Below are 114467 nucleotides of genomic sequence, written 5' to 3'. Positions count from 1 at the left end.
TCCGCGTGCTCGCGCTGGACCTTGTAGTGGTGGACCGACGCGCCCGCGCCGACGAAGGCCTCGGTCACGCCGTTCGACAGGGTGGTGCAGGAACCCAGGCCCACGTGATGCTCGACGATCACGGCGCGCGAGTCCGCCTCCGCGACGATCAGGCCACGCGGGTGGAAGGCGGTGGGCTGCGCCTCGGTGCCGACGGAGACGAAGACCAGCTCGATGGTCTCGTCCACCGTGACGCCGCGCGGCACATGCAGGACCGGGCCGTCCGCCAGGAAGGCGGTGTTCAGCGCGACCAGCGGCTGATCGTCGGGGGCGGCGATGCGGCCCAGATGCTCGGCCACCAGATCGGGCTTGCGCGCCAGGGCGTCGGCGAGGTTCAGCAGCTCGACCCCGGCCGGCAGGCCGGCGGTGGAGGACAGCTCCGCCCGGAAACGCCCGTCCACGAAGACGAGACGCGGGCCGGTCGTACCCTCCGCGCGCACGGTCGGCAGCACGTCGAAGCGGACGGCCTCGCCGGCGTCCGTGGCCGGCTGGAAGGCGAGCTTGTCGAGCGCGCGCAGGTTGGTGTAGCGCCAGGACTCGTTCTTGACGGTCGGCAGGCCGAGCGCGGCGAAGCGATCATGGCCCTGGCTGCGCAGGTCGTTCAGCCAGGACAAGGTGGCGCCGGGCAGGCCGTCCTTGACCCGCTGGAGTTGCTCCAGGAAGGGCTTGGCCGCCGCCGGGTCGTAGCCCCGCGGTGCCTTCGTGAGGGTTGTCGTCGCCATGGTCAGGCCGCCTCGTTCACGCCGAACTCGGCGTAGCCGTTCTTCTCCAGCTCCAGCGCCAGCTCCTTGCCGCCGGAGCGCTGGATCTTGCCGAAGGCCAGCACATGGACATGGTCCGGCACGATGTAGTCGAGCAGGCGCTGGTAGTGGGTGATGACCAGCATCGACCGCTCCGGCGAGCGGAGCGCGTTCACACCCTCGGCGACGATCTTCAGCGCATCGATGTCCAGGCCGCTGTCCGTCTCGTCGAGGATGGCGAACTTCGGCTGGAGGACGGCCATCTGGAGCGTTTCGTTGCGCTTCTTCTCGCCGCCCGAGAAGCCGACGTTGACCGCGCGCTTCAGCATCTCGTCGGTCATGTTCAGCGCCTTGGTCTTCTCGCGCACCAGCTTCAGGAACTGCATGGCGTCCAGCTCCGGCTCGCCGCGCTGCTTGCGGATGGCGTTCAGGGCGGACTTCAGGAAGGTGGTGTTGGCGACGCCGGGGATCTCGACCGGGTACTGGAAGGCCAGGAACAGGCCGGCGGCGGCGCGCTCCTCCGGCTCCATCTCCAGCAGGTCCTTGCCGAAGAAGCGCACCGAACCCTCGGTGATCTCATAGCCGTCGCGGCCGGCCAGCACGTAGCTGAGCGTGCTCTTGCCCGAGCCGTTCGGCCCCATGATGGCGTGCACCTCGCCCGGGTTGATCGTCAGGTCGATGCCCTTGAGGATTTCCTTGCCGTCCACCGTGGCGTGCAGGTTCTTGATCTCGATCATCGTTTCTTCTTCCTTCGCGATACGGTGGGCGGTCAGCCGACGCTGCCTTCGAGGCTGATGCCGACGAGCTTCTGGGCTTCCACGGCGAACTCCATGGGCAGCTCCTTAAGCACTTCCTTGCAGAAGCCGTTGACGATCAGCGACACGGCGTCCTCTTCCGACAGGCCGCGCTGGCGGCAGTAGAACAGCTGGTCCTCGCTGATCTTGGCGGTCGTCGCCTCGTGCTCGACGCGGGCGGTGCGGTTGCGGTTCTCGATGTAGGGCACCGTGTGGGCGCCGCACTGGTCGCCGATCAGCAGGCTGTCGCACTGGGTGTGGTTACGCGCACCCTCCGCCTTCGGCAGGATCTTCACCAGCCCGCGGTAGGTCTGCTGCGCCCGCCCGGCGGAAATGCCCTTCGACACGATGGTCGAGCGGGTGTTCTTGCCGATGTGGATCATCTTGGTGCCGGTGTCGGCCTGCTGGAAGTTGTTGGTGATGGCGACCGAATAGAACTCGCCCACCGAATTGTCGCCCTGCAGGATGCAGCTCGGGTACTTCCAGGTGATGGCCGAACCGGTCTCCACCTGCGTCCAGGAGATCTTGGAGTTGCGGCCGCGGCAGGCGCCGCGCTTGGTCACGAAGTTGTAGATGCCGCCGACGCCGTCCTCGTTGCCCGGATACCAGTTCTGGACCGTCGAATACTTGATCTGCGCATCGTCCAGGGCCACCAGCTCGACCACCGCGGCGTGGAGCTGGTTCTCGTCGCGCTTGGGCGCCGTGCAGCCTTCCAGATAGCTGACGTAGCTGCCCTCGTCGGCGATGATCAGCGTCCGCTCGAACTGGCCGGTGTTGGCCTGGTTGATGCGGAAGTAGGTGGACAGCTCCATCGGGCAGCGCACGCCCTTCGGGATGTAGACGAAGCTGCCGTCCGTGAAGACCGCGCAGTTCAGCGTCGCGTAGAAGTTGTCGGTGTAGGGCACGACCGAGCCGAGATACTTCTGGACCAGCTCCGGACACTTGTGCACGGCCTCGGAGATGGAGCAGAAGATGATGCCCATCTCCTCCAGCTTGGCCTTGAAGGTGGTCGCGACCGACACGCTGTCGAACACGGCGTCGACGGCGATGGCCGGGCTCTTGCCCTCGGCCCCTTCGACGCCGGCCAGGATCTCCTGCTCGCGCAGCGGGATGCCCAGCTTTTCATAGGTCTTCAGCAGTTCGGGATCGACCTCGTCCAGCGACTTCGGGCGGTCCTTCATCTTGGGCGCGGCGTAGTAGTGCGCGTCCTGATAGTCGATCGGCGGGTAGGACAGCTTCGCCCAGTGGCGCGGCTCCTCCATCTCCTGCCAGACGCGGAACGCCTTCAGGCGCCATTCGAGAAGCCATTCCGGCTCCTCCTTCTTGGCGGAGATGAAGCGGACGGTGTCCTCGTTCAGGCCCTTGGGCGCGACATCCGATTCGATGTCCGTCGTGAAGCCGTACTTGTACTTCTGCTCCGTGACGGCGCGGACCTGTTCGACGGTTTCGGTCGTGGCGGCCATGCTTGTCTCTCGTTCCCTGAAAGCGTTGTCCGATGAAGGCGCCGAAACGTCAGACGGCGGCGCGCCGTGCCGGGCTGGGGCCGGCTCCAATGCTGTCGAGCGGGCCGGGTGGGCCCTCCGCCCAGGCGGGCGGTCCCATCATGTCGGCCAGCGTCACCTGTTCGAGCGCGCCGCGGATGGCGCTGTTGACCTTCTCCCAGCCGCCGCGCATCGGGCACAGGCGCTGCACGCCGCACTGGCTGTCACCGCCCTCCACGCAGGCGGTCAGCGCGATCGGGCCATCCAGCGCCGTGATGATCTCGGCGATAGAGATTGCATCGGCGGCGCGGCTGAGCGCATAACCACCGGCGGCGCCGCGGTGCGAGGTCGTGAGGCCCGCCGGGGTCAGCGTCTTCATGAGCTTGGCGACCGTGGGGGAGGGCACGCCCGTGCGCTCCGCCAGATGGGAGACGGTGTGAACCGTGCCCACATGGCGCGCCATTTCGCTCATCACGACGATGGCGTAGTCGGTCAGCTTGCTCAGCCGGATCATGACCACCCCGGATACAGGACTAAATTGGTCCTGATTAAGTGGCCATCATAGGACCTTTGTCAAGCGGAACCGGAGCGGCATAACCGGGAAAAACACTCGGGTATAAGGATGGCAGGACTGCGCTTGGCGCACGCTGCGGCGAACTGTCGCGGGCGGCGGGAAACCATGCAGCGCGGTCGGAGAACGAAAAACCGGCCCCGCGGGCAAGGCCGCGGGGCCGGTGCAGTCAGCGTGGAACCCGAAAGGAGCCGAAAGGGGAGCCGTGGGCGAAGCCGGCTCAGCCCGGCTTGCGCGCCTCCTCCCGAGCCGCGTCGCTGGCCGCGCTCACCGCGTCGCCGACCTCTTCCTTCGCGGCTTCGACCGCCGCGCGGGCGGCGCGGGTGCCGCGATCCATGGCGTCGAGGGCCATCTCCTTGGCGCGGTGCGTCGCCTCGTCGGCGTAGTCGCCGACCCAGCGGTCCTCATAGCGGGAGGACGGGATGCTGGCGCCCAGCGCGGCGCCGAGGGCGACGCCCATGATGCCGGCGACCATCGGGTGGTCGTCCACCATCTCCCAGAAACGTCCGGTCGCGCTGTGCAGCCGGTCCGACGCCCGGAAGTGGCTGGCACCGCCATGGTTGCCGCCGGCGTTGCCGATATGGCTTTCCACCCGGCTGCTCACATCCCGGCGCGCGTCGTGCGCCCGGTCGCGGGCTTGATCGGTCAGCCCACGCACGCGGTCTCCGGCCTCGTCTACGGCGTCGCTCGCCCGCTCGTAAACGTGGCTCGCCGCATCGCTGGCGCGCTCGTAGGCGTGGCTGGCGGCCTCGCGCACGCTGCTGCCGGCGCTGTAGAAGGTGTCGCGGGCGTACTGCGCGGCGCTGCCGGCGCGGTCGCGGACGTTGTGCATCGCGCCGCTTCGCGCGATGCGCCGGTCGTAGCCCGAGGCGGTGAGGGCCAGCCAGCCCAGACCGATGCCGATCATGGCGAGCGGGATCGGGTTGCTGCGCATGGTCTCGCCGACCGAGTGGGACCGCTGGTGGGTCTGGTTGCGGATCGGTTCGTAATAGCGGTCCTGGGCGCGTTCGCCGTAGCCGCCGGGGGTGGTGTGCATCCGGTTCATGGTCTGCTCCATCAGGTGACGGGGAGCGAGCCGCGCGGTCTTGCGCTTCAGGACCTGGATCGTGTCGCCGATCCGGGCTTGGCGTTCGCGGATCTCCCGTTGCATCGCGTCGTAGTCGCGGGGCGTTCCGCGCCCCTTTTCATCGCCGTCCTTTGATCCGTCGTTCATCGGCCGCTCATCGCGCAAGCTGGGAGCGAGCCCAGCGCTTGTCGTCCCGAAGCGTCTGGATGGTGCGCTGCGGCTGGAGATTCTCCGGGCTGAGCCGCTTCTTGCCGATCATCGCCAGCACGCCGCCGATGACGAGCACCACGGCCCCGACGATGACGGCGGCCAGCCACGGCTCGACCACCTTCGACAGCGCGAGCACCGCCGCGGCCAGCAGGACCAGAACGCCCGCGAAGGCGATCAGCCCGCCGGCGACCACATAGGCCGCACCGCCCGCCGCCTGCCCGGCCTTCTCGGTCAGTTCGGCCTTGGCCAGTTCGATCTCGGTGCGGGCGAGGTTGGTGGTCTCGCGCGCCAGATCGGCGAACAGGCCGGCGATGGGTCGGTCTTGCCGCGGATCGTAGGAACGGTCCTCCGCAGCGCTCATGGTTTGGTCCCCTGGATCGGCGTGCTGCCGGACGCCGGCTTGGCGTCGGAGGCGGCGCCGGGCACCGAGCCGGCGACCATCTCGGCGGCGTCACGGGTGCGGGCGGCGGAGGTCGCCGCGGTGGCGGTGTTCAACGGGCGCGGGCCCTCCTGGCTGTGGCCGACCCCGCCGCCGGCGGCCGTTATGGCGGTCGCCGAGGTCATGCCGGAGGAGGCCATTCCGGACGACAGGCCGGACCTCGGGCGCGGCGCGGACGCGCTTTCCGAGGCGGCCGAACCGGTTGCCGTGCCACGGGGGTGGCCGGCCAGATCGTGGTCGGTGCGCAGCGCCTCCTGTCCGGCGCGGTCCGCGCCCCGCAGGCCGAAGTCGCGATAGTCGTGATGGTCCTGCCCGGAGCGGCCATGGTCTTGGCGGCCAAAGTCCTGACGGCCTCGGTCATGGCGGCCGTAACCGCCGGTCAGGTGCGACGACGACGCCCCGCGAAATCGCCGCTCTCCGGAGCTTTTGACGAAGCGGGCGAACAGGAAGCCCACGGCGAAGGCCGCGCCGACGAACACCTCCGGCTGGCGCCGCGCGAAGCGCTCCACCTGACCGACCATGTCGTCCATGGTGGAGTTGCGGAGCATGTCGGCCACCCGCTCCACCCGGTCGGCGGCCTGCCCGGCGTAATGGGCGGCGGTGCCGTTGTTTTCCTCGTTCAACTGCTCCGCGGCCTTGTGCAGCGCGTTGGCGACGCTGCCCAACTGGTCGGCGGCGCGGTCCGTCTGCATTTCCAGAAGCGAGCGGATGCGGCCCTGGGCGGCTTCGAGGGTGTCGCGACCGGCATCGGCGGCCTCGCCCGCCATGCGGTTCATGTCGCCCGATGATCCCCGGCTCTGCGGACGATCCTTGCCCAAACCACTGCCAGAACCACTGCCCAAACCACTGCCCAAACCACTGTTTGTCATCGGGTCCGGCGTCTTGCGGTTCGGTTCGCCGGTGCCCAACGTATCGCGGTCTGCCATCTGTCTTCCTCCTCGGGGTCGGCTGCGGATGTGTCCCAGTTCCCAGCCTGCGGCAATTCGCCGCGCTTTGCGGCGTCCGATGTCGGGAATCAAACACACTCATGGGCATCGGAGTTCCGGCGTGTGTATTGCGTTCCTGCGCAGCAACGCGGAGTTGCCAGCGCCGATTCCGGCGGCGCTGTCGGAATTGGACGGCCAGCGAAAGTGTGCTAAACTTCTCCGCGAATTCGCGAAGGTTCCGATGAACCGGAGGAGGCGGCCGTGAACGGCATATTTTCCGCTCTGACCAACGGCCAGAACAGCCTCTTCCAGCTCCAGAAGTCCAAGAAGGACTGGGAGCGGGCGATGGAGGCCATGGATTACAAGGACGCGACGCAGCGCCTTGCCGACAAGGCCGAACAGGCGAAGATGCCGTTCACCATGACTCCGGAGCAGCAGAAGAATTTCACCGCCGTGGTCAACGCGCTGGAGGAGGCCAAGCGCGTCGGCGGACCGAAGGCCGTCGCCGAGCAGAGGCTGGAGGAGGTCGAGCGCAAGATCGAAGAACTGAAGATGATGATGCGCCACAACAAGGGCGACCGCGAAAAGCTGGTGCAGCTGGCGCGGGAGGCGGCGATCCTCGCCAAGCAGGCCGGACGGGCGGCGAAGGAATACGGCGCCGGCGTGGCCGCCGCCGCGGAGATGGGGCTTCCCGGCGGGGCGGGGGCGCCATCCATCGGCGGCATCAGCATCGAGCGGACGATCACCCGCACCTCCATCACCGTCGTTCAGACCGAGATCGCCGTCGATGTGACGATGACCATCCGCGGCGACGGCGCGTCCGCGGAGGGCGCCCCGGCCGAAGGCGCTCCGCCGGACGCGTCCGTGGCTCCGCCGCCGCTGCCTTTGGACAGTGCGGCTGCGGAGGGCACGACGACGGCCGCGGACATGGCTGCCGGCGAGGAGGCGGCGGAAGACGGGGAAGCACGCGCCGCCGAGGCTGTGGCGGCGGAGGCGGCCGGCCTGGCCGGACAAGCCACCGCCCAGGCCGTGCCCCCGGACGACGGGGAGTCGTCGGACGGCAAGACCGCCGGCGCGAAGACGGAGCAGGAAAAGGCGAAGGACCGGGCCGAAGGGAAGGTCGACGGGGATGCCGCCGGGGAGACCGCCGACAAGACCGCCGAAAAGATCGCGGACGGGCAGGGGAGCGACCTCGAACGCTTGATGACGGAGGCGGCGCCCAGCCTGAACGCCGCCCCCACCGCTCCGCAGGGCGACCGGATCCGCAACTACATCCAGCGGATGATGGCCGACAACGACCTGAAGATGTCGCGCTACCGCGAGGCCGACGAGTTCGGGCGCCGGGTGGAGGCTGTTCTTGCCACGGCCAAGTCGATCATCGCCGAAGCAAAGGCCGCCAACGAGCTGGACCAGGCCGAAGAGCGGCGCAAGGCGCGGCGGGAGTCCTTCAAGGATTACGACAAAATCGTCGAGGAATCCCAGGACAACGTCAACGAGCTGCGCCAGGCGGCCTTCGGATCCAGCACGACCCTCAAGGATTTCGTGGAGGCCATGACCGATCCGAACGGAACGGACGGCGGTTCCGCCGACCCGGAGAGCGTCGGCGCGGAGAGCGCAGTCACGCCTTCGGCGGACAGCCTGTCGGCGCTCGGTGGGGCGGAGACGGGGATGCCCGCCCTGTCCGGTTCGGTCAATCTGCTCGCGTAGGAGCATCGGCGGGCAGACGCCTGGGGGAGCCCGTGGGCACCCCCTTCTTACGCGTCGGGTGATCGCCTTCGGAAGTATCGCCAACTGGGTAATCCAGCCCATTTCGCGGTCAAAGCTGTCTTGACGGAGGCGATCGACCGGCGCAGGATCGCGGATGTGAAGGTTGATGCTCGAAAAGCATTGTACGCACAGCGCCGACCGGCGGTAACGTCGGCCGGATAGAAGGCTGGAGTTCAAGCGGCAACATCATATGAGACGCCGATATGGCGCTCTCATCTTATGGATACTGTTGCCCGTCCGGCTGACCGGCGGTGGGGCCATACCCGGGTGGCTCCGCCGCCGATTGTTTTTGGGGCTCTTTTTCGCCCTTTCCTTTTCCCTTCCCTCCCGCCGGTTTCCACACCCACGAGCCCACGGTGCCACGCGCCGGGGGCGCGGACCTCTCACGCTTCTCCCGTCATAGGATAAGCCAAAGGGAAGTATGGGTATTTGAGGCAACCGGTGCCCCCAAACCTAACCTACAAATAGGCAAATTAGTTCGAAATCCGACCTATCGATAGGAGTAGGAACAAAAATTGGCCGCAAATGTGCGCAAAAAGGGGGTATCAAACAGGGGTTTAACGCCACATTAACCAGACTGGACTGACCTTGATCTCACGGAGGCGGCAAGTGCAGGCATGGGGCCAGCAACACCGCCCGCGAATTCAACCACGATGCTTGAAAGGCCCGACGATGACGATGACGGGTACCATATGCGAAGTGGCTGGAACCAATGCCGGAGTGGGGTGCCGGCGGCGGAAGGCGGGCCTTGTGCTGGCGGTTCTTCTGCTGGCCGGGTGCCCCGGCACCACGGTTCCTCCTGAAACGCAGACCGCCGGACCGACCGCCATGGCCGTTCCGGTGCCGAAGACGAAGCCTGCTCCCCCGCGCGTCAAGACCGCGGGAAAGGATCAGGCGACCACGCCAGCGGTGAACGGTCCGGGGACCGGTCCCGCAGCCGCGGTCATCGCCATGGCTGGGACAGAGGTGGCGGGGCTGCCCCCCGTACCGTTCGGCGGCGCCAGCCCGCCCGCCACCCTGTCCCCCGAAACGCTCGTCGGCCTGGACCAGGTCCAGACCCGGCGTCTCCTGGGCACCCCTGCCGCAACGGAAGAGGCGCCACCTGCAAAGGTGTGGCATTACGCTAAGGGCGACTGTTCGCTCAAAGTCTTCTTCTTCATGGACATGACGTCCTCCCAGGACTTCCGTGCCCTTTCCTACGATATGAAGAGCAGCGAAAATGTCCCAGATGTCGATAAACGATGCTTCGCTCAACTCCTTGCCCAAGGCTGGGATGTCCGCCATGACTGAGGCCGCCGTCGCCCGCGTGGCGCTGGTCGACGACGACGACCTGTTCCGCGAATCCCTCAGCCTCAACCTCGCCGACGAGGGGTACGAGGTCATCACCTTCGACCGTGGCGAACCCGCGCTCGACTTCTTCGCCGAGGGCGGTTCGGTGGACATCGTCCTGCTGGACTGGCGCATGCCGAAGATGGACGGCATCGACGTCCTCCGCCAGATGCGCTCCCGCGGCATCGACCTGCCGGTGATCTTCCTCACCGTGCTGTCGGACCAGATTTATGAAGAGGCCGCCCTGGCCGGCGGCGCGCTCGACTTCGTGGAGAAGTCGCGCAGCCTGTCGATCCTGCTGAAGCGCATGCGCCTCATCGTGGACGGCTCCAAGGGCACGCCCGAGGAGGCCGAGGGGCCGAAGGAATCCGTCTATGCGCTGGGCAATCTCGACCTGCGCCTGGACAACAGCCGTGCCCTGTGGAACGGCAAGCGCATCGACCTGACGCTGACCGAGTTCAACATCGTCAAGCTGATGGCGACGCGTCCGGAAGAGGACGTGTCCTACCGCGAGATCTACGACCTCGTGCATGGCAAGGGCTTCCTGGCCGGCTACGGCCCGTCGGGCTACCGCGCCAACGTCCGCGCCTTCATCAAGCGCATCCGCCAGAAGTTCCGCGTGGTGGACGCCGAGTTCGATTGCATCGAGAACTATCCGGGCTTCGGCTACCGCTGGGGCAACGGCACCGGCGGCACCGGCCGCACGCGCGACGACGACGCGGATGTGATGGCCGATGGCGCTGCTGCCGATTGAGGCCCGCGGGCCTGACGGCGCGCGGGACGGGACGGAACTCACCAAGGGAGGCTTCTCCATGGCGGGTTTCCCCGGCGGCCGGCTGCGGTGGCTGTGGCATTCGCTGGCCAGCCGGCTGGCGCTGCTGACCATCGTCTTCCTGGCGGTCCCGGTGCTGATCTACGATCAGTTCCAGCGCGCCGACACCGCGACGCAAACCCTGCTGCTGCAGAGCGCGCAGCGGCAGGGCGAGCTGATCGCCCGCGCGCTGGAGCCGGACCTGTCCCGCGCCAACCGCGCGGCCCTGCCGCAACTCGGCCCCATTCTGCGCCGCTTCGCCGACGGGAACACGCGGCTGAAGCTGCTCGTCCGGCCGCGCGCCCTGGCCGGCAACAACCTGATGGGCAGCGACGGCTTCTATTACGTCGCCGCCGCCCCGTCGGTGCCCACCGACGACCTGGATGCCGAGCGGTACCAACTCCTCGAACAGGGGGTGCTGGACCGGCTGGGCGCCTCCTGCGCCGGGAACGAGCCGCTGGCGCTGCGCCTGCCGCGCTCCTCCGGCGGCTATGAAATCCTGACCTCGGTCACGCCCGTCAACACCGCCTTCGGCTGCTGGGCTCTGGTGACCAGCCACACGGCCGGCGGCTATCTGGAATCCTCCCTGGGCCGCCCCTACTGGAGCACGCCGGTCGTCCAGGCCGCGGCGATGATCTACATCGTCATGGCGGCGCTGGTGATGGCCGTCCTGCTGGGGGTCTGGCGCAACCTGCACCGCTTTGGCGATCTGGCGCGCGACATCGTGTCGGGCGGCATCGGCGAGGGCGGGCAGGGGTCCTTCACCAACCGCAACACCGTTCCGGAGCTGTCCGGGGTGGCCGAGGACTTCGACCGGCTGGTCGATACCCTGCGTGAGAGCGCGCGGTCGCTGCGCCGAGCGGCGGAGGACAACGCCCACGCCTACAAGACGCCCATTGCGGTCATCCGCCAGTCGGTGGAGCCGCTGCGCCGTTCCCTGCCCGCCGAGGACAACCGCAGCCAGCGCGCCCTGACCATGATCGAGAAGTCGGTGGACAAGCTTGACGGTCTGGTCTCCTTCGGGCGGCGCATGGACGAAGCCGCCGCCGACCTGCTGGTCCCGCCGCGCCGCCGGGTGGACCTGTCCGATCTGGTCGAGCGCATGGCCGGCGGCTACACCAGCCTGCTCGCCGAGCGGCAGCTCCACATGCGCTCGCGCATCGAATCCGGGGTGGTTGTGCGGGCCAGCGAGGACATCCTGGAAACCGTCATCGAGAATCTGGTGGAGAACGCCGTCAGCTTCTCGCCGCCGGACGGCACCGTCAGCGTGCGCCTGTCGCGCAACGGCGCCTGGGCGGAGCTGGTGGTCGAGGACGAGGGGCCGGGCGTCGATCCGGCGAACCTGCCGCGCATCTTCGAACGCTACTTCTCCCAGCGCGAGCCGGGACGGGGCATGCCGGAGGATGCGGCGGCTCAGAACCAGGCCGAGGCGACCCATTTCGGCATTGGCCTGTGGATCGTGCGGCGGAACATCGAAGCCTTCGGTGGCAAGGTCCGCGCCGAGAACCGTTCCACCGGCGGCTTTCGCATGACGGTGACCCTGGCGGTGGCCTAACGGGGCGCAAGCCCCGTACGCCCCCCTCCGTACGGGTGTGGCCGGACCGTACGTCCGGTCACACGTACGGAACAGCTTTGTCCTTTATCCTGACCTTGCTCCCGCCCCAATCGGGCGATACCGTGCGCCGCGACCCCCCAAAGGGCAAGGCAGCCCCATGCACGTCATTGTCATCTATGTCCTCGCGGTCTCCGGCCTTCTGGCGCTGGTCAGCCTGCTGCCGCCCTTGGCGGCCCGGCTGCGGGTTCCCTACACGGTGCTGCTGGCCGCCGTGGGCGTGGCCCTGGGGCTGGCGATCCAGACCTTCGCCGGCCAGGGCGGCACCGGCCCCTTCCATGACTTCCTGAACTCCCTGGCCGAGCTGGACATCTCGTCCGAGGTGCTGATCTACATCTTCCTGCCGGTGCTGCTGTTCGAAACGGCGCTGGCGGTGGACGTGCGGCGGCTGTTCGACGACGTGTGGCCAATCCTGCTGATGGCCGTGGTGGCGGTGTTCGTCTGCACCTTCGCCGTCGGCTACGCGCTGACCCTCTTCACCTCGATGGGGCTGGTGGCCTGCCTGCTGCTGGGGGCGATCGTCGCCACCACCGATCCGGCAGCGGTCGTCAGCATCTTCCGCGACCTCGGCGCGCCGCGCCGCCTGACCATGCTGGTCGAGGGCGAAAGCCTGCTGAACGACGCCGCGGCCATCGCGCTGTTCACGCTTCTGCTTGGCATGCTGACCCGCAACGCCCATGGCGGGGCGACGGAAGCGGCGATGGAATTCCTGCGCGACTTCGCCGGCGGCGTGGCGACCGGCTATGTGTGCGGGCGCGTGGTCTGCATGATCGTCGAACCGGTGCGCGACCAGCCGATGGCCGAGATCACGCTGACGGTGGCGCTCGCCTATCTCAGCTACGTTCTGGCGGAGCATTACGTCGGCGCGTCCGGCGTCGTGGCGGTGGTCACGGCGGCGCTGGTCGTCGGGTCGGTCGGGCGGACGCGCATCTCGCCGGCCACCTGGGGGGCGCTGGAGCATGTCTGGAAGCAGCTCGGCTTCTGGGCGAACTCGCTGATCTTCCTGATGACGGCGCTGCTGGTGCCGCGCCTGCTCGGCGGCATCGGCTGGAGCGACGTCGGGCTGGTGCTGGTCGTGGTCGGGGCGGCCACGGTGTCCCGCGCGCTGGTGCTGTTCGGCCTGCTGCCGCTGCTGTCCGGCGCCGGTCTGGCCCAGCGCGTCAGCCACGCCTACAAGGCGGTGATGCTGTGGGGCGGCCTGCGCGGCGCGGTGTCACTGACCCTGGCCCTGGCGGTCACCGAAAACGGGCGCGTTCCCGACCGGGTCCAGGGCTTCGTCGCCGTGCTGGTCACCGGCTTCGTCTTCTACACGCTGTTCATCAACGGCACGACTCTGCGCGCCGTCATCAACCTGCTGGGCCTCAACAAGCTGTCGCCGGTCGAGCACGCCATGCGCAACCGCGCGCTCGCCCTGTCGCTGGCCGGCGTGCGCGAGCGGGTGGAGGATCTGGCCCACCGCTACGAGGTCGACGAGCAGGCCGTGGGCTCCACCGTGTCTCAGTACACCGACCGGCTCGACGCCATCGTCCGGGAGCGGTCGACCGAAGCGCCGCTCAGCAACGAGGACCGCGTGACCATCGGCCTCGTCATCCTGGTGAACCGCGAGGAGGAGCTGTATTACGAGCACTTCCGCGAGGGCATCCTGTCGCGCGGGGTGGCGGAGCTGCTGAACCGCCGCACCGGACGCCTGCTCGACGCCGTGAAGACTCAAGGGCGCGCCGGCTACCGCGCTTTCGAGGAGCCCTTCATCTCCTTCACGCCTTGGATGCGGGTCGCCAGCCTGCTGCACCGCCGGCTGGGCATCCACGCGCCGCTGGCCCGCCGGCTCGCCTTCCGGTTCGAGATTCTGTTGGGCGTGCGCACCGTGCAGCGCGAGCTGCTGGAGTTCATCAACGACAAGATCGGGCAGGTGCTGGGCACCGACGTCGCCTGCGAGCTGGAAGGCATCCTGACGGTGCGCCTCGCCATGGTCGAGCAGGCCCTGGCGGCGCTGAAGCTGCAATATCCCGACTACGCGCTGATCCTGCAGAGCCGCTACGTCAGCCGCGCCGCCCTGCGGCTGGAGGAGGCGGATTACCGGGCGCTCTTCGCCGAATCGATCATCAGCCAGGAAATCCTGAGCGACCTGCAACGCGATCTGGACGACCGCCGCCGCGCGCTCGACGCCCTGCCGAAGCTCGATCTGCGGCTGGATCTGATGGACCTCGTCGGGCGGGTGCCGCTGTTCGAGGGGCTGGAGGGCGACCGTCTGCGCGGCATCGCCACCCTGCTGAAGCCGCGGCTGGTGCTGCCTGGGGAAACCATCGTCCGGCGGGGCGAGCGCGGCGACGCCATGTTCTTCATCGCCTCCGGCGCCGTCGAGGTGCTGGTGCCGGGGCTGGACGAGCCGGTCCAACTCGGCACCGGGGACGTGTTCGGCGAGATGGCCCTGCTGACCCGCCAACGGCGCAACGCCGATGTGCGTGCGATGGGCTATTGCCAACTGCTGGTCCTGGATGTGAGAGACTTCCATCGGCTGGTGAAGAAGGACGCAAGCCTGCGCGCTCATCTCCAGTCGGTGGCCGAGGCGCGGCGCAACCCGCCGCCGAAGCCGGCCGAGGCCGTTCAGGAGGTTGCGATGCCGGTGGCGGACGCGCCTGCGGTCGTCGAGGCCCCCGCCGCCGAAAGCGCGCAGGCACGGGGATAGGAGACGACGAGAGACGATGACCGTGCAAGCGACCACCGCCGCCGCGGGCGGGCGGCCCGATTGGGTAGGCCTGATGCCGGGCGTCTTCGTCCTGCTGTGGAGCACCGGGTTCATCGGCGCCAAATACGGCCTTCCCTACGCGGAACCACTGACTTTCCTGCTGGTCCGGCTTGGGCTGGTGGCGGTGATCCTCGGCGTCGTCGCCCTGGTCACCGGAGCGCCCTGGCCGAAGAGCTGGGCCGAGGCCGGACGGATCGCGCTGGCCGGGCTTCTGGTGCACGGCGTCTATCTGACCGGCGTGTTCTGCGCCATCGCCAAGGGCATGCCGGCGGGGGTGACCGCTCTGATCGTCGGCATCCAGCCGTTGCTGACCGCCGCCCTCTCCGGCCCGCTTCTCGGCGAGCGGGTGAGCGGGCGGCAATGGGTGGGCTTCCTGATGGGGCTGGCCGGAGTCGGGCTGGTGGTGGGCGAGAAGCTCCACTTCGACTCCACCGACGCGCTGGGCATCGGGCTGGCGTTGGCCGCCCTGCTGGGCATCACCTTCGGCACGCTCTACCAGAAGCGCCACGGCACGGCGATGGACCTGCGCAGCGGCGCCGCCATCCAGTACGCCGCGACCGCGGCGGTGCTGGCGGTGCTGGCCCCGCTGTTCGAGACCATGCGCATCGACTGGACCGGAGAATTCGTCTTCGCCCTGCTGTGGCTCAGCTTCGTGCTGTCGGTGGGAGCGATCTTCCTGCTGTTCCTGTTGATCCGGCGCGGCGCGGCGGCGCGCGTGGCGAGCCTGTTCTATCTCGTCCCGCCGGTGACGGCGGTGATCGCCTGGGCGATGTTCGGGGAGCGGCTGGGGCTGCTGGCCCTGTCCGGCATGGCGCTGGCGGTGGCGGGGGTCGCCCTGGTGAACCGCAGCGCCGTCAACCGGAACGCCAAGCGCCCGGCCTGACGCCGTGCGCATTGCCTCGGCGGGGCGCTCCGACTATGCTTTCCCGCACCGGCAAAAGATCCGGCGGTGTCCCCGCCGGTTCAACCACGCTTCGGCAAACCACATCGGAAGTGAGTGTCATGGACGGCCTGGAGCCCATCTCGCTCGATGACAACCAGACCCTGCAGGCCATCGGCATCCTGGCCGATGTCCTGGACGGGGTGGACGGCCCCGGCGGGCTGGACACGGTTCTGGTTTCCAAGGCGCTGCGGCAGGTGATCGCCACCAAGTCCCAGCCGGCCTTCGAATTCGCCACGCGCGCCTTCAACACGCTCGACGCCGACGTGCGCCGTCAGGTGGCGGAGACCGCCGACCAGGCGGCCCACGATTCGGTCGAGCTGCGCGCCCGCGTCGGCGGCTTCCTGGCGACCTCGGCCAAGGCGCCGGGCGCCGGCGGCCCGGCCACGCCGGCGCAGGCCACCAGCTTCCTCAACGCGCTCAATCTGCGCAACCGCCGCCGGTCGCCGCAGTCGGAGTGAACCGGCGGGCTCCTCCGGTCCGATCTTCTGGGTTCAGATCACCTCGGTTCAGATGACCTGGGTGTAGCGGTTCGGCTGGCCCTCGGCGGACCAGCGGGCATGGATCTGCCCTTTGCCGTCGAAGATCAGCGACAGCCAGTTGCGCTGGCGGATGATGCGCTTGCCCGATTCGGGGAAAGCCGGCATTTCAAAGACATAGCCGTTGGGCAGAGTCTCCTTGCGGCCGGCCAGCCATTCCAGGGCGAGAGCCGTTGTTTTGGCGGGCGGCGGGTGGACGACCCCCGACGCGATGAGCTGCCAGATCTCCACACCGCCGCCGCGCAGCACGGCCCGCGCGCCCGCGTGGATTTCGCCCGACACCGAGGTGATCCGGCACCCGGTCCGCCGCGAGAATTCCGCCAGAAGTCCGAGCAGGCGCAGCCACTCCTCGGCGTGGGCCGGACTGCGCCACTGGTCGCGCAGATCGTCCTCGATCCCGACGCGGACGGGCGACAGGCCGACCGCCCGCTCCATCACGCCGGTGTCGAGGTAGAGCAGCGGCACGCTGGACATCAGAATCAGGTGGCGGCAGCCCTTGAAGCGTTCCAGCCACTCCGGCAGGGCATCCCAGACCCGGTCCGACAGAACGCGGCGGGGGGTGCGGTCGCTGCGCATGTCCAGCGCCAGAACACCGACATCGCCGAGCCGGAACCCCTGGCTGAAGGAGTCCATGGGCGCCCCCCAGACGCATTCCGGCTGGGCGCCCTCCATGGCGGCCAGCTGGAACAGCGAGAAATGGCGGCGGGCCGCGGTGTAGACGCCGCGCCAGGCCGGGGACGTCATCTCCTCATCCGGGTGGGAGCCCCAGCCGTCGAAGATGTCGTGGTCGTCCCACATCATCACCGAGGGGATGCGCGCCGTCACCGCCGCGGTTTCCGGCTGGCCCCACACCCGCAGATAAAGGTCGAAGTAGAAGTCCGCCGCCTCTTCCGCCATCGCGGGGGTGAAGGGCTCCTCCAGGCGGGCGTCGTCGGTCCGCTTCTTCCAGGCGGTGAGCAGCGGCGGCTGGCGCCACACCGCGTCGGCGTAGAGCTGGTCGCCACCTTGCAGCAGCAGATGGAAGCGTTCGCTCTCGTGACGGCGGCGCAGGTCACCCCACAGGGCGTTGCGCGGCGCGTTCAGCCCGGCGATCTTTTCCTCGTCCTCCGCGCCGTTGCAGGAGACATAGGCGATCCGTGGCGACGAGGTGCGTCCCGGCACGGTCACCGCCCAGGTGTCTCCCGGCGACGCCCCGTCGGTAAAGCCATAGGCGGCTTCGACATCGCGGGCGCCGCGCGGAATGGCGAAATCGAACCGCCAGACATGCCGGTTGCGCCATTGGGCGAGGTGGCGGGGCGGAACGGGCAGGGTCACGCCGTCCACCCGCAGATCGTAGGGTTCGGCGTCGCCGTCCAACACGAAGAGGGCGGACAGCCACCAGCGGTCGCCTTGCTCTCCCCGGAAATAAAGGACGGGACCCAGAATGATGTTCGGTGCCGGCCTGCCGCGCGCCATGGACGCTGTTCTTCCTCTTCATTCCCGCCGGTCCGGGCACCCATGGCCCAGCCCCCGTTTCCGCGGCTCCTGTTTATGGGAAAAGCCGCCGGTCTGTAAAAGGGGCAAGCGTCGATCCGAAGGGGGAGGCCGCCTGGACATGCGGGAGAGCCCGCCAAGGCGCCCGCCACGGCGAAGGCGACGCCGGGGGTGCGGGCAAAAAAAGCGGGCGGCCGGATCGTCCGGTCGCCCCATGTGACGATGGAACGCGGGAATCAGAGGGTTAGCTCTTGCGGCGTTGCCTCAGCAGTTCGAGCATGCGCGCCGGCACCGGTTCTTCCAGCACGGGATCGTAAAGGCGGTGAAGCTCCTCCACATGGCTTCTGTGGAAGGTCACCACGGCCTTCGCGTCGGCGTCGTCCTCTACGGACTGCTCGAACTCCTGACGCTCCTTATCGTCCAAGGCACCGTCAAGATATGCGTTGATATGGTTCATCGTCACACGCTTCATATCTTTTGATCCCGGAACGCCTCCGGAGGCCATCCCCCCGAGACGGAAACGATCCGCGACGCAGAGTTCAATATAGTGCGGCGGGCACGGCGTCGGGAGTGGTGTCTTACCTCTTCTTATGGGGATGATGCCGATACCGCCAAGTGGTAGGCGACGGGTATCCGATCGTTCCCCGGGGATGTTCGGCCACTCCTGAGCAGCCCTGCTCGTCTTGCTCGCGGGATGTAACAGCCGCTCCGATCGGTTGTTCCGGCGACGGATTGTCCGAATGCGACGGAAGAATCAATCTGTTGTACGGTTGCCATACCCCGCGGCGCATTCCCTGCCGCGTCTCAGGCGGCCATCAGGTTGTTCAGCCGCTCGCGGGCCCGGCACAGGCGGGAGCGGATGGTGCCGATGGACACGTTCAGCTTCTCCGCGGCCTCCTGATAGGGGCGGCCCTCAATGGCGACCAGCTTCACAACCTTGCGCTGGCTGGGGGTGAGGGCGCCGAAGGCGCGGTCGACGTCGCGGAAGACGAGCCGGGCGATCTGGGACGCCTCGACCGACATGGCGCCGTCCCACAGCTCCACCTTGGTGACGTGCTTTTCACGCTGGAGGTTGTTGAAATGCAGATTCTTCAGCATCGTGGTCAGCCAAGCCTGCATGTTGGTGCCGGGCTCGAAACGATGCTGGCGGGACAAGGCGCGGGCAAGACAATCCTGGGTCAGATCCTCGGCGGCGCTGGCGTCGCGCGTCAGCTTGCAGGCATAGCGCTGCAGGTTCGGCATGCAACGGATCAGCTCGGCTTCGAAACAATACGCCATTGTTGCTCTTCCTCCAGCTTCTCTTCATTCGGCGGGGCTGCCGGTCCGTGGTGACGGCGCCCCCGTCCCGAGATTTCAGTTCCCGAGATTCCGGTTCCCGCGGCTTCGGCGGGAAGGGATCCCTTTTTCGACGCGTGGTCCCTTCCGGCGCCGGTCCTGTGGCCGCGCCGGTTCTGCGATTCGTGTCGGTGGTTTAGAATGCGGTGGTGCTGCCTAGCAGTGTCCGGGTGTCGGTCCGGCGCAGCACATCGAGCAGTTCGTCGTCATCAACGGTCTCCCGCTCTCCAGCCTGGGCAACTCCAAAGCGTTGATGCGCTTCGGTGTTGCTCCCGTTCGTGGTGACGTTGATTTCATAACGCGGTGGGAAGAGGCTTGTTCCCCGGCGGCCACAGCCGAAAACATCTTAGGAGGAGAAGTGTTTGGAATCCGGGGGTCATCCGAAGGGATGGCGGAACTGCCCGAAAGGGGATTTCAGGCCGCGGAACCGGGCTTGCGTGGGCGGCATTCCAGGCGGCGCAGGAATTCGCCCATGATGAGGCGGTACAGACCGTCCTTCAGCTTGGCGTCCTCGACGCCGAGGTCGATGCTGGGGTTGTCGTTGATCTCGATGACGAAGACGCCGCGCTCGTTCTGTTTCACGTCCACGCCGTAGAGCCCGTCGCCGATCAGCCCCGCCGCCTTCACCGCGGTCTCGATGACCTCTCGCGGCGCTTCCTCGACGGCCAGCGTGCGGGAGGAGCCCTGTTCGGCGCGGCCGTTGCCGCCGTGCTTGACGATCTGCCAGTGCTTCTTCGCCATCAGATACTGGCAGACATAGATCGGCTGCCGGTTCAGCACGCCGACGCGCCAGTCGAACTCCGTGTACATGAATTCCTGGGCCAGGATCACGTCGGACTGCTCGAACAGGCTTTCGGCCGTCGCGTCCAGCTCGCTGCGGGTCTGCACCTTGAAGACGCCGCGGGAGAAGGAGCCGTCCGGAATCTTGAGCACGATGGGGTAGGGGATCTCCTGGTCCAGCGTCGTCAGACCGCGCTTGTCGAAGATCACCGTCTTCGGCGCCGGGATGCGGTTGGCGCGCAGCAGTTCGGCCAGATAGACCTTGTTGGTGCATTTCAGGATCGAGTTCGGATCGTCGATCACCGGCATGCCTTCCGCCGCCGCCTTCTTGGCGAAGCGGTAGGTGTGGTGGTCGAGATTCGTCGTCTCGCGGATGAACAGCGCGTCGAACTCGGCGAGGCGCGCGTAGTCCTTCTTCTCGATCAGCTCCACCGCGATGCCCAGGCTCTCCCCGGCCTTCACGAATTTCTGGAGCGCGCGCGGGCTGGAGGGCGGAAGCTCCTCCTTCGGGTTTTGCAGGATGGCCAGCGTGTAGCGCGGCGGCGCCTTGGCCGCCGGCTCCCGCCAGGAGGTCCGGGTGTAGGTGTCGAGCGCCGCCTGGAACAGCGGCTCCTGGTCGGGCCGCAGGTCGGCCAGGGACAGCGGCTCCAGGGCGTGGATGGTCCATCCCTCCTTCAGCCGGACCTGGACCTTCAGCAGGGGACAGCGGAACAGGTCGAAGATCGTCCGGGCGATGTCCTGGAACCGCGCGTCGTCGGCGTGGCCGAAGAAGAGGGTGAGGTTGAAGGAGGCTTCCGGCGGGTGGTCCATCCGCTTGATGGTCTTGCGCAGCGCCTCCTCCGCCTCGGCCAGCTGGGCGCGGTAGAAGGTCTTCTGCGACAGGTCCAGGATGGTCCGGACGGAGGGAATCACCCGCTCGCCACGCGCCTCCGCCAGCAACGAGACGTAGTAGCCGGTGCCCAGATAGCGGTAGCTGCGCGACAGGTTCAGCACCCGCGCGCCGCGCGGCGCCTGCTCCGGATGGGCGATGTAGTCGCGGGCACTGACCACCGGCAGGCCGTCCTTCGCCCATTTCACGTCCGCCCGGCGGTCAACGACCAGGAGATGCGCGGGCATCAGTCGGCGGACCCGTCAGAGGACTGGGGGCGGAGGAGAAGGGCGGCCTTCAACTGGGCCTTTCCGTAGCGGGCCATGCGCTCGAAGTCGGCTTTCGGGATCGGCATGTTCATCCGGTCGATGTGAGCGTGGTGACGATCGTACACAAGCGGATCATGAACATAGAGAAAGCGGTCGTCGGCACCGGTCACGACGACCCAATGCGGAAATTTCTCGTGATAGATCCGGTAGGAGCTGATGAGCACGATGGGGATGGCCCCGCCCGCCACCGCGTCGGCCATGTCCTGGGCACTCAGCGTGTTGTGACGGACGGTGGCGCCGCTGCCCTCCAGCTCGTCGAGGAAGTCCTCGTGCACGATGCGCATGACCTCCTTCTTCTCGTCGCTGCGCACGCTGTCCAGGAAGGGGGTGGCGTTGTCCTTGATGTGGATGTCCACCGCGAAGCCGCGCCGCGCCGCAGCCAGTGCCAGCCCGAACGGGCCGCAGCCGCCATGGCCGGAGGTCATGAAGACGGTCGTCGATTCCCGCCACAACCGGATCTCCAGCTTCCGCCCCAGTTCGATCTCTGCGGGCTTCAGCGCCTTCATCGCCATCATCAGGGCCGACGGGCCGCAGGTGAAGTCCAGGGTCTGCTGGTAGTAGGGAACCAGGGGCCCGCCGAGCGGGGCGCTGGGGCCGCTGTGGCCAAGGCGCTTCTCCAGCCGCAACGCCTCCATGTGGTCTTCGTAATAGTCGGTGTAGACGCCGAACTCGCGGTAGCCGGCCTTCTTGTAGAGGTCGATCGCGGCGGCGTTGTCGCGCCGCACCTCCAGCCGCAGGTAGATGCAGTCCCGTGAGCGGGCCGCCTGCTCCGCCGCGGCCAGCAGCCGCTTGGCGACGCCCTGGCCGCGGTGGCCGGGATCGACGGCGAAGGAGTAGAGCCGGGCGAGCGACGTGCCGGAATGGAAGGACACCAGGGCGTAGCCGACGACCGCGCCGCTGTGGACTTCCACAAGTCCAGTGGCCTTGGCTTTCGTGAGCAAATATTGAAAACTACGTCGGGTCAGGCGGTCGGTGGCGAAACACCGCTCCTCGATGGCCAGCAGAGCGGGGATGTCCGCCGGCTGGGCCTGACGGAGCAGGATGGTGGCGTCGCCCGGCAGATCCTGGCGGGTATCCGCAGCAGATACGGTATTGTCGAGCATCGGGAGGTTCAAAGAGGCTGACACGGACGCCATCTTACTCCCTCCAGCGGGGATTCGCAGCGGTTACCGAGCTTCGGTGCGCCGCCGGGATGGTTTCCGTTTTGGCACAGCGCGTGTGGCACAAGGGCAAGTCTTGGCTGTTGCTCTGGACGAACGGCCTAGCCGATTCGACTGGTTGGGCGCAGCGACTTAAACGTTGCTTAACCATGGACCCCGGAAACTGCCGCCGATGGAAGACCGGCTGAATAACCGCCGCTCCAGTTGGCCCTGGAAAGAAGAAAGTCAAGACATGGACGCTCGGTATAAGTCCCGCGAGATCGAACGCCGCAGTCTGGATGTCGACGGGCTGAAGCGCTCGTTTCTGGAGTGGCTGGTTTATTCCGTCGGCAAGGACGCGCGGGCGGCGACCCGGCGCGACTGGTTCCACACCGTGGCGCTCGCCGTGCGCGACCGCCTCGTGGACCGCTGGATGGACACGACGCGGACCTATTACCAGCAGGACGCCAAGCGCGTTTACTACCTCTCGCTGGAATTCCTGATCGGCCGCCTTCTGACCAACAGCCTCGCCAACCTCGGCATCACCGACCAGTGCCGCCAGGCGCTCGACCGCATCGGCCTGAACCTCGACGATGTGGTGGAGGCGGAGCCGGACGCGGCACTCGGCAACGGCGGCCTCGGCCGTCTGGCCGCCTGTTTCCTCGACAGCATGGCGTCGGAAGCGCTGCCCGGCTACGGCTACGGCATCCGCTACGAGTTCGGCCTGTTCGAGCAGCGCTTCGAGCATGGCTGGCAGGTCGAGTATCCGGAGCAGTGGCTGCAGTTCGGCAACCCGTGGGAGTTCCCGCGTCCGGAGGTGCTGTATCCGGTCCAGTTCTACGGCCGTGTCGAGGAGTTCCGGGATTCGGTGGGCGAGCGCGCCTATCGCTGGGTCGATGCCGAGCGCGTGCTGGCCATGGCCTACGACACGCCGGTGGTCGGCTACGGCGGCGACACGATCAACACGCTGCGCCTGTGGTCGGCCCGCGCCACGCGCGACTTCAACTTCGGACACTTCAACGACGGCGCCTACATGAAGGCGGTCGAGCAGAAGGTGCTGACCGAGAATCTGAGCCGCGTCCTCTACCCGAACGACGCGACGGAGGGCGGCAAGGAACTGCGGCTGAAGCAGGAGTACTTCTTCACCTCCGCCTCGCTGCAGGACATCCTGCGCCGCTATCTGCAGCACCATTCCAATTTCGACAGCCTGCCGGACAAGGCGGCGATCCAGCTCAACGACACGCACCCGGCCATCGGCATCGCCGAGCTGATGCGGCTGCTGGTGGACCAGCACGGCGTGACCTGGGACAAGGCGTGGGACATCACCCGCGCGACCTTCTCCTACACCAACCACACGCTGCTGCCGGAGGCGCTGGAGGCGTGGCCGGTGCGCATGATGGAGCGCGTGCTGCCGCGCCACATGCAGATCATCTACGAAATCAACGCCAAGTTCCTCAACCGCTCCAAGGCGCGGGCGGCGGGCGACAACGGGCGGCTGTCCCGCCTGTCGCTGATCGACGAGCGCGGCGACCGCCGGGTGCGCATGGGCAATCTGGCCTTCCTCGGCTCGCACAAGGTCAACGGCGTGTCGGCCCTGCACACCGAGCTGATGAAGCAGACGGTCTTCGCCGACTTCCATGCGGAATTCCCGGAGCGCATCAACAACAAGACCAACGGCATCACCCCGCGCCGCTGGCTGCATCAGGCGAACCAGCCGCTGGCCGCGCTGATCACCAGCCGCATCGGCAACGGCTGGATCAAGGACCTCAGCCAGATCAAGGCGCTGGCGGAGAAGGCCGACGATCTGGTCTTCCGCGAGGAGTTCCGCCGGGCCAAGCGCAAGAACAAGAAGCGGCTGGCCGCCTACATCGCGCGCCAGACCGGGGTGGACGTGCAGGTGGACAGCCTGTTCGACGTGCAGGTCAAGCGCATGCACGAGTACAAGCGCCAGCTCCTGAACATCCTCCAGGCGATCGCGCTGTACAACGAGATGCGCGACAACCCGACCGTCGCCTGGGTGCCGGTGACCAAGATCTTCGCCGGCAAGGCGGCGCCGAGCTACCACATGGCGAAGCTCATCATCAAGCTCATCAACGATGTGGCGAAGGTGGTGAACCATGACCCGTCGGTGCACGACAACCTGAAGATCGTTCTGCTGCCGAACTACAACGTGACGGCGGCGGAGATCATCATGCCGGCGGCCGACCTGTCGGAGCAGATCTCCACCGCGGGCATGGAGGCGTCGGGCACCGGCAACATGAAGCTGGCCCTGAACGGCGCGCTGACCATCGGCACGCTGGACGGCGCCAACGTCGAGATCCGCGAGCATGTGGGCGAGGACAACATCTTCATCTTCGGCCTGACGGCGGAGGAGGTGAACGACCTGCGCGCCAGCGGCGGCTTCAACCCGCGCGAGGTCATCGCGTCCAACCCCAGCCTGAAGCGGGCGCTGGACATGATCTCCACCGGCGTCTTCTCGCCGGACGATCCCAACCGCTACCACCCGATCCTCCAGGCGCTGACCGACGGCGGCGACCATTTCCTGGTGACGGCGGACTTCGCCGACTATTGCCAGGCGCAGCAGGCGGCCATGGACCTCTACCGCGACCAGGAGGAATGGACGCGCAAGGCCATCCTGAACACCGCCAACATGGGCTGGTTCTCCTCCGACCGCACCATCATGGAGTACGCGACGGAGATCTGGGACGTGCATCCCGTGAAGCCGGAGCATGTGACCGAAACCGAGGGCTGACGCGGTCTTGTCCGGAGCCTGACAAAAATTGCGGCGCGAAGGCGCGGGCGCTTTACAAGCCCCGCGCCTTTCGTTTATCTAGCGGGTTATGAATCGCTCGCTCGCCATCACCACCACCACTACCAAAACGACCCGCTCCGGCGGGCCGTCGGACGGTGGCGTGCGTTGATCGAGTAAGACGCTTCACCCACCACGAAGGCCCCGCCGGACACGGACGGGGCCTTGGTGCATCTGGGGCCGCCGTCCACGCTCGATCCGGGCAAGACCAAAGGACGGACCACACCCATGAGCACCTCTTCTCCTTCTCCCCGCCGCGTCGCCATCGTCGGTGCCACGGGCGCCGTCGGCCGCGAGATGGTCGATGTTCTTCACCGCCGTTCGTTCCCGGTCGCGGAACTCGGCCTGTTCGCGTCGGAGCGCAGCGCCGGCCGGACCGTCGAGACCCCGTTCGGCGAGAAGACCCTCGTGGCGTTCGACGTCGAGAAGGTGAAGGGTTACGACATCGTCCTGCTCGCCGTGTCCGGTGATTTCGCCAAGGAGCACGCGCCGGCCATCGCCGCCGGCGGGGCGCTGGTGATCGACAACTCCTCGGCCTTCCGCTACGACGACAACGTCCCGCTGATCGTGCCGGAGATCAACGCCCACGCCATGGGCGACGCCAAGCTGATCGCCAACCCGAACTGCACGACCGCCATCGCCGTCGTCGCGCTCGGGCCTCTGCACAAGGCCTTCGGCCTTCGCCGTGTCATCGTCTCCACCTACCAGGCGACCAGCGGCGCCGGTGCGGAGGGCATGGCCGAGCTTGAGGAGCAGACCCGCAACCAGCTCGACGGCAAGCCGGTCGTCAACAGCGTGTTCCGTCACCCGATCCCCTTCAACCTGATCCCCCAGATCGACGCCTTCCAGGAGAACGGCTACACGAAGGAGGAGATGAAGGTGACCTGGGAGACCCGGAAGATCCTTGAGATCCCGGACCTGCCGGTCAGCTGCACGGCGGTGCGCATCCCGACCTACCGCGCCCATTCGGAGGCGATCACGGTCGAGACGCTGTCGCCGGTCACCCCGGACGCCGCCCGCGCCGTGCTGGCCGACGCGCCGGGCGTGGTGGTCAAGGACGTGCCGGCGGACGGCGTCTACCCGATGCCGATCAACGCCACCGGCCAGTTCGACGTCGAGGTCGGCCGCATCCGCACCAGCCTGATCTTCGGCGACCACGGCCTCGACCTGTTCGTCTGCGGCGACCAGCTCCTGAAGGGGGCCGCGCTCAACGCCGTGCAGATCGCCGAGCTGAGCCTGTAAGGCATCCCGGACCCCTTCATCCCTCCACGCAACGGCTGGGAGGGATGAAGGCTGGAACGGGCCGGTCTTCGCTGCTATCTATACGTCCGAACGAAGAGGGCCGTGGGGCGTTCCGCCTCCCGGCCCTCTTCGCCGTTGTCTGCACCGCTGAGTTACGGGAACGCGCATGTCCGAGCTTCTGGACGCTGTTTCCCGGCGTCGAACCTTCGCGATCATCGCGCACCCCGACGCCGGCAAGACCACCCTCACCGAAAAGCTGCTGCTGTTCGGCGGCGCCATCCAGATGGCCGGCGCCGTGAAGGCCCGCGGCGAGCAGCGCCGCGCCAAGTCGGACTGGATGAAGGTGGAGCGCGAGCGCGGCATCTCCGTGACCGCCTCCGTCATGACCTTCGATTACGAGGGGCGCACCTTCAACCTGCTGGACACGCCGGGCCACGAGGACTTCTCGGAGGACACCTACCGGACGCTGACCGCGGTGGACAGCGCCGTCATGGTGATCGACGGCGCGAAGGGCATCGAAAGCCAGACGCTGAAGCTGTTCGAGGTCTGCCGCCTGCGCGACGTTCCCATCGTGACCTTCTGCAACAAGATGGACCGCGAGGCGCGCGACCCCTTCGACCTCATTTCCGAGATTGAAAGCTCGCTGGCGCTGGAAGTCACCCCGGCGAGCTGGCCCATCGGCATGGGACGCGACTTCCTGGGCTGCTACGACCTGATCCGCGACCGCCTGATCCTGATGGACCGCACCAAGGGCGACGAGATCGACGACGGCATCGAGTGCAACGGCCTCGACGACCCGCGCCTCGACGAGCTGCTGCCGGCCCACGCCGTGGCGAAGCTGCGCGAGGAGGTGGAGATGGCCCGCGGGCTGATGCCGCCCTTCGATCTGGAGGCCTACCGCGCCGGCCATCTGACGCCGATTTATTTCGGCTCGGCGATCAACAACTTCGGCGTGCGCGAGCTTCTCCAGGGACTGGCCGAGAACGCCCCGCCGCCGCGCCCGCAGCCGGCGGAGCAGCGCTCGGTGCAGCCCGACGAGGGCAAGTTCAGCGGCTTCGTGTTCAAGGTCCAGGCCAACATGGACCCCAACCACCGCGACCGCATCGCCTTCGTGCGCATCTGCTCCGGCAAGTTCAAGCGCGGGGCCAAGCTGAAGCATGTCCGGTCGGGCAAGCTGATGGCGGTGAACAACGCCGTGCTGTTCCTGGCCCGCGACCGCGAGCTGGCGGAAGAGGCGTGGCCCGGCGACATCATGGGCATCCCCAACCACGGCAGCCTCCGCATCGGCGACACGCTGACCGAGGGCGAGGACCTGCGCTTCACCGGCGTGCCGAGCTTCGCGCCGGAACTGCTTCAGCGCGTCCGGTTGGAAGACCCGATGCGCGTGAAGCACCTGCGAAAGGCGCTGGAGCATTTCGCGGAGGAGGGCGCTTCCCAGGTGTTCAAGCCGCTGACCGGGGCGGATTGGGTGGTCGGCGTGGTCGGCCAGCTCCAGTTCGAGGTGCTGGCCGCCCGCATCGAGGCGGAGTACGGCCTTGCCGCCCGCTTCGAAGGGGCCGGTGTGGACGCCGCCCGCTGGATCGAGACGGACGACGAGGACCAGCTCAAGAAGTTCCTCGACCTCAACCGCTCGGCGGCGGCGGAGGACCATGACGGGGCGCTGGTCTTCCTGGCCCGCAACGCCTGGCACCTGAACCGCACGCAGGAGGACTTTCCAGCCCTGCGCTTCCTGAAGACCCGCGAGCAAAACCGCAAGGTGCACACCGCGGCCTGACGTACATCCGAAACCATGCGGAACGCGCTGACCATTGGCCGGCATCGCGTTCCGCATGTTGCCCCGCTCCTCTGATTCGAGTAGCGTTCGCTGATGCAGCCTCCGCGGCAGGGTGCCGCAAGGCGTTGTGCTTCAAGGTTTTGCGGCGAGATAAAAGAAACGGCGGCGTTTCCTGACCCGGCTGGGCCGCGGGCGGTGACCGATAAAAGAGGGGCGGCATGTTCGGTGGCGTGGAAGCCTTCTTCGACACCAGCGCGTACTTGCCTCACGGCGTGTGCCTGTTCTGGCGTCCGGAAATCCTGACCCTGCACATCGTGTCGGATGTGCTGACCGGCCTTTCCTATTATTCCATTCCGCTGGCGCTGCTTTACTTCGTCCTGAAGCGCCGGGACGTCGCCTTCACCTGGATCGTCTGGCTGTTCGCCGTCTTCATCCTGGCGTGCGGCACGACGCATTTCTTCAGCCTGTGGACCTTGTGGTACCCCGACTACGCCGTGGAAGGCATCGTCAAGGCGCTGACCGCGCTGGTGTCCGTGCTGACCGCCGTCGCCTTGTGGGTGCAGATGCCCAGGGCGCTCGCCCTGCCCAGCGCCACCCAACTCGCCGACGCCAACGCGGCTTTGCAGCGCGAGATCGAGATCCGGCGTCAGGCCGAGTTGCGCTACGCCAGCTTCTTCAACAATCTGGCGGAAGGGCTGTTCGTCGTCACGGTCACGCCGGATGGAGACTTCGCCTTCGACACGCTCAACCCCGCCCACGCGCGGGCGACGGGGATCGATCCTGAGACCATCCGCGGCCGGCTGGTCCGTGAGGCCGTTCCGACGGAGACCGCCGAGGCGGTGATCGAACGCTACAGCGCCTGCGTCGCCGCGGGCGGCCCGATCGATTACGAGGAAACGCTGGACCTGCCCATCGGACGGCGGACCTGGCACACCGTCCTGGTGCCGGTGCGCGGCGAGGATGGGCGGGTGGTCCAGATCCTCGGCAGCGCCCGCGACATCACCGACCGCAAGAGGCTTCAGGAGGAGCTGGTCCAGACCTCCAAGCTAGCGACCCTGGGCACGCTCGCCGCCGGCATGGCCCATGAGATGAGCCAGCCCCTGAACATCATCCGGATCTGGGCGGAGAACGCCCTGTCCCGCCTGCGCGACGGGGACGCCGACACTGCGCGCCTGGACAAGGTGCTGACCATCATGTCCGAGCAGGCGGAGCGCATGGGCCGCATCATCGACCACATGCGCACCTTCAGCCGCCGCGACGGCGCCACCCAGCGCTTCGACCCCACGGCCTGCGTCCGGTCAGCCGTCGAGCTGGTGTCCAACCAGTTCGCCTTGGAGAACATCGAGGTTGTGAGCGATGTCCCGGCCGTCGACTGCGTGGCGCGCGGGCGCCCGCTGCAATTGGAGCAGGTGCTGGTCAATCTGCTGTCCAACGCCCGCGACGCCATCCTGGAGTGGCGCGCCGACCCCGACGGATCGCCCGCCGCCGGGCGGATCGCCGTGGCCATGGGGTGTGACCTGACCGCCGGGCGGGCCGTCATCACCATCACCGACGACGGCGGCGGCATCGATCCGGATATCCTGCCGCGCATCTTCGACCCCTTCTTCACGACCAAGGAGGTTGGGAAGGGGTCCGGCCTCGGCCTGTCCATCGGCTATGGCATCGTCGATTCCATGGGCGGGCGGATCGATGCGGCGAACGTGACCCACGACGATGGAAGCCGCGGTGTCCGTTTCACCATCACCGTGCCGGTGTCCCATCCCTCCGTTCAGGACGTGGAGCGCGCTCATGCCTGACCCTGTCACCGCTCCGCTGCATGTCCTGGTGGCCGAGGACGAAGCCCTCGCCGCCATGGCGCTGGAGGATTTCTTATCCCGTAAGGGATACCGCGTGACCCTGGCCCAGGACGGTCAGGAGGGGCTGGAGCGTTACAGCGCCGATCCCGCCGACCTCGTCATAACCGATCTGCGCATGCCGCGCATGGACGGTCGCGCTCTGATCCGCGAACTGCGGACCAGGGCCGCCGGGCTGCCGATCCTGGTGATGACCGGCTTCCTGTCGATAGAGGCGGGGGAGGACGACCTGACGTCCGACCGCTGGCAGCCGCTGGTGGTGCTGCGCAAGCCGGTCAGCCCACAGGTCATCCTGGACACGCTCGCCAGCCTCGCCCAGGCGGCGAAGCTGCGGCCCGCATGATCGCCGACCGTTAGAAACGGTCGCGCAGCTCCGGCAGCGGGACGATGCGGACCCCCTTGGCTTCCAGCGTGCGGCGCAGGTTGCCGGCCATGGCGACGGCGCTCGGCTCGTCGCCATGGACGCAGACGGAATGGACGGTGCAGGGGATGCGCGTGCCGGTGACCGACAGGATCACGCCTTCCTCCAGCATGCGCAGGACGTTGGTGGCCGCGACGTCCGGGTCGTGGATCATCGCGCCGGGCTGGCCGCGCGGCACGAGGTTGCCGTTGTCGTCGTAGGCACGGTCGGCGAAGACCTCTTCCGCCGTGGGCAGGCCCAGCGTCCGCCCGGCCCGCGCCATCTCCGAGCCGGCGGTGGCGAGATAGATCAGGTTGGGATCGACGCCCTTGATCGCCCGCCCGATCGCCATCGCCAGCCCTTCGTCCACCGCCGCCATGTTGTTCAGCGCTCCGTGCGCCTTCACATGGGTAACCGAACCGCCGGCGGTGGCGGCGACGCCCATCAGCGCGCCGATCTGATAGGCGACCATCGCCTCCACCTCCGCCGCCGACATCCGCAGGGGGCGGCGGCCGAAGCCCTGGAGGTCGGGGTAGGAGGGGTGGGCGCCGAGGCTTACGCCCTTGGCGACCGCGTTCCGGACGGTCCGCGTCATCACCAGCGGATCACCGGCGTGGAAGCCGCAGGCGATGTTGGCGGAGGCGACGATGCCCAGCATGGACTCGTCGTCGCCGATGTCGTAGGCGCCGAAGCCCTCGCCCAGGTCGGCGTTCAGGTTCACGGTGATGGTCATGGGGCCCTCCCGCACATTTGTTCTTGGTTCAGGATGTCGCCGTTGCCGTTGACGATGTCGACGACCCCGGACACAAGGTTCTCCGCGTAGAGCGCCTCCAGATCGACGCCGCCCGCCGGGCGCACCGGGCGGATGGCGCGGACCCAGGCCGCGATGGTCTGTTCCTGGCGCCGCCGAATGGCCTCCGCCTCCTCCACCGTGACGGCCCGGAAGCTGAGGGCGCCGCCGGGGCTCAGCCGGCCGACGCGGGGCAGGTCGGCGGAGATCACCGTGGCGATCTTGGCATAGCCGCCGGCCGTCTGGTGGTCGTTCAGCAGAAGGATCGGCTGGCCGTTGCCCGGCACCTGGATCGAGCCGGTGACCAGCCCGTCCGACGGAATGTCGGCGGAGCCGGTGTGGGCGAGCGTCGGCCCCTCGAGCCGCAGGCCCATGCGGTCGGCGTCCTTGCCGACGCGGTACGTGGCCGACAGGAAGGTCTCCACCGCCACCGCCGTGAAGCGGTCCTCCTGCGGGCCGAGCACCACCCGCACCGGCCCGCCGCCATAGTCCGGCGGCTCCGTCAGTTCCACGTCGGTGCCCGGCGGGGCGGTGTCGCGGTTGAGCGGCAGACGAGTCCCGTCGCCCAGCGGCTTGCCGCCGAGCGGCCCGATGCCGGCGCGCACGTAGGTGGACAAGCTGCCCAGGAAGGGCTCCAGCGCGAAGCCCCCGGCGACCGTCAGATAGGCGACCGCCGCCCCGGTGACAGCGCCCAGCTTCAGCACGTCGCCGCGGGTCAGCGTGTGGCTGCGGTGCGGCTCCAGCGGCTGGGGCGATGCCCCCTCGCGCTCCACGCTCAGCGCCATCGGGCCGACGACGGCGACGCGCACGCTGTCGGCCTCCACCTTCAGCGCGGGCCCGAGCAGGGCGATCTCCACCCCCGCGGTGCCCGCCGGGTTGCCGACCAGCGCGTTGGCGAGGCGCAGGGCGATGGGGTCGAGCGCGCCGGCCACCGGCATGCCGAGTTCCTGATGGCCGAAGCGGCCGAGATCCTGGATCGTGGCGAACAACCCCGGCCGGACGACGGTGAGGCAGGGCGTGCTCATGGCGCGGCCCTCAGCGTGTCGGCATCGAAGCGCCCCGCGGCGGTCTCGGCCGCCAGGGCGTCGAAGCGGGCGCGGTCCACCGCCTCGAAGCGCACCCGGTCGCCGGCGGACAACAGGACCGGCGAGGGGCGGGCGCCGTCGTAGAGCGGCACCGGGCAGCGCCCGATCAGGTGCCAGCCGCCGGGACTCTCCCAAGGATAGACCGTGGTCAGCCGCCCGGCGGTGGCGACGGAGCCCGCCGGCACGCGGACCCGGGGCTCGCTGCGCCGCGGCTTTTCCAATTTGCCCGGCAGGTCGCCCATGTAGGCGAAGCCCGGCATGAAGCCCAGCATATAGACGAAATACTCGGTCGACCCGTGGAGGTCGATCAGGCGGTCCGCCGACAGGCCGAGCGACGCGGACAGCTCCGCGAGGTCCGGGCCGAACTCCGGGTCGTAGCAGACGGGCAGCCGCCACAGGCTGCCGTCGGCCGGCGCGTCCCCGGCGTGGGCCAGTTCCGCCTCCACGGCGGCCTGGACCTCCCGGCGGCTGGTGGCCGCCGGGTCGTAAACCACCTGGAGAGAGCGGAAGGTCGGCACCGTCTCCACCAGACCCGGCGGGGCGGCGGCCTTCAGCCGGGCGTGCAGGGCCATGACGCGGGCGTTGGTCGGGCGGTCGATGCCCTCCCCGAACTCCACGTTGAAGGCCGTGTCGCCCGCCGTCGTGAAACGGACGTCCATGATGCCGCTCCTCACCCGATCATCAGCGAGGGCAGCCACGTCACCATGCCCGGGAAGATCCAGAGCAGGGCCACCATGACGATCATCATCGCGAAGAAGGGCAGGCTGGCCTTGCCGATGGTGAAGATGCTCTTGCCCGTCATCGATTGCAGAACGAACAGGTTGAAGCCCACCGGCGGGGTGATCTGGGCCATCTCCACCACGATGATGATGTAGATGCCGAACCACAGCAGGTCGATCCCGGCCTTCTGCACCATCGGCAGGATGACCGAGGTGGTGAGCACGACCATCGAGATGCCGTCGAGGAAGCAGCCCATGACGATGAAGAACAGCGTCAGCACGACCAGCAGCGACGCGGTGGAGAGCTGCATGGAGGTGATCCACTCCGCCAGCAGGCGCGGGATGCCGGTGTAGCCCATGGCGACGGTCAGGAAGGCCGCCCCCGCCAGGATGAAGCCGATCATGCAGGAGGTGTGCGCGGCGCCCAGCACGCTGTCGCGGAAGGTCGCCCAACTCATCGTGCCCGTGACCAGCGCCAGCAGCAGCGATCCCAGGACGCCGATGCCCGCCGCCTCGGTCGGCGTGGCGATGCCCGCGTATATGGAGCCGAGCACGCCGGCGATCAGCAGCATGACGGGGATCAGCGACCCGGTGTCCCGGATCTTCTCCGCGAAGCTCTGGCGTGCCTCCCGCGGCGGCACCCGGTTGGGGTTCAGCAGGGACCAGCCGCCGACATAGAGCATGAACAGTCCGGTCAGAACGATGCCCGGGATGACGCCGGCGATGAACAGCCGGGCGATGGACACGTCCGCCGCGACGCCGTACACGATCATGATGATCGAGGGCGGGATCAGCAGGCCCAGCGTGCCGGCGCCGGCCAGCGAGCCGACGATCATCATCGGGTCGTAGCCGCGCCGGGTCAGCTCCGGGATGGTCATCCGCCCGATGGTCGCGGCGGTCGCCGCGGAGGAGCCGGAGACGGCGGCGAAGATCGTGCAGCCGACGATGTTGACGTGCATCAGCCGCCCCGGCAGCCAGCCCGTCCATGGCGCCAGTCCCTTGAACATGTCCGACGAGATGCGCGTTCGGAACAGGATCTCGCCCATCCAGATGAACAGGGGCAGGGCGGTCAGGGTCCAACTCGTGCTGGCGCCCCAGATGTTGGTCGCCATGACCATGCCGACAGGGCGGGTGGTGAACAGCGCCATGGCGACGAAGCCGACGCCGGCCAGCGCCAGGGCCACCCAGATGCCGGTCCCCAGCATCAGGAGCATCGTCACCACGACGACGATGGAAGCGGTCGTCTGGTCCATCGGTCAGCCCTCGCTCTGCATGCCGGCGCTTTGGTAGGACGCCTCGCGCCCCTGTATCACCGCCAGCAGGTCATCAAGGAAGGCGATCACGAGAATCACCAGCCCAACGCCCATGGCGGCCTGCGGAATCCACAGCGGGATGGGCAGGACGCCCTGTCCCAGATCGCCGAAATCGTAGGAATCGTAGGTCATGCGCAGCCAGTACCACGCGAAATAGCCGCTCAGCGCCGTGCCGAAGCCGAGGCAGATCAGCTCCACGACACGGCGGGGGCCGCCGCGCAGCCGGTCGACCAGCACACCGACGCGGATGTGCGCGCCGCGGCGCAGCGCCGGACCGAGCATCAGGAAGAAGGAGGCGGCCATGCAGTAGCCGGCCAGCTCGTCGGCTCCCGGCACCATGCGGTTGGCCAGCCGGGCGAAGACCTGGGATACGATCAGCACGGCGATCAGCACCAGGAACACCGCGCCCAGGATCTCGGCGGCGCGGTAAAGGAAGGTCAATGCGGTGCGCATGGCGCGACCACCTCCGGGTAGGGCGGGCGGGATTTTTTTTGGTGGTGGGCGTATTGCCCCCACCCCGGCCCTCCCCTGCGTTAGCGGGGGAGGGTTAGGGTGGGGGCAAGCGTCGCCGCCGCTTACTTTCGGAAGGCCGAAATGATCGCCTCGCCGTCGGCGCCGGCGGCCTTGGTCCACTCGTCGGTCATCGTCTTGCCGATGGCGGCGAAGCCGTCCTTGATCGCCGGGGTCGGGGTCAGCACCTTCATGCCGTTGCCGGACAGCGTCTGGTTCAGCTCCGCCGTCTTCTTCTCCCACTCGGTCCAGCCGGTGGCCTCGGCCTTGGCGGCGGCCTGCTCGACGGCCTTCTTCGTGGCGTCGTCCAGGCCCTTCCAGACCTCGGTGCTGACGAACACCATGTTGCGCGGCAGCCAGGCTTGCACGTCGTAATAGACGTTCACGAAGTCCCACGCCTTGGTGTCGACGCCGGTGGCGGCGGAGGTCATCATGGCGGTGACGATGCCGGTGCCGAAGGCCTGCGAGACCTCGGCGGCCTCGATCTTGGTCGGCACGGCGCCGGCCAGCTCGGCGATGCGGGTGGTGGCCGGGTTGTAGGCGCGGAACTTCTGCCCCTTCAGGTCGGCGACCGAGCCGATCTCCTGCTTCACGTAGAGGCCCTGCGGCGGCCACGGGATCGAGTAGAGGAGCTTCAGGCGCTGACGCTCCAGCTTTTTCTCCAGATAGGGCTTCGACGCCTCGTAGAGCTTCTTCGAAGCGGCGAAGTCGGTCGCCAGGAAGGGCACGGAATCGAGCCCGTAGAGCGGGTCCTCGTTCGCCCAGGAGCTGATGAGCACCTCGCCGAGCTGGGCCTGGCCCGACTGGACGGCGCGCTTGATCTCCGGATGCTTGACCAGCGAGCCGTTGGAATGGACGGTGATCTGGATCTTGCCGTTGGTCGCCGCCTTCACGTCCTCGGCGAACTGGCGCACCGTGATGGTGTGCAGGTTCGTGTCGGGGTAGGGGGTCGGCATGTCCCAGGTCTCGGCGAAGGCCGCGACCGGGGTGGCGCAAAGGCCGATGCCGAAGGCGGCGGCGGCGAGGCGGGTCCGCAGGGTGATCGCGGTCATGTGATGAAGCTCCCTGTTCTTATCTGAAAAGTTGCGCGACCGAAGGGGACACACCCTCCAGCTCGGCGTTCAGCCGGTCGGTGACCAGCATGTGGCCGGGGCTGTGGGCGATGGCGAAGGGCAGGCGGGCGGCGGCGAGCGCCACCTGGGGGGTGACCCCGCAGGCCCAGAAGACGGGAACCTCGCCGGGGGCGAGCGGAACGGCGTCGCCGAACTCCGGCTGCGACAGGTTGCCAATGCCGAGCGCCGCCGGGTCGCCGATGTGCACCGGCGCGCCGTGGACCGCGGCGTAGCGCCCGGTCACCGCGGCGGCGCGTTCGGCCTGCGCGGGCGTCATCGGGCGCATCGACACCACCATGCGGCCGGCAAAGGGCGGAACCGCGACGCAGTCCCGGTCCGTCACGTACATCGGCACGTTGCAGCCTCGCTCGATGTGGCGAACCGGCAGGCCAGCGGCGAGCAGCGCCTCCTCGAAGGAGAAGGAGCAGCCGATGGCGAAGGCGACCAGATCGTCACGCCAGACCGACAGCAGGTCCTCCGGCTCCTCCGCCAGCAGGCCGTCGCGGTAGACTCGGTAGCGCGGGAAGTCGGTGCGCAGGTCGAGGTCGGCGCCCAGCTCCGCGAAGCGGTGATCGCCGGGTTGCGACACGGCGAGCAGCGGGCAGGGAACCGGGTTGGCGCGGCAGAACCGCTCGAAGGCGGGGGCCACATCGGCGGGAACGATGGCGAGGTTCGCCTGCACATGGCCGGGCGCCAGTCCGGCGGTCGGCCCGCGATGCTCGCCCCGGCGGATCGCCAGCCGGGCCAGCAGGGCGGCGGACGCGGGATCGGGTGGGAACGGGGTGCTTGGGGTCACGGACTGCATGGCGGGCAAAACCTCGGTGACCAAACTGTTGTGCCCTAAGGGTTCACGCATCCGTCCGATCCGTCAAATTTTCATTTTGGATCGTTTGCGATAAACGGCGTTTATCGGTCGGCGCCCCATGCCGCTGCGCCCGCACGATCTCCAAGGCCATGTCCGCGACGATGGGCACCAGCGGGTTGTCGCTGTCCACCGGGTGGCAGATGGTGAAGTCGAGGTCGGGCAGCGGGTCCTCCGCCGGGATCAGCCGCAGCAGCCCTTCCGCCAGTTCGCGCTCTATCACCGCGGGCGGGATGGCGCTGATGCCGATGCCGTCCAGGGTCATCCGCACGATGCTGGCGAGCGAGCTGTTGCCGTAGAAGCGCAGCGGCGGCAGGCCGGGCCGCTTGAACATCTGCTGGATGGCCACCGACGGCTTGGTCTGCCGGGAAAAGGTGATGACGGGGTAGCGCGCCAGATCGGCCAGCCCCAGCCGCCCGGCGGGCAGGTCGAGCGACGGGCTGGCCACCCAGGCCATGGGGTAGCTGCTCAGCGCCTCGTTGCGCATGTCCGGCTCGGCCACCGGCCCCAGCATGAAGGCGATGTCGAGGTCGTGGGCCAGCAGCCCGTTGCGCAGGTGAATGGAGGTGTCGACCTCGATCTCCAGGCTGACCAGCGGGAAGCGGTTGTGCAGCCGTTCGATCAGGCGGCTCAGCCAAGTATGGACGATGGTCTCGGCCACCCCCAGCCGGATCAGCCCGCGCAGGGTCGTCGATTCGGCGACCGCATGCACCAGCTCCGCCTGGAGCGTCAGCATCCGTTCGGCGTGGTCCAGCAGTTCCATGCCCTTCAGCGTCAGGGTCACCCGCCGCGTGCCGCGGTTGAACAGCTGGACGCCCAACTCCTTTTCCAACTGGGCGATGCGGGCGGAAATGGCCGGCTGGGTGGTGTTCAGCCGTCCCGCCGCGGCGCGGAAGCCGCCCAAACGGGCGATCCACACGAACGCTTCCAAATTCTTTAGGTCCAGCATCGCCGAATCGCTCCGCAGCCCATACCCGCTGTTACAGTCTGTTACCAAATGGCTGTAGGATGGACATTAACCTGCAAAGCCTCTCCTGCGATAATGGGCCGCATTGCCTAATGGCGGGATGGTGCGCTCCGGCCGGACCGGGCAGCCCTACCGGGAGTTCGACGTGACGAAACGCATAGTGCTGTTTGCGCTCCTGCTGGCCGCCCTGTTCGGCGGCGGCTATTGGTACACGCACCGGGCGGGCGGGGCCGACGCGCAAACGGCGAAGGCCGCCGCCCCGGCCGGACCGCGCGCCCTCCCGGTGGTCATCCAGACGGTGGAGAAGCGGGCGGTGCCGGAGCGGCTGGGCACCATCGGCTCGGTCCAGCCGGTGGCCGCCATCGCCATCAAGGCGCGCGTCGATTCGGTCGTCGAGACGGTCCATTTCACCGAGGGGCAGGAGGTGAAGGCGGGCGACCTGCTGTTCACCCTCGACTCCCGCGCGCTGGAAGCGCAGCTCCGTCAGGCCCAGGCCAATCTGGAGCGCGACCGCGCCAACCTCGACAAGGCCCGCGGCGACGTGAAGCGCTACGAGCAGCTCGTGCGCTCCAATACGGTGGCCCGCCAGCAGTTTGATGCGGCGGTGGCCGCCGCCGACGCGTTGGAGGCCACGGTGAAGGCCGGGCAGGCGGCGATCGAGGCGGCCAAGGTCTCGCTCAGCTTCACCCGCATCGCCGCCCCCATGGACGGGCGCACCGGTGCGGTGAACGCCAAGCCGGGCACGATGGTCCGTGCGGCGGACGCCACCCCGCTGGTCACGCTGACCCAGCTCCGCCCGATCACCGTTGCCTTCAACGTGCCGGAGCGCCACCTGCCGACCATCCGCGCGGCGATGGAGACGAGCAAGCTGTCCGTCACCGCCGGCATTCCCGGCGCCGCCGTGCCGCCCGCCGAGGGCGTACTGAATTTCGTGGACAGCCAGGTCGACCAGCAGACCGGCACGATCCTGGTGAAGGGCCAGTTCGAAAACGCCGACACCCGGCTGTGGCCCGGCCAGTTCGTCGACGTGGTGCTGACCCTGCGGGTCGAGCCGCAGGCGCTGACGCTGCCGGAGGAGGCGGTGCAGACCGGCCAGCAGGGCCGTTTCGTCTATGTGGTCAAGCCCGACGACACGGTGGAGATCCGCAACGTCACGGTGGCCCGCAGCCAGGAGGGGACCGCCGTCATCGCCGACGGGGTGCAGGCCGGTGAGCGCGTGGTGGTCGACGGCCAGTCCCGCCTCTATCCCGGCGCCAAGGTCGCCGCCGCGAAGAACGGCGGCAAGGATGGCGCCAACGGCAAGGCTCCGCTCACCGGAGGCGCGTCATGACCCTCTCGGAGCTGTGCATCCGCCGTCCGGTGATGACCATCCTGCTGACGGCGGCGCTGGTTCTGGGAGGCCTCGCCGCCTACCGGCAACTGCCCGTCGCGGCGCTGCCGCGGGTGGATTTCCCGGTCATCAACGTCTCCGCCACGCTGCCCGGGGCCAGCCCGGAAACCATGGCGGCCTCGGTCGCCAGCCCGCTGGAGCGCGAGTTCTCGACCATCGCCGGCATCGACACGATCACCTCGACGTCGAGCCTCGGCAACACCTCGATCACCATCCAGTTCGTCCTGGAGCGCGACATCGACGCCGCCGCCCAGGACGTGCAGGCGGCCATCGCCCGCACCCAGCGCCGTCTGCCGGCGGAGATGACCACCGCGCCCAGCTACCGAAAGGTGAACCCGGCCGACCAGCCGGTGCTGATGCTGGCGCTGTCGTCGCCGACGCTGACCCTGTCGTCGCTGAACGACTTCGCCGAGACCGCGGTCCAGCCCAAGGTCGCCACCCTGCCGGGCGTCGCCCAGGTGCAGATCTACGGCGCGCAGAAATACGCCGTGCGCGTCCAGGTCGACCCCAACGCGCTGGCCGTGCGCGGCATCGGCATCGACGAGCTTCAGAAATCGCTGGCCGCCGCCAACGCCAACACCCCGGTCGGCACGCTGTCCGGCGCCAAGCAGCAGCTCGTGCTTGCCGCCAACCCGCAGCTTCCTGACGCCGAAGCCTTCCGCGGCCTGATCGTCGCCTACCGCAACGGCGCCCCGGTCCGTCTGGGCGACGTGGCGACCGTGCTGGACAGCGTCGAGAACGCCCGAACGGCGAGCTGGCACAACGGCACCCGCGCCATCGTCATGGCGGTGCAGCGCCAGCCCGACGCCAACACGGTGGACGTGGTCGACCGGGTGCGCAACCTGCTGCCCACCTTCCGCGCGCAGCTTCCGCCCAGCGCCAAGGTCGAGGTGGTGAACGACCGCTCCACCTCGATCCGCGAGGCGGTGGAGGACGTGCAGTTCACGCTGGGCCTGACCATCGCGCTCGTCGTGCTGGTCATCTTCCTGTTCCTGCGCCGCCTGACGGCGACGATGATTCCGGCGCTGACCGTTCCGATCTCGCTGATCGCGACGGCGGGCGGGATGCATTTGATGGGCTTCTCCATCGACAACATCTCGCTGATGGCGCTGACGCTGGCGGTCGGCCTCGTCGTCGACGACGCCATCGTGATGATGGAGAACATCGTCCGCTACGTCGAAGAGGGGATGCCGCCCTTCGAGGCGGCGCTCAAGGGCTCGCGGGAGATCGGCTTCACCATCATCTCCATCACCGTGTCGCTGGTGGCCGTCTTCATCCCGATCCTGCTGATGGGCGGGGTGGTCGGGCGCGTCTTCCACGAGTTCGCGCTGGTGGTGACCATGGCGATCAGCGCCTCGGCCTTCGTGGCGCTGACGCTGACGCCGATGATGTGCGCCCGCATGCTGACCCACGAACCGCATGGCGCCAAGGAGGGCTGGTTCGGCCGCGTCCTGGAAGGCGGGTTCAGCGCGCTGCACCGCGGCTACGCCGTGACCCTGCGGCTGGCGCTGAGGCACCGCCCGGTGATGGGGCTGGTGATGATCGCGACGGTGGTCGGCTCCGCCCTGCTGTTCCAGGCGATTCCCAAGGGCTTCTTCCCGACCGAGGACATCGGCCAGATCACCGTCTCGACGGAGGCCGCGCCCGACATCTCCTTCCCGGCCATGGCCGAGCGGCAGCAGGAGGTGGCGCGGATCATCAAGGCCCACCCGGCGGTGGCGGACATGACCTCGTCGGTCGCCATCGGCGGCAACTCGGTCAACACCGGCCGCATGTTCGTCGTGCTGAAGCCGCGCGCCGAACGTCCGCCGGCCGGCGAGGTGATCCAGCAGCTCCGCCGCCAGCTCGCCGGCATCCCCGACATGGCGGTCTACATGCAGCCGGTGCAGAATCTCCGCATCGGTGGCCGTTCCTCCAAGAACGAGTTTCAGTACACGATCCAGGGCCTGAACACGGAAGAGCTGTACGCCTGGTCCGCAAGGCTGGAACGGGCGATGCACGACATCCCGATCCTGCAGGACGTGACCAGCGACCTCCAGCTCAACAGCCCCCAGGCCTATGTGCATGTGGATCGCGAAAAGGCGGCGACGCTGGGGATCGGGGTCGATCAGGTGCGCTCCACCCTCTACAGCGCTTTCGGCCAGCGGCAGGTTTCGACGATCTACACGCCGACCAACGACTATCAGGTGCTGATCGAGCTGGCGCCGAAGTACCAGCAGGACGACAACGCGCTGTCGCGAATCTATGTGCGCTCCGGCTCCGGCAAGCTGGTGCCGCTGGACGCCTTCGCCAGCGTGCAGCGCACCGCCGGTCCGCTGACGGTCAATCACCAGGGCCAGTTGCCCGCCGTCACCCTGTCCTTCAACGTGGCGCCCGGCCATTCGCTGGGCGAGGCGGTGAACGCCGTCCGGCAGGCGGAGATGGAGATGGCCCTGCCGCCGGGCATCACCACCGGCTTCGCCGGCACCGCCCAGGTGTTCGAGGACGCGCAGAAGAGCCAGGGGCTGCTGCTGCTCGCCGCGGTGCTGGTGATCTACATCGTGCTCGGCGTGCTGTACGAGAGCTTCATCCACCCGCTGACCATTCTGTCCGGCCTGCCGTCCGCGGCCATCGGGGCGCTGGCGACGCTGATGGTGTTCGGGCAGGAGCTGAGCGTCATCGCGATCATCGGCATCCTGATGCTGATCGGCATCGTGAAGAAGAACGCGATCATGATGATCGACTTCGCCATCGACGCGCAGCGCAACCAGGGCATGACCGCGCGCGAGGCGATCGAGCAGGCCTGCCTGCTGCGCTTCCGCCCGATCATGATGACGACGATGGCGGCGATCATGGGCACCCTGCCCATCGCCGTCGCCCACGGCGCCGCCGCGGAGCTTCGCCAGCCGCTCGGCCTCGCGGTGGTCGGCGGCCTGTGCGTGTCGCAGATCCTGACGCTCTACATCACGCCGGTGCTGTTCCTCTACATGGAGGACGCCGGCAACGCCGTCTCCCGCCTGTGGAAACGCCGGTCCGGCGTCACCCCGGAGGCGCCGCACCCGGTGCCGGGCGCGGAGTGAGGGGCGAAGGCTAGTTCGCGCCGCCGGCCAGCCGCTTCACCAGTTCGCGGCTGTGACCGGGCAGCGCGTCCAGCCGGCGGACGCAGACGACCAGGGACCGCACCGCCCAGGGGTCGGTGAGGGGCACCGTGCGGATCTTCGTGAAGCGGCGGCAGCGCTTTGCTGAGGCCTCCGGGACGATGCCGAGCCCCACCCCCTGCTCGACCATCCGGCAGATCCCGTCGAATCCGCGGACGCGCACGCGCAACTTCAGCGGATGCCCGGCGCGGATGGCGTGCTCGTTGATGTGCTGCTGAAGGGCGTTGCGCGTCGCCAGCCCGACGAAATCCTCCTCCAGAACCTCGCGGAGGGCGACGCTGCGGCGGTTGGCCAGCGGGTGGCCGTGCGGCGTGACCAGCACCATGCGGTCGGTGCGGAAGGGAAAGACCTCCAGCCCCGACAGGTCCGCGTGATCGGACACCACCCCGGCGTCGGCCAGCCCTTCCGCCACCGCCCGCACGATCTCGTGGCTGGGCCTCTCCTCCAGGTCGATGTCGATGTTGGGGTGGGCGGCGAGGAAGGGCGCCAGGGCCTCGGGCAGGAATTCGGCCAGGGCGGCGGTGTTGGACAGCAGCCGGACATGCCCCTTCAGCCCCTTCGCGTAATCGCCCAGCTCCCCCCGCATCCGCTCGACCTGCTGGAGGAGAAGACGGGCGTGGTGGACGAGCGCCTCACCCGCCGGGGTCGGGCTGACGCCGCGCCGTCCGCGCTCCAGCAGCGGCACGCCGAGCGTCTCCTCCATCCCGCGGATGCGCGCGCTCGCCGAGGCGAGGGCCAGGTGTGTCCGCTCCGCCCCGTGGGTGATGCTCTCCGCCTCCGCCACGTTCAGGAACAGCCGCAGGTCGGTCAGGTCGAAGCGCATGGGCGGTTCTCCGGTGGAGCAGCAGCCTTCGTCTGAACCGAAGGCTGGCTGTGTGACATCCACATTGCCGGAAGCCACGGCCTGGCCTCAAGTGGCATCAGATCCCTCTCCCGTCCCGGGAGAGGGGGCCCGCGAAGCGGGCGGGTGAGGGTCGTGCAAGGATCAAGGAATTCATCCTCGGCGGCACCCTCACCCTTCCCACGCTTCGCGCGGGCCTCTTCCCTCTCCCGAGGCGGGAGAGGGGAATTGACGAGAGACTGCCGTGATGACCGACCTCCCTCTCCTCATCGTTGCCGCCATGGCCCTGACCTTCCTGCTGGCTGGATTCGTCAAGGGCATGATCGGCCTGGGCCTGCCGACCGTCGCCATGGGGCTGCTCGGCCTCGTCATGCCGCCCGCCGAGGCGGCGGTGATCCTCATCGTGCCTTCGCTTGTGACGAATCTCTGGCAACTGGCCTTCGGCCCCAGCCTCGGCGCCACCATCGAGCGGTTCTGGCCGATGATGCTGGGGATCACGCTGGGGACCTGGGCCGGGGCGGGTCGGCTGGCCGGCGCCTCCTCGGGGCAGGCTGCGGCGGCGCTGGGCGGGGCGCTGGCGCTCTACGCGGTGGCCGGGCTGGTGAAGCTGCCGTTGCGGGTGCCGCCGACGGCGGAATCCTGGCTGTCGCCGCTGGTCGGCGTGGCGACCGGGGTGGTGACGGCGGCCACCGGAGTCTTCGTCATCCCCGCCGTGCCCTACCTCCAGGCGCTGGAGCTGGAGCGCGACCGGCTGATCCAGGCGCTCGGCCTGTCCTTCACGGTGTCGACCCTGGCGCTGGCCGCCGGTCTGGCGCAGCACGGGCTGTTCGACGGCACCCTGGCCTGGGGATCACTGGCGTCGCTGCTGCCGGCCCTTGCCGGGATGGCGCTCGGCCAGAGCCTCCGCCGGCGGGTGCGGGCGGAGGTGTTCCGGCGCTGCTTTTTCCTCGGTCTGCTGGCGCTCGGACTGTTCCTAATGCTGGAGCATCTGGGCTGAGTTATTCCGCCGCCGTGCCCTGTGTTGCCGTGCCGTGCGCCACGGCGTCCGGGTCCTTGTGGGCGAACCAGCGCTTGAAGCGCCGGGACAGCGCGTCGAGGTAGGTGAGGATCACGGGCACCACCAGAAGGGTGAGCAGGGTGGAGCTGATGAGGCCGCCGATCACCGCGTGGGCCATGGGTGCGCGCTGCTGCGCGCCCTCGCCGATGCCGAGCGCCAGCGGGATCATGCCGAAGATCATCGCCATGGTGGTCATGACGATAGGGCGCAGGCGGATGATGCCGGCCTCCACCACCGCGTCGCGCAGGTCCACCCCGCGGGCGCGGGCCTGGTTGGCGAAGTCGACCAGCAGGATCGCATTCTTGGTCACCAGACCCATCAGCATGATGAAGCCGATGGCGCTGAAGATGTTCAGGGTGGAGCCGGCGACCAGAAGTCCGAGGAACACCCCGACCAGCGACAGCGGCAGCGACATCATGATGGCGATGGGCTGGAGGAAGCTGCCGAACTGCGAGGCCAGGATCAGGTAGATCAGGATCACCGCCAGCAGCAGCGCCTGGGTGGCGTAGGCCGACGTCTCGGCGATGTCCTTGGTCGAACCGCCGAAGACGATGCGGTAGCCGGGCGGCAGCTTGATCTCCGCGATGGCCGCCTGCAGCTCCTTGCCGGCGTCGCCCGCCGGGCGGCCCTGGACGTTGGCCTGAACGTTCACCTCGCGGGACAGGTCACGGCGGTTGATCTGCGAGGCGCCGAGCGTCGTCTCGACCCGGCTGACCTGCGACAGCGGCACCATGCGCGGCGCCCCCTCGGCGTCGTTGGAGCCGGTCAGGTAGATGCGGTCGAGGTCGGCGCGGCCCACCCGGTCGCTTTCCGGCAGACGCACCAGCACGTCGTAGGTCTCGCCGTCCGGCGCCTTCCAGGTGGACACCTTGTCGCCGGCGAAGAGGGGGCGCAGCGTGTTCGCCACCTGCGCCGTTCCGACGCCGAGGTCGCTCGCCAGATCGCGCTCCAGCCGCACCGACAGGGTCGGCTTGGCCGCCTTCAAGCTGACGTCCACGTCGACGAAGCCGCGGATGCCGGCCATGGCGGCGGTCACCTGCTTCCCGATGCGGTCCAGTTCCGCGATGTCGCGGCCCTGGACGGACACCTGGATCTGCTTCTGCACGCCGCCGACGCCGGGAATGCCGATGCCGATCTGGACGCCGGGGATCGCCGACAGCCGCTCGCGCAGCGGCGGGGCCAGCGTGTTGGGCGTGAGCGTGCGCTGGTCGATCGGTTTCAGCCGGACATAGACGCTGCCCCGGTTCTTGCCGACCGACGCGCCCGTGTTCACCGTGGAGTAGGTGTAGGCGACCTCCGGAAACTCGCGGATCGCCGCCTCCACCTGCCGCAGCTTGGCCGCCGTGTAGTCGAGCGACGATCCGACCGGCGTCTCCACATCGACGATGGATTCCCCGAGGTCGGCGGCGGGGACGAACTCGACGCCGATGCGCGGCACCAGGAAGAAGCTGCCGACGAAGATCCCCAGCGCCATCAGCAAAACCAGCCAGCGCCAGCGCAGCGCCCAGCGGAGCGTCCGGCCATAGACCCGCGCCAGCGCGTCGAAGGCGCCCTGGAATCCCGCCGCGAAGCGCCCGAAGACACCGCGCCCGTGCCGCCCGTGGGCCGCCGGATCGTACCACAGGCTGGACAGCATGGGGTCCAGCGTGAAGGACACGAACAGCGAGATCAGCACCGCCGCCGACACGGTGATGCCGAACTGCAGGAAGAAGCGCCCGATGATGCCGCCCATGAAGGCGACGGGCAGGAACACCGCCACGATGGTCAGCGTGGTCGCCAGGACCGCCAGACCGATCTCCTTGGTGCCGTCCAGCGCCGCCTGCCGGTGCCCCTGGCCCTTGCCGAGGTGGCGCATGATGTTCTCGCGCACCACGATGGCGTCGTCGATCAGGATGCCGATGGCCAGCGACAGCGCCATCAGCGTCATCGTGTTCAGGGTGAAACCGAAGGCCGCCAGCACGCCGAAGGTGCCCATCACCGCCACCGGCAGGGTCAGCGCCGTGATCACCGTGCTGCGCCAGGAGCCCAGGAAGACCATGACGATGGCGATGGTCAGCACGCCGCCCTCGACCAGCGTGCGCTGCACGTTGCTCAGCGAGTTGGTGATCCCGCGCGAGGTGTCGCGCACCACCTCCAGGGCGACGTCGGAGGGCAGGGAGCCGTCGCGGCGCAACTCGTCCAGCGCCTTGTAGAGGCCGCGCGCCACCTCCACCGTGTTGGAACCCTGGATCTTCACCACATCGACGGCCAGCGCCGGCTGGCCGTTGAACAGGGCGACGGAGTCCTGCTCCTCCTGGCCGTCCAGCACCTCGGCGACCTGGCGCAGGCGCACCGGCTCGCCGCCGCGGCGCGCGACGATGATGTCGAGAAGCTCCCGCGGGTTGATGACGCGGCCATCGACCTGGACGACGCGCTCCGCCCCGTTGCCGGAGACGGTGCCGGCGGGAATGTCCTGGTTCTCGTCGCGGATCGCCTGGAGAACCTGATCGACGCCGACGCCCAGCGCCTCCAGCCGTTCGGGGCGCAGCCGCACCTGGACCTGCCGCTTGACCCCGCCGGCGATGGTCGCCCGTCCGACGCCGCGCACGTTCTGCAGGCGCTTCAGGACGATCTGGTCGGTCATGGTGGTCAGGTCGCGCAAGCTGCGGATGTCCGACTTCACCGCGAGCGAAAGGATGGGCTGGTCGTCCGGGTTGAAGCGGGTGATCTGCGGGTCCTTCACCTCGTCCCGGAACTTGGGGCGCAGGGCCGACACCTTCTCGCGCACGTCCTGCAACGCCTGGGTCGAGGCGGTCTTCAGGTCGAACTCGGCGATCACCACCGACTGGCTCTCGTAGGAGCGGGAGGTCAGCGTCTTGATGCCGGCGATGGTGTTGACCGCGTCCTCGATGGGGCGGGTGACGTCGGTCTCGACCGATTCCGGGCTGGCTCCGGGGTACTCGGTGGAGACGACGACCAGCGGGAAGTCCACGTCGGGAAACTGGTCGACGCCGAGCCGGTTGTAGGAGAACAGGCCCAGCACCATCAGCGCCACCATCATCATGGTGGCGAAGACGGGGTTGTCGACGCTGATGCGGGTGATCGGCATGGCGCGGCGCGTTCCCTTACGATCCCATGACCTTGACGGCCCGCCCGGCGGTCAGGCCGGGCAGGGGGGCGGTCACCGCCAGATCGCCGTCGGCCAGCCCGCGCACCTGCACGAGATCCCCGCGCGACCAGGCACCCAGCACCTCGACCTTGCGGCGCTCCACCCGGCCCCCGGAGACGACCAGCACGAAGTCGCCGTCCTGGTCGTGGCGGACCGCCGCCGGGGGCAGGGCGAAGGCGCCCTCCACCTCGTCCACGACGGCATCGCCCGCGGCGAACATGCCGCCGCGCAGCGCGCCATCGGCGTTGTCCAGCACGATGTAGACGGGAATGGAGCGGGTCCCGGCACGGGCCATCGGGTTGATGCGGGCGATCCGGCCGATGAAGTCGCGGTCGCCGAAACCTTCAACCCGCAGCCGCACGGTCTGGCCGGGCTTCAGCCGGGCGACGTCGTCGGCGGGCACCGCCGCCTCGACCTCGACGCGGCTGAGATCGACGACGGAGAACATCTTGGCGTTGACCGCCAGAGTCTCGCCGGGGTTGACCGCGCGCTCGGCCAGCGTACCGTCGATCGGGCTCGCCACCACCGCGTCGCGCAGCGCCTTGCGGGCAAGGTCCACCTGGGCCTCCAGCGCCGCGACGGTGGCCTGCTGGAAGCGGAATGTGCTCTGCGCCTGGTCCATGTTGGTTTCCGAGACGATGTCCTTCTGGCGCAGCGCCAGGTTCTTGGCGCGGGTCTTGTCCGCCAGGACGAGCTGCGCCTTGGCGCCCTCCAGATTGCTCAGCTTCTCGTCCAGCTTGGCCTGAAGCTCCACCGTGTCGAAGCGGGCCAGCACCTCGCCCTTCCGGACGGCCTGCCCTTCGCGCAGCGGCACCTCGACCAGCCGGGCGGCGACCTCCGACTTGACCATGGACTGTTCCATCGGCTTCACGGAGCCGCTGAGCCGCACCAGCTCGGTCAGCCGGCGCGGGGCCATCCGGGTCAGCTCGACGGGCGACAGCTCCACCGGCCGTTCCGCCGGGGGCAGGCCGGCCGCGGCGGGGGCCACCGCGTCGTGGCTGCTCGTGGCCTTCCAGGCGACGCCGCCCGCGGCCAGCGCGCCGGCGATCAGCAGGGGCAGCAGCAGGCGGCGCCGCGGCTTGGCGGTGAGACCATCGGAACGGGCGGCGTCGATCATGGGGTGCGGTCCTTGGGTTCGGCCCTCAGCCCGTTGAGGACGAGGTCGAGATAGGCGTCGAGGTAGGATTCGGCGGAGGCCGCGGCGGGGTCCGGTTCGAAGGGACGCAGCGAGTGGTTCCACAGCGAGAGCATGCTGAGCGGGGCGGCGATGACGCGGGCCATCTGCTCCACGTCGACGGGCCGGAACTCCCCGCGCTCGATGCCGCGGTGCAGGATGCGCGCGAAGAAGCGCCGCCCGCGCAGGACGACCTCCTCCATGTAGAAGCGGGCGAGGTCGGGGAAGTTCTGCGCCTCGGCGATGACCAGCTTCGACAGGCCGGCGTTGGGGCTCTGCTCCATCTCCCAGAAGCCGCGGGCAAGGCCGCGCAGGAACTCCTCGCTGCTGCCCGTGAAGCTGTCCAGCAGATCCTCGCCCATCTGGAACTGCGGCAGGATGGACTGCCGGACGACCGCTTTGAACAGCCCTTCCTTGTTCTCGAAATAGAGGTAGGGCAACCCGACGCTGACACCGGCCTTGCGGGCGACATGCTCCAGCTTGGTTGCGGCAAATCCGCGCGAGATGAACAGGTCGCGCGCCGCCTCGATCACCTCGGCGGGGCGGGCCTCCTTGCGCCGGGACCGGCGGGAGGGGGGAAGAGGAGAGCTGTCGGGCATCGCGGTGCGGCTATAAATGAACGTTCATTCAATATGGAATGACCTCTGGAAAGTCAAGCGGTTGCCAGGGCCGCGACGATCGGCCCCGCAAGTTAAGGGCGTGACAGGAATGGGTCTCTCGCCCGCCGTCGCAAAGCCGGCAACAGTGCCGAATGGGGCAGAAAAAGGGCCAATACGGATGAACAGCATTTGGCTGAAAACCATTCCAATGGGCTATGAAAAAGGGAAAGGCCGTAAAATCAGGACATTACACCCGCCTTGTTGCTTGACAGTCGGCACCATTACATCGCAAAGAGAGGGTAACGCTTTCGATCTTTGTGCAACCAGCACGGACCCCTCCTCGTGGCTTATCGCGACTTCACCGCGGCCCGCGCCGCCGGTGCCGCCCTGATTCTCGCCCTCGGCTTGGCGGGTTGCGCCTCGAACGCTCCGGAAACGGCGGAGCTTGTCGTCAAGGCCCCGGAGGTGGCCGAAGTCCCGATTGATCCGAAGGACCCGCTCGGCCGCTGGGTTCCCCACATCCGCGAGGCGTCGGAACGGTTCGACGTGCCGGAGAAGTGGATCAGGGCCGTGATGATGCGGGAGAGCGGCGGGCGTGCGGTGGTGAACGGACGCACCATCACCAGCCATGCCGGCGCCATCGGGCTGATGCAGGTGATGCCCGGCACCTACGACATGATGCGCACGCAGTACGGGCTGGGGTCCGATCCGTCCGATCCGCGCGACAACATCCTGGCCGGCACCGCGTATCTGCGGGAGATGTACGACCTGTTCGGCGCGCCGGGCTTCCTCGCCGCCTACAATTGCGGCCCGGCCTGCTACGCCTCGCACCTCGCGGGCAAGCAGCGGCTGCCGCGCGAAACCCGGATGTACATCGCGGCCTTGACGCCGAACCTGCGCGGCGTTGCGCCGCGCGAGCCGTCGCAGGCGGCGGGCGCCAGCGCGATCGAGGTCGCCATCGTTCCGGCGAGCGCCCCCACGCCGCATTCCGCGGCGGTGGCCGCCAAGCCCCCCACCAAGCCGGCGGTCCCGGAACCGGTCGCCGTCGCCGCGGTGGTCCCGGAACCGGTGGCGCCGGTGCCGCAGACCCCGGCCACCCCGGCACCGGTCGCCGTTGCCGCCCTGGAGCCCCGCCCGGCTCCGCTCGTGGTGGAACCCATGGGTCGCGGCGAGGCCCGCCCGCCGGCGGAATTCGTCGCCGCCACCGACCGGGACGCGCCGGTCGCCGCCCGCTCCGGACGGACGCCGTCGCGGACGGTGGAAACCCTGGTCGCCGAGGCGATGCTGCCGCCCCACGCGGTCGGCAAGGGGGAACGGGTGGTCATCCGCTTCGTGTCCCAGCGCAGCGGCGGCTGCGGCAGCCTGGAGGGCCGGGACCGCGTCTGCGTCGCCCTGGCCGGAGGGGAAGGCGCCGGCCTGTAACGGCCCCGTCCGCTTCCGTTTCACAGCTTCGGCAACAACCAGAGGCGGCGCCCACCGGATGGTCGGGCGCCGTCTTCGGTTTTCCACAATAGCCTCACACCCACGTCCCCGAGCATATAGGTACTCAAACAATAAAGTCCCGGAGGAGCCGCCCCAGTGCCGCCCATCCGGAAAAACGAAGAGTTCGGGGGAACGCTGCGGATGAGGTGCGGAGATGGTATCCGGGACAAGTGAGCGGGCGAAGCGCTCGACGTTCCAAGTCGTCGTGGTGGATTGCCTGATTGCGGGCGTCGTGGTGGCCGCCCTGGCGGTGTTCGGCGGCATGACCGCCATGGAGGCGACGCGCATCGCCGACGGCAACGCCGAGTTGGCGCAGCGGGTGGCCGAGAACCAGCGGATCGCCCTTGAGGCCGAACGGCTCGCCAAGCTGGGCGAGGCGGTGATCGTCAGCGGGGACGAGGCGACGCGCGCCGACGCGCTGTCCGGCCTGGACGCCCACGCCGCGCGGATGTCCGCCAACGCCGCGCCGGACATCGCGCAGACCGTCGCCAAGGCGGTCGCGGCCAGCCGGGAGGCCGCGGCCATCGGCGCCAAGGTCGAGGCGCTGGACAAGAAATTCGGTTTCAACATCAGCCGCGCGGAAAGCCTGTCGGGCGACATTGCCCGCGGCCTGTCCGCGGCGATGCGCGCGACGACGCAACCGGCGGACGAGCAGGCGCTCGCCACGCTCTTCTCGACGATCCGCGACGCCAAGTTCCTGCTGACGCGCCTGCCGTCCCAGCTCTACCCGCCGGCGGTCGGCAACGACCTGCGCCAGTTCCGCGAGCACATGGCCAAGGCCATGGAGTTGCGCCGGCATCTGCCGTCTGCCGACGAGTTCGAGAGCGTCGCCGACGACATCGCGTCCTTCGCCGCGCTCGACGAGGCCTTCGCGCAGCGCACCGAAACACTGCGCCTGACCACGGACGCCCACGCCCACAACCAGGAGGTCCGGACTCTGGTCGATGGGCTGGTGCAGGGGATGAACGCCGCCTCCGACGCGGTGACCGCGCGCAGCCAGGAGGGTGCCGCGGCGCTGACCGCGGTGCTCGACCGGCTGACGCTGATCGCGCTGGGCGCCTTCGTGCTGATCGGGCTGGTCGGCGGCGTGAACATGCTGCTGGGCTACCGCTTCATCATGCAGCCGGTGCGCGACGCCAGCCGGGCGCTCCAGGCGCTGACCCGCGGGGAGGGTGCGGTGCCGTTGCGCCCCTCGCCCCTGCGCGAGATCGCCGACATCCATGGCGCGGTCGAAGCCTTCCGCGAGGCGCTGGAGGCCCGCCAGCGCGCGGAGGAGACCCGCCGCGACCAGGAACGCCGCGCCGAGGAGGAACGCCGCGCCCTGATGGCGACGCTGGCCGATGGGCTGGAGCGCACGGTCCAGGCGGTGGCCGGCTCGCTGTCCGTGGCGGCGGCGGAGGTCACGGGCTCCGCCCGCGCCGTGGCGGGCATGGCGTCGGACACCGCGCAGCGCACCCGCGCCGCCGCGGACGCCGCCGGCACGGCGACCCGCAACGTCGGCGCCGTGGCTTCGGCCAGTGAGCAGCTCTCCGCCTCCATCGACGGGATCGGGCGGCAGATCGCCCAGTCGCGCAGCGTTGCGGAGGACGCCGTCGCCGAATCCCGGCGCGCCGACGACCTGACCAAGGGCCTGTCGGACTCCGCCCAGAAGATCGGCGAGGTGGTCGCCATCATCACCGCGATCGCTCAACAGACCAACCTCCTGGCGCTCAACGCCAGCATCGAGGCGGCGCGTGCCGGCGACGCCGGCAAGGGTTTCGCCGTCGTCGCCACCGAGGTGAAGGCGCTCGCCTCCCAGACCGCCTCCTCGACGGAGGAGATCGCCACCCTGGTCCATGGCATTCAGCAATCGACCATGGGGGTGGTGGAGGCCATCGCCCGCATCGGCTCCACCATCGCCGTGATCGGCGAGAGCGTGAGCGGCATCGCCGCGGCGGTCGAGCAGCAGCGCCAGGCGACCTCGGAGATCACCCACAACGTGCGCATCGTGGAGTGCATGAACACCGACGTGTCGTCCAACATCGGCGACGTCAGCCGTGTGGCGGTGGATACCGGACGCTCCGCCGACGCCATGATGGGGGCGGCCGACCGCCTGTCGGAACTGGCCGGCACCTTGAATGGCGCGGTGGACGACTTCCTGCGGCAGGTGCGGGCGTAACCGCCTGTTCCCTGATTTGTCCCGGGCCCTGATTTGTCCGTGTGCGCGGGGCGGGCGGCGTGCTAACAGGCGGAACGAGACCACGCCTGCCCCGCCCGGACCCATGGAACTTCCCCCTTCGCTCCGCCACGCGGTGGACCGCGCGCTCGACGGCATCGCCCTGTCCGACCTGAAGCGCGCAGCCGACCGCCTCTCCCAGCGCTACCGGGCGGAGGTGCGGGACGGGCGCTTCCACCTGTCGGACGATCTGGCGGCGCGGGCTTATCTCGCCACCCGCCTGCCGGCCACCTTCGCCGCCGTCCGCTCCAGCATGGAGGCGGTGGCCGAGGCGCTTCCCGATTTCGCGCCGGTGACCGCGCTGGACGTCGGGGCCGGTCCGGGGACAGCGCTGTGGGCGGCCTCCGACTGCTGGGCCAGCCTGGACGACGCCCTGCTGATCGAGGGCAGCCCGGCCATCCGCGCGGTCGGCGAGACGCTGTCGCAAGCGGCGGCGCCGACGCGGATCGTGTGGCGGGCCGGCGATGCCACGGGTGATCTGCCCGGTCTGGAGCCGCGCGATCTGGTGACATTGGCCTATGTGCTGGACGAGCTGGCGGAGACGGCGCGCGACCGGCTGGTCGACCGGCTGTGGTCGCTCACCGCCGGGACGCTGCTGATCGTCGAGCCCGGCACGCCCGCCGGCTGGGCGCGCATCGTCCGGGCGCGGGAGCGGCTGATCGCCGCCGGCGCCCATCTGTTGGCGCCCTGCGTGCACAGCGCCGCCTGCCCGCTGGCCGCCCCCGACTGGTGCCATTTCTCCCGTCGGGTCGCCCGCTCGCGGCTGCACCGCATGGCCAAGGGGGCGGAGGTGCCGTGGGAGGACGAGAAGTTCGTCTACATCGCCGCCTCCCGCCGGCCCGGTGCCCGTCCCGAGGCCCGCATCATCGCGCCGCCATGGAGCGCCGGAAACGGGCGCATCGGCTTCAAGCTCTGCGGCCGGGACGGCGCCCAAACCGAACGGATTCTCGGGAAGCGCGACGGCGCCGCCTTCAAGGCCGCGCGCCGGCTGGACTGGGGCGACGGCCTGTCCACCCAGGACCAGCCGGAGGCATAGGCCCTACGCGGCGCGCCGCCGCTGGCTCTCGCTGGCGCGGGATCGGCGCTCGCGCTCCAGCCGGCCGCGCAGGAAGGCCAGCACGGCGGCCTCCTCGGCCTCCAGTTCGGGAAGCTCCTCGCGCAGCTCGGTCTCCACCTCGCGGGTCAGGGAGTCCAGCAGGTTGCCTTCCAGATAGGCGTCCAGAATCTCAGGGTGGACGTAGCTCTTGCGGCAGACGCTGGCGGTGTTGCCGAGGCGGGCGGCCACCTGCTCGATGGCGTGGGTGACGTTGCGCTTGGCCTTGGCGGCGCTGTCGAAGGTCTCGAACTCCCGCAGCGCCATGGCGGCCAGAACGGTGCCGGCCCAGGTGCGGAAGTCCTTGGCGGTGAAGTCCTGTCCGGTGGCGGCGCGCAGATACTCGTTCACGTCGCCGGAACTCACCGCGTGGCGCTGCCCGTCGCGGTCCATGTACTGGAACAGCTCGTCCCCCGGCACGTCGCGGCAGGCGCGGACGACGCGGGCGAGGCGGCGGTCCTTCAGGGCAACGTTCCATTCCTTTCCGGATTTGCCTTTGAAGGTGAAGCGGATTTCCGCCCCTTCGATGTCGGCGTGGTCGTCGCGCAGGGTGGTCAGGCCGTAACTGCTGTTCTCCCGCGCGTAGTTTTCGTTGCCGACGCGGATCAGCGTGGTTTCCAGCAGCCGCACCACGGCGGCCAGCACCTTTTCCCGCGGCAGGCCGCGGCGGGCGAGATCGCCGTCCACCTGACGGCGGATGGTCGGAAGGGCGCGGCAGAAGTCGAGCATGCGCCCGAATTTCGTGCCTTCTCGCATCTCGGTCCAGCGCGGGTGGTAGCGGTACTGCTTGCGACCCCGCGTGTCGCGGCCCGTGGCCTGGAGGTGGCCGTCCGGGTTCGGGCAGATCCAGACGTCGCGGTAGGCCGGGGGGATCGCCAGCTTGCGGATTCGCTCCAGCGTGTCCTCCTCGGTCACCCGCGTGCCGTCGGGCCACCGGTAGGAGAAGCCCTTGCCGGCGCGGCGGCGCCGGATGCCCGGCTCGTCGTCGCAGACATAGCTCAGCCCGGCGCAGGCCGCGGCCTCTTCCGCCTCGGTGCGGGGATCGGTGACCGTCGCTCCGTCCATGCTGGTATCCCCATCGCTTGCCAGCCCATTGGCTGCCAGCGGGAAACATCGGCGCCGGCTTTTGGTTGCATGGTTGCGGCGGGCGCGCCGTTCGGCAACCATGGCCCCGGCCGTGAGGCCCGCCGGCATTGAAGGGAAGAGGACGATGGACGAGACCAAGCTGACCGCTGCCCTGCCGAACCTGGACATCCAGATCCTGCACCGGGACGACCCGGAGCGCGGGACCGAGACGATCGCCGTGCAGATCACCGCCACGCCCTCCTTCGACGCGCTGCGCGGCATGATGGGGACGGCGCTGCTGGCCTCGGCCAACCCGCTGTTCAACCCGGCCTTCGCCAACGCCAACCCGATGCTGGCCCCGTGGCTGGCCCCATGGATGACGCCGATGCGGATGTGGAGCGACGCCGTGCGGCAGGCTTGGGCGCCCTGGCTGCGCCTGACGGCGCCGACCGTCGGTCGGAAGCCGTGACCAAAACCGGGCCGGTAACCGATCGTTAGGGCTATGGGGGGACCCTTTCCACGAGTCTCTTGTGGAGGGTCCTTATGTCCCAGGCGTCTTCGTGGCTGCGCGGTGCCGCGCTGTACCAGATCTACCCCCTCAGCTTCCTCGACGGAAACGGCGACGGCTGGGGCGATCTGGACGGCGTGCTGGACGGCCTCGGCCATGTGGCGTCGCTCGGCGTGCAGGGGGTGTGGATCAGCCCCTTCTACCCGTCGCCGCAGAAGGATTTCGGCTACGACATCACCGACCACCGGGCGGTCGACCCGCGCATGGGCCGGCTGGAGACGGTGGACCGCATCATCGAGGCGGCGCACGGCCATGGGCTGAAGGTGATCCTGGATCTGGTCTGCGGCCACACCTCGGACGCGCACCCCTGGTTCTCCGCCAGCCGCCGGTCGCGTGACGGGGAATTCGCCGACTGGTACGTCTGGGCCGATCCGCGCCCCGACGGCACGCCGCCCAACAACTGGCTTTCGGTGTTCGGCGGCCCCGCCTGGACCTGGGAGCCGCGGCGGCGCCAGTATTACCTGCACCATTTCCTGTCCAGCCAGCCCGCCCTGAACCTGCACGACGAGGCGGTGCTCCAGGCGCTCGGCGACACCGCGGCCTTCTGGCTGGAGCGCGGGGTGGACGGCTTCCGCATCGACGCGGTGGATTTCTTCGCCCACGACCCGCAGCTCCGCTCCAACCCCGCGGCGGCCTGGAGCGGGGCGGAACCGCCGGCCAAGCTGTTCGCCCTGCAACAGCATCTCTACGACATGATGCACCCGGCCATTCACGGTGTGCTGGCCCGGCTGCGCGCGGTGATCGACTGCTATCCCGACCGGGTGCTGCTGGGCGAGCTGTCGAGCCAGCCGGGCGCTGCGCGGCGCATCGCCGCCTACTGCGGGCCGCAGGGGCTGCACGCCGCCTACACCCTGTCGCTGGCCAAGCAGCCCTTCACCGCGCAGAACTTCGCCGGGGCGCTGACCGGGACGCCGCAGCCCGAGGCGATCTGCTGGAGCTTCTCCAACCACGACGTCGAGCGCGCCGCCAGCCGCTGGCTGCCGCCCGGCGCCGATCCGGAGCGCTTCAACGCCCTGCTCGCCACCCTGTTCGCCACGCTGCCCGGCACCGTCTGCCTCTACCAGGGGGAAGAGCTGGCGCTGCCCAACGCGGTGCTGGAGGCGGAGGACCTGCGCGACCCCTTCGGCATCGCCTATTGGCCCGACTTCCAGGGTCGCGACGGCAGCCGCACGCCGATGCCTTGGCGGTCCGGCGCCGCGAACGCCGGTTTTTCCAGCGCGGTCGAGACGTGGCTTCCGGTGGCGGAACCCCACCACGGCTTGGCGGTCGACGCCCAGGAGCGGCGTACCGGCAGCCCGCTCGACGTCTGGCGCTCCGCCCTGCGCCTGCGCCGTCGCCATCCGGCGCTGACCCAGGGCGGCGTGGCGGCGGTGGAGGAGGCCGGCAGCGTCCTGGCCTTCGAACGGGCGGCGGAGGGCGAAGAGCTGCTGGCCGTCTTCAACCTGTCCAACCAGCCGGCGGAATACGCGCTGAAGCGCAAGCCGCCGATGGAGGCGCTCGACCTGCCGCGCCCGCCGGGAGTGCCGGTTCCCGAGGTCAGCGCGGACGGGCGGACGCTGGTCCTGCCGCCGCTCGCCGCCTTCCTGGGGCGGCGCGGCTGAGGCGGTCGCCTAATCCGTAGGACCAGGGTAGACCTGACATGCGCATTTGTGCGATGAATCGGAACGAAAACGCTGCTTTGTTACAGTTGTGAAAATTCCCTCGCAACAAGTGGTCCGACGGGCCGCTTGAAACGAAAAGGGAAGGCGGAGTCCACGGGAGAAGAATCGTGAAAAGACGTGCGTTTCTGAAGTCGGCGGGTGCGGGCGCCGCGGCCGCGGGTGCGGGGCTGGCGGTTGCCGGCGTGGCCGCGCCGGCCATTGCGCAGTCGCAGCCGGAAATCCAGTGGCGCCTGGCGTCGAGCTTCCCGAAGAGCACCGACATCCTGTTCGGCGCCTCGGAGCTGATCGCCCGCCGCGTCGCCGAGAGCACGGACGGCAAGTTCCAGATCCGCGCGTTCCCGGGTGGTGAGCTGGTGCCCGGCCTCCAGGTGCTCGACGCCGTGCAGAACGGCTCGGTCCAGTGCGGCCACACCTGCGGCTACTATTATGTCGGCAAGGACCCGACCTTCGCCTTCGACACGGCCATTCCGTTCGGCCCGAACGCCCGTCAGACCACCGCCTGGTTCCAGGCCGGCGGCCTGGAGCTGATGCGCGCCTTCATGAAGAACCACAACGTCATCCAGTTCCCGGCGGGCAACACCGGCGCTCAGATGGGCGGCTGGTACCGCAAGGAAATCAAGACCGCCGCGGACTTCCAGGGCCTGAAGATCCGCATCGCCGGCATCACCGGCCAGATCATGTCGAAGATGGGCGCCACTCCGACCCAGATCGCCGGCGCGGACGTCTATCCGGCGCTGGAGAAGGGCACCATCGACGCGACCGAGTTCGTCGGCCCCTACGACGACGAGCGGCTGGGCTTCCATCAGGTCGCCAAGTACTACTACTATCCGGGCTGGTGGGAAGGCGGGCCGAACGTCTCGCTCTACGTCAACCTGCAGGAGTGGGAAAAGCTCCCCAAGTCCTACCAGTCGATCCTGACGGCCGCCTGCGCCGAGGCGAACACCTACATGATCGCCCGCTACGATTCGGAGAACGCCAAGGCTCTGAAGCGTCTGGTCGCCAAGGGCACCCTGCTGCGCGCCTACCCGCGCGACCTGATGGAGCAGGCGCACAAGATCGCCTTCGAGTATTACGACGAGTTGGCGAAGACCAACCCGAACTTCAAGACGATCTACGAGAGCTGGAAGCCGTTCCTCGACGAGACCCAGCTCTGGTTCCGCGTCGCCGAGCTGCCCTACGACAGCTTCGTCGCGTCGGCCGGCACCAAGAAGTAAGAGTGTCCGCTTAAAAAAGGCCCCCATCCGTACCGCGGGTGGGGGCCTTTTTTTTGTTCGTCAGCCGACGTCCTGCTGCGGCATCAGTTCCATCTGGCGCTTGGCGCCGGGCTGGGCCAGCATGCGGGCATGCCACGCCTGGACGTTGGGGTAGGTGGCGATGTCGATGTTCGACTCCTCAACGAGGTCGATCCAGGGGAAGGCGAAGATGTCGGCGATGGTGACCCGCTCGCCTTCGATGAAGGTCCGGCCGGCCAGATGCCGGTCGAACTGGGCAAGCCCGCTGGTTGCCGCGGCGTCGATCCAGGGCAGGGCGTTGGCGTCGCCGTGGAACTTTCGCACCGCGCGGGCGCGCTGGACCGGCAGCAGCACGTCGGCCAGCCAGGACAGCCATTCGGCCAGCCTGAGCCGTTCCGCCTCGTCCCGTCCGCCGAACTGACCGGTCTTTTCCGCCAGATAAGTCAGGATGACTCCCGATTCGGAAATGCTGAGGTCGCCGTGGACCAGGGTCGGCACCCGGCCGAAGCGGTTGATGGCGAGATACTCCGCCGACTTCTGCTGGCCGCCGCGCAAGTCGACATGGCGGTAGGCGTAGGGCACCCCGGCCATCGACAGGAACAGGACGACGCGGGTGGCGGGCTGGGAATTGACGTTGCCGTAGACGGTGAATTCGGCGGACACGGTCGAAGAACCCTCCATGCTGGTCGCGCTTATCGGCGCGGATTGGCGAAAACCATGACCGCAAGCCCGCCGGGACACCAGAGCAAATCGCGGGGCGCCATGCCGCGGGGCGGGGAAGGGGGTTTCGCACCGCTTTGCCCCTCCCACATGTTATCAGAGCGGAACCGGGGCCGAGCGCTCCGGAGAGAAGAATGGGAGGATGGGGCATGCGCCGTATGGCCGCTGGATTGTTGATCGGGCTGATCGCCGCCGCCGTGACCGGATCGGCGGGCGCGCAGACACAGCAAGGCATGGCGCGGCACGGCATGGCTCTGTACGGCGAGCCGAAATACGGGCCGGACTTCCGGCATTTCGATTACGTCAACCCGGACGCCCCGAAGGGCGGGAAGGTGACCCTCCAGGCCATCGGTTCCTTCGACACGCTGAACCCCTTCACGCTGCGCGGTGTGCCGGCGGCGGGGGCGGCGCTGATCTACGACACGCTGATGACCGGGTCGGCGGACGAGCCCTTCACCGAATACGGCCTGCTCGCCGAAAGCGTGGAGATGCCGGAGGACCGCTCCTCCATCGCCTTCAACCTGCGCTCCGGCGCGCGGTGGCACGACGGCAAGCCGGTCACCGCCGAGGACGTGGTGTTCTCCTTCACCATCCTGACGGAGAGCCATCCCTTCTACCGTAGCTATTACGGCGCGGTGGACAAGGTCGAGGCGGAAGGGGAACGCCGTGTCCGCTTCACCTTCAAGCCGGGTGACAACCGCGAACTTCCGATGATCGTCGGCCAGTTGCCGGTGCTGCCGAAGCATTACTGGGAGGGCAAGGACTTCCAGGCGACCACGCTGGAGCCGCCGCTGGGCAGCGGCCCCTACCGCATCGCGTCCTTCGATCCGGGCCGCGGCATCAGCTATGAGCGGGTTGCCGACTATTGGGGCAAGGACCTGCCGGTGAATGTCGGTCGGAACAATTTCGGCAGCATGGCCTACGAGTATTACCGGGACGCCAGCGTCGCCCTCCAGGCCTTCCGCGGCGGGCTGTACGATTTCCGCCAGGAGAACGTCGCCAAGACCTGGGCCACCGGCTACGACTTCGACGCGGTGCGCGACGGCAAGGTGGTGAAGGAGGAGATCGCCAACGAGGTGCCGGCGGGCATGCAGGGCTTCGTCTTCAACACGCGCCGCCCGGTCTTCGCGAACCCCAAGGTGCGCCAGGCCATCGCCTACGCCTTCGACTTCGAATGGACGAACCAGACCCTGTTCTACGGGGCCTACAAGCGGACGGAGAGCTATTTCGAGAACTCGCCGCTCCAGTCCAGGGACCTGCCGCAGGGCCGCGAACTGGCGATCCTGGAGCCGCTGCGCGGGAAAATCCCCGCCGAGGTGTTCGAGAAGACCTACCATCCGCCCAGCACGGAGGGCCAGAACGGGCTGCGCCGCAACCTGCTGGAGGCCAAGCGGCTGCTCGACGAGGCGGGGACCGACGTGCGCAACGGGGTGCGGGTCGACGTCGCGACCGGCAAGCCGCTGGACTTCGAGATCCTTCTGGACAGCCCGACCTTCGAGCGGGTGACGCTGCCCTTCATCGAGAATCTGAAGCGTCTGGGCATCCGGGCCAGCATCCGCACGGTGGACACCACCCAGTACGAGAACCGCACGCGCGACTTCGATTACGACATGGTGGTTCATGTCTGGCCGCAGTCCCTGTCGCCGGGGAACGAGCAGACCGGCTATTGGGGTTCGGCCTTCGCCGACCGTCCGGGAAGCCAGAACATGGCCGGAGTGCGCAGCGAGGCGGTCGATCATCTGATCGGCGAGATCGTCCGCGCCAACAGCCAGGAGGATCTGAAGGCCGCGGTGTCGGCGCTGGACCGGGTGCTGTTGTGGAACCATTACGTGGTGCCGCACTGGTACTCCGGCGTCTACCGCGTCGCCTACTGGAGCCGGCTGAAGCGCCCCGACACCATGCCGCCCTATTCGCTCTCCTTCGACTCCTGGTGGGCGACGGACGCCTCGTCCGCCGGCAACGGCAAGACGCCGTGACGGGTGGGACGGACGCTATGGATTCCCATTCTTTGGACAGGACGCGGACCATCCTCGTCGTCGACGACAACGCGCTGATGCGCAAGCTTCTGGTTCGCTGCCTGGAGGAGGGCGGCCACCGCGTCACCGAGACGGATGACCCGCGGGGCGTGCTGGACCTGATGCGCGCTCTGAAGCCCGATCTGGTGATCATGGACGTGGTGATGCCCGGCCTGTCCGGCGTCGAGCTGGTCCGGATGATCCGCGCCGACCGGGCGTTGGCGCGCACGCTGGTCGTCGCGGTCACCAACCTGTCGACGCCCACCGACATGCTGCGCTTCTCCCGCGCCGGCTTCGATGGCCATGTGCCCAAGCCGATCCAGCCGAGGGACTTCCTGGCGACGATCACCAGCTATCTGGAGGGCAAAGGCGAACGGATATAAAGCGTATTATAACCCAATGGCTTATGGCGATTTTTTGAATTTGTTTCTGATAAAGGGGCGTTTGCAACTCCTAATCCAATATCTCATGATATTGCCTTAGAGACCTAATATAAAACGATTTCCTTAGCCGTGTCGGCCTCTGCCACTGGAGACCGCTGCCCACGGGCGGGGAACCCGTGTTATGGTCCTGTCGCCCCTGGCCCTTTCTCCGCTCAGCCCATGAAAGCCATCGCCGCCGTTCCGCTGTTGCTTGCGCTGCTGGCTGCGCCAGCGGCGGCGGATCCGATGCGGGTCGAGCGGACCGATCCCAACCATCTGCGCGCCTTGAATCGCTCCTCCCTTCCCCAGGAGGTCATTCCGCCCCGTACCCGCTCTGTGCGCAGCCAGGCGGTCTACAACCTGCCGAAGGGGTTGGAGGGGCTGACCCGTTACGACGCCGCCCTGTCGCGCCTGTGCCAGCGCGGCGCCTTCGGACAGGAGATGGACGGCTTCTACTGGGCGCGGACACCGGACAAGCGTTACGGCGTCGCCTTTTCCGGCGGGGCGAACCTGTCGGATCCGCAGAACAAGCGGAAGACCGGGCAGGTGTACTTCTTCGACGGCCAGGACAGCCGCTGCAACGTCTATGTCGGTGATCAGGCCAAGCTGATGCCGCACTATGTCGGCCCCTGAGAAAGCACTGACCGAAGCCCCGCCGGGCGATCCATCGCCGGCCAGGGCGGCCGCGTCCGTCACTTCGCCATGAAGGAGGCTATGGTGTCTCCGGCCTTGGCGATGTTGGCGATGCCGTCGAGGTGGCCGAGGCTGGTGGTGATCGCATCGGTGTAGGTGACCGCGACGCCCTGCTTCTCCAGACGCTCCTTCAACGGATGCATGGCGCGCTCCGGCGGGAAGACGAGGTCGTCGGCGGAGGGGATCAGCAGCACCGGCGCCTTGATCTTCGCCAGCCCCTCGTCCAGCGCCCCGCCGCCGCCCACCAGGAAGGTCTGGTTGGCCTTCACCAGATAGAGGAAGTGGTTGGCGTCGCTGACCGCGGCGCGGGCCGCCGCCGCCTTGTCCAGCCACGCTTCGATGGCGTACTGGTTGTTCATGCTGGCGGCTGGGTCCTTGCCCTCCTCCGCCCAGCCGCGGCCGAAGGTGGCGTCGGCCCATTTCCAGTGGCGGGCGTGCAGGGTCACCAGCTTCAGCGCTTCGGTCAGCCCGGCCTTCGGCTCCGCCTTGCCGTAGTAATCGCCGCCCTGCCAGTTCGGATCGACGCGGATGGGCGCCGCCCACAGGTTCAGCCAGCCGATCAGGAAGGGGTCGGCCTCGGCCCCGCCGATCAACGCGACGACGCGCTTGACCATCTCCGGATGGGCTGCGCCCCATTCCAGCGCCTGGAGCGATCCCATCGACCCGCCCATCACCGCGTGCAGCGACTTGACATTAAGACTGTCCAGCAACGCCTTCTGGACATTGACGAAATCGCGGATGGTGACGACCGGGAAACTCATGCCGTAGGGCTTGCCGGTGTCGGGGTTGACGCTGGCCGGGCCGGTGGTGACGACGGTCGGGTCCTTCGGCGACAGGTTCACCAGCGTGTCGGAACTGACGATGAAGTACTTGTCGGTGTCCAGCGGCTTGCCCGGCCCGATGATGGAATCCCAATAGCCGGGAGCCGGGTCCTCCATCTTGTACTTTCCGGCGGCGTGGCTGTTGCCGCTGAAGAAATGGGTGACGAGGATGACGTTGTCCCTGGCGTCGTTCAGCTTGCCGTAGCTTTCCCAGCCGATCCGGACGTTCTTGATCGTGCCGCCGCCCACCGTGGTGTAGGACGGCATCTCGAACACCTTCTTCTCCACGAGCCCCTCGAAGGCCAGGGCCGGCGACGCGCAGAAGAGCCCGGCGGCCAGAGCCAGGCCGCCGAGCCGTTTCGCCAGAGAACGCATGTCGTCCCTCCCGTTTTTCAGGTCCTTATCGATGCGGGGAGGGAGTGTAAGGGGGTGCGACCGCCCGTCCAGGCGGGCAATCGGCCTAAACGGTTGGGGGAACTCAGCCCAGCCGGACGGCGGTTCCGTTGATCGAAACCATCAGCATGCCGTTCTCCTTGCCCAGAACCTCGTAATCGATGTCCACCCCGACGATGGCGTCGGCGCCCAGCGCCCGCGCGGCGTCCTGGAGGTCGGCGAAGGCCGCCTCGCGGGCATCGCGCAGCGCGTTCTGGTAACCGCCGGCCCGGCCGCCAACGATGTCGCGGATGCCGGAGAACAGGTCGCGGAACATGTTCACGCCCAGGATCGCCTCACCCGCGACCATGCCGAGATACTGGGTGACGGGACGGCCTTCGACGGTGTCGGTGCTGGTGACGATCATCGGTTCCTCCGGTTTTGTTGACGCCAAGCAGATGGCGGCGCGCGCCTCCGGTCGCAATGGGGCCAGCCGAAAGGGAAGGGAAGGAAGCTGGGCGCGGGTCAGCAGGTCCGGTCGGCCGACAGGCGTGATTCCTTGATGACGGAAAGGAGATGCTGCGGCTTGTAGGGCTTGATGAGCAGGCTCCAGCCGCGGGCTTCGACCAGCTTGCGCGTTTCCGCGGAGGTGTCGCCCGTCGTCACGATCACCGGCACCGCAGCGGGCAAAACCGCCAGGATGTCCGGGACCTCATCCATCGCCGTTCTCGAACCCAGGCGAAAGTCCGCAACGATGAGCGTCGGCCGGAGGCGCTCCAGGGTGATCAGATCCGCCATGGCGGCACCGGTCGCCCCCGCCACGACCACGATGCCCTCGGTCCGAAAGAAGGCCGACATGGCCACGCGCACCAGGGAGTCATCCTCCAAGAGAACAATCGTCATGTCGATGCCGCCTTGCGCCCGCCAATTGTCCGTCAAACCTTCCGGACAGGTCTACAGAACCGTCACAGCTCGAGCGGTACGGTTCCGCACACAGGGCTCCGGTGGCCGGTTTCTTGGATTGGCACCTTGCAAGCGCAGCAATGCCGCCAATCTGTGAATCATCACTCGGGACGATCCTGGCTGTGAGTGACTGAGAGTAGCGTGCGCTCCCGCCGTACATCGAAGAGGGGGGAGCGCGTGGCACAGGCGGTGCAATCCACCATCCGCAATCGGTTGCTCGCAACGCTGAGCCCGGAGGATTTCGAGCTGTTGAGCCCGCATTTGGAAGCTGTCGAGCTTCCGTTCAAGCAAGTGCTCATCGTCCCGTACGAGCCGATCCGACACGTCCATTTTCCGGACACCGGCCTCAGTTCCTTCGTCGCCCTGTTCGAGGGGGGCGGCTCCCTGGAGGTGGGGATGATCGGGCGCGACGGTTTGATTGGCATGCCGATCCTTCTGGGTGCGGATACCGTGGCCCAGGAATGCCTGATGCAGATCCCCGGCAACGGCTGGCGGATGGAGGCGGAGGCCCTGCGTCAGGCGGCGGCTCGAAGCCCATCGCTCCAGACCGTGCTTCTGCGCTGCGTGATGGCGTTTCTGGCCCAGGTGTCTCAGACTGCGGCGTGCAACGGAGCCCACCGTCTCGACGAACGACTTGCCCGCTGGTTGCTGATGTCGCACGACCGCTGCGAGGGCGACCGGCTGCCGCTCACCCAGGAGTTCCTATCCACCATGCTGGGCGTTCGCCGCGCCGGTGTGACGGTGGCGGCGGGCGCGCTCCAGCGGGCCGGCATCATCAACTACATCAGCGGCGACATCACCGTCCTGAACCGGTCCGCCTTGGAGATCGCCTCCTGCGAATGCTACGGCATCGTGAGGGAACAGACCAAAGGCCTCCTCGCCTGAGCGCCTGCGCCGCCCGGAGATCAAACGGGCGTCCAGTGCGAAAGCGGACAGACGGACCGCCCCGATTTTACAAGTCTGTCTCCTTTCACGTGCCTGCCCGGAGGAATGGATCCGTGGAGTTTAAGCCGATGAGAGGCAACGACAGCGATATCACGGGTCAGAATGGCATGGACAAGGATGCCGTGTCCGGCCTTGGCGCCAGGTCTCCCCTTGGAGACGATGTGGAGCGGCTCCGGTGCGAGAACTTCGAACTGCGAAGCCTGCTCGCACGCTGCCATGCTGACCTGATGGAAGCTAAACTGGCGGCGAGCCGCAACAGGGACACGTTGCCACTCAATGCCGAAGCCATGATGCGCCGGCTTGGGCGGCAGCTGACGGCCACCGCCGAGGCGCTTGCCCAAGCCAACGCCGCCCGCCGGGAGTCGAGCCGACAGGTTCAGGAGATGGCCCGGGTCCTGGCGGATCGGAACGAGACGATCCGGCGCAAGGATCTGCTCAACCGGGAGATCGATCACCGGATCAAGAACAGCCTTCAGGACATCATCTCCCTTCTGCGCATCCAGGCGCATCGTGAGAACCACCCTGAGGTTCTTGCCTTTGCCAAGGTCGCTTGCGCCCGATTGGATTCTCTGGCCGCTGCCCACGAGCTTCTCCATGCCGGCAGCAGCCTGGACCAGCTCGACATCAGCGTTTACCTGACGCGCGTATGCGGTTGCCTGAGCCAGGCCATGGGGGTCGACGGCCAGCACAGGACCCTGGTTCTCGAAGCGGAGCCGGTCACCCTCCGTTGTGAGGCCGCCCAGGCGTTGGGGCTGGTGGTCAACGAGTTGGTGACCAACGCATTCCGCCATGCCTTCTCTCCAGGCATGCCGGGAACGGTGTGGGTCCAACTGTCCTGCCAGAGCGGGAACGCCTTGCTGACCGTGGCCGATGATGGCTGCGGCTTGCCCGTCAACACAAGCGTGGGGGACGGTGGTGGGTTCGGCTTCCAACTCGTCCGGCTCATGGCCGGTCAGGTCGGTGCCCGAATGACGGTGGCGAGCAAAGGAGGGGTCCGCATCACCCTTTCCCTGCCGTTGGCCGACCGCACAAGGACCTAGCGCCGTCAAGGGCGCCGCGGATGGCCGCCGCGTGGCCGTGGGTGAGGGGACAACCCCTCGGCGCTCCCGTAGTACCCCTCATCGAGTCACCGTGCTCGCACCGCCGCGCGCGCAGCGTCTCAGCCACGGAGAAACGGAGTCCAAAGAAATACTGCGAAATCGCAGCGCATCCTCGGCGAAATTGCGACATAAGCGAAGAAACCTTGCGCGTTCATTCAACGTTCTCTCTTATAGGGCGCTCTTTCGGCGGGGAGGACGGCGGATATGGACGACACGCGGCGGGCGATCCTGCGTTGGATGACCGGCGTGATGGAGGCCCAGGGCTGGAGCGCCGGGGCCTGGGCGCGGCTGGCCGAGGTCACCCCGACCAACATCACGCGCTTCCTGCGCGACCCGGCGCGGGGCAGCGTTCCCAGCGCGGAGACCCTGGGGCGGTTGGCCCGCGTCGCCGGATCGGAGCCTCGCTTCCTCGACGACACCGCCTACCAGGCCGTGGCGCGGGTGCCGCTGCTGTCGGTTGAGCAGGTGCGCGACTTCCTGGAGTTGGGGCGGAGGGCTGGGGAGGCCTTCATCGCCGCAGCGTTGACCGGCGGGGCGCGGGGCATCGCCGTGGACCGCCCGGCGTCGCGCCGCGCCTTCGCGCTGACCATCGCCTCCTCCAGCCTTAACGCCGCCGGCGTCCTGCCGGACGACTGCGTGGTGCTGGAGCCGCTGGACGTGCTGGCCCCGCAAACCGGCGACGTGGTGGTTACGGTGGGCGACGGGACGGTGTGCGGCTACCGTTTTTTCCCGCCGCATCTGCTGCCGGTCAGCACCGATCCCGGCTGCCGCCCGACTCCCATCGAGCGCGCCAACGTCGCGGGTGTCGCCGTTCACATCACGCGCTGCCTGCGCGCCTGATCGCGCGTATTTGCCGGGAATCTGGAAGAAAAGCCGCCAATTCCGGCGGTGAAATTCTTTTCCGAATCCCCCTTTGACGCCACGAATCCATAACCATCTGTGCCGAGTCGCGCGACTCGGTCACAGCGAGACCGCGGCTGCGCTGCATTCTACTTAGTTTTTTGAAAAGGTTCGAAGATTCGGTCCTACGGCCAAGCCGCAGGTTCTCTTTTTGTTCTTGAATCCTGCGTGTTCGCAGCCCATATTCACGATACGGTTTATGGTTAACGGCGATGGCGCTGCGAAGACGCATCGACTCGAAGCCAGAACGCAGGGAAACGGCTGGGGGCCGGCAGGGGAATGGCGATTACGGACGCGCAGCGCGCCGCGCGGGCAGGGCGTATCGGGTCTTCCGACGCCACCCGCATCATGGCGGGCGACTGGCTGAGCCTGTGGCGGGAGAAGACGGGGCGGTCGGCGCCGGCCGATCTCGACCTCGTCGCCGCGGTGCAGATCGGCATCGCGACGGAACATCTGCACCCCCGCTTCGTGGAGAAGGCCACCGGCCTTCCCTGCGTGCCGGCGGAACGGACCTGGGTTCATCCGGAGCATGACTGGATGGTCGCCCACCCCGATTTCCTGACCTGGGAGGACGGCACGGACGGCGGCGCCCCGGACACGCTGCCAAACACGCTGCCGAACACGCTTGTGGAGGCGAAATTCACCGGTGGCTTCCAGACGGATGCGGAACTGGCCCAGCGCTACCACTGGCAGGTCCAGCATCAGCTGGTGGTCACCGGGCTGGACCGGGCCATGCTGTCCATTCTGCGCCCCACCGGCCACGCGCTCGTCCGCGTGCCGCGGCGGGAGGCGGACTGCGGGCGGCTGATGGAGACGCTGGACGCCTTCTGGTGGCACGTCGCCAACGACGTGGAGCCCGGCGATCCGCTGCCCGCGGAGGCGCCGGCCTATGAGACCCGGCGGGTGGTCGACATGGCCCGGCACAACCGTTTCGCCGCCCTGGCGGCGGAGCTGGTGGACCGCCGCGCCGCCGCCCTCGCGGTCCGCGAAGCGGAGGCCGCCTTGAAGGCGCTGATGCCCGCCGACGCGCGCATCGCCTTCGTGGCGGGGGAGGAGCCGGGCCGCGGCCTGTACCTCGCCCGCGACCGCGAGGGACGCCTGTCGCTGCGCTACGGCGCACCGCCGCGGCGGGCGCTCGACACCGCCGAACCGTGGCAGCCGGCCACGGCCGATCCGTCCCCTGACCCGAGCCTGGACGCTGTGCTCAGCGGCGGCTGGGGTGAGGGGAGAGACGAACGCTACTGACCATAAGGGGAACCCGACGACCATGGGACGCATGAGCAAGACCGACACCGTTGCCGAAACCGAGAAGACCGTCAGCACGGCAGCTCCGAAGATCGCGGGTTCCCAGACCGCCGCCGTAGGGCCCGCCGCCGCGGACCCCATGCATTTGTGGAACCGGCTGAAGCGGACCGACCCGAAGGCGACCAAGCCCTTCACCCGCTCCGGCGGATTCCGCGGCACGCAGATCGACCCGACCTGGCGCCTGATGATGATGACCGAGGTGTTCGGTCCGGTCGGCAAGGGCTGGGGCTATGAGCAGATGGATTGGACCATCGCCGAGCGCATGATCTTCATCTGCGCCCGCGTCTGGTACCTCGACCCGGAGACGGGCGAGAAGTGCTGGACCGGGCCGCAATGGGGCGGCACCGAGATGGTCCGCCGCCGCAACGGCATCGAGGCGCCCGACGACGAGTGCTTCAAGATGTCGATGACCGACGCGGTGGGCAAATGCCTCGTCCAGCTCGGCCTCGCCGCCGACGTCCATATGGGCCAGTTCGACGACAGCAAGTACCGGGAGGAGGCCGAGGCCTTCTACGCAGCGAAGTCCAACCCGGACCTGCAGCCCGCCGCCATCGCCGCCTTCGAGGAGGAGATCCGCAAGCGGCTCGGCGCCTGCCTGGACCTGGACGACCTGGAGGAGCTGTGGCGCACCGGCGCCGGCACCCGCCTGCGCGAGATCGGCACGGTGGACCGCACGGCCCAGCACCGCATCACCAGCCTGTTCGCCCAGAAGAAGGCGGAAATCCTCAAGCAAGACGACGACGAGGGCGGCGATCTGGAGGCCGCCTGAGCCACGCCATTCCCGCGGCGTGGAAGGGAGAAGCCCTGAATGACACCCGCAAGCAGCACCACTGAACGTTCCCCAAGCGGCCTGTTCCGCATGAGCGCCTGGGAAGGCGAGATGGAGCGCAGCCACCCCCAGCTTCCGCGCTGGTACTGGAACGAGGCGGAACGCCGCAAGCAATACGCCCGCTGGGTCGAGGCGGAAGCGGAATCACTGGCCCTGCGGCTGGCCGGGATGCTCCGCCCCGACACCCCGGCGGACTCCGCCGGGCCGGCCCGCCTGCTGGTCGAATCGCTGGCCCGCGACGCCGAATGGGCGCGCAGCCTGGAAGACCGGCTGCTCCGCAACGCCGCGTGATCGAAAGGCCGCCTGATGTTTAAGAAGGATGCACGCGCCATGACCATCGAAGAGGTCCAGTCCCGGCTGCGCGCGGCCCACGCCCGCATCGGGCATGAGGGACGCTTCGCCCTGACCCTCACCCTGAACGGGACCGAGGACGGCTACATCACCCACTGGTTCCGCCCCGACCCGCACGCCTTCGAGGATTGCCGGGCGGTTGGTTCCGGTTCGATCGCCGAATGCCTCGCCGCCCTCGACCGCTATGTGGAGACCTACCGGCGCCAGCCGACGACCGAGGAGGTCGGGCGGACGATCGGGCTCCCCGACATGCCCCCGCGCGCTCACCACGGGACGAGCTTTCTGATGGCCGCGGAGTGAGCGGGCAGGGCGCCTGCGATCATTTTGCCGGCTGACGATCCCGTTCGCCGACCATAAACTGCGGCTTTCCCGAACAGCGGAGCCGCAGCCATGGATGGATCCGTTCTTGCCCTTCTGAGCGTTCTCGGCGCCCTCGCCATCGGCGCCATCAGCCCCGGCCCGAGCTTTGTCCTGGTGGCGCGCACCTCCATCGCCGTGTCTCGTGCCGCGGGTGTTGCCGCCGCCGTCGGCATGGGGGCGGGCGGAGTGGTCTTCGCCACCTTGGCCCTCCTCGGTCTGCACGCCCTGCTGATTCAGGTCGGGTGGCTCTATCTGATCCTGAAAGTCGCGGGCGGCTTTTATCTCGTCCATCTGGCGGTGCGGATCTGGCGGGGAGCGGCGGAGCCTGTCCGCGTTCCGGATGGCGCCGCCAAGTCCCACGGCATCTTGCGCTCCTTCGGGATCGGGCTGGCGACGCAGGTCAGCAATCCGAAGACCGCCATCGTCTACGCCAGCATCTTCGCGGCCCTTCTGCCGGCTTCGCCGCCGGCCTGGGTTCTGCTGGCCCTGCCGCCCGCCGTGTTCCTGGTCGAGACGGGTTGGTACGCCATCGTCGCCGTGGCTTTCTCCGCCGGCCGCCCCCGCGCCGCCTATCTGCGGTCCAAGGCGTGGATCGACCGGCTGGCGGCCTCGGTCATCGGCGCGCTGGGCATTCGGTTGGTGATGGACGCGGCCAAGCCGTCCTGACGGCCAACCCTTCTGGCGGTGGCCGTCCCGCTCAGGCGGTGCCCAGTTCCAGCCGATTCTTGCCCAGGCGCTTGGCGCGGTACATGGCCTGATCGGCGCAGCGCAGCAGAACGCCGGCGTCGGCGCCATCCGACGGGTAGAAGGCCATGCCGACGCTGGCCGACACCGACAGGTCAAGGCCGGGCAGGGGCCGGTCGATGGCGTCGATGACCTTTTCCGCCACGGCCCGGGCGTTCTCGACGGAGATGTCGCCCTCCAGCAGAACGGCGAACTCGTCGCCGCCGATGCGGGCGGTGGTGTCGCTGTGGCGCAGCGCGCCGGACAGGCGCTGCGCGGTGGTCACCAGCACCTCGTCGCCCTTGTGGTGACCGTGGGTGTCGTTGACCTCCTTGAACCCGTCGAGGTCGAGGAAGAGCAGGGCGAAGCTCCTGTCCTCGCGCTTGGCGCGGGCGATGGCGTGCTCCAGCCGGTCCTCGAAGCGGATGCGGTTGCACAGGCCGGTCAGCGCGTCGTGCCCGGCGAGGTAGCGCAGGCGCTCCTCCAGATGATGCTGGGCGGTGGTATCGCGGGCGATTCCCTCGATCCCGATGGGCCGCCCGTCGGGATCGCGGCGGATGTAGGCGTTGGCGGAAATCCAGAAGACGGTGCCGTCCCGCCGCCGCATCGGCATGCGGTGGTCGCGGACCTCGCCGCCCGCTTCCTCCAAGGCCGCCAGGAACTTGGCGCGCCCGTTCTCCTCCACGTAGTGGTCGGCGATGCGGGTGCCGATCACCGTTTCGGGAGCCAGCCCGAACTCCCGCGCGAACTGGGGGGAGGCCATGCTGACCCGGCCGTCCAGGTCGGTGCGGAAGAAGGAATCCGGCAGCTTCTCGATGACCGAGCGGAGATCGGCCTCCGACTGGGCCAGCCGTTGCAGCGTCGAGCGCAGGGCATCCTCCGACCGGGCGCGCCGCTTGAATTCCTGGCGCAGGAACCCCCACAACGCCAGGGCGGTGAACAGGACGAAGGCCGTGCCCTTGACGTTCTGGATCAGCACCACCTCGCCCAACCCGGCGGCGTCCAAAAGGCGGTCGGACCCCACCACCCAGGCGGTGGCGAGGACCGTGTACAGGCCGACGATTCGGGTTGCCGAAGAGAGCATGGGCGCCTGTGCGGTTGGCGTCGGTGCAGACTAGCCTTTGGCGCACGAACCGTCCATGGGGAGAGTACCGGAGTGTGTCCGCCCCGCCCCACGCTGCGCCCGCTGTGGCCTTACCGCTTCTTTCCGGCCTGCGCCCGCGCGAAGGCTTCGGCGAAGGCGTTGTTGATGGGCTCCGGCGCCTTGGCCGGCTTGGGGGCGACGGCCGGCTTCGGAGCCGAGCCGCCCTTGCCGGGCGGCGGGCCGCGGCGGTCGTCCCGGCGCTTGTCGTCGCCACGCTGGCCTTCTCCCCGCGGGCCCTCTCCCCGGCCCTGGCCCCGCTCCGGCCGCGGGGCGGCGTCGGTCAGCCGCATGGTCAGCCCGATGCGCTTGCGCGGGATGTCCACCTCCAGCACCTTGACCTTCACGATGTCGCCGGCCTTCACGACGGTGTGCGGGTCCTTCACGAAGCTGGTGGACAGCTGCGAGATGTGGACCAGCCCGTCCTGGTGCACGCCGATGTCCACGAAGGCGCCGAAGGCGGTGACGTTGGTCACCACCCCTTCCAGAACCATGCCGGTCTGGAGATCCTTCAGCTCCTCGACCCCTTCCTGGAAGGTGGCGGTCTTGAATTCCGGACGCGGATCGCGGCCCGGCTTCTCAAGCTCCTTCAGGATGTCCTCGATGGTCGGCACGCCGAACCGCTCGTCGGTGAAGTCCTCGGCGTTCAGTCCACGCAGGAAGCGGGCGTCGCCGATGACGCTGCCGAGATCCTTGCCGGTCTTCTTCAGGATGCGCTCGACCAGCGGATAGGCCTCGGGGTGGACGGCGGAAGTGTCCAGCGGGTTGTCGCCCTCGCGGATGCGCAGGAAGCCGGCGGCCTGCTCGAAGGTCTTCGGGCCGAGGCGCGCCACGTCGAGCAGCTGCTTGCGTGAGCGGAAGGCGCCGTTGCGGTCGCGATGCTCCACGATGTTGCGGGCGATCGTCTCGTTCAGGCCGGACACCCGGGTCAGCAGCGGAACGGACGCCGTGTTCAGGTCGACGCCGACCGCGTTCACGCAGTCCTCCACCACCGCGTCCAGCGAGCGGGCGAGCTTGCCGCCGGACACGTCGTGCTGGTACTGGCCGACGCCGATGGATTTCGGCTCGATCTTCACCAGTTCGGCCAGCGGGTCCTGGAGGCGGCGGGCGATGGACACGGCGCCGCGCAGGCTGACGTCCAGCTTCGGGAACTCCGCCGCCGCGGTCTCGGAGGCCGAATAGACCGACGCGCCCGCCTCGCTGACCACCAGCTTGGTGAGCTTCAGCTCCGGGTGGCGCTTGAACAGGTCGGCGACCAGCTTGTCCGTCTCGCGGCTTGCCGTGCCATTGCCGATGGAGATCAGCTCCGCTTTGTGGCGCACCGCCAGTGCGGCGATGGCGGCGATGGAGCCGTCCCAGTCGTTCTTCGGCTGGTGCGGGTAGACGGTGGCGGTGTCGACCAGCTTGCCCGTGGCGTCAACCACGGCGACCTTCACGCCGGTGCGGATGCCGGGGTCGAGGCCGATGGTGGTGCGTGGGCCGGCGGGCGCGGCGAGCAGCAGATCGTGCAGGTTGCGGGCGAAGACGCGGATGGCCTCGTCCTCCGCGCGCTCGCGAAGATCGCCCATCAAATCGGTCTCGACATGCGGGCCGATCTTCAGCTTCCAGGTCCAGCGCACCACGTCGGACAGCCACTTGTCGGCCGGGCGGCCCTGGTCGCGGATGCCGGTGTGGGCGGCGATGGTGCGCTCGGCCGGGTGGGGCTGTCCTTCCTCGACCGGCAGGTCCAGGCGGATGTCCAGCACGCCCTGCGTCCGGCCGCGGAACAGCGCCAGCGCGCGGTGCGAGGGCACCTTCGCCCAGGGCTCGTCGAACTCAAAGTAATCGGAGAACTTGGCGCCTTCCGCCCGTTTCTCCTCGATCACCTTGGCCGTCACCACGCCCTTGTCGGCCATGGCGCCGCGCAGCTTGCCGACCAGCTCGGCATCCTCGCCGAAGCGCTCCACCAGGATGTGGCGGGCGCCGTCGAGCGCCGCCTTGACGTCGGCGACGCCCTTGTCGGCGCTGACGAAGCCGGCGGCCTCGGCATCCGGCCGAAGCGTCGGGTCGGCGAGCAGCCGGTCGGCCAGCGGCTCCAGCCCAGCCTCGCGGGCGATCTGCGCCTTGGTGCGGCGCTTCGGCTTGTAGGGCAGGTAGAGGTCTTCCAGGCGCGTCTTGGTGTCGGCCTGACGGATTTGCAGCTCCAGCTCCGGCGTCAGCTTGTCCTGCTCGCGGACGGAGGACAGGATCGCTTCGCGCCGGTCCTCCAACTCGCGCAGGTAGGACAGGCGTTCCTCCAGCGTGCGCAACTGCGTGTCGTCGAGCCCGCCCGTGGCTTCCTTGCGGTAACGGGCGATGAAGGGAACGGTCGATCCTTCGTCGAGCAGCTTGACGGCCGCAGCGACCTGGGATTCACGGACCGCAAGCTCGTCGGCGATGCGTTGGCTGATGGACGTGGACGGCATGGAAGACCGGTGACTGGTGAAAGGGAAGGGGCCTCCTATAGCGCGAAGCGGGCCTTCCCGGCCAGTGCCGATCTGGGAGAGGGCGGGAAGACCGGTCCGGATCGGACGCGCGAATCCGCGGCCGGGCGCGTGCGAAAAAGTATAGTCAAAGAAAAAGCCCGCGTCCTTTACGCGCTGTTAACCTTAACGGGCGCATATCTTCCCCTGCAACTTGGTTGCGTTTCCTCCCGAACAGACTCCGGCGGCTCCCGAATTGGTGAGCCGCCTTTTTTCTGTGCGCGTGTCGCCCAAAGCACGCGCACTCGCAAGATGAACGCGACAGAGTTTTTCCCCTTGCGTTCGTTGGGAGAAACATCCTTACTGATTGTGGGTCTAATCCAAACGGATCGCAGCCTTGGGACTGGTCGTTTCGGCAATCGCCTTCCTGTTCGCTGTGGCCGTCGCCGGCGCCGCGGCGAGGCGGCTGCCGCAAGCGCCCACGGTGGTCTATGGCGGAACGGCGGCAGCCTGCGCGCTGATCGCGCTGTGGGCGGCGCTCCGGCTGGCCGGGGGCGGGCCGGACGCGGCGCTGGTCCTGCCGGTCGGGCTGCCCTGGATCCAGGCCCACCTGCGCGCCGACGCGCTGTCGGCCGTCTTCCTGATCGTCGTCAATCTGGGCGGCATCACCGCCAGCCTGTTCGGCTGGGGGTATGAGCGGGCGCATCACGATGCCCATGGCGGATCCCAGGACGGGCCGGTGCTGCCGCTCTACCCGCTGTTCCTGGCGGGCATGAACATGGTGCTGATCGCCGCCGACGCCTTCACCTTCCTGCTGTCCTGGGAGTTCATGTCGCTGGCCTCCTGGCTGCTCGTGCTGTCCACCCATCGGGAGCCGGACACGCCGAAGGCCGCGCGCCTCTACCTCCTCATGGCGAGCTTCGGGACGGCCTGCCTGCTGCTGGCCTTCGGAGTCCTGGCGACGGCGCACGGCGACTACAGCTTCGCCGCCATCCGCGCCCACGCCCCGGCGGCGGGGGCCGCCGCGCTGGTCGTCGTGCTGATCCTGCTGGGGGCGGGGTCGAAGGCGGGACTGGTGCCGCTGCATGTCTGGCTGCCGCTGGCCCATCCGGCCGCACCCAGCCACGTCTCCGCCCTGATGTCCGGCGTGATGACCAAGGTCGCCGTCTACGCGATGATCCGCGTGCTGTTCGACCTGCTGGGCGAGCCGGAGTGGTGGTGGGGCGGGGTGACCATGGGTTTCGGCGCGCTGACCGCCGTGATGGGCGTGCTCTACGCGCTGATGCAGGACGACGTGAAGCGGCTGCTCGCCTATTCGACGGTGGAGAACATCGGGGCCATCGTCATTGCGCTGGGGCTGGCGCTGGTCTTCAAGGCCGCCCACACGCCGGTGATCGCCGCGCTCGCCCTGGCGGCGGCTCTGCTCCATGTCGTCAACCATTCCCTGTTCAAGAGCCTGCTGTTCTTCGCGGCGGGCGCGCTGCTGACCGCCACGGGATCGCGCGACCTCAACCGGCTGGGCGGGCTGATCCACCGCATGCCGACCACCGCCGTCCTCGCCCTGATCGGCGCCGCGGCGATCTCGGCCCTGCCGCCGCTGAACGGCTTCGTCGGGGAATGGCTGCTGTTCCAAGCCATCCTGAACGCCCCGGCGCTGTCGGAATGGTCGCTGAAGATCGAAATCGCGGTGGTCGGCGCCGCCCTGGCGCTCGCCACCGCGCTTGCCGGCGCCTGTTTCGTGCGGCTCTACGGCATCGCCTTCCTGGGCCGACCGCGGTCGCGCGCCGCCGGGGAGGCGGTGGAGGTCGGGCGGGCGATGCGGCTGGGCATGGCGGTTCCGGCGGTGCTCTGCGTCGTGCTCGGCGTGCTGCCGACGCCGCTGCTCCGCCTGTTCGAGCCGGCGCTGCGCCTGCTGGTCGAGGCCGGTCCGTTCGACGGGCGTGCCTATCAGCCGTGGTTCTGGCTGGCCCCGACCTCGGCCATCGGCAACTCCTACAACGGCCTGATCATGCTGGTGGTGATCGCGCTGCTGTCGGTCGTGCTGGTGCTGGGCATCCACCGCAAGGCGAGCGACCGGGTGCGCTGGTCGATCCCCTGGGGCTGCGGCTTCGACGGGCCGGACCCGGCGGCGGTCACCCAATACACGGCCTCCAGCTTCGGCCAGCCGATCCGCCGTGCCTTCGGCAGTACGGTGTTCCGCGCCCGCGACCATGTGGACATGCCGGCGCCCGGCGACACGCGCCCCGCCCGCCTGTCGGTGACCTGGACCGACCCGGCCTGGGTCGTGGTGGTGGAGCCGCTGTCCCGCGCGGTGGGCTGGCTGGCCGAGAAGGCCAACCGCCTGCAGTTCCTGACCATCCGCCGCTACCTGACCCTGATGTTCCTGGCGCTGGTCGTGCTGCTGGTAATGGTGGCGGTGACGCAACGATGACGCTGCTGCTCGCCACCCTCTATCAGACCCTGCAGATGCTGCTGGTGCTGGCCCTGGCGCCGCTGCTGACCGGCTGGGTGCGGCTGGTCAAGGCGCGGCTGGTCGGACGGCGGGGGCCGTCAGTGGTCCAGCCCTATCGGGACCTGCTGCGGCTGCTGCGCAAGGAGGTGGTGCTGGCCCGCAACGCCTCCTGGCTGTTCCGCGCCGTGCCCTACATGATGTTCACGGCGATCTGGCTGGCCGCCGGGCTGGTGCCGGTCTTCACCACCCAACTGGCGCTCGCCCCCACGGCGGACCTGATCGCGCTGATCGCGCTGCTCGGCTCGGCGCGCTTCTTTCTGGCGCTCGCCGGGATGGACACGGGGACGAGCTTCGGCGGCATCGGTTCGTCGCGCGAGATGATGATCGCAGCACTCGCCGAACCGGCGATGCTGATGATCGTCTTCTCGGTGGCGATCCTGGTCCGCAGCACCTCGCTCGCCGAGATCGCCGATTTCATGATGTCCGGCGCGGTCGGCCTGCGCATCTCCCTGGCGCTCGCGCTGATCGCGCTGGTCATGGTGGCGATCGCCGAGAACGCGCGCATCCCCATCGACAACCCGGCCACGCACCTGGAGCTGACCATGGTGCACGAGGCCATGGTGCTGGAGTATTCCGGCCGCCACCTCGCCCTGGTCGAGGCGGCGAGCATGCTCAAGATGCTGCTCTACATGGCGCTGATCGCCTGCGTCTTCGCGCCCTGGGGCATGGCGACGGCCGGGTCCGGCGTGGCGGCGGCGCTGGGCGGCGTTCTGGTCTTTGTGGCGAAGCTGGCCGTCGGCGGGACCCTGCTCGCGCTGTTCGAGACCTCCATCGCCAAGATGCGCGTCTTCCGGGTCGGCGAGTTCCTCGGCGGTGCCCTGCTGCTCAGCCTGCTCGGCGCGATCTTCCTCTACGTGTCGCGGGGGGTGTGAGGTGAGCGACCTGGGCTATGACGCCGCGCACATGCTGGGGGCCGTCGTCCTGCTGATGAGCTTCGCCCTGCTCTACCAGCGTCGGCTGTTCTCTCTGCTCAACGTCTTCACCATGCAGGCGCTCGCCCTGACCGCGACGGCGGCGTGGCAGGCCTATTCCCATGGGGAGCCGCACCTTTACATCACAGCGCTCCTGACCCTGGTCCTCAAGGCCATCCTGATCCCGGTGGTGCTGCACCGCATCATCGTGAAGATGAAGATCCACCGCACGATCGAGCCGGCGCTGGGCATCGGGCTGACCATGGTGGCGGGCGTGTCGCTGGTCACCCTGTCGATCCTGCTGGTGCTTCCGGTGACCGCCGACGCCACCGCCCTGACCCGCGAGAATCTGGCGCTGTCGCTGTCGGTCGTCCTGCTCGGCCTGCTGATGATGATCTCCCGGCGCAACGCGGTCAGTCAGGTCGTCGGCTTCATGTCGATCGAGAACGGGCTGATCCTGGCGGCGGTCGGCGCGGCGGGAATGCCGCTGGTGGTCGAGATGTCGGTGGCCTTCTCCGTCATGGTGGCCTTCATCATCTTCGGCATCTTCCTGTTCCACATCCGCGAGCGGTTCGACACGCTTGACATGCAGAAGATCGAGAGCTTCCGGGGGGAAAGCGATTGAGCGTCGTCGCCGTCATCGTCGCCACCCCGCTGATCGGCGCCGCCGTCCTCGCTCTGGTTCCCGGCCACCGGCTGGGCGCGCGGCTGAACATCGGCTTCTCCGCCGTCACGCTGCTGGCGTCCCTGGTCCTGTTCGGGCTGGAGCCGTCGAGCAGTCCGCTGTTCGTCGTGGACGCCTTCAACATCTACCTGATCGCGCTGACCGCCTTCGTCGGGCTGACCACCAGCGTCTTTTCCGCCGGCTACATCGCCCACGAGATCGCGGTGGGGAAGCTGGACGAGCGCAAGCTGCGCTTCTACCACGCCATGTACCAGGCCTTCATGTTCACCATGCTGCTGGCCCTGTCGGCCAACAACCTGGGCGTCATGTGGGTGGCGGTGGAGGGGGCGACGCTGACCACCGTCCTGATGGTCAGCCTGTACCGCACCGCCGCCAGCATCGAGGCGGCGTGGAAGTACTTCATCCTGTGCGGCGTCGGCATCGCGCTCGCCCTGTTCGGCACCATTCTGATGTACATGGCCGCCCAGCCGGTGATGGGTCCGGGCATGGCGGCGATGACCTGGACGGAGCTGATGGGCCACGTCGCCAAGATCAGCCCGGCGATCCTCAACCTCGCCTTCGTCTTCCTGCTGATCGGCTACGGCACCAAGGTCGGGCTGGCGCCGCTGCACGCCTGGCTGCCCGACGCCCACGCGGAGGGGCCGACGCCGATTTCCGCGGTGCTGTCGGGCCTGCTGCTGAATGTGGCGCTCTACGCCGTGCTGCGCTTCAAGATGCTGCTGGCGGCGAACGGGCAGGCCATCGCGCCGGGGCCGCTGATGATCGCCATGGGGCTGGCCTCGCTGCTGCTGGCCGGGCTGATGCTCTACCGGCGGCGCGACGTGAAGCGCTTCTTCGCCTACAGCTCCATCGAGCATATGGGCATCATCACCTTCGCCTTTGGCATGGGCGGGCCGCTCGCCAACTTCGCCGGGCTGCTGCACATGGCCATGCACAGCCTGACCAAGTCGGCCATCTTCTACGCGGTCGGCCACGCCGTTCAGGTGACCGGCACGCAACGGATCGAGCGGATTTCCGGCCTGACGGTCAGCCATCCGGCGCTGGGCTGGGGCCTGCTGGCCGGGGTCGTGGCCATCGCCGGTCTGCCGCCGTTCGGCGTGTTCATGAGCGAATTCCTGCTGGTCACCAGCACCTTCGCCCGGCAGCCACTGCTGGCCCTGCCGCTGGTCGTGGGCATCCTGGTCGCCTTCGGGGCGCTGGTGCTGCGGGTCCAGCAGCTCTGCTTCGGCGCGCCCGGCATGGTGGAGGGCAGCGGCGCTCCGGTGGCATCGGTGCCGGTGCAGGGAACGCTGGTTCCGCTCTACGCGCATCTGGCGCTGGTTCTGGTGGCAGGGGTCTGGCTGCCGGGGCCGCTGGTCGCGTGGTTCCAGACCGTCGCGGCGCTGCTGGGGTAGGGGAGGCGGCATGTACGGGGAAGAACCGCTGTTCGGCCTGTTGAACCGCATCGGCACGCCGGTCGAGGGACACCGGCCCTGGCCGCGCTATCGGCTGGGTCGCGACGGCTGGCTGCGCCTGATCGAGGGGCTGGCGGGCAACGGCTGGAGCCTGCTCGGCCTGTGGGGCGAGCCGAAGGCGGTCCACGCCGCCTTCCGCGAGGATTTCTCCGGCGACGTCGCGGTGGTCAGCCTCGACTGCCCGCAAGGCCGTTTCCCCAGCCTGAGCGCCGTGCGCCCCGCCGCCAACCGGCTGGAGCGCGCCGCCCACGATCTCTACGGCCTGGTGGCAGAGCGCACGACCGATCCGCGCCCCTGGCTGGACCACGACGCCTGGGGTGTGCGCCGCCCCTTGTCGGAGCAGCCGGCGGCACCGGTTCCCAACCCCGGCCCTTACACCTTCCTGCCGGTGGAGGGTGAGGGCTTGCATCAGATTCCGGTCGGTCCCGTCCATGCCGGGATCATCGAGCCCGGCCATTTCCGCTTCACCGCCAACGGCGAAACCGTCGTCCGGCTGGAGGAGCGGCTCGGCTACGTCCACCGCGGGGTGGAGGGGCTGATGCAGGGCAGGCCGGTGGCGGAGGCGGCGAGGCTGGCCGCTCGCATCTCGGGCGACGCGACGGTGGCGCACAGCCTCGCCTTCGCCCGCGCGGTGGAGGCGGCGCTCGGGATCGAGGTGCCGGCGCGGGCGGTGTGGCTGCGCGCCCTGATGGCGGAGCTGGAGCGGATCGCCAACCATCTGGGCGACATCGGCGCCATCTGCAACGACGCCGCCTTCGCCTTCATGCTGGCCCAGACCAGCCAGTTGCGGGAGCGGGTGCTGCGCACGGCGGACGCCTGCTTCGGACACCGTCTGATGATGGACCGGGTGATCCCCGGCGGCGTCGCCACCGATCTGCCGGAGCGCGGCGCCGGCCTGTTGCTGGAACTGGTGGCCGAGCTGCGCAAACGCTTTCCGCCGCTGGTTGCCATCTATGACGGCAAGGCGTCCTTGCAGGACCGCACGGTCACCACCGGGTTCGTGTCCGCGGAGCTGGTCACCCGTTTCGGCGCCGGCGGCCATGTCGGGCGCGCTTCCGGCCGCGACCAGGACGCCCGCCGCAGCCCCGGCTACGCGCCCTACGACGAGTTGACGTTCGAGGTGCCGGTGCTGACCGAGGGCGACGTGAACGCCCGCGTGTGGGTGCGCATCCGCGAGGTGGAGCAGTCCCTCTCCCTGATCGAACAGATCGTCGCCCGCCTGCCGGCGATCTCGCGCGGTCTGGACCATCCATCGGTCCCGCTGGAGGCCGGGCGGGGCGGGGAGGGCATGGCCCTGGTCGAATCCTTCCGTGGCGAGATTCTGACCTGGGTGCGGCTGGACGGGGAGGGCGTCGTCACCCGCTGCCACCCGCGCGACCCGTCCTGGTTCCAGTGGCCGTTGCTGGAGGCGGCCATCGGCGGCAACATCGTCGCCGACTTCCCGCTGTGCAACAAGTCGTTCAACTGTTCCTACGCGGGACACGACCTGTAAGGAGGCCGCCGATGCTGAAGCACATCCTGACCTCCCTGACCGGCGGCCCGGTGACCGAAGCCGCTCCGGCCCCCGCCGATCAGGCGTTGGCGGAACTGGCCGGAAAGCTCGACAAGGCCGCCAAGGCCCGGCTGGGCCGCAGCCTGTCGATCCGCGAGGTCGATGCGGGGTCCTGCAACGGTTGCGAGCTGGAAATCCATGCGCTGAACAACCCGATCTACGACTTGGAGCGCTTCGGCATCCGCTTCGTCGCCTCGCCGCGCCACGCCGACGTGCTGCTGGTCACCGGTCCGGTCGCCCGCAACATGCGCGAGGCGCTCGTCCGCACGTGGGACGCCACGCCCGGCCCGAAATGGCTGGTGGCCTGCGGCGACTGCGCGGTCAGCGGCGGGCTGTTCGCCGGTGGCTACGCCTGCGTCGGTCCGGTGGAGGAGGTGCTGCCGGTGGACCTGCGCATTCCCGGCTGCCCGCCGCGGCCGACCGATCTGCTGGCCGGCCTGCTGGCGCTGCTGGAGACCAGCGCCGCACGCTGAGGGCGGGTCAGGCCTCGCCGCGTTCCTCACGCTTGGCCTGCTGCCAGAAGGCCTCCATCTCGTCCAGCGTCGCCTCCTTGGGCGTGCGGCCCTGTTCGGACAGCAGCGCCTCGATGCGGTGGAAGCGCCGTTCGAACTTGGCGTTGGTGCCGCGCAGCGCCGATTCCGGCTCGACCTTCAGGCGGCGGGCGAGGTTGACCAGAGCGAAGAGAAGGTCACCCAGCTCATCGGCCACCCGGTCCGGGGCGGAGCCGCTGTCCATCTCGTGCCGCAGCTCGCGAACCTCCTCCTCGATCTTGTCGAGGATGTCCCGCGCGTCGGTCCAGTCGAAGCCGACGCGGGCGGCGCGATTCTGCAGCTTCAGGGCGCGGGTGAGGGCGGGGAGGCCGGCGATGACGCCCTCCAGGGCGGACGGGGCGCGGCCTTCCTCGGCAGCCTTGGCGGCGCGCTCGGCGGCCTTGTGGTCCTCCCAGCGCGAGGTCTGCATGTCGGCGCCCTTGACCTCCTCGGCGCCGAAGACGTGCGGGTGGCGGCGGATCATCTTGTCGGCGATGACGCCCGCAACCTCGTCGAAGTCGAACAGGTTCTCTTCGCGGGCCATCTGGCTGTAATAGACCACCTGGAAAAGCAGATCGCCCAACTCCTCGCGCAGCGCCGGCATGTCGCCTTTCTCGATGGCGTCGGCCACCTCGTAGGCTTCCTCGATCGTGTGCGGCGCGATGGTGGCGTAGGTCTGCTCCAGATCCCACGGGCATCCGCCGTTGGGGTCGCGCAGGCGGGCCATGACGTCGATCAGGCGGTCGATGTTGCGGGCCATTGGAGAGTCTTCTTCGGCAACGGGACGGGACAGCGACCTTAGCCGACCCGTCACAGCGAGAAAAGGGAACACGCCCCGCCCGACCATTAAAATCATATAAGCAAGATTATGAAAAATGAAGTCAGCAGGAAACGAGGAGGGCGACTCTGGCCGCCCTCCGCTCTTCGATTCTTCAGCCTCCGCGAAATCCCTTCAGGCTTTCGGCGGGCGGCGGCGGCGGGAAATCCGCGTCACGGGCGGCCCGGATCACCGATTCCACGAACGACCGGTAGGGATCGCCGGACGTTTCGCGAGCCTCAGCCGGCTCGATCGGACCGTCGTAGCCGGTGTCGCTCGGAGTGAGCGCTCCATACTCCGAATTTTCCAGCGTCGGCGACAGAAAAACCGAATGGGTCGTCGTGGCCGGCTCGCCGACATGACGTTGGGAGGGCTTCAGCGAGAAATTCCCGTCGGCGTCCGGCATCGACAGGATCATCACGCCATGCTCCACCGCCTCCTTGTCCCGCGCGTTCTGCCGCGCATCGTTGTCGAAGGCGCTTCGTGGATAGACGCTCTCGATGCTCAGGGGATCGTGGATGTTGGCCGTTTGCATGGATCACCCGCCGTTGTTGCGTTGGTCCAACACATGGTGGCGATGGCGGGTTCCGAGGGGCGGTGGCCCATTTCACTCCATGGAATGCGCGTGCGTGGCGGGCCGGGCCTTCCGGCGCTGCGGCGGCGCCACGCTGAGCACGGGCTCGGCGTCGATGGCGCGAACCACCTCGTGATCCAGGGCGACGTCCGTGGCCTCGGACTCGGTGGAGCATTGCGCCGCGCCGGCCGCCGAGGCCGCACCGACGCTGGGCTGACACTCGGCGATCCGCTCCGCGCAGGCTGTGGGCGCCAGCAAGGACGCCACCAACAGCACGCGCTTCAGGGCAATGGCCTTCATGATCGGGCGCTCCGCAAGGCTCACGGCGGCCGTTTCCGGCATCCTGGCACTATAAGGCCGCCGTGCCCGTGGAGTTCCCGCCGAATCCGGTCCCGGTCGGAGGACGTGTGCGGTAGTCCGGTGCGCCCCCGCCTTAGCCGAACAGATGCCGGTGCATCGCTTCCCAACTCGCACGGTCGGGGGTCAGCATCACCCCACCGTTGAGCACGGTCGGTCGATAGGGCGAGCCATCGAACAGCGCGCTGTAGCCGCCGGCCTCCGCGTGGAGCAGGACGCCCGCCGCGTGATCCCAAGGCATCAGGCGGTGGTACATCGAGAAATGGGCCCGGCCGTCGAGCAGGCGCAGATACTCCTGCGCAGCACTGGACAGGCAGACGCGCGGACCGAGGGCGCGGCCGCGCTCATCGAGCTGGCGCCCCAGTTCCTCCGTGCAGAATCGCGTCGACAAGGCTCCGGTCATCTCGGCCAGGGGGACCGCCGGGGCAACCGTGACGCGCTTGCCGTTCAGGTAGGCGCCCTGCCCTTTCACCGCCGTGGCGATGCGCCCGTCGCACGGATCGTAGATCCAGCCGGCCACCGTCTCGCCGCGGCAGGCCAGGGCGATGATCACCGCGAAGAGCGGACGCCCGTTCGCGAAGTTCAAGGTGCCGTCGATCGGGTCGATGATCCAGACCGGTGCGTCGCCGTGGATGCGGTCCAGCAGGGACTTGTCCTCGGAGACGGCTTCCTCCCCCACCACCGTGCTGCCGGGAAGCAGGTCCAGCAGGCGCGGCGTCAGGGCGCGTTCGCCCGCCTCGTCGGCCAGGGTCACGAGATCGGCCGGCCCGGTCTTCTCACGGATGCCGGCGTTCGCCAGATCGCGGAAATAGGGAAGGATCTCGCTTTCCGCGACATCGCGGATGATCGCGGAGACGCGGTCGACGTCAGGAATCGGAAAATCTGTCACGGTTTCGGTGCCGCTTTGTTGGATCGGGGGTCGAGTCTCAGGACCGTTCCGCCATCCTTCGGCGGTTCCGGCAGCATGACTTTGCCGTCCAGACCACTGTCTTTCAACGCTCTCACCAGCGCATCATAGGTGGCCTGATCGGCCGCGGGGTTGGGGGCGGGCGGCGTGCCGGTCAGCGGGCCGGGTTCCGGCGGCTTGCGCGGCGCGTTCGGATCGGGTGGGGACTGCGGAACGTCGCGCGCTTCCCGGGTTTCCTCCTTGGGCGGCGGCGGGGGTGGACGCCACAGGCGGAAACAGTCGGTGAAGGTGGCTTCCTTGCAGGCCTTCAGCAGTTCCTTCGGGTCCGGCGCCACGACCAGCGGGCTGAAGGGGGCGGGCGGAAACACCGCGGGTTCCGGCGGCAGGGGATCCTCCGGAGCGACCGGCGGTTCTTCGACGAATCCCGGCGGCAGCATCCGCTCGGCGGCGGCGGCGGGGGCCATGAAGGCCAAAAGCGCCAGGGGCAGAAGAACGAGCGGAACGGGCAAGGGAATCCGGACAAAAGAAGAGGCGGGCCGTGCACCCATTATGGCGCCCCGCCCGCCGCATAGCCACGGACAAATCCTCGACCCCGCACCCTCCCCGCTCCGTCAGGAGCGCGGCAGGCTGTCGCTGGGCGTGACGTGCAGCGCCCAGGCGGCCAGTTCGGACCGCAGGGCGGCAATCTTGCTGCTTTCCGTCGGGTTGGTTTCCTTGCGCCAGGCGTCACTGATGATTTCCAGAAGCCGGGCGCGGCCGGCGGTGTCGCGCGACAATTCCTGGATGCGCAGCACCGCGGCACCGGGCGACAACTGCTCCTGGCGGGCGACCAGGGTCACCTGATCGGCCAGGAAGGCGGTGATCGAAAAGTGTGTTGGATCGGTCTGCAAACGCATAGGCGGGCCTCCTCCCGGGGATAACCCATCGGCTCCCCGGTTCAAATATCGGGGGCGCGTTGGGAAAAGGCTACACCTCGGACGTCGTAGGACGGGGCTGAAATCGGGCGCGTCATGTCGTCGCACGTGCACGAACGAATTATGACGCGCCCGAGTCCTTTATGGCGAAAGATCAGCCGTGCACGAACCGTTTCTCGAAACGGGCCAGATCCGCCGGGTCGATGGCCACCTGGATGTGGGCCTGGACCTCGTCGTCCCGCCGGTCCAGCACCTCACCTTTTGCATAGAGCCACGCGAGCGCCGCCCCGTCCCCCAGCGCGACGGACAGGTCCACCACATGGCGGTGGGCGTTCATCCGCTGGTCGAGCAGCCGGTCGAGATCGGCGATCCCCGCCCCCGACAGGGCGGACACCGCGACGGCGCGCGGGTTGCGGGCCGTTTGGGCGAGGACCGCCTCGCGGGACTCCTCGTCCAGCGCGTCGATCTTGTTCAGCACCTCGATCACGCGGTCGTCGGCGTCCGGGTCGATGCCCATGTCGCTCATGACCGTGTGCACGTCGGCCTTCTGGGCCTCGCTGTCCTGGTGGGAGACGTCGCGGACATGCAGGATGATGTCGGCGGCGTCGACCTCCTCCAGCGTGGCGCGGAAGGCGGCGACGAGCCCGTGCGGCAGGTCGGAGATGAAGCCCACCGTGTCCGACAGGATCACCTTGCGCCCGGACGGCAGGGTCACCTGACGCATCGTCGGGTCCAGCGTGGCGAACAGCAGGTCCTTGGCGAAGACGTCGGCGTTGGCCAGCCGGTTGAACAGCGTCGACTTGCCGGCGTTGGTGTAGCCGACCAGCGCCACCACGGGGTACGGCACTTTGGCGCGGGCCTTGCGGTGCAGGCCGCGGGTGCGGCGGACCTCCTCCAGCTCCTTCTTGATCTTGACGATGCGGTCGCCGATCAGACGGCGGTCCATCTCAAGCTGGGATTCACCGGGGCCGCCGAGGAAGCCGAAGCCGCCACGCTGGCGTTCCAGGTGGGTCCAGGAGCGGACGAGGCGCGACTTCTGGTAGGTCAGGGCGGCCAGTTCGACCTGGAGCATGCCTTCGCGCGTGCGGGCGCGGGCGCCGAAGATCTCCAGGATCAGCCCGGTGCGGTCGATGACCTTGACCTTCAGGGCCTTTTCCAGGTTGCGCTGCTGCACCGGCGACAGCGCGTGGTCGAGGATGACGAGGGATGCCTCCGTCTCCTCCACGATCTGGGCAAAATGCTCCACCGTCCCCGACCCGAGAAGGATCGAAGGCTGCGGGCGGTTCACCCGCGCGCATTCGGCGTGCACGACCTCCAGATCGATGGCGCGGGCAAGGCCCACCGCCTCGTCCAGGCAGGATTCGGGATGGCGCAGGACCCCGTCCGCCTCACTGCGGAGGACGGGGTGGACCACGATGGCGCGGCCGGAGGCATCAGGCGTCCGGCCGTTGCCATTGGTCGGAAGATCAGACGTTTTCACCTTCCTTGGGCGGCTCGAAAAGTTGGATCGGATGCGCGGGCATCACGGTGGAGATGGCGTGCTTGTAGACGAGCTGCGAATGCGCATCGCGCCGCAGCAGAACCGAGAAGTTGTCGAACCAGGTGATGATTCCCTGAAGTTTAACACCGTTCACGAGGAACACGGTCACGGGAGTCTTGTTCTTGCGGACGTGGTTGAGGAACACGTCCTGCACATTTTGGCTTTTTTCAGACATTTTATGTCGCCCCCTTCTTCAGTGTTTTTTGGGGCCCCTTGTTAGAAGCCCGCCCCCTGCAGCGATAAGGTCATGGTTGGTCGCAACCGTCTCGACTACTGGTCATCCGATATGGTGTCACCACCGCTGCCCACCAACCCGCACAATGCATGGCACGTGTCGTACCGATGGGCCGGAGGGAAGCGGGTGAAGCCGCTGCCCTCGCCCGCCCCTATTAGCACCGGGACCATTCCCGCGCCATGGGCACATTCCATGTCGATGTCGGCGTCCCCCACGAACCAGACGTCCGGGCCCGGCGGAATGTTCGCCGGTTCCAGCGCCATCAGCACCGGCGCGCCGTGCGGCTTGTCGAATTCGGCGTCCTGGGCGCCGACCAGACGGCCGAAATAGCCGGTCCAACCCAGCGCGTCGGCTTCCGCCCGCAGGAAGCGGCCGGTCTTGTTCGACACCACCGCCTGATAGATTCCGCGCTCGGCAAAGCCGCGCAGCAGGGATTCCGCACCCGGCAGGGGCCGCAGATGCTCCAGGTGATGGGCCTCGAAATAGGCGTAGAAGAGGTCGCGCGCGTCGGTCCAGCGCTCCCCGAAGATGCGGGGGAAGCTGTCGCGCAGCGACTGCTTGATGCGCTCCCGCGCCTCCTCCTCGGTCCAGGCCGGATGGCCGAAGGTGACCAGCGCATGGTTCAGCGCGGCACGCACCGTGCCCCAGTTGTCCACCAGCGTGTTGTCCCAGTCGTAGAGGACGGCGCGCGGCAGAACGGGCAGACGGTCGATGACGGCGGCGGCGTCGCTCATGACGGCACCCCGCCGGCCACGTAATCGAGATAGGCCTGACGCAGCGTCAAGGTGACCGGACCCGGCCTGCCCTCGCCCACCGGCTTCCCGTCGATGCGGGTCACCGGCAGCGCGAAAGTGCCGGCGGAGGAGACGAAGGCCTCGCGGGCGGCGAGCGCCTCGTCAACCGTGAAGCTGCGCTCCTCGACCGGAATGCCGCGCTCCCCGGCCAGCCGCAGGAGCGACAGGCGGGTGATGCCGTTGAGAATCTTCTGCGACGGGGCGCGGGTCACCAGCACGCCGTTCTGCGTGACGATCCAGGCGTTGGAGGAGGACCCCTCGGTCACCGTGCCGTCCGGGTCGATCAGCCATGCCTCGTAGGCGCCCGATTCGGCGGCCTGCTGCTTGGCCAGGACCGGGGCGAGGAGGCCGACCGTCTTGATGTCGCGCCGGCCCCAGCGGATGTCGGGCACGGTGACCACGGCCACGCCCTTCTCGATCTGCTCCGGCTTGGCGAAGGCGGTGACCCGCTTGACGGTCATCACCAGCGTCGCGGGGATCTCTGCCGGGAACTTGAAGTCGCGCGGGGCGACGCCGCGGGTGACCTGGATGTAGAGCGAACCGTTGCGGACGCCGTTCCGCCGCACCAGCTCGCGGGCGATCATCGTCACGACGCGCGGGGCCGCCGGCCAGTCCATGCGCAGTTCCGACAGGCTGCGGCCCAGACGCTCCATATGGCCGTCCAGGTCCGCGAAGCGCCCATCGAGGAGAGTCACCACCTCATAGACGCCGTCGGCGAACTGGAAGCCGCGGTCTTCCACATGGACCGCCGCCTGCCGATGCGGCAGGTAACGGCCGTTGACGTATGCCCATCGAGCCATGGAGGTTCTTTTTGTTGGTGCCAAAAACGATACGGGAGGCGATCAGAAGAATTCAAGCCGGACGGCGAACATCTTCTCCACCTTTTTCACCTGACCGGCGGTGGCGAGGATGATGACGCGGTCCTTCGGGCGGATCACCGTGGCCGGGCGCGGGATGATGACCTCGTCGCCGCGCACGATGGCGCCGACGATGACCCCGGAGGGCAGCTTGACCTCCCGCAGCGGCGTGTTCACCACCGCGGAGGTTTCCAGCGCCTCCGCCTCGATCACCTCGGCGAAGCCGTCGCGCAGGCTGTGCACCGCGCGGATGCGGCCGCGCCGGACGTGCTGAAGGATGTTCGACACGGTGATGGCGCGCGGGCTGACCACGGCGTCGATCCCCAGCGGCGACACCAGCGAGGTGTAGGACGCCTTGTTGATCAGCGTGATGGCGCGCTTCGCCCCGTGCCGCTTGGCGAGCAGCGAGGACAGGATGTTGCCCTCGTCGTCGTTGGTCACGGCGACCACCGTCTCGGTGGCGCGGACGTTGGCCTCCTCCAGAATCTCCGGGTCCAGACCGTCACCGTGCAGCACCATGGTGCGCGACAGGCGCTGCGCCACGAACTGGGCGCGGCTGCGGTTCATCTCGATGATGCGGGCGGTGACCTGGGGGTATTTCGCCTCCAACTCCTCCGCCAGACACAGCCCGATGTTGCCGCCGCCCAGGATGATGATGCGGCGGGCCTCAACCTCCTCGTGGCCGAAGGCGGCCATGGCGCGGTTCAGGTGGCGGTTGTCGCAGGCGAAATAGACCTCGTCGCCGGGCAGCATCTGGTCGTCGCCGCCGGGTATGAAGGAGCGGTCGTTGCGGATGATCGCCACCACCTCCAGCCCGAGGTCGGGGAACAGGCCGGTCAGTTGGCGCAGTGGCGTGTGCAGGACCGGACAGGTTTCCGTGCACAGGACACCGACGACGCGGACCTTGCCGTCGGCCAGCGGGATCATGTCGAAGGCGCCCGGCACCTGCAGCCGGCGGGCGATGGCCCGCGCCACCGCGATCTCCGGCGAGATGATGACGTCGATCGGCATGTGGTCGCGGCTGAACAGATCGGCCCAGATCGGCTTCAGATAGCTCTGGTTGCGCACGCGGGCGATCTTGGTCGGCACCTTGAACAGGGCGTGCGCCACCTCGCAGGCGACCATGTTGATCTCGTCGATCTGGGTGACCGCGATGATCATGTCGGTCTCGCCCGCCCCCGCCGCCTCCAGAACGTCGGGGTGGGAGGCGTGGCCGACCATGGCCTGCACGTCGAGCGTGTCGCTGATCCGCTGGATGAGTTCCGGCGAATGGTCGATCACCGTGACGTTGTTGCCTTCGGACGCCAGATAGCGCGCGATGTTCGAGCCGACCTGCCCGGCTCCGCAAACGATGACCTTCACGGCCTTTGCACCCTTCCCCGCCCATTGTCCAGGCGCTCAGGCCGAGGACATTACCATTTCGCGGTTGGGCGCACCAACCCTATGTTTGCGAAGGGAAATGCGGGCCGACCCGCAAGCGTGGGAAGGGGGAAAGGTGACGGAAGTGCCCCATCGCCCTCCCCCGGCCGTCATCGCGAAACGCAGACCGATGTGCCGGCCTTGGCGTCAGCTGTTGTCGATCGTGAGTAGAACTGCGTGAAGACGCCCTCCGGAGCACCGTCCTTGCGGGTGTCGAAGTTGACCGAACCGTGGAAATGGGCCGGCCCATCGAAATCCACACCGATCAGCAGAAGTGCTTGGGCCGAGAGGCGGCAGGCGCCGATTTCAGGAAAAGGAAAAAGCAGGCTCTCAAGCCGTCCGCGTTCGGGACATGCCTGGGAAACCTGCTTCTGAAGCGAAGACAACGAGTGCTTGGCTATGGGGGCCTATTCGACGAACAGCTTGCCCTTCTCGCTTCCGTGCACGCCGAGCGACTTCAGCTTGCGGTGCAGGGCCGAACGCTCCATTCCCACGAAGGAGGCGGTCCGGGAGATGTTGCCGCCGAAGCGGGTGACCTGGGCCAGCAGATACTCGCGCTCGAAGACCTCGCGCGCCTCGCGAAGCGGCAGGCCCATGATCTCGCCCCCCTTGTCCCATTTCAGGACGGTGGGGGTGATGGCGCCGATCTCCGGCGGAAGCTGGTCGGCGCGGATCGGCTCCTTGGGGTCGCCCTGCGCCATGATAAGCAGCCAGTCGACCACGTTGCGCAGCTGGCGCACGTTGCCCGGCCAGTCATAGGCCTGGAGCGCGGCCATGGCGTCCTCGCCGAACTCACGGGCCGGCAGGCCGGCAGCCTCGGCGGAGCGCTGCATGAAATGGCGGGCCAGCAACGGGATGTCCTCGCGGCGTTCGGCCAGCGAGGGCACGCGGATGGGCACGACGGCGAGGCGGTAGAAGAGGTCCTGGCGGAAGCGCCCCTGGTCGATCTCCGCCTGAAGGTCGCGGTTGGAGGTGGCGACGACGCGCACGTCCACCTCGACCCTCTGGCCGCCGCCGACCCGCTCGAACACCTGCTCCTGCAGCGCGCGGACGATCTTGCCCTGGGTTTCCAGAGGCATGTCGGCCACCTCGTCGAGCAGCAGCGTGCCGCCGTGCGCCTGCTCGAAGGTGCCGATCTTGCGACCGCCGCCGTCCACCCCGGCCTCCGTTCCGAACAGCTCCATCTCCAGCCGGTCGGGACGCATGGTGGCGCAGTTCAGCCCGACGAAGGGACCGCCGGCCCGGCGTGAGCGCGCGTGGATCAGCCGGGCCACCACCTCCTTGCCGGATCCGGCGGGGCCGGTGATCAGGACGCGGCTGCCGGTGGGCGCCACCTTCTCGATGCTCTGGCGAACGTGGTTGACGGCGGTGGACCGGCCAACCAGCTCCACCTCGCCGCCGGCGCGCAGCTTCAGCTCCTCGTTCTCGCGCTTCAGCCGGGCCGCCTCGATGGCGCGATCCACCATCAACAGCAGCCGGTCGGCCTTGAAGGGCTTCTCGATGAAGTCGTAGGCGCCGATCTTGATGGCCGAGACGGCGGTCTCGATGTTGCCGTGGCCGGAGATCATGATGACCGGCAGGTTCCGGTGGTCGCGCATCAGCTGTTCGAGGATCTGAAGCCCGTCCAGCCGGCTGCCCTGGAGCCAGATGTCCAGAACCACGAGACTGGGCCGGCGCGCGGAGACCTGGGCGAACGCCTGGTCGGCGTCGGCGGCCTCGCGCGTCTTCATGCCTTCGTCGTTCAGGATGCCGGCGATCAGCATCCGGATGTCCGCTTCGTCGTCGACAATCAGAATGTCATGCGCCATGGGCTGCGTGCCTCTTCTCTTCACCGGTCTCCGCCGGCGTGCCGACGCCGCCGGGGGCGTCGCCCGCGGCCGTGCCGGAGCTGGTGGACGTGTTGGGGATGACCAGCCCGACGCGCGCCCCGCCGCCTTCGCGGTCCTCCAGGGTCAGCACGCCGCCGTGGTCCTCCATGATCTTCTTGACGATCGCCAGCCCCAGTCCCGTGCCTTTGGCGCGCGTCGTCACATAGGGTTCGGTCAGCCGGTCGCGCTCCTCGGTCGGCAGGCCCTTGCCGTTGTCCTCGACGATCATGGCGATGCGTTCGGCATCGACCTCGACCCGGATGGCGACATGGCCGGGCGGCAGCTCGGCGCCCTCGGCGGGGGGCGGGCGGCCTTCGATGGCGTCCGCGGCGTTCTGCAGCAGGTTGGTCAGCGCCTGGCTGATCTGCCGGCTGTCGCAGGGAACGGTGAGCGGCCCCTGGGGAAGCGCCATGTCGAACTTGATCTTGCCGGCGTGCGCGCTGGACTGCAGGAACACCGCCTGACGGACGAGATCGTTGAGGTTGCAGGGCTTCATCACCGGTTGCGGCATGCGCGCGAAGGCCGAGAATTCATCGACCATGCGCCGGATGTCGTCCACCTGCCGGACAATGGTGTCCGTGCACATGGTGAAGACCTCGGTGTCGCTGGTGATCTCCTTCAGGTACTTGCGGCGCAACCGCTCGGCGGAGAGCTGGATCGGCGTCAGCGGATTCTTGATCTCGTGGGCGATGCGGCGGGCGACGTCGGCCCAGGCCGCCTTGCGCTGGGCGGAGACCAGCTCGGTGATGTCGTCGAAGGTCACGACGTAGCCGCGGATCTCCCCGCTGCCCCGCCCTTCGGTGGAGATGCGGACGAGCAGCGTCAGCGGCGTGGTGCCGGGGCGGCGGATCTGGATCTGGTCCTGCACCACCCGGCCGGGGCGGCCCGGCGCGTGGTCCAGCAGCTCCCCCATTTCCGGTGACAGCTCGGCCAGCCGCATCCCGATCAGGCTTTCCGCGTCCTCGACGCCGAGAAGGCGCGCGGCCGAGAAGTTCGGCAGGGTGATGCGCCCCTCCGCGTCCAACCCGATCACGCCCGCCGACACGCCGCCCAGGACGGTCTCGGTGAAGCGGCGGCGCTCGTCGATCAGGCGGTTGGCGGAAAGAAGCTCGTGCCGCTGGCTTTCGATCTCCGTCGTCATGCGGTTGAAGGCGCGCGACAGCAGGCCAAGCTCGTCCTCGCCCGGCGGCTCGGTCACGCGGACGGTCAGGTCGCCGGCGCGCACCCGCTCCGCCGCGCCGATCAGGGCGCTGATCGGCCGCGCCAGCCGCGTCGCGAAGATCAGCCCCGCCCACACCGCCGCCAGCAGAAGCAGCATGGCCACGACCAGGAAGATCAAGGTGAAGGTGATTTGCAGGCTGCCGCGCTGGCTTTCCAGAGCCCCGAACTCCCGCACCGCCCCTTCCGCCGAGGCCATGTGCGACAGCACGCGCGGCTCGACCATGCGGCCGACATAGAGATAAGTGTCGGCGAAGCGGTCGAGGCGGACCAGCGCGCGCACCCGGTCATCATTCTCGCTGACGATCATCGCCACCTCGCCGCGGCGGGCGGTGGCGAGCTTGTCGTCGGGGATCGGGTCGAACTCCAGGGCGAAGGTGTAGCCGGACCGCGCGACGATGGCGCCGGTCGTCCCGTTGAAGACGATGGCCTCCGACAGGGCGCGCAGCATCGCCTGGGTGGCGACCACCTGCTCGAACCGCTCGGGGTCGCTGGCAAGCCGCGCCGCCTCCTGGTTCAGGTCGTTGGCCATCGCGAGCGCGTCGGCGCGGATGTTCTGCTGGTGCTCGTGCAGATAGGCACTGGCGACCGCCAGCGATTCGTTCACCGCCGTGCGCACCCGCTCGCTGAACCAGGACTGCACGCCGACATAGAAGAAGACCGTGGAGAAGATGGCCATGATGATGGCCGGCGCGACGGCGAGCAGGCTGAACACCGCGACCAGCCGCACATGCATCTGCGACCCGGCGAGGCCGCGCCGCCGTCCGATCCACAGATAGACGATCCGCCGCGCGATCAGCACGCCGAGCAGGAGCAGCAGCGCCAGATCGAGGGTCAGCAGCCATGTGACGGTGCGCGGGTTGGTTTCCCCGAACGGCGCGCTCTCCGTCAGCGCCGTGTAGGTCGCGAATCCCGCAACCAGGGCGGCCAACGACAGCGCGAAGGCAAGCCGCTTCGCCAACCCGACCCGGGTTGCCCAGCGAAGGAACTGCTGCCAAAGCGGCGTTGTGGATTCAGGGGGTGTGGGCGACATCAATCCGGCAACCAGTCTGTTGCCAGAATGATACACGAGCTGTTGCCGTCATGCCAAGCGGCAACCCCTCTGCCTTTCGCACAGTCCCTAAGGAGCATCGCGAACGGCAGAGGCGCCGGAGGCCTGTCGCAAAAACAACACGCTGTGGGACGGCAGCGACGCCCGGCCGCCCCGCCGGGCACCGGATCACTTCAATCCACGCACCACCTGGATATCGAGGTCCCGGATCTTCTTGCGCAGCGTGTTTCGGTTGAGGCCGAGGAGTTGCGCCGCCTTGATCTGGTTTCCCCGCGTGGCCGAGAGGCTGAGCGAGATCAGGGGCCGTTCCACCTCGCGCAGCACCCGGTCATACAGGCCGTTCGACGGCATGCCGTCCTTGTGCGCGGCGAAATAGTCTTTCAGATGCCGCTCCACGGCGGCGGAGAGGCCCTCGCCTTGCGGTTCTTCCACCGGCTGGACGGCGGGCGTGGCGTCGGCCAGCTCCGCCTCGACCACATCCAGCCCGATGACCTCCTGCGAATAGAGCGCGGCGAGGCGGCGGACCAGATTCTCCAGCTCACGCACGTTGCCCGGCCATCGGTAGCGCTTCAACCGGTCCATGGCGGGCTGGTCGATGCTCTTCACCGGGAGACCCTGCGCCGAGCACTGGTTCAGGAAATGGCGGACCAGAAGCGGCACGTCCTCCGTACGCTCGCGCAGCGGCGGCAGGCGGATGGGAACGACGCACAGGCGGTAGAACAGATCCTCGCGGAACAGGCCCTGGCGGATCAGGGTGCGCAGGTCGCGGTGGGTCGCGGCGACGATGCGTACGTCCGTCTTGATGGGCGTACGCCCGCCGACCGTGGTGTACTCACCTTCCTGCAGCACGCGCAGCAGGCGGGTCTGCGCCTCCAGCGGCATGTCGCCGATCTCGTCGAGGAACAGGGTGCCGCCCTGCGCCTGTTCGAAGCGGCCGGTCGAGCGGTTGGTGGCCCCGGTGAAGGCGCCCTTTTCGTGACCGAACAGCTCGGACTCGATCAGTTCGCGCGGGATGGCCGCCATGTTGATGGCGACGAAGGGGCCGTTGCGCCGTTTGCCGTAATCGTGCAGCGCGCGGGCCACCAGCTCCTTGCCGGTGCCCGACTCGCCGGTGATGGTCACCGTGAGGTCGGTGCCCATCAAACGGGCAAGGACGCGGTAGATCTCCTGCATCGCCGGCGAGCGGCCGATCAGGGGAAGCTGTTCGTCCGCCTCCCCGGCGTCGGCGGGCAGAGGGGCCGGCGGCGTGTTGGAATTCAGCGCCCGCTCGACCACGGAGACCAGCTCCTTCAGATCGAAGGGCTTGGGCAGATACTCGAAGGCGCCGCGCTCCGCCGCCTTCACGGCGGTGATCAGCGTGTTCTGCGCGCTCATCACGATGATGCGCAGGTCCGGCCGGATCTTCTTGATCCGCGGGATCAGGTCCAGCCCGTTCTCATCGGGCATCACCACATCGGTGATGATGAGGTCGCCCTGCCCGTCCGCCACCCAGCGCCAGAGCGTGGAGGCGTTGCCGGTGGTGCGCACCTCGTGCCCGAGGCGGGCGAGCGCCTGGGTCAGAACGGTGCGGATGGCGCGGTCGTCGTCCGCAACCAGGATCGTGGCTGCGCTCATCCGATGGCCCCTCGGATGCCTCTGGTCGGTACAGGATCGCCGCTCATCTGCGCTTCATCGAACATGGGTAGCGAGACCTTGAAGACGGTGCGGCGCGGCTGGCTGTCAAATTCGATGACGCCGCCGTGGTCGCCGACGATTTTGGCTACCAATGCAAGCCCCAGGCCAGTTCCATTGACCTTCGTCGTAATGAACGCATCGAACAGGTTGGAGCGCAGGTCGTCGGGTATGCCGTCCCCATTATCCTGAACGGACACCAGCAACGGCAGGTGCAGGCGGGTGTCGCCGCCGGGCAGGGCCATGCGGACGCCGTGCTGATAAGATGTGCTGAGAATGATCTCGCCGCCTGATTCCGGTGCAGCTTCTGCCGCATTTTTAATCAGATTGAGGAAAATCTGGATGAGCTGGTCGCGGTTGCCATAGACCGGCGGCAGGGACGGGTCGTAGCGCTCGATGAAGCGGATGTTCCGCGCGAAGCCGCTCTGGGCCACCTTGCGGACATGCTCCAGGACGGTGTGGATGTTCACCGCGTCCCGCTCCAGCGGGCGCTGGTCGGAGAAGACCTCCATCCGGTTGACCAGGGCGACGATGCGGTCGGCCTCGTCGCAGATCAGCCGGGTCAGCACCCGGTCGGCCTCGCTGCAGTTCTCCTCCAGGAGCTGTGCGGCCCCGCGGATGCCCGACAGCGGGTTCTTGACCTCGTGCCCAAGCATCGACGCCATGGCGGTGACCGAACGGGCGGCGTTGCGATGGGTCAGGGAGTTGTCGATCTTGCGGGCCAGCGTGCGCTCGTTGACCGTCAGCAGCACATGGTCGGCCGGCTCGCCCAGGGCGGTCACCCGCACGGTGACGTGGTGCGGGCCGATGCGCGGCGTGTCGATGACGACACCCTCCTGCGAGGCGCGGTGACGGCCCTGCTGGACCTGCTCGATCAACTGGCTGACCGGGCTGTTGGGCGGCAGCAGCTCGGCCAGGGGCATGCCTTCCATCATGGCGGCGGACAGGCCAAAGAACTCCTGCGCCTCCAGATTGACGTAGCGGATGTCGCCGGAGCCGTCGACGACCAGGACGGGGTCGGGGAGCGCGTTCAGCATGACGGACGGATCGATGCAGGGGCGGACGGGACGGTAGGAACTGGAGGGCGCACGGGGCCGCGTCGGGCGGCGGGGCAGTGGAGCAGCGGCAGATGCACGGGCCATCAGGCAGCCATCCTTTCGATCGCCGGGGCATAGAAGTCGCGGATGAAGCCGCGCACTCGTTCGGGATCGGACATGCGGTTGACCTCCGACCGGAATTCGGCGGAGTCACGCAGGCCCGTGGAATACCAAGAGATGTGCTTGCGGGCGACGCGCAGCCCGCCTTCGACGCCGTAATGGGTCAGCATGGCGTCGTAATGCTCCAGCAGCGTGTCGAGCTGCACGTGGAGCGGCGGGTCGGGCCGCCGTTCGCCGGTGCGGATGTAATGCATCACCTGGGCGGGGAACCAGGGGCGCCCGTAGGCGCCACGCCCGATCATCACCCCGTCGGCGCCGGACTCGGCGAGCGCGCGGTCCACGGCGTCGAAGGACGTGATGTCGCCGTTGACCACCACCGGGATCGACACCGCCTCCTTCACGGAGCGGATGAAGGACCAGTCGGCGGTGCCGGTGTAGAACTGCTCGCGGGTGCGGCCGTGCACGGTGACCAGCTTGATCCCGCACTCTTCCGCGATCCGGGCGAGACGGGGCGCGTTGAGGCTGTTGTCGTCCCAGCCCTTGCGCATCTTCAGCGTCACCGGGATCGAGACTGCCTTTGCCGTGGCCTCCAGGATGCGGGCGGCGAGCGCCTCGTCGCGCATCAGGGAGGAGCCGGCGTGACCGTTGACCACCTTCTTCACCGGGCAGCCGAAGTTGATGTCGATGACGGCCGCCCCGCGGTCCTCGTTCAGCTTCGCCGCCTCGGCCATCACCTCGGGCTCGCAGCCGGCAAGCTGGACGGCCATGGGGAACTGCTCCGGCTCGCACTCGACCATGCGCAGCGTCTGGCGGTTCTCGCGGATCATCGCTTCGCTCGCGACCATCTCGGACACGACCAGCCCACAGCCGGACTGCTTCACCAGCCGCCGGAACGGCAGGTCCGTGACGCCGGACATAGGAGCGAGGATCACCGGACCCTCAAGCGAGATGGTGCCGATTTGAATGGCCATGTTCACCTGCCCACATGATGGGCACATTAGCGATATGATGAGAATTTGTGCACGGTAGCACAGCGTTTCGGCATGTTGCAAGTGCACATCCCGCGTGCGCCGCGGTGGCTGTCATGCGCCGAGGTTAGCCGATCAGAACGTCGGTGACGAATTTGACGCCCGGATAGGCGAGCGTCAGCAGCAGGTAAGCGATCAGCACGAGACGCGCCGCCATCCGCCCGCGCACGCCGGTGCGGGCGTGGGCCAGCAGCAACCCGCCGATGACGACGAAGCTGGCGACCGACAGCAGCGTCTTGTGATCGGCGCGCAGAAGCGCGCCGGTTTCGTAATAGAGCACGGCCATTCCCGTGGCGAGACCGGCCCCCAGAACCGCCTCCGACGCGCCGAGAAGGTGGAGCTGCATCCGCTCGCTTTCCGCCACCGGAGGCAGGAAGCGGGTCAGCGGGGTCGGGCGTTTCGACTTCAGCGCCCGCTCTTGAAGGAAAGCGGCGAGCGACGCCACGGCGGCCATGGTCAGCAGCGCGTAGGTGATGACCGACACGGCGATGTGCAGGTCGATCCAGATGCCCGGCGCCCCGCCGCGCAGAACCGGCGCCGGCGCTTGCTGGGCCAGCGTCGCGAAGGCACCGACCGTCAGCAGATAGGGCAGCAGCAGCGGCGACAGCCGCCACGCCGACCGGGTCAGCGCGCTCATCGCCATGAACAGCAGCATGCAGGCGGCGATGGTGATCCACAGCGCGGTGGACAGGCCGGTGTGCCAGCGTCCCGCCACCTGGGTCAGCGCCCAGACCGCCGGTCCGGCGAAGCCCAGCGCCAGGGCGCCCCAGAAATAGGCGGACCGGCCATCCGCCCCCTGCCCCGCGATCCGGTGATACGGGTAGATGGACGCCGGCAGCAGCGCCATCAGCGCGGTCAGGCTGTAGACGATGTTCTGCGACATGCGGCGGACCCGTGCCCTTCCCTCTGCGGAAACCCAAAGTCGCTGTTGGACCCAAAGTCGCTATCGGACAAGTCTCTGAAGCTCTTGGCGGAACGCCGGCGAGCGGCTAGGCTCGGCTGCGTCCGGCCGCCATGACGTAAGCGTCATGCGGACGGCCCGTCAAGCGCGGATACCATAGCCCAAACGGCACGGATACGTCCCATGTCTTCCTGTATCGCGCTGATCGTCGCCGCCGGAAGCGGCCAGCGTTTCGGCGCCGAGCAGCCCAAGCAGTATCTTGATCTGGCCGGCCAGCCTGTGCTGCGCCGCACGGTCGAGGCCTTTCGGCGCCACCCGAAGGTGAGCGCGGTGCGCGTCGTCATCAATCCCGCGTTTCGCGATCTCTACGATGCGGCGGTCGCGGGGCTCGACCTGCCCGAGCCGGTGACCGGCGGGGCATCCCGCCAGGATTCGGTGCGCAACGGGCTGGAGGCGTTGGCCGACTCGGCGCCGGGCCTCGTGTTGATCCACGACGCGGCCCGCCCGCTGATCGACGCCAGCACCATCGACGCGGTGATCGCGGCGCTCGACACCCACCCTGCTGCGCTGGCCGCCGTTCCGGTCGCCGACACGCTGAAGCGCGGTGAGGATGGGCTGGTGGCCGGCACGGTGGACCGCAGCGGCCTGTGGCGCGCCCAGACTCCGCAGGGGTTCCGCTTTCCCGAGATTCTGGCCGCTCACCGCGCCGCCGCCGGGCTGGAACTGACCGACGATGCGGCGGTCGCCGAACGCGCCGGCCTTCCGGTCGCGCTGGTGCCTGCCAGAGAGGAGAATTTCAAGGTGACCACCCCCGACGACCTAGCCCGCGCCACCCGCGCGCTCGACTCCGCCCTGTCCGACATCCGAACCGGGTCCGGCTTCGACGTGCACCGCTTCGCCGAGGGCGATCACGTCACGCTCTGCGGCGTGCGGGTGCCGCACACGCACCGGCTGGACGGCCATTCGGACGCCGACGTCGGACTGCACGCGCTGACCGACGCCATCCTGGGCGCGCTGTGCGCCGGCGACATCGGCAGCCATTTCCCGCCCAGCGACCCGCAATGGCGCGGCGCCGACAGCGCGCTGTTCCTCAAGCACGCGGCGGAGCTGGTGACGGCCCGCGGCGGGCGGATCGCCCATGTCGACGTGACGATCATCTGCGAGCGCCCGAAGGTCGGCCCGCACCGCGAGGCGATGACGGCGCGCGTTGCCGAAATTCTGGGCATGCCGGTGGACCGGGTCAGCGTGAAGGCGACGACGACGGAGCGGCTGGGCTTCACCGGGCGCGGCGAGGGCATCGCGGCGCAGGCGATGGCGACGGTCCGCCTGCCGGGATAGCATGAGCTTTCCGTAGCCCTCTCCCGGGACGGGAGAGGGGCCGGTTCTGGGACGACGACGAAAGGGACCCACATGTTTCCCGATCACATCCGTGAACTCGCCGCCAAGCTGCTCGCGGAATATGAACTGGCCGGCTACACGGTGGCGACCGCCGAATCCTGCACGGGCGGCCTCATCGCCGGGGCGCTGACCGACATCGCGGGGTCGTCCAAGGTGGTGGACCGCGGCTTCGTCACCTACTCCAACGTCGCCAAGTCCGAGATGCTCGGCGTGCCGCCCAGCCTGATCTACGCCCACGGCGCGGTCAGCCCGGAGGTGGCGGTGGCCATGGCGGTGGGCGCCCTGGCGAAGTCGAAGGCCGACGTGACGGTGGCGGTGACCGGAGTCGCCGGCCCCGGCGGTGGAACCCCGGAGAAGCCGGTGGGGCGCGTCTACATCGCCACGGCGGTCCGCCGCGGTGCCGCCAAGCACAAGGAATACACTTTCCCCGGCGACCGCGAGGCGGTGCGCCTCGCGACGGTCCAGACCGCGCTGGAGCGGCTGCGCACGGCCCGCCCCGAGACCGGGATTCGCTGAGGGAAGACCGGCCTCAGGCGGTCCGCGCCGTGGCGGGCCGGGTGGCGCCGTTGCCGTAGAGCTGGTTGGCGCGGGTCTCGAAGGCCTGCACCATCCGGCGCACCGCCTCGTTGAACAGCACGCCCATGATCTTCTGCAGCATCTTCGAGCGGAACTCGAAGTCCACGTAGAAATCCACGCAGACGCCGCCCTCGTGCGGGGTGAAGATCCAGTGGTTGTTCAGGTACTGGAACGGCCCCTCGGTGTACTGGACGTTGATGCGGCGGTTCGCCTCGTCCAATTCCACGCGCGAGGTGAAGCGTTCGCGGACCATCTTGAAGCCGATGACGAGGTCCGCGAACATCACGTCGCCTTCGCGGCGGCGGATGCGGGCGGCGAGGCACCAGGGCAGGAATTCCGGGTACTTCTCCACATCGGCGACCAGCCGGTACATCTGCTCCGGCGTGTAGGGAAGAACCTTCTTTTCCGCGTGCGTCGGCATACCCGCTCCGTTTCTCTTTCGGCCGCCTCTCAGCCCGCCGCTGCTGCGAGCTTGCGGAGGCGAGCCTCCCGCAGCTTCGCGAAGTCCGCCCCCGCGTGATAGCTGGAGCGGGTCAGCGGCGTCGAGGCCACCATCAGGAAACCCTTGCCGCGGCCAAGTGTTGCGTAGCTCTGGAATTCTTCCGGAGTCACGAACCGGTCCACCGCCGCGTGCTTGGGCGTCGGCTGGAGGTACTGGCCGATCGTCATGAAGTCAACATCGGCGGCGCGCAGGTCATCCATCACCTGCCCGACCTCCTCGCGCGTCTCGCCCAGGCCCACCATGATTCCGGACTTGGTGAACATGGACGGGTCCAGCTCCTTCACCCGCGCCAGAAGCTGCAGCGAGGTGAAGTAGCGCGCACCCGGACGGATCGTCGGGTAAAGCCGCGGCGCGGTTTCCAGATTGTGGTTGAAGACGTCCGGCTTCGCCTCGACCACCACCTCCACCGCACCCTTCTTCTTCTGGAAGTCGGGGGTGAGGATTTCGATCGTCGTGTCGGGCGACGCCGCGCGGATGGCGCGGATGGTCCGGGCGAAATGCTCCGCCCCGCCGTCCTCCAGGTCGTCGCGGTCCACCGAGGTGACGACGACGTGGCTCAGCTTCAGCTGGGCCACCGCCTCCCCCACATTGTCCGGCTCGTGCGGGTCGAGCTGGTCGGGACGGCCGGTGCCGACGTTGCAGAAGGCGCAGCCGCGGGTGCAGACGGAACCGAGGATCATGAAGGTCGCGTGCTTGTGCTTCCAGCACTCCCCGATGTTCGGGCAGGCCGCTTCCTCGCACACGGTGTTGAGCTTGAGCCCGCGCATCAGGTTGCGCGTCTCGTTGTATTCCTGGCTGGTCGGCGCCTTGACGCGAATCCATCCCGGTTTGCGCTGGATCGGGTTGTCGGGCTTGTGGGCCTTTTCGGGATGGCGAAGCTTCTCGGGGTGATCGGCCACGGTCATGGTCTGAAGTGCTCCCACGGGCTGCCCGGCGGCAGCGCCGATGCTGAACGGTAACGCGCCGCCAACCGCGCAAGGGGCGGCGCAGGGGACGGCGCAAGGCCGGCGGACACGGTCCCGCCGGATAGGCCGGAATGACCGACCGGTCAAGTCTGATTATCGGCCGCGACGAAACAACACCGCCAAAAGGATGACGGAGTCGGAATCGTTGCTCCCCCGCCCCGGAGGGCGAGGGAGAAAACGACCGGCGATCAGACTCACTTGGTCGATGAGACCAGCCACTTAGAAGTGGATGGCCCGACCGTAGGCATCAAGAACCGACTCGTGCATCATCTCCGACAGGGTCGGATGCGGGAACACCGTCTGCATCAGCTCCTGCTCGGTGGTCTCCATGGTCTTGGCGACCGTGTAGCCCTGGATCAGCTCGGTCACTTCGGCGCCGACCATGTGGGCACCCAGCAGCTCGCCGGTCTTGGCGTCGAACACGGTCTTCACCATGCCGTCCGCCTCGCCCAGCGCGATGGCCTTGCCGTTGCCGATGAAGGGGAAGCGGCCGACGCGGACCTCGTAGCCCGCCTCCTTCGCCTTCTTCTCGGTCAGACCGACCGACGCGATCTGCGGGTGCGAGTAGGTGCAGCCCGGGATGCTGCGGACATCCAGCGCGTGCGGGTGCTTGCCGGCGATGTGCTCGACGGCGATCACGCCCTCGTGGCTGGCCTTGTGGGCGAGCCAGGGAGCCCCCGTCACGTCGCCGATGGCGTAGACGCCCGGCTCGTCGGTCTGGCAGTTGGCGTTGGTCTTGATGTGGCCGCGGTCGGTCTGGACCTTGGTGTTCTCAAGGCCCAGGTTTTCCGTGTTCGGCGTGATGCCGACGGCGAGGATCACGCGGTCGACCGTGATGTCCTCGGTCTTGCCGTTGGCTTCCACCGCCACCGTCACGCTGTCGGCACCCTTGCGCAGGTTGCCGGCCTTGCCGTTGGTGATGATGCGCATGCCCTGCTTTTCGAACTGCTTGCGGGCGAAGGTCGAGATTTCCTCGTCCTCGACCGGCAGGATGCGGTCCATCACCTCGACCACCGTCACCTTGGCGCCCAGCTCGTTGTAGAAGCTGGCGAACTCGATGCCGATGGCGCCGGAGCCGATGACCAGCAGCGACTTCGGCGTCGTGTTCGGGGTCATCGCCTTGCGGTAGGTCCAGACGAGGTTGCCGTCGTCCTCCAGACCCGGCAGGGTGCGGGCGCGGGCGCCCGTGGCGATGATGATGTTCTTCGCCCCGAAGGTGCCGACCGCGGCACCGCCCTTGGTCACGGCCACCTGCCCCTTGCCGAGCAGCTTGGCCTCGCCCTCGATGACGGCGACCTTGTTCTTCTTCAGCAGATGCTTGACGCCGCCGTTGAGCTGCCCCGCCACCTTGCGCGACCGCTGAACGACCTTGTCCAGGTCGAAGGACGGGTTCTGGATGACCAGCCCGTAATCCGCGGCGTGCTTGGCGTTGCGCAGCACCTCGGCCGAGCGCAGAAGCGCCTTGGTCGGGATGCAGCCCCAGTTGAGGCAGATGCCGCCGAGATTCTCGCGCTCCACCACCGCGGTGCTGAGGCCGAGCTGGGCGGCGCGGATCGCCGCCACATAGCCGCCCGGACCGCCGCCGATGACGATGAGGTCGTAATTCATGTCAGCCATGGTCCGCGCCCCCTTACAGCAGCATGCTCAGCGGGTCCTCGATCAGCTTCTTGAAAGCCGCGAGGAATTCCGCACCCTGCGCGCCGTCGGCGACGCGGTGGTCCACGGTGACCGAGACGGTCATCACGGTGGCGATGGCGAGCGCGCCGTTCTTCACGACCGGACGCTGCTCGCCGGCGCCGACCGCCATGATGCAGGCCTGCGGCGGGTTGATGATCGCCGCGAACTCCCGGATGCCGTACATGCCGAGGTTGGAGATCGAGAAGGTGCCGCCCTGGTACTCCTCCGGCTTCAGCTTGCCGTCGCGGGCGCGCTCCGCCAGACCCTTCATCTCGTTGGAGATCTCGGCCAGCCCCTTGGTCTCCGCCTTCTTGACGATGGGCGTGATCAGGCCGGTCGGGGTGGCCACGGCGACCGAGATGTCGACGTGGTCGTAACGGAGGATGGCCTCCTCCGACCAGGCGGCGTTGATGTTCGGGAACTTCTTCAGCGTCAGCGCGGCGGCGCGGATGATGAAGTCGTTGACCGACAGCTTGTAGTCCTTGGAGCGGGCGTTCAGGTCGGCGCGGACCTTCAGCAGCGCGTCCAGCTCGCAGTCGATGGCCAGGAAGTAATCCGGCACCGTCTGCTGCACCTCGGTCAGACGACGGGAGATCGTCTTGCGCATGGAGCTGTTCGGCTGCGCCTTGTAGCGCATGCCCAGCTTGTCCGACAGGTCCTTGGCGTCGATGCCCGCGGCCTTCGGGGCCGGAGCGGCGGCGGCCGGAGCAGCCGCCGGGGCCGCGGCGGGAGCCGGGGCGGCGGCCTGCGGAGCGGCGGCCTTGGCGGTGCCGCCGGCCTTCGCGGCCTCGATGTCGGCCTTGACGATTCGGCCGTTCGGGCCGGTGCCCTTGACGGCCTTCAGGTCGAGGCCGGCCTGCTCGGCCAGACGGCGGGCCAGCGGGCTGGCGAACACGCGGCCACCGCCCTGGGCGGCGGGAGCCGGAGCGGCCGCGGCCTGCGGAGCCGGGGCAGCCGCCGGAGCGGCCGCCGCCTGGGTCTGGGCCGGGGCCGGAGCCGCGGCGGGCGCCGCCGCCGGGGCGGGAGCGGCGGCCTTGGCGAGCGCGCTGTCGTCCTCGCCCTCTTCCAGCAGCACGGCGATCGGGGTGTTCACCGCGACGCCCTGCGTGCCGGCCTGCACGAGGATCTTGCCGAGACGGCCTTCGTCGGCCGCCTCGACTTCCATGGTGGCCTTGTCGGTTTCGATCTCGGCGATCACGTCGCCGGACTTCACCGCGTCGCCTTCCTTCTTCAGCCACTTGGCGAGGTTGCCCTCGGTCATGGTCGGAGAGAGGGCGGGCATGAGAATCTGGATGGTCATTCGCTCGCCCTCCTTACTTGCGGTAGCAGGCCTTCTTCGCCGCTTCCGCGATGCGGTCGGGCGAAGGAAGGACGAGCTTTTCCAGGTTCGCCGCGTAGGGCATCGGCACGTCGAGGCCGGTCACGCGGATCACCGGGGCGTCCAGATAGTCGAAGGCCTGCTCCATCATCAGGGCCGACAGCTCGGCGCCGATGCCGCAGGTCGGCCAGGCCTCCTCGACGGTGATGAGGCGGTTGGTCTTCTTGACCGAGTTGACGATGGTCTCGGTGTCGAGCGGACGGATCGTGCGCAGGTCGATGACCTCGGCGCTGATGCCCTCCTTCTCCAGCAGGTCGGCGGCGGCGAGCGCGTAGCTGACCATCAGCGAATGGGCGGTGATCGTCACGTCCGTGCCGGCGCGGCGGATCTTGGCGCGGCCGATCGGAACGATGAAGTCCTCGCTCTCCGGCACCTCGAAGGACTGGCCGTAGAGGATCTCGTTCTCGAGGAAGATGACCGGGTTCGGATCGCGGATCGCCGACTTCATCAGGCCCTTGAAGTCCGACGCGCTGTAGGGCGCGACGACCTTCAGGCCGGGCACGCTGGCGTACCAGGGGGTGAAGTCCTGGCTGTGCTGCGCGGCGACGCGGGCGGCCGCACCGTTCGGGCCGCGGAACACGATCGGGCAGCCCATCTGGCCGCCGGACATGTACAGCGTTTTGGCGGCGGAGTTCACGATGTGGTCGATCGCCTGCATCGCGAAGTTGAAGGTCATGAACTCGACGATCGGGCGCAGGCCGCGGAAGGCAGCACCAACGCCGAGGCCGGCGAAGCCGATCTCGGTGATCGGCGTGTCGATGACGCGGTCGGCGCCGAACTCCTGGAGCAGGCCCTGCGACACCTTGTAGGCGCCCTGGTACTGCGCGACCTCCTCACCCATCAGGAAGACGGTCGGGTCGCGGCGCATCTCTTCGGCCATGGCGTCGCGCAGCGCTTCGCGGACGGTCTTCTTGACCGTCTTGTCGAAGAACTTGTCCTCGTCCGACGCCGGCGGCGCGGCGGCCGGGCCGCTGGCCGGACCGACCGGCAGGGTGGCCGGCGCGTGCTCGCCCGTCTCTTTCACCACCGGCTCGGCGGTGACCTTCGGGGCCGGCACCGGGGAGCCGGACACGGCGTCGGTGACGCTCTCGCCCTCGCCGAGGATCACGGCGATGGGGGTGTTCACGGCGACGTTCTCGGTGCCCTCGGCGACCAGGATCTTGCCGATGCGGCCTTCGTCGACCGCCTCGACCTCCATGGTCGCCTTGTCGGTCTCGATCTCGGCGAGCACGTCGCCGGACTTGACCTCGTCACCTTCTTTTTTGACCCATTTCGCCAGCTTGCCCTCGGTCATGGTGGGCGACAGCGCCGGCATCAGCACTTCGATCGGCATTCCTCAACCTCCGGCGGCGCGGGTTCACCGGGAGGCGAAGCCTCCGGCCCTCGGCGCCGCTCCTGCTTATCGTTGTCGTCAGGCTTCGACCAGGACGTCCGTCCACAGCTCCGCCGGATCGGGCTCGGGGCTCTGCTGCGCGAATTCGGCAGCCTCGGTCACCACGGCCTTGACCTCGCGGTCGATCTCTTTGAGCTGGTCCTCGGTCACGTAAGCGCCTTCCAGCAGGACGCGCTTCAGGTTGTCGATCGGATCGGACTCGCTCCGCATCTTCTCGACCTCCTCCTTGGTCCGGTACTTGGCCGGGTCGGACATCGAGTGGCCGCGGTAGCGGTAGGTCTTCATCTCGAGGATGACCGGGCCGTTGCCGGCGCGGATGTACTCCACCCACTTGTCGGCGGCCTCGCGGACCTCCAGGACGTCCATGCCGTTGACCTGATGGCCGGGAATGCCGTAGGCCGCGCCGCGCTGGTGCAGTTCGCCCGCCGAGGCGCGCTCCTGCGAGGTGCCCATGGCGTACTTGTTGTTCTCGATCACGTAGAGCACCGGCAGCTTCCACAGAGCCGCCATGTTGAAGCTCTCGTAAACCTGACCCTGGTTGATGGCGCCGTCGCCGCAATAGACCGCGGACAGGCCGTCATCCTTGTTGTACTTGTGCGAGAAGGCGAGCCCGGTGCCCAGCGGGACCTGCGCGCCGACGATGCCGTGGCCGCCGTAGAAGTTCTTCTCGCGGCTGAACATGTGCATCGAGCCGCCCTTGCCCTTGGAGTAGCCTCCACGGCGGCCGGTCAGCTCGGCCATCACGCCCTTCGGGTCCATGCCGCAGGCCAGCATGTGGCCATGGTCACGGTAGCTGGTGATGACGTCGTCGTTGTCCTTCAGCGCGGCCTGGATGCCGACCACAACGGCTTCCTGGCCGATGTAGAGGTGGCAGAAACCGCCGATGAGGCCCATGCCGTAGAGCTGGCCCGCCTTCTCCTCGAAGCGGCGGATCAGAAGCATCTCGCGATAGTACTTGATCAGGTCCTCGGTCGAAGCGGCCTGCTTCGAAGCGGAGTCAGTCTGCGCCTTCGGACGGCGTCGTGACGCGGCCATGTTTCCTCCCCAGGGTTTATGCAGCGACGGCAAGCGAACAGCCAGGGCTGCAGCACGTTGCGAGGGTACATCCCACTTATGAGGGTGCATCCCCCTCGCACCGGAAGCGGATGCGGGGCGCACAGTACACGACAAGCGCACGAGACGCAAATATCTGTTTTTAAACGCGAAATTCGGCGTTAACCGGCTTTCGGTTAATTCACTGATATGACCTACTTCTCAGCGCTAGCATCACCTTCGACCTGCGCCGGAGGGAGTGCGATTATGACGTCGCGGGGGCCTGAAAGGTTCAACATCGTGCGCGCACGCTCGTCCAGCATGTCGCGGTCCAGGTGGTCGCTGCGCATCAGTTGCGCGCGGCGGTCCATTCGCTCGCGCTCGGCCTTCACCTGATCGAGGACGGATTCCGCCGTGGCGATCTCCGCCTTCAGGTGGTTCATGGCGAGCAGCCCGCGGTCCCCCTGGACGGCGTAATAGACGAAGTAGGCGACGACGCAGGAGCCGATGGCCGGCCCGATGGCCTGGCGAAGGGCGCTTTTGGCGGCGCGTTTCAGCGAGTCGGTGAGGTTCTGGAGCATGGTCATGGCGGTATGATGGAATCATACGCGATTCCTTCGGTCAAACGGAAAAGAAGCAATCCGAAAGAATTCACCGCACTATGCTCTTTGCGCCGCCGAGTAATAGGCGGTTTACACCCCCAAAGGAGAATGACGCACTGCGCAACCTTCGAAAGAAGGCGGGTTGCGCTTCACTCCGGCGGAACCTCGCGCGGGCGGCGGTCCTCGCCGATGGCGACGTAGGTGAAGACGCCCTCCGTTACCTTGATGGCCTCCCCCGCGCTGCGCTGGCGGCGCACCCAGGTCTCGACCCGCACGCGGATGGAGGTTCGGCCCACCTTGGTGACATGGGCGAAACAGCTCACCTCGTCGCCGACATAGACCGGCTTGTGGAAGGTCATTGCCTCGATCCCCACCGTCGCCACGCGCCCACCGGCACGGCGCAGGGCGGCGACCCCGCCGGCCAGATCCATCTGGGACAGCAGCCAGCCGCCGAAGATGTCGCCGTTGGGGTTGGTGTCCGCCGGCATGGCGATGGTGCGCAGCGCCGGGCCGCCCTCCATGTCCGGGTGGGCCATATCGGGTTGGGCCTGGTTCTGATCGGTGGGTGTGCCGTCGCTCATCGTGCCTCCGCCCTCATTCCTTCTGGGGTCGAAAAAGCGCATCACAAAATATGGTGCGGGGAGTATATAGGAGCCACCGCATGCGCTTGCGCAGCCCTGACGAAATTCCTATAACTGGGGCCATGAGCGATCTTTTCGAGAACACGGCGCGCAAGGCCGAGACCTATTCCGCCCAGGATATCGAGGTTCTGGAGGGGCTTGAGCCCGTCCGCCGGCGCCCCGGCATGTACATCGGCGGCACCGACGACCGGGCGCTGCACCATCTGGTGGCCGAGGTTCTGGACAACGCCATGGACGAGGCGGTGGCCGGCCACGCCAGCCGCATCGACCTGGAGCTGACCGCCGACGGCACGGTGGTGGTGCGCGACAACGGGCGCGGCATCCCGATCGACGACCACCCCAAGTACCCGGGCAAGTCGGCGCTGGAGGTCATCCTCACCACCCTGCATTCGGGCGGCAAATTCTCCAACAAGGTCTACCAGACCTCCGGCGGCCTGCACGGCGTCGGCCTGTCGGTGGTGAACGCCCTGTCCGACCGCCTGACGGTCGAGGTGGCGCGCGACCGCCAGCTCTACGTGCAGCACTACAGCCGGGGCCTGCCCCAAGGGCCGCTGACCCGCCAGGGCGCGGCCAATCGCCGCGGCACGACCATCCGCTTCCACGCCGACCCCGAGATTTTCGGCGAGGCCGCCCATTTCGAACCGCACCGCCTGTACCGGCTGGCGCGCTCCAAGGCCTACCTGTACCGGGGCGTGGAGATCCGCTGGAGCTGCGACCCGTCGCTGCTGTCGCCCGACAGCACCACTCCGGCGCAGGAGACGCTGCATTTCCCCGGCGGCCTGCTCGATTACCTGAACGCCGCCCTGAAGGAACGCCGGACGCTGACCCGCCTGCCCTTCTCCGGCGCGCTGGACTTCCCGAACCAGCAGGGCCGCGTGGAATGGGCCATCGCCTGGCCGGAGGATGACGAGGGCTTCTCGCACACCTACTGCAACACGGTGCCCACCCCGCAGGGCGGCACGCACGAGGCCGGCCTGCGCGCCGCGCTGACCCGCGGCCTGAAGGGCTACGGCGAGCTGACCAACAACAAGCGCGCCGCCCAGGTCACCGCGGACGACGTGATGGGCGACGCCTGCATCCTGCTGTCGGTCTTCATCCGCGATCCGCATTTCCAGGGCCAGACCAAGGAGAAGCTGGTGACGGCGGAAGCCCACCGGCTGGTCGAGGCGGCGATCAAGGATCACTTCGACCACTGGCTGTCCGGCGACCCGTCCTCCTCCAAGGCCCTTCTGGAACGGCTGATCGAGAAGGCGGAGGAGCGCGCCAAGCGCAAGCAGTCCAAGGAGTTGGGACGCAAGTCCGCGACCCGCCGCCTGCGCCTGCCCGGCAAGCTGGCCGACTGCTCCCGCAACGCGCCGGAGGGGACGGAAATCTTCCTGGTCGAGGGCGATTCGGCGGGCGGCTCCGCCAAGCAGGCGCGCAACCGCGAGACCCAGGCCATCCTGCCGCTGCGCGGCAAGATCCTGAACGTCGCCTCGGCCTCCTCCGACAAGATGAAGGCGAACCAGGAGCTGAACGACCTCACCCAGGCGCTGGGCTGCGGGGTGGGCAAGGACTTCTCCAGCGACAAGCTGCGCTACGAGCGGGTCATCATCATGACCGACGCCGACGTGGACGGTGCGCACATCGCTTCGCTGCTGATGACCTTCTTCTACCGGGAGATGGGCGGGCTGATCCAGAACGGGCACCTGTATCTGGCCCTGCCGCCACTCTACCGCATCAGCCACGGCGCCAAGTCGGTCTACGCCCGCGATGACGCCCACAAGGACCAGCTCCTCAACAAGACCTTCAAAGGCAAGAAGGTTGAGATCAGCCGGTTCAAGGGCTTGGGCGAAATGATGCCAGCCCAGCTCCGCGAGACGACCATGGACCCGGCCAAGCGGACGCTGCTGCGCGTCGTCGTGCCCAACAGCGCCGACCCGGAGCAGGCGGAGGACGTGAAGGCTACCAGGACCCGGGTCGAGGAGCTGATGGGCCGCCGTCCGGAGCTGCGCTTCCAGTTCATCCAGGAGAACGCGAAGTTCGTCCGGGTCGACGACATCGACGTGTAAGCCGCGGCGCGCTACGCTCGTTGGTGTACAAACCAACTGCATGGACTCCGCCCGCATGAGCACGCCGCTCACCCTGTTCCAGACGGACCTGTTCCGCCCGACCTACCGCCCGTGGAAGGGGGAACGTTGGGAGCTTCTGCTCGCCCCGATGCTGATCTGCAAGGGCTATTGGAGCGAGGCGATGCTGGTCACCGATATGGCCGGGCTGATCCGCCATGACGGTCCAGCGTCGCGCACCTGGATGTCGATGACCCCGATGGAGATCGAAAGTCAGGAGATCGGCTGCCGTTTCGCGACGGGGTACACGGTGGCCATGGGGCTCGGCATGGGCTGGGCCGCCGCCAACGCCGCCCTGCGGCCCGAGGTCACGCACGTCACCGTGGTGGAACTCGATCCCGAGGTGATCGCGGTGAACGCCACCATGGACGTGTTCGGCCAGCTCCCGCCCGAGGCCGCCGCCAAGGTGACGGTGATCCAGGGCGACGCTCTCGCCCACAGGTCCGACGAGCCGGCGGACACCCTGATGGCCGACATCTGGCAGCCGCTCTACGGCGACGACCGGCTGGAGCAGGTGCGCCGCATGCGGGACAACACCGGTGCCGCCCGGGTCTACTACTGGGGCCAGGAGATGGACATCGCCCATCGCGCCCGCCAGCTCGGCCTGCCTCTGGACGCCGCCTCGGTCACCCGCATCGTCGCGGACATGGACCTGCCACTGATCGGCCCGGCGGAGATCGTCACCTATCCGGACCTGATCGAGCGCGCCGCACGGAACTGGCTGCGCGCCGATTGGCCCTTGCCGGGACACGCGGTCGGCTGAGCGGCGGCTCTTCCGGGGGACGCGAGCTTGCCGCCGGTCCAGCGGCACCCCATGATTGTTTCCCCTGACCACTCAGCAGCCCAGGCGAGCCATGACCTTCCTGTCCCGTGCCGGTGTTCTCGCCCTCTGCGCGATGGCGGCGGCCTGCACCAACGAACGCGTGGTGGCCGACCTGCCCGTCCCCGCCTACACGCTGAGCGAGGTGTCCTACGCCGCCTCAAACCGCGACCTGCGCGTGGTGATCCACGGCAATCCGTTCGGCATGGACCCGCAGACCTTCGGGCCGCTGGTGACCGCCAACATGCAGAACCGCATCTCCGGCGTGCGCACCAACTTCACCACCACGCCGAACCAGACGGCGCGGCCCGACTACCGGGTCGTCCTGGCCTTCAACCCCGCAGAGACGACGCTGAACTCGTACCTGTGCAGCGGCCAGCCCCTGCGCACCAGCCCGCCCGGCGGTCCCATCGTGGTCCAGGGCGCCTTCTGCCGGGGCGGCGGAGCGCTGTCCTCGGCGACCGGCTGGCTCGACCGTCCGCAGGGACCGAACGACCCGGATTTCCGGTCGCTCATCAGCGATATGACCTTTGCCCTTTTTCCCGCCCGCCGCGCCGACCTGGACGGTTGCAGCGGGGGTCCTGACTGCTGAGGCGGAGAACGACGTTCAGGCGTAGAGAAGCCACTGGCGCAGCAGGGCGGTGACCGCCTGCGGCTGTTCCATGGCCGACAGATGACCGCAATCCTCGATCAGGGCGAGGCGGGCGCCGGGGATGCCCTCGGCCATCTCCTCGTGCAGCGCGGGGGGCGTGATGGCGTCCTGCCGCCCGCACAGCACCAGCGTCGGGCAGGCGATGGCCCCCAGCCCGGGGCGGCTGTCCGGACGGTTCATGATGGCGGTCTGCTCCCGGATGTAGCCGTCCGCCCCGACCCGCTGGGCCTGGGCCTGCACCGAGTCGACCAAGGCGGCCTCGCCGCTGCGGTCGGGATGGACGAGGCGCGGCATGCCGGCGGCCACCACCTGCCGCAGCCGCCCCTGCCCCACCAGACGAACGGCGTCCTGGCGGGTGGCCGTCTGCTCCGGCGTGTCGGGGCGGGCGCTGGTGTCGAGCAGGGCGAGCTTCGCCACGCGCTGCGGCGCCTGCCGCAAAATCTCGAAGGCGACGTAGCCGCCCATCGACAGTCCGGCAAGGGCGAACCGCTCGGGCGCCCGCGCCAGCACGGCGGCGGCGAGGGCCGACATGGAGTCCTGGCCGGTCAGGTCGCCGACCGTCGGCTCCGCCACATCGGCCAGATGGTTGGTCTGGTGCTCCCACAGCGCCGCGTCCAGCGGCATGCCGGGCAGCAGGATCAGGGGAATCCGGTCGCTCATCACTCTTCCTCTCCTGGTCTGGCTTTGTTGTTCTGGTTCTCCGGTCCGGATCAGCGGATCAAGTCCAGCACCGCCTTGAAGGCGGGAATGTCGGAGCGCTCCATCCATTCGAACAGGACCATCTCCGTGCTCACGACGGTCGCCCCGGCGGCGCGCATGCGGGCGATGCCAAGCTCCGCGTTGGCCGGGGTGCGGGAGGACACGGCGTCCGCCACCAGCACCACCTCGTACCCCAGACCGACCAGCGAGAGCGCCGTCTGCATCACGCAGACATGGGCCTCCGACCCGGCCAGAACGACCTGCCGGCGGCCGAGCCGGTCCAGCCGTTCCAAAAAGGCCGGCTCCCGCGCGGCGGAGAAGCTGATCTTCTCCACCACCCCGTCCGGCGGCAGCAAGGCGCGCAGGGATGCGGCGGTCGGGCCGAGGCCTTTGGGATACTGTTCGGTGGCGAAGGCCGGCACGCCGAGCAAGGCGGCGGCCTTCAGCAGTGTGGCCGCGTTGCGCTCCACCCGCGCGGACTCGGCGATGGCCGGCATCAGTTTCTCCTGGATATCGACCACCACCAGGACGGAACTTGCGGAGGACAGTAGCATCGGAGGGGTGCCTTTTTTCTTGGTCCGGTCCGGGCGGAGGAAAAGGCCGAAACCGGCCTGCAAGCCGCCACGGACCCCGGATTTCCGCGGTTTTCGCGGCCTTTTCACAGCCTAGCCGAGCGGACGCGGCCCGCCAAGCGGCCCATCCGGAGCGGCGCGTTGCGCGATTTCATCACAAGGTCTATTGACAGCGCCCTTTGACTTCATATTCTGCCGCACCATCTACTCGTCGGGCCGTATCGGCACGATTTTCGCACTCCAGACAGAAACAGGTTGGATGCTCTTTTCGGAACTTGGGCTTGGACCTGACGTCCTGCGGGCAATCGAGGACAAGGGTTACACCCAGCCGACGCCAATTCAGGAACAGGCCATTCCCTGGGTCCTG

The 114467-nt window shown here is 68.3% G+C and carries 103 protein-coding genes (2 of these 103 only partly in view); 44 read left to right on the top strand and 59 right to left on the bottom strand.

Going from position 1 to position 114467, the window contains the following annotated elements; translation table 11 throughout:
* From sufD to D3869_RS16345, 7 genes are all read right to left on the bottom strand, one after another.
* Window positions 1-761, bottom strand: partial view of a Fe-S cluster assembly protein SufD gene (sufD, locus tag D3869_RS16375; protein ID WP_137141034.1) — the 5' portion only. Its footprint begins 595 nt before the window's first position; only the first 761 of its 1356 coding nucleotides appear in the window; it begins with the start codon at window positions 759-761; its stop codon lies beyond the left edge, outside the window.
* 2 nt (window positions 762-763) lie between these two features.
* Window positions 764-1516, bottom strand: a complete 753-nt coding sequence (sufC, locus tag D3869_RS16370; RefSeq protein ID WP_137141033.1) for a Fe-S cluster assembly ATPase SufC — start codon at window positions 1514-1516, stop codon at window positions 764-766.
* Window positions 1517-1548: 32 nt separating this feature from the next.
* A complete protein-coding gene (sufB, locus tag D3869_RS16365) occupies window positions 1549-3036 on the bottom strand; it encodes a Fe-S cluster assembly protein SufB (protein ID WP_137141032.1) in 1488 nt (495 codons plus the stop codon).
* A 49-nt stretch (window positions 3037-3085) separates the two neighbouring features.
* Complete coding sequence (locus D3869_RS16360; protein WP_109069511.1) at window positions 3086-3568, bottom strand: SUF system Fe-S cluster assembly regulator; 483 nt, start codon at window positions 3566-3568, stop codon at window positions 3086-3088.
* A gap of 277 nt (window positions 3569-3845) precedes the next feature.
* Window positions 3846-4838 carry a hypothetical protein gene (locus tag D3869_RS16355; protein ID WP_137141031.1) on the bottom strand — a complete coding sequence of 331 codons (993 nt, stop codon included), beginning with the start codon at window positions 4836-4838 and terminating at the stop codon, window positions 3846-3848.
* A 7-nt stretch (window positions 4839-4845) separates the two neighbouring features.
* Window positions 4846-5262 carry a phage holin family protein gene (locus D3869_RS16350; protein WP_109069509.1) on the bottom strand — a complete coding sequence of 139 codons (417 nt, stop codon included), beginning with the start codon at window positions 5260-5262 and terminating at the stop codon, window positions 4846-4848.
* Window positions 5259-6116: a hypothetical protein gene (locus D3869_RS16345; protein WP_247895887.1), complete on the bottom strand. Its 858-nt coding sequence runs from the start codon at window positions 6114-6116 to the stop codon at window positions 5259-5261. Before D3869_RS16345 ends, D3869_RS16350 begins: the two co-directional genes overlap by 4 nt.
* Before the next feature lie 411 nt (window positions 6117-6527).
* Between D3869_RS16345 and D3869_RS33805 the strand changes: the two genes are divergently transcribed.
* From D3869_RS33805 to D3869_RS16310, 7 genes are all read left to right on the top strand, one after another.
* Window positions 6528-7973 carry a hypothetical protein gene (locus D3869_RS33805; RefSeq protein WP_247895886.1) on the top strand — a complete coding sequence of 482 codons (1446 nt, stop codon included), beginning with the start codon at window positions 6528-6530 and terminating at the stop codon, window positions 7971-7973.
* A gap of 810 nt (window positions 7974-8783) precedes the next feature.
* On the top strand, window positions 8784-9323 hold the full coding sequence (locus D3869_RS16335) for a hypothetical protein (protein WP_137141029.1): 540 nt from the start codon (window positions 8784-8786) through the stop codon (window positions 9321-9323).
* Complete coding sequence (locus D3869_RS16330; protein ID WP_040134068.1) at window positions 9316-10116, top strand: response regulator transcription factor; 801 nt, start codon at window positions 9316-9318, stop codon at window positions 10114-10116. The genes D3869_RS16335 and D3869_RS16330 overlap by 8 nt, the downstream gene beginning before the upstream one ends.
* 58 nt (window positions 10117-10174) lie before the next feature.
* Window positions 10175-11728 (top strand): sensor histidine kinase, encoded by a 1554-nt coding sequence (locus D3869_RS16325; RefSeq protein WP_247895885.1) that lies wholly within the window; start codon window positions 10175-10177, stop codon window positions 11726-11728.
* A gap of 157 nt (window positions 11729-11885) precedes the next feature.
* Window positions 11886-14471, top strand: coding sequence for a cation:proton antiporter (locus D3869_RS16320; RefSeq protein WP_137141027.1), 2586 nt, complete (start codon window positions 11886-11888; stop codon window positions 14469-14471).
* Between the two features lie 16 nt (window positions 14472-14487).
* On the top strand, window positions 14488-15414 hold the full coding sequence (locus D3869_RS16315; protein WP_137141026.1) for a DMT family transporter: 927 nt from the start codon (window positions 14488-14490) through the stop codon (window positions 15412-15414).
* Window positions 15415-15533: 119 nt separating this feature from the next.
* A complete protein-coding gene (locus D3869_RS16310; RefSeq protein WP_014197122.1) occupies window positions 15534-15932 on the top strand; it encodes a hypothetical protein in 399 nt (132 codons plus the stop codon).
* Window positions 15933-15980: 48 nt separating this feature from the next.
* Here the strand turns inward: D3869_RS16310 and D3869_RS16305 are convergent, their stop codons facing one another.
* From D3869_RS16305 to rimI, 5 genes are all read right to left on the bottom strand, one after another.
* Complete coding sequence (locus tag D3869_RS16305) at window positions 15981-17465, bottom strand: alkaline phosphatase D family protein (protein ID WP_137141025.1); 1485 nt, start codon at window positions 17463-17465, stop codon at window positions 15981-15983.
* A gap of 262 nt (window positions 17466-17727) precedes the next feature.
* Window positions 17728-17955 (bottom strand): anti-sigma factor family protein, encoded by a 228-nt coding sequence (locus D3869_RS16300; RefSeq protein ID WP_246653896.1) that lies wholly within the window; start codon window positions 17953-17955, stop codon window positions 17728-17730.
* Window positions 17956-18287: 332 nt separating this feature from the next.
* Window positions 18288-18761, bottom strand: a complete 474-nt coding sequence (locus D3869_RS16295; RefSeq protein WP_137141024.1) for a sigma-70 family RNA polymerase sigma factor — start codon at window positions 18759-18761, stop codon at window positions 18288-18290.
* Between the two features lie 471 nt (window positions 18762-19232).
* Window positions 19233-20714, bottom strand: a complete 1482-nt coding sequence (locus D3869_RS16285; protein ID WP_137141022.1) for a RimK family protein — start codon at window positions 20712-20714, stop codon at window positions 19233-19235.
* Window positions 20714-21835 (bottom strand): ribosomal protein S18-alanine N-acetyltransferase, encoded by a 1122-nt coding sequence (gene rimI, locus D3869_RS16280; RefSeq protein WP_137141976.1) that lies wholly within the window; start codon window positions 21833-21835, stop codon window positions 20714-20716. Before rimI ends, D3869_RS16285 begins: the two co-directional genes overlap by 1 nt.
* A 352-nt stretch (window positions 21836-22187) precedes the next feature.
* Between rimI and D3869_RS16275 the strand changes: the two genes are divergently transcribed.
* The 5 genes from D3869_RS16275 (at window position 22188) to D3869_RS16255 (ending at window position 29955) form a co-directional block, all read left to right on the top strand.
* Window positions 22188-24686, top strand: a complete 2499-nt coding sequence (locus D3869_RS16275) for a glycogen/starch/alpha-glucan phosphorylase (RefSeq protein WP_137141021.1) — start codon at window positions 22188-22190, stop codon at window positions 24684-24686.
* 285 nt (window positions 24687-24971) lie between these two features.
* A complete protein-coding gene (locus D3869_RS16270) occupies window positions 24972-25985 on the top strand; it encodes an aspartate-semialdehyde dehydrogenase (RefSeq protein ID WP_137141020.1) in 1014 nt (337 codons plus the stop codon).
* A 166-nt stretch (window positions 25986-26151) separates the two neighbouring features.
* Window positions 26152-27759, top strand: a complete 1608-nt coding sequence (locus tag D3869_RS16265) for a peptide chain release factor 3 (protein WP_094302480.1) — start codon at window positions 26152-26154, stop codon at window positions 27757-27759.
* A gap of 218 nt (window positions 27760-27977) precedes the next feature.
* A complete protein-coding gene (locus D3869_RS16260; protein WP_137141019.1) occupies window positions 27978-29555 on the top strand; it encodes an ATP-binding protein in 1578 nt (525 codons plus the stop codon).
* Window positions 29548-29955, top strand: coding sequence for a response regulator (locus tag D3869_RS16255; protein WP_175426508.1), 408 nt, complete (start codon window positions 29548-29550; stop codon window positions 29953-29955). The genes D3869_RS16260 and D3869_RS16255 overlap by 8 nt, the downstream gene beginning before the upstream one ends.
* 10 nt (window positions 29956-29965) lie before the next feature.
* On the opposite strand, the gene D3869_RS16250 is transcribed toward D3869_RS16255, so the two are convergent.
* From D3869_RS16250 to D3869_RS16215, 8 genes are all read right to left on the bottom strand, one after another.
* Entirely contained in the window at window positions 29966-30745 is a 780-nt protein-coding gene (locus tag D3869_RS16250) for a LamB/YcsF family protein (RefSeq protein ID WP_137141018.1), read from the bottom strand.
* Entirely contained in the window at window positions 30742-31827 is a 1086-nt protein-coding gene (locus tag D3869_RS16245) for a biotin-dependent carboxyltransferase family protein (RefSeq protein ID WP_137141017.1), read from the bottom strand. The genes D3869_RS16250 and D3869_RS16245 overlap by 4 nt, the downstream gene beginning before the upstream one ends.
* Window positions 31824-32546, bottom strand: coding sequence for a 5-oxoprolinase subunit PxpB (gene pxpB, locus D3869_RS16240; RefSeq protein WP_137141016.1), 723 nt, complete (start codon window positions 32544-32546; stop codon window positions 31824-31826). Before pxpB ends, D3869_RS16245 begins: the two co-directional genes overlap by 4 nt.
* A gap of 11 nt (window positions 32547-32557) precedes the next feature.
* Window positions 32558-33859 (bottom strand): TRAP transporter large permease, encoded by a 1302-nt coding sequence (locus D3869_RS16235; RefSeq protein ID WP_137141015.1) that lies wholly within the window; start codon window positions 33857-33859, stop codon window positions 32558-32560.
* A gap of 3 nt (window positions 33860-33862) precedes the next feature.
* Window positions 33863-34372, bottom strand: coding sequence for a TRAP transporter small permease (locus tag D3869_RS16230; protein WP_137141014.1), 510 nt, complete (start codon window positions 34370-34372; stop codon window positions 33863-33865).
* 122 nt (window positions 34373-34494) lie between these two features.
* The gene (locus D3869_RS16225) at window positions 34495-35481 is read right to left on the bottom strand and encodes a TRAP transporter substrate-binding protein (RefSeq protein WP_137141013.1); all 987 of its coding nucleotides are present in this window, start codon (window positions 35479-35481) and stop codon (window positions 34495-34497) included.
* 19 nt (window positions 35482-35500) lie between these two features.
* On the bottom strand, window positions 35501-36346 hold the full coding sequence (locus D3869_RS16220) for a putative hydro-lyase (protein WP_137141012.1): 846 nt from the start codon (window positions 36344-36346) through the stop codon (window positions 35501-35503).
* A gap of 43 nt (window positions 36347-36389) precedes the next feature.
* On the bottom strand, window positions 36390-37352 hold the full coding sequence (locus tag D3869_RS16215; protein WP_035676106.1) for a LysR family transcriptional regulator: 963 nt from the start codon (window positions 37350-37352) through the stop codon (window positions 36390-36392).
* 163 nt (window positions 37353-37515) lie between these two features.
* Here D3869_RS16215 and D3869_RS16210 point away from each other — a divergent pair, with 163 nt between their 5' ends.
* Window positions 37516-38700 (top strand): efflux RND transporter periplasmic adaptor subunit, encoded by a 1185-nt coding sequence (locus tag D3869_RS16210; RefSeq protein ID WP_247895884.1) that lies wholly within the window; start codon window positions 37516-37518, stop codon window positions 38698-38700.
* Window positions 38697-41819 (top strand): efflux RND transporter permease subunit, encoded by a 3123-nt coding sequence (locus D3869_RS16205; RefSeq protein ID WP_137141010.1) that lies wholly within the window; start codon window positions 38697-38699, stop codon window positions 41817-41819. Before D3869_RS16210 ends, D3869_RS16205 begins: the two co-directional genes overlap by 4 nt.
* Window positions 41820-41829: 10 nt before the next feature.
* On the opposite strand, the gene D3869_RS16200 is transcribed toward D3869_RS16205, so the two are convergent.
* Window positions 41830-42720 carry a LysR substrate-binding domain-containing protein gene (locus D3869_RS16200; protein ID WP_137141009.1) on the bottom strand — a complete coding sequence of 297 codons (891 nt, stop codon included), beginning with the start codon at window positions 42718-42720 and terminating at the stop codon, window positions 41830-41832.
* A 265-nt stretch (window positions 42721-42985) separates the two neighbouring features.
* Here D3869_RS16200 and D3869_RS16195 point away from each other — a divergent pair, with 265 nt between their 5' ends.
* Complete coding sequence (locus tag D3869_RS16195) at window positions 42986-43735, top strand: sulfite exporter TauE/SafE family protein (RefSeq protein ID WP_137141008.1); 750 nt, start codon at window positions 42986-42988, stop codon at window positions 43733-43735.
* A 1-nt stretch (window position 43736) separates the two neighbouring features.
* Here the strand turns inward: D3869_RS16195 and D3869_RS16190 are convergent, their stop codons facing one another.
* The 3 genes from D3869_RS16190 to D3869_RS16180 are packed head-to-tail and all read right to left on the bottom strand — an operon-like array spanning window position 43737 to window position 48716.
* The gene (locus D3869_RS16190) at window positions 43737-46883 is read right to left on the bottom strand and encodes an efflux RND transporter permease subunit (RefSeq protein WP_137141007.1); all 3147 of its coding nucleotides are present in this window, start codon (window positions 46881-46883) and stop codon (window positions 43737-43739) included.
* Between the two features lie 16 nt (window positions 46884-46899).
* Window positions 46900-48060 (bottom strand): efflux RND transporter periplasmic adaptor subunit, encoded by a 1161-nt coding sequence (locus D3869_RS16185; RefSeq protein ID WP_137141006.1) that lies wholly within the window; start codon window positions 48058-48060, stop codon window positions 46900-46902.
* A complete protein-coding gene (locus tag D3869_RS16180; protein WP_137141005.1) occupies window positions 48057-48716 on the bottom strand; it encodes a TetR/AcrR family transcriptional regulator in 660 nt (219 codons plus the stop codon). Before D3869_RS16180 ends, D3869_RS16185 begins: the two co-directional genes overlap by 4 nt.
* Window positions 48717-49058: 342 nt before the next feature.
* Here D3869_RS16180 and D3869_RS16175 point away from each other — a divergent pair, with 342 nt between their 5' ends.
* From D3869_RS16175 to D3869_RS16165, 3 genes are all read left to right on the top strand, one after another.
* On the top strand, window positions 49059-50138 hold the full coding sequence (locus D3869_RS16175) for a lytic transglycosylase domain-containing protein (protein ID WP_137141004.1): 1080 nt from the start codon (window positions 49059-49061) through the stop codon (window positions 50136-50138).
* Between the two features lie 214 nt (window positions 50139-50352).
* Window positions 50353-52356, top strand: coding sequence for a methyl-accepting chemotaxis protein (locus D3869_RS16170; RefSeq protein ID WP_247895883.1), 2004 nt, complete (start codon window positions 50353-50355; stop codon window positions 52354-52356).
* Between the two features lie 103 nt (window positions 52357-52459).
* Entirely contained in the window at window positions 52460-53449 is a 990-nt protein-coding gene (locus D3869_RS16165; protein ID WP_137141003.1) for a small ribosomal subunit Rsm22 family protein, read from the top strand.
* Between the two features lie 3 nt (window positions 53450-53452).
* On the opposite strand, the gene D3869_RS16160 is transcribed toward D3869_RS16165, so the two are convergent.
* Window positions 53453-54571 (bottom strand): DNA topoisomerase IB, encoded by a 1119-nt coding sequence (locus D3869_RS16160; RefSeq protein WP_137141002.1) that lies wholly within the window; start codon window positions 54569-54571, stop codon window positions 53453-53455.
* Between the two features lie 145 nt (window positions 54572-54716).
* On the opposite strand from D3869_RS16160, the gene D3869_RS16155 reads away from it, so the two are divergent.
* From D3869_RS16155 to D3869_RS16145, 3 genes are all read left to right on the top strand, one after another.
* Complete coding sequence (locus tag D3869_RS16155) at window positions 54717-55040, top strand: hypothetical protein (RefSeq protein WP_137141001.1); 324 nt, start codon at window positions 54717-54719, stop codon at window positions 55038-55040.
* A 74-nt stretch (window positions 55041-55114) separates the two neighbouring features.
* Window positions 55115-56740, top strand: coding sequence for an alpha-glucosidase family protein (locus D3869_RS16150; RefSeq protein ID WP_137141000.1), 1626 nt, complete (start codon window positions 55115-55117; stop codon window positions 56738-56740).
* Window positions 56741-56907: 167 nt separating this feature from the next.
* Window positions 56908-58014 carry a TRAP transporter substrate-binding protein gene (locus D3869_RS16145; RefSeq protein WP_137140999.1) on the top strand — a complete coding sequence of 369 codons (1107 nt, stop codon included), beginning with the start codon at window positions 56908-56910 and terminating at the stop codon, window positions 58012-58014.
* A gap of 60 nt (window positions 58015-58074) precedes the next feature.
* Here D3869_RS16145 and D3869_RS16140 read toward each other — a convergent pair whose 3' ends face one another.
* Entirely contained in the window at window positions 58075-58695 is a 621-nt protein-coding gene (locus D3869_RS16140; protein WP_247895882.1) for a glutathione S-transferase family protein, read from the bottom strand.
* A 206-nt stretch (window positions 58696-58901) separates the two neighbouring features.
* Here D3869_RS16140 and D3869_RS16135 point away from each other — a divergent pair, with 206 nt between their 5' ends.
* From D3869_RS16135 to D3869_RS16125, 3 genes are all read left to right on the top strand, one after another.
* On the top strand, window positions 58902-60728 hold the full coding sequence (locus D3869_RS16135; protein ID WP_137140997.1) for an extracellular solute-binding protein: 1827 nt from the start codon (window positions 58902-58904) through the stop codon (window positions 60726-60728).
* Window positions 60729-60760: 32 nt separating this feature from the next.
* On the top strand, window positions 60761-61150 hold the full coding sequence (locus D3869_RS16130; protein WP_247895881.1) for a response regulator: 390 nt from the start codon (window positions 60761-60763) through the stop codon (window positions 61148-61150).
* Window positions 61151-61369: 219 nt separating this feature from the next.
* The gene (locus D3869_RS16125; RefSeq protein WP_137140995.1) at window positions 61370-61822 is read left to right on the top strand and encodes a hypothetical protein; all 453 of its coding nucleotides are present in this window, start codon (window positions 61370-61372) and stop codon (window positions 61820-61822) included.
* Window positions 61823-61881: 59 nt separating this feature from the next.
* On the opposite strand, the gene D3869_RS16120 is transcribed toward D3869_RS16125, so the two are convergent.
* The 3 genes from D3869_RS16120 to D3869_RS16110 all read right to left on the bottom strand — a co-directional run bounded on the left by D3869_RS16120 (window position 61882) and on the right by D3869_RS16110 (window position 63978).
* Window positions 61882-63078: an E22 family MetX-like putative esterase gene (locus tag D3869_RS16120; RefSeq protein WP_137140994.1), complete on the bottom strand. Its 1197-nt coding sequence runs from the start codon at window positions 63076-63078 to the stop codon at window positions 61882-61884.
* 103 nt (window positions 63079-63181) lie between these two features.
* The gene (locus tag D3869_RS16115) at window positions 63182-63502 is read right to left on the bottom strand and encodes a heavy metal-binding domain-containing protein (protein ID WP_014197078.1); all 321 of its coding nucleotides are present in this window, start codon (window positions 63500-63502) and stop codon (window positions 63182-63184) included.
* Window positions 63503-63600: 98 nt separating this feature from the next.
* A complete protein-coding gene (locus D3869_RS16110) occupies window positions 63601-63978 on the bottom strand; it encodes a response regulator (protein ID WP_137140993.1) in 378 nt (125 codons plus the stop codon).
* A gap of 237 nt (window positions 63979-64215) precedes the next feature.
* Here D3869_RS16110 and D3869_RS16105 point away from each other — a divergent pair, with 237 nt between their 5' ends.
* The 8 genes from D3869_RS16105 (at window position 64216) to D3869_RS16070 (ending at window position 70494) form a co-directional block, all read left to right on the top strand.
* Window positions 64216-64923: a Crp/Fnr family transcriptional regulator gene (locus D3869_RS16105; protein ID WP_137140992.1), complete on the top strand. Its 708-nt coding sequence runs from the start codon at window positions 64216-64218 to the stop codon at window positions 64921-64923.
* Between the two features lie 128 nt (window positions 64924-65051).
* Window positions 65052-66023, top strand: a complete 972-nt coding sequence (locus D3869_RS16100; protein WP_175426507.1) for a sensor histidine kinase — start codon at window positions 65052-65054, stop codon at window positions 66021-66023.
* Between the two features lie 264 nt (window positions 66024-66287).
* Window positions 66288-66923, top strand: a complete 636-nt coding sequence (locus D3869_RS16095) for an XRE family transcriptional regulator (protein WP_137140990.1) — start codon at window positions 66288-66290, stop codon at window positions 66921-66923.
* A gap of 339 nt (window positions 66924-67262) precedes the next feature.
* Entirely contained in the window at window positions 67263-68228 is a 966-nt protein-coding gene (locus D3869_RS16090; protein WP_137140989.1) for a YqaJ viral recombinase family protein, read from the top strand.
* A gap of 31 nt (window positions 68229-68259) precedes the next feature.
* A complete protein-coding gene (locus D3869_RS16085) occupies window positions 68260-69057 on the top strand; it encodes a hypothetical protein (RefSeq protein WP_247895880.1) in 798 nt (265 codons plus the stop codon).
* Window positions 69058-69096: 39 nt separating this feature from the next.
* The gene (locus D3869_RS16080) at window positions 69097-69408 is read left to right on the top strand and encodes a hypothetical protein (protein ID WP_247895879.1); all 312 of its coding nucleotides are present in this window, start codon (window positions 69097-69099) and stop codon (window positions 69406-69408) included.
* Window positions 69409-69447: 39 nt separating this feature from the next.
* On the top strand, window positions 69448-69768 hold the full coding sequence (locus D3869_RS16075) for a hypothetical protein (RefSeq protein WP_137105182.1): 321 nt from the start codon (window positions 69448-69450) through the stop codon (window positions 69766-69768).
* Between the two features lie 90 nt (window positions 69769-69858).
* Window positions 69859-70494 (top strand): LysE family translocator, encoded by a 636-nt coding sequence (locus D3869_RS16070; protein WP_137140987.1) that lies wholly within the window; start codon window positions 69859-69861, stop codon window positions 70492-70494.
* 31 nt (window positions 70495-70525) lie between these two features.
* Here D3869_RS16070 and D3869_RS16065 read toward each other — a convergent pair whose 3' ends face one another.
* Together D3869_RS16065 and D3869_RS16060 are read right to left on the bottom strand one after the other, a co-directional pair.
* Window positions 70526-71635: a sensor domain-containing diguanylate cyclase gene (locus D3869_RS16065; protein WP_137140986.1), complete on the bottom strand. Its 1110-nt coding sequence runs from the start codon at window positions 71633-71635 to the stop codon at window positions 70526-70528.
* 110 nt (window positions 71636-71745) lie between these two features.
* Entirely contained in the window at window positions 71746-74136 is a 2391-nt protein-coding gene (locus tag D3869_RS16060; RefSeq protein WP_137140985.1) for a Tex family protein, read from the bottom strand.
* A 385-nt stretch (window positions 74137-74521) separates the two neighbouring features.
* Between D3869_RS16060 and hyfB the strand changes: the two genes are divergently transcribed.
* From hyfB to D3869_RS16030, 6 genes are read left to right on the top strand one after another with little or no spacing between them, the layout of a single operon-like run.
* A complete protein-coding gene (gene hyfB / locus D3869_RS16055) occupies window positions 74522-76564 on the top strand; it encodes a hydrogenase 4 subunit B (RefSeq protein ID WP_137140984.1) in 2043 nt (680 codons plus the stop codon).
* The gene (locus D3869_RS16050) at window positions 76561-77517 is read left to right on the top strand and encodes a respiratory chain complex I subunit 1 family protein (protein ID WP_137140983.1); all 957 of its coding nucleotides are present in this window, start codon (window positions 76561-76563) and stop codon (window positions 77515-77517) included. The genes hyfB and D3869_RS16050 overlap by 4 nt, the downstream gene beginning before the upstream one ends.
* Before the next feature lies 1 nt (window position 77518).
* Window positions 77519-78181, top strand: a complete 663-nt coding sequence (locus D3869_RS16045) for a hydrogenase-4 component E (protein ID WP_137140982.1) — start codon at window positions 77519-77521, stop codon at window positions 78179-78181.
* Complete coding sequence (locus tag D3869_RS16040) at window positions 78178-79635, top strand: hydrogenase 4 subunit F (RefSeq protein ID WP_137140981.1); 1458 nt, start codon at window positions 78178-78180, stop codon at window positions 79633-79635. The genes D3869_RS16045 and D3869_RS16040 overlap by 4 nt, the downstream gene beginning before the upstream one ends.
* Before the next feature lie 10 nt (window positions 79636-79645).
* Window positions 79646-81187: a nickel-dependent hydrogenase large subunit gene (locus D3869_RS16035; RefSeq protein ID WP_137140980.1), complete on the top strand. Its 1542-nt coding sequence runs from the start codon at window positions 79646-79648 to the stop codon at window positions 81185-81187.
* A gap of 11 nt (window positions 81188-81198) precedes the next feature.
* Window positions 81199-81720: an NADH-quinone oxidoreductase subunit B family protein gene (locus D3869_RS16030; protein ID WP_137140979.1), complete on the top strand. Its 522-nt coding sequence runs from the start codon at window positions 81199-81201 to the stop codon at window positions 81718-81720.
* Between the two features lie 7 nt (window positions 81721-81727).
* Here D3869_RS16030 and mazG read toward each other — a convergent pair whose 3' ends face one another.
* The 18 genes from mazG to D3869_RS15940 all read right to left on the bottom strand — a co-directional run bounded on the left by mazG (window position 81728) and on the right by D3869_RS15940 (window position 99067).
* A complete protein-coding gene (mazG, locus tag D3869_RS16025) occupies window positions 81728-82537 on the bottom strand; it encodes a nucleoside triphosphate pyrophosphohydrolase (protein WP_137140978.1) in 810 nt (269 codons plus the stop codon).
* Between the two features lie 172 nt (window positions 82538-82709).
* Entirely contained in the window at window positions 82710-83129 is a 420-nt protein-coding gene (locus D3869_RS16020) for a hypothetical protein (RefSeq protein WP_137140977.1), read from the bottom strand.
* A gap of 72 nt (window positions 83130-83201) precedes the next feature.
* The gene (locus D3869_RS16015; protein ID WP_247895877.1) at window positions 83202-83468 is read right to left on the bottom strand and encodes a hypothetical protein; all 267 of its coding nucleotides are present in this window, start codon (window positions 83466-83468) and stop codon (window positions 83202-83204) included.
* 133 nt (window positions 83469-83601) lie between these two features.
* The gene (locus D3869_RS16010; protein ID WP_137140975.1) at window positions 83602-84414 is read right to left on the bottom strand and encodes an inositol monophosphatase family protein; all 813 of its coding nucleotides are present in this window, start codon (window positions 84412-84414) and stop codon (window positions 83602-83604) included.
* On the bottom strand, window positions 84411-84941 hold the full coding sequence (locus tag D3869_RS16005) for a hypothetical protein (protein WP_247895876.1): 531 nt from the start codon (window positions 84939-84941) through the stop codon (window positions 84411-84413). Before D3869_RS16005 ends, D3869_RS16010 begins: the two co-directional genes overlap by 4 nt.
* A 102-nt stretch (window positions 84942-85043) precedes the next feature.
* Window positions 85044-85328 (bottom strand): hypothetical protein, encoded by a 285-nt coding sequence (locus tag D3869_RS16000; RefSeq protein WP_109069458.1) that lies wholly within the window; start codon window positions 85326-85328, stop codon window positions 85044-85046.
* A 172-nt stretch (window positions 85329-85500) separates the two neighbouring features.
* Window positions 85501-86760 carry a GTPase HflX gene (gene hflX / locus D3869_RS15995; RefSeq protein WP_137140973.1) on the bottom strand — a complete coding sequence of 420 codons (1260 nt, stop codon included), beginning with the start codon at window positions 86758-86760 and terminating at the stop codon, window positions 85501-85503.
* A gap of 52 nt (window positions 86761-86812) precedes the next feature.
* A complete protein-coding gene (hfq, locus tag D3869_RS15990; protein ID WP_035675971.1) occupies window positions 86813-87061 on the bottom strand; it encodes an RNA chaperone Hfq in 249 nt (82 codons plus the stop codon).
* A 95-nt stretch (window positions 87062-87156) separates the two neighbouring features.
* Window positions 87157-87855, bottom strand: coding sequence for an HAD family hydrolase (locus D3869_RS15985; RefSeq protein WP_137140972.1), 699 nt, complete (start codon window positions 87853-87855; stop codon window positions 87157-87159).
* Entirely contained in the window at window positions 87852-88715 is an 864-nt protein-coding gene (locus D3869_RS15980; RefSeq protein WP_137140971.1) for a D-amino-acid transaminase, read from the bottom strand. The genes D3869_RS15985 and D3869_RS15980 overlap by 4 nt, the downstream gene beginning before the upstream one ends.
* Window positions 88716-88757: 42 nt before the next feature.
* On the bottom strand, window positions 88758-90134 hold the full coding sequence (gene trkA, locus D3869_RS15975; RefSeq protein ID WP_040134116.1) for a Trk system potassium transporter TrkA: 1377 nt from the start codon (window positions 90132-90134) through the stop codon (window positions 88758-88760).
* Between the two features lie 167 nt (window positions 90135-90301).
* The gene (locus D3869_RS15970) at window positions 90302-90577 is read right to left on the bottom strand and encodes a hypothetical protein (RefSeq protein WP_137140970.1); all 276 of its coding nucleotides are present in this window, start codon (window positions 90575-90577) and stop codon (window positions 90302-90304) included.
* A gap of 21 nt (window positions 90578-90598) precedes the next feature.
* The gene (locus D3869_RS15965) at window positions 90599-91999 is read right to left on the bottom strand and encodes a sigma-54-dependent transcriptional regulator (RefSeq protein WP_137140969.1); all 1401 of its coding nucleotides are present in this window, start codon (window positions 91997-91999) and stop codon (window positions 90599-90601) included.
* Window positions 91989-94310, bottom strand: coding sequence for a sensor histidine kinase NtrY-like (locus D3869_RS15960; RefSeq protein ID WP_137140968.1), 2322 nt, complete (start codon window positions 94308-94310; stop codon window positions 91989-91991). The genes D3869_RS15965 and D3869_RS15960 overlap by 11 nt, the downstream gene beginning before the upstream one ends.
* A 186-nt stretch (window positions 94311-94496) precedes the next feature.
* Complete coding sequence (ntrC, locus tag D3869_RS15955) at window positions 94497-95942, bottom strand: nitrogen regulation protein NR(I) (RefSeq protein WP_137140967.1); 1446 nt, start codon at window positions 95940-95942, stop codon at window positions 94497-94499.
* Window positions 95939-97141 carry a two-component system sensor histidine kinase NtrB gene (locus tag D3869_RS15950; protein ID WP_137140966.1) on the bottom strand — a complete coding sequence of 401 codons (1203 nt, stop codon included), beginning with the start codon at window positions 97139-97141 and terminating at the stop codon, window positions 95939-95941. Before D3869_RS15950 ends, ntrC begins: the two co-directional genes overlap by 4 nt.
* Window positions 97141-98127, bottom strand: coding sequence for a tRNA dihydrouridine synthase DusB (gene dusB / locus D3869_RS15945; RefSeq protein ID WP_137140965.1), 987 nt, complete (start codon window positions 98125-98127; stop codon window positions 97141-97143). Before dusB ends, D3869_RS15950 begins: the two co-directional genes overlap by 1 nt.
* A gap of 124 nt (window positions 98128-98251) precedes the next feature.
* Window positions 98252-99067: a cytochrome C assembly family protein gene (locus D3869_RS15940; protein WP_137140964.1), complete on the bottom strand. Its 816-nt coding sequence runs from the start codon at window positions 99065-99067 to the stop codon at window positions 98252-98254.
* A 201-nt stretch (window positions 99068-99268) separates the two neighbouring features.
* On the opposite strand from D3869_RS15940, the gene D3869_RS15935 reads away from it, so the two are divergent.
* Together D3869_RS15935 and D3869_RS15930 are read left to right on the top strand one after the other, a co-directional pair.
* Complete coding sequence (locus D3869_RS15935) at window positions 99269-100423, top strand: bifunctional 2-C-methyl-D-erythritol 4-phosphate cytidylyltransferase/2-C-methyl-D-erythritol 2,4-cyclodiphosphate synthase (protein WP_137140963.1); 1155 nt, start codon at window positions 99269-99271, stop codon at window positions 100421-100423.
* Between the two features lie 72 nt (window positions 100424-100495).
* Window positions 100496-100999 carry a CinA family protein gene (locus D3869_RS15930; RefSeq protein ID WP_137140962.1) on the top strand — a complete coding sequence of 168 codons (504 nt, stop codon included), beginning with the start codon at window positions 100496-100498 and terminating at the stop codon, window positions 100997-100999.
* A gap of 13 nt (window positions 101000-101012) precedes the next feature.
* Here D3869_RS15930 and D3869_RS15925 read toward each other — a convergent pair whose 3' ends face one another.
* From D3869_RS15925 to D3869_RS15890, 8 genes are all read right to left on the bottom strand, one after another.
* Window positions 101013-101480 carry a type II toxin-antitoxin system RatA family toxin gene (locus tag D3869_RS15925; protein ID WP_114860151.1) on the bottom strand — a complete coding sequence of 156 codons (468 nt, stop codon included), beginning with the start codon at window positions 101478-101480 and terminating at the stop codon, window positions 101013-101015.
* A gap of 29 nt (window positions 101481-101509) precedes the next feature.
* A complete protein-coding gene (gene lipA / locus D3869_RS15920) occupies window positions 101510-102466 on the bottom strand; it encodes a lipoyl synthase (RefSeq protein WP_103039124.1) in 957 nt (318 codons plus the stop codon).
* 279 nt (window positions 102467-102745) lie between these two features.
* Entirely contained in the window at window positions 102746-104143 is a 1398-nt protein-coding gene (lpdA, locus tag D3869_RS15915; RefSeq protein WP_137140961.1) for a dihydrolipoyl dehydrogenase, read from the bottom strand.
* Window positions 104144-104156: 13 nt separating this feature from the next.
* The gene (locus D3869_RS15910; protein ID WP_137140960.1) at window positions 104157-105503 is read right to left on the bottom strand and encodes a pyruvate dehydrogenase complex dihydrolipoamide acetyltransferase; all 1347 of its coding nucleotides are present in this window, start codon (window positions 105501-105503) and stop codon (window positions 104157-104159) included.
* Window positions 105504-105516: 13 nt separating this feature from the next.
* Window positions 105517-106914, bottom strand: a complete 1398-nt coding sequence (locus D3869_RS15905) for a pyruvate dehydrogenase complex E1 component subunit beta (protein WP_137140959.1) — start codon at window positions 106912-106914, stop codon at window positions 105517-105519.
* Between the two features lie 78 nt (window positions 106915-106992).
* Complete coding sequence (pdhA, locus tag D3869_RS15900) at window positions 106993-108009, bottom strand: pyruvate dehydrogenase (acetyl-transferring) E1 component subunit alpha (RefSeq protein ID WP_014198781.1); 1017 nt, start codon at window positions 108007-108009, stop codon at window positions 106993-106995.
* A 212-nt stretch (window positions 108010-108221) separates the two neighbouring features.
* A complete protein-coding gene (locus tag D3869_RS15895; protein WP_014198780.1) occupies window positions 108222-108593 on the bottom strand; it encodes an FtsB family cell division protein in 372 nt (123 codons plus the stop codon).
* A 164-nt stretch (window positions 108594-108757) separates the two neighbouring features.
* Window positions 108758-109189: an acyl-CoA thioesterase gene (locus D3869_RS15890; protein WP_372712361.1), complete on the bottom strand. Its 432-nt coding sequence runs from the start codon at window positions 109187-109189 to the stop codon at window positions 108758-108760.
* A gap of 122 nt (window positions 109190-109311) precedes the next feature.
* Between D3869_RS15890 and parE the strand changes: the two genes are divergently transcribed.
* The 3 genes from parE to D3869_RS15875 all read left to right on the top strand — a co-directional run bounded on the left by parE (window position 109312) and on the right by D3869_RS15875 (window position 112769).
* Window positions 109312-111300 (top strand): DNA topoisomerase IV subunit B, encoded by a 1989-nt coding sequence (gene parE / locus D3869_RS15885; protein WP_137140958.1) that lies wholly within the window; start codon window positions 109312-109314, stop codon window positions 111298-111300.
* 55 nt (window positions 111301-111355) lie between these two features.
* Window positions 111356-112120, top strand: coding sequence for a hypothetical protein (locus D3869_RS15880; protein WP_137140957.1), 765 nt, complete (start codon window positions 111356-111358; stop codon window positions 112118-112120).
* Window positions 112121-112211: 91 nt separating this feature from the next.
* Window positions 112212-112769 (top strand): hypothetical protein, encoded by a 558-nt coding sequence (locus D3869_RS15875; RefSeq protein WP_137140956.1) that lies wholly within the window; start codon window positions 112212-112214, stop codon window positions 112767-112769.
* 15 nt (window positions 112770-112784) lie between these two features.
* Here the strand turns inward: D3869_RS15875 and D3869_RS15870 are convergent, their stop codons facing one another.
* A complete protein-coding gene (locus D3869_RS15870) occupies window positions 112785-113489 on the bottom strand; it encodes an alpha/beta fold hydrolase (protein WP_137140955.1) in 705 nt (234 codons plus the stop codon).
* 50 nt (window positions 113490-113539) lie between these two features.
* Complete coding sequence (locus tag D3869_RS15865) at window positions 113540-114082, bottom strand: hydrolase (RefSeq protein WP_137140954.1); 543 nt, start codon at window positions 114080-114082, stop codon at window positions 113540-113542.
* Window positions 114083-114359: 277 nt separating this feature from the next.
* Between D3869_RS15865 and D3869_RS15860 the strand changes: the two genes are divergently transcribed.
* Window positions 114360-114467, top strand: partial view of a DEAD/DEAH box helicase gene (locus D3869_RS15860; protein ID WP_137140953.1) — the beginning only. It continues 1455 nt past the right edge of the window; the window shows 108 of its 1563 coding nt (coding positions 1-108); it begins with the start codon at window positions 114360-114362; its stop codon lies beyond the right edge, outside the window.

Source organism: Azospirillum brasilense, assembly GCF_005222205.1.
GTDB lineage: Bacteria > Pseudomonadota > Alphaproteobacteria > Azospirillales > Azospirillaceae > Azospirillum > Azospirillum brasilense_G.
Note: the sequence above shows the minus strand (reverse complement) of the source record. Positions and strands in the feature narration are given on the sequence as shown.

Bases quoted from the DNA above. Each gene is read 5' to 3' on its own strand.
- sufC (WP_137141033.1), bottom strand. From the start codon at position 1,516: ATGATCGAGATCAAGAACCTGCACGCCACGGTGGACGGCAAGGAAATC.
- sufB (WP_137141032.1), bottom strand. From the start codon at position 3,036: ATGGCCGCCACGACCGAAACCGTCGAACAGGTCCGCGCCGTCACGGAG.
- D3869_RS16360 (WP_109069511.1), bottom strand. From the start codon at position 3,568: ATGATCCGGCTGAGCAAGCTGACCGACTACGCCATCGTCGTGATGAGC.
- D3869_RS16355 (WP_137141031.1), bottom strand. From the start codon at position 4,838: ATGAACGACGGATCAAAGGACGGCGATGAAAAGGGGCGCGGAACGCCC.
- D3869_RS16350 (WP_109069509.1), bottom strand. From the start codon at position 5,262: ATGAGCGCTGCGGAGGACCGTTCCTACGATCCGCGGCAAGACCGACCC.
- D3869_RS16345 (WP_247895887.1), bottom strand. From the start codon at position 6,116: ATGAACCGCATGGCGGGCGAGGCCGCCGATGCCGGTCGCGACACCCTC.
- D3869_RS16330 (WP_040134068.1), top strand. From the start codon at position 9,316: ATGACTGAGGCCGCCGTCGCCCGCGTGGCGCTGGTCGACGACGACGAC.
- D3869_RS16325 (WP_247895885.1), top strand. From the start codon at position 10,175: ATGGCGGGTTTCCCCGGCGGCCGGCTGCGGTGGCTGTGGCATTCGCTG.
- D3869_RS16320 (WP_137141027.1), top strand. From the start codon at position 11,886: ATGCACGTCATTGTCATCTATGTCCTCGCGGTCTCCGGCCTTCTGGCG.
- D3869_RS16315 (WP_137141026.1), top strand. From the start codon at position 14,488: ATGACCGTGCAAGCGACCACCGCCGCCGCGGGCGGGCGGCCCGATTGG.
- D3869_RS16310 (WP_014197122.1), top strand. From the start codon at position 15,534: ATGGACGGCCTGGAGCCCATCTCGCTCGATGACAACCAGACCCTGCAG.
- D3869_RS16305 (WP_137141025.1), bottom strand. From the start codon at position 17,465: ATGGCGCGCGGCAGGCCGGCACCGAACATCATTCTGGGTCCCGTCCTT.
- D3869_RS16300 (WP_246653896.1), bottom strand. From the start codon at position 17,955: ATGAAGCGTGTGACGATGAACCATATCAACGCATATCTTGACGGTGCC.
- D3869_RS16295 (WP_137141024.1), bottom strand. From the start codon at position 18,761: ATGGCGTATTGTTTCGAAGCCGAGCTGATCCGTTGCATGCCGAACCTG.
- D3869_RS16285 (WP_137141022.1), bottom strand. From the start codon at position 20,714: ATGCCCGCGCATCTCCTGGTCGTTGACCGCCGGGCGGACGTGAAATGG.
- D3869_RS16275 (WP_137141021.1), top strand. From the start codon at position 22,188: ATGGACGCTCGGTATAAGTCCCGCGAGATCGAACGCCGCAGTCTGGAT.
- D3869_RS16270 (WP_137141020.1), top strand. From the start codon at position 24,972: ATGAGCACCTCTTCTCCTTCTCCCCGCCGCGTCGCCATCGTCGGTGCC.
- D3869_RS16265 (WP_094302480.1), top strand. From the start codon at position 26,152: ATGTCCGAGCTTCTGGACGCTGTTTCCCGGCGTCGAACCTTCGCGATC.
- D3869_RS16260 (WP_137141019.1), top strand. From the start codon at position 27,978: ATGTTCGGTGGCGTGGAAGCCTTCTTCGACACCAGCGCGTACTTGCCT.
- D3869_RS16255 (WP_175426508.1), top strand. From the start codon at position 29,548: ATGCCTGACCCTGTCACCGCTCCGCTGCATGTCCTGGTGGCCGAGGAC.
- D3869_RS16250 (WP_137141018.1), bottom strand. From the start codon at position 30,745: ATGACCATCACCGTGAACCTGAACGCCGACCTGGGCGAGGGCTTCGGC.
- D3869_RS16245 (WP_137141017.1), bottom strand. From the start codon at position 31,827: ATGAGCACGCCCTGCCTCACCGTCGTCCGGCCGGGGTTGTTCGCCACG.
- pxpB (WP_137141016.1), bottom strand. From the start codon at position 32,546: ATGGACGTCCGTTTCACGACGGCGGGCGACACGGCCTTCAACGTGGAG.
- D3869_RS16235 (WP_137141015.1), bottom strand. From the start codon at position 33,859: ATGGACCAGACGACCGCTTCCATCGTCGTCGTGGTGACGATGCTCCTG.
- D3869_RS16230 (WP_137141014.1), bottom strand. From the start codon at position 34,372: ATGCGCACCGCATTGACCTTCCTTTACCGCGCCGCCGAGATCCTGGGC.
- D3869_RS16225 (WP_137141013.1), bottom strand. From the start codon at position 35,481: ATGACCGCGATCACCCTGCGGACCCGCCTCGCCGCCGCCGCCTTCGGC.
- D3869_RS16220 (WP_137141012.1), bottom strand. From the start codon at position 36,346: ATGCAGTCCGTGACCCCAAGCACCCCGTTCCCACCCGATCCCGCGTCC.
- D3869_RS16215 (WP_035676106.1), bottom strand. From the start codon at position 37,352: ATGCTGGACCTAAAGAATTTGGAAGCGTTCGTGTGGATCGCCCGTTTG.
- D3869_RS16205 (WP_137141010.1), top strand. From the start codon at position 38,697: ATGACCCTCTCGGAGCTGTGCATCCGCCGTCCGGTGATGACCATCCTG.
- D3869_RS16200 (WP_137141009.1), bottom strand. From the start codon at position 42,720: ATGCGCTTCGACCTGACCGACCTGCGGCTGTTCCTGAACGTGGCGGAG.
- D3869_RS16195 (WP_137141008.1), top strand. From the start codon at position 42,986: ATGACCGACCTCCCTCTCCTCATCGTTGCCGCCATGGCCCTGACCTTC.
- D3869_RS16190 (WP_137141007.1), bottom strand. From the start codon at position 46,883: ATGCCGATCACCCGCATCAGCGTCGACAACCCCGTCTTCGCCACCATG.
- D3869_RS16185 (WP_137141006.1), bottom strand. From the start codon at position 48,060: ATGATCGACGCCGCCCGTTCCGATGGTCTCACCGCCAAGCCGCGGCGC.
- D3869_RS16180 (WP_137141005.1), bottom strand. From the start codon at position 48,716: ATGCCCGACAGCTCTCCTCTTCCCCCCTCCCGCCGGTCCCGGCGCAAG.
- D3869_RS16170 (WP_247895883.1), top strand. From the start codon at position 50,353: ATGGTATCCGGGACAAGTGAGCGGGCGAAGCGCTCGACGTTCCAAGTC.
- D3869_RS16165 (WP_137141003.1), top strand. From the start codon at position 52,460: ATGGAACTTCCCCCTTCGCTCCGCCACGCGGTGGACCGCGCGCTCGAC.
- D3869_RS16160 (WP_137141002.1), bottom strand. From the start codon at position 54,571: ATGGACGGAGCGACGGTCACCGATCCCCGCACCGAGGCGGAAGAGGCC.
- D3869_RS16155 (WP_137141001.1), top strand. From the start codon at position 54,717: ATGGACGAGACCAAGCTGACCGCTGCCCTGCCGAACCTGGACATCCAG.
- D3869_RS16150 (WP_137141000.1), top strand. From the start codon at position 55,115: ATGTCCCAGGCGTCTTCGTGGCTGCGCGGTGCCGCGCTGTACCAGATC.
- D3869_RS16135 (WP_137140997.1), top strand. From the start codon at position 58,902: ATGCGCCGTATGGCCGCTGGATTGTTGATCGGGCTGATCGCCGCCGCC.
- D3869_RS16125 (WP_137140995.1), top strand. From the start codon at position 61,370: ATGAAAGCCATCGCCGCCGTTCCGCTGTTGCTTGCGCTGCTGGCTGCG.
- D3869_RS16120 (WP_137140994.1), bottom strand. From the start codon at position 63,078: ATGCGTTCTCTGGCGAAACGGCTCGGCGGCCTGGCTCTGGCCGCCGGG.
- D3869_RS16115 (WP_014197078.1), bottom strand. From the start codon at position 63,502: ATGATCGTCACCAGCACCGACACCGTCGAAGGCCGTCCCGTCACCCAG.
- D3869_RS16110 (WP_137140993.1), bottom strand. From the start codon at position 63,978: ATGACGATTGTTCTCTTGGAGGATGACTCCCTGGTGCGCGTGGCCATG.
- D3869_RS16100 (WP_175426507.1), top strand. From the start codon at position 65,052: ATGAGAGGCAACGACAGCGATATCACGGGTCAGAATGGCATGGACAAG.
- D3869_RS16095 (WP_137140990.1), top strand. From the start codon at position 66,288: ATGGACGACACGCGGCGGGCGATCCTGCGTTGGATGACCGGCGTGATG.
- D3869_RS16090 (WP_137140989.1), top strand. From the start codon at position 67,263: ATGGCGATTACGGACGCGCAGCGCGCCGCGCGGGCAGGGCGTATCGGG.
- D3869_RS16085 (WP_247895880.1), top strand. From the start codon at position 68,260: ATGAGCAAGACCGACACCGTTGCCGAAACCGAGAAGACCGTCAGCACG.
- D3869_RS16080 (WP_247895879.1), top strand. From the start codon at position 69,097: ATGACACCCGCAAGCAGCACCACTGAACGTTCCCCAAGCGGCCTGTTC.
- D3869_RS16075 (WP_137105182.1), top strand. From the start codon at position 69,448: ATGACCATCGAAGAGGTCCAGTCCCGGCTGCGCGCGGCCCACGCCCGC.
- D3869_RS16070 (WP_137140987.1), top strand. From the start codon at position 69,859: ATGGATGGATCCGTTCTTGCCCTTCTGAGCGTTCTCGGCGCCCTCGCC.
- D3869_RS16065 (WP_137140986.1), bottom strand. From the start codon at position 71,635: ATGCTCTCTTCGGCAACCCGAATCGTCGGCCTGTACACGGTCCTCGCC.
- D3869_RS16060 (WP_137140985.1), bottom strand. From the start codon at position 74,136: ATGCCGTCCACGTCCATCAGCCAACGCATCGCCGACGAGCTTGCGGTC.
- D3869_RS16050 (WP_137140983.1), top strand. From the start codon at position 76,561: ATGACGCTGCTGCTCGCCACCCTCTATCAGACCCTGCAGATGCTGCTG.
- D3869_RS16035 (WP_137140980.1), top strand. From the start codon at position 79,646: ATGTACGGGGAAGAACCGCTGTTCGGCCTGTTGAACCGCATCGGCACG.
- D3869_RS16030 (WP_137140979.1), top strand. From the start codon at position 81,199: ATGCTGAAGCACATCCTGACCTCCCTGACCGGCGGCCCGGTGACCGAA.
- mazG (WP_137140978.1), bottom strand. From the start codon at position 82,537: ATGGCCCGCAACATCGACCGCCTGATCGACGTCATGGCCCGCCTGCGC.
- D3869_RS16020 (WP_137140977.1), bottom strand. From the start codon at position 83,129: ATGCAAACGGCCAACATCCACGATCCCCTGAGCATCGAGAGCGTCTAT.
- D3869_RS16015 (WP_247895877.1), bottom strand. From the start codon at position 83,468: ATGAAGGCCATTGCCCTGAAGCGCGTGCTGTTGGTGGCGTCCTTGCTG.
- D3869_RS16000 (WP_109069458.1), bottom strand. From the start codon at position 85,328: ATGCGTTTGCAGACCGATCCAACACACTTTTCGATCACCGCCTTCCTG.
- hfq (WP_035675971.1), bottom strand. From the start codon at position 87,061: ATGTCTGAAAAAAGCCAAAATGTGCAGGACGTGTTCCTCAACCACGTC.
- D3869_RS15985 (WP_137140972.1), bottom strand. From the start codon at position 87,855: ATGAGCGACGCCGCCGCCGTCATCGACCGTCTGCCCGTTCTGCCGCGC.
- D3869_RS15980 (WP_137140971.1), bottom strand. From the start codon at position 88,715: ATGGCTCGATGGGCATACGTCAACGGCCGTTACCTGCCGCATCGGCAG.
- D3869_RS15965 (WP_137140969.1), bottom strand. From the start codon at position 91,999: ATGGCGCATGACATTCTGATTGTCGACGACGAAGCGGACATCCGGATG.
- D3869_RS15960 (WP_137140968.1), bottom strand. From the start codon at position 94,310: ATGTCGCCCACACCCCCTGAATCCACAACGCCGCTTTGGCAGCAGTTC.
- ntrC (WP_137140967.1), bottom strand. From the start codon at position 95,942: ATGAGCGCAGCCACGATCCTGGTTGCGGACGACGACCGCGCCATCCGC.
- D3869_RS15950 (WP_137140966.1), bottom strand. From the start codon at position 97,141: ATGGCCCGTGCATCTGCCGCTGCTCCACTGCCCCGCCGCCCGACGCGG.
- dusB (WP_137140965.1), bottom strand. From the start codon at position 98,127: ATGGCCATTCAAATCGGCACCATCTCGCTTGAGGGTCCGGTGATCCTC.
- D3869_RS15940 (WP_137140964.1), bottom strand. From the start codon at position 99,067: ATGTCGCAGAACATCGTCTACAGCCTGACCGCGCTGATGGCGCTGCTG.
- D3869_RS15935 (WP_137140963.1), top strand. From the start codon at position 99,269: ATGTCTTCCTGTATCGCGCTGATCGTCGCCGCCGGAAGCGGCCAGCGT.
- D3869_RS15930 (WP_137140962.1), top strand. From the start codon at position 100,496: ATGTTTCCCGATCACATCCGTGAACTCGCCGCCAAGCTGCTCGCGGAA.
- D3869_RS15925 (WP_114860151.1), bottom strand. From the start codon at position 101,480: ATGCCGACGCACGCGGAAAAGAAGGTTCTTCCCTACACGCCGGAGCAG.
- lipA (WP_103039124.1), bottom strand. From the start codon at position 102,466: ATGACCGTGGCCGATCACCCCGAGAAGCTTCGCCATCCCGAAAAGGCC.
- lpdA (WP_137140961.1), bottom strand. From the start codon at position 104,143: ATGGCTGACATGAATTACGACCTCATCGTCATCGGCGGCGGTCCGGGC.
- D3869_RS15910 (WP_137140960.1), bottom strand. From the start codon at position 105,503: ATGACCATCCAGATTCTCATGCCCGCCCTCTCTCCGACCATGACCGAG.
- D3869_RS15905 (WP_137140959.1), bottom strand. From the start codon at position 106,914: ATGCCGATCGAAGTGCTGATGCCGGCGCTGTCGCCCACCATGACCGAG.
- pdhA (WP_014198781.1), bottom strand. From the start codon at position 108,009: ATGGCCGCGTCACGACGCCGTCCGAAGGCGCAGACTGACTCCGCTTCG.
- D3869_RS15895 (WP_014198780.1), bottom strand. From the start codon at position 108,593: ATGACCATGCTCCAGAACCTCACCGACTCGCTGAAACGCGCCGCCAAA.
- D3869_RS15890 (WP_372712361.1), bottom strand. From the start codon at position 109,189: ATGAGCGACGGCACACCCACCGATCAGAACCAGGCCCAACCCGATATG.
- parE (WP_137140958.1), top strand. From the start codon at position 109,312: ATGAGCGATCTTTTCGAGAACACGGCGCGCAAGGCCGAGACCTATTCC.
- D3869_RS15880 (WP_137140957.1), top strand. From the start codon at position 111,356: ATGAGCACGCCGCTCACCCTGTTCCAGACGGACCTGTTCCGCCCGACC.
- D3869_RS15875 (WP_137140956.1), top strand. From the start codon at position 112,212: ATGACCTTCCTGTCCCGTGCCGGTGTTCTCGCCCTCTGCGCGATGGCG.
- D3869_RS15870 (WP_137140955.1), bottom strand. From the start codon at position 113,489: ATGAGCGACCGGATTCCCCTGATCCTGCTGCCCGGCATGCCGCTGGAC.
- D3869_RS15865 (WP_137140954.1), bottom strand. From the start codon at position 114,082: ATGCTACTGTCCTCCGCAAGTTCCGTCCTGGTGGTGGTCGATATCCAG.